This window comes from Hafnia psychrotolerans, assembly GCF_014639435.1.
Lineage (GTDB): Bacteria > Pseudomonadota > Gammaproteobacteria > Enterobacterales > Enterobacteriaceae > Ewingella > Ewingella psychrotolerans.
In genome coordinates, this window is the sequence record NZ_BMFZ01000004.1 from 1 (window position 1) to 115,343 (window position 115,343).

The 115,343-nt window shown below is 50.8% G+C and carries 99 protein-coding genes, 1 tRNA gene, 5 pseudogenes and 1 riboswitch (1 of these 106 running past the window's edge); of the genes and pseudogenes, 53 read left to right on the plus strand and 52 right to left on the minus strand.

The features are described 5' to 3' along the window. Window positions 1–115 precede the first annotated feature (115 nt). From IEV89_RS08350 to tkt, 5 genes are all read right to left on the minus strand, one after another. Window positions 116–1,198 carry a LacI family DNA-binding transcriptional regulator gene (locus IEV89_RS08350; protein ID WP_188472454.1) on the minus strand — a complete coding sequence of 361 codons (1,083 nt, stop codon included), beginning with the start codon at window positions 1,196–1,198 and terminating at the stop codon, window positions 116–118. Window positions 1,199–1,335: 137 nt separating this feature from the next. After that, window positions 1,336–2,415, minus strand: a complete 1,080-nt coding sequence (fbaA, locus tag IEV89_RS08355) for a class II fructose-bisphosphate aldolase (RefSeq protein WP_188472456.1) — start codon at window positions 2,413–2,415, stop codon at window positions 1,336–1,338. 129 nt (window positions 2,416–2,544) lie between these two features. Then, window positions 2,545–3,708, minus strand: a complete 1,164-nt coding sequence (gene pgk / locus IEV89_RS08360) for a phosphoglycerate kinase (RefSeq protein ID WP_188472458.1) — start codon at window positions 3,706–3,708, stop codon at window positions 2,545–2,547. A 71-nt stretch (window positions 3,709–3,779) separates the two neighbouring features. Further along, window positions 3,780–4,796, minus strand: a complete 1,017-nt coding sequence (gene epd / locus IEV89_RS08365) for an erythrose-4-phosphate dehydrogenase (RefSeq protein ID WP_188472460.1) — start codon at window positions 4,794–4,796, stop codon at window positions 3,780–3,782. A gap of 502 nt (window positions 4,797–5,298) precedes the next feature. Then, entirely contained in the window at window positions 5,299–7,293 is a 1,995-nt protein-coding gene (gene tkt, locus IEV89_RS08370) for a transketolase (RefSeq protein ID WP_188472461.1), read from the minus strand. A 249-nt stretch (window positions 7,294–7,542) separates the two neighbouring features. On the opposite strand from tkt, the gene loiP reads away from it, so the two are divergent. Further along, the gene (gene loiP / locus IEV89_RS08375) at window positions 7,543–8,295 is read left to right on the plus strand and encodes a metalloprotease LoiP (protein WP_188472463.1); all 753 of its coding nucleotides are present in this window, start codon (window positions 7,543–7,545) and stop codon (window positions 8,293–8,295) included. A gap of 105 nt (window positions 8,296–8,400) precedes the next feature. On the opposite strand, the gene speB is transcribed toward loiP, so the two are convergent. Both speB and speA read right to left on the minus strand, forming a co-directional pair. Beyond that, window positions 8,401–9,324 carry an agmatinase gene (speB, locus tag IEV89_RS08380; RefSeq protein ID WP_188473225.1) on the minus strand — a complete coding sequence of 308 codons (924 nt, stop codon included), beginning with the start codon at window positions 9,322–9,324 and terminating at the stop codon, window positions 8,401–8,403. A gap of 166 nt (window positions 9,325–9,490) precedes the next feature. Continuing rightward, window positions 9,491–11,473, minus strand: a complete 1,983-nt coding sequence (speA, locus tag IEV89_RS08385) for a biosynthetic arginine decarboxylase (RefSeq protein WP_188472465.1) — start codon at window positions 11,471–11,473, stop codon at window positions 9,491–9,493. 876 nt (window positions 11,474–12,349) lie between these two features. Here speA and metK point away from each other — a divergent pair. From metK to ruvX, 8 genes are all read left to right on the plus strand, one after another. After that, window positions 12,350–13,501, plus strand: a complete 1,152-nt coding sequence (metK, locus tag IEV89_RS08390) for a methionine adenosyltransferase (protein ID WP_188472467.1) — start codon at window positions 12,350–12,352, stop codon at window positions 13,499–13,501. Window positions 13,502–13,881: 380 nt separating this feature from the next. After that, the gene (locus tag IEV89_RS08395) at window positions 13,882–15,276 is read left to right on the plus strand and encodes a sugar porter family MFS transporter (RefSeq protein WP_188472470.1); all 1,395 of its coding nucleotides are present in this window, start codon (window positions 13,882–13,884) and stop codon (window positions 15,274–15,276) included. Window positions 15,277–15,364: 88 nt separating this feature from the next. Further along, a complete protein-coding gene (locus IEV89_RS08400) occupies window positions 15,365–15,880 on the plus strand; it encodes a SprT family zinc-dependent metalloprotease (RefSeq protein ID WP_188472472.1) in 516 nt (171 codons plus the stop codon). 99 nt (window positions 15,881–15,979) lie between these two features. Further along, a complete protein-coding gene (gene endA / locus IEV89_RS08405; RefSeq protein WP_188472474.1) occupies window positions 15,980–16,684 on the plus strand; it encodes a deoxyribonuclease I in 705 nt (234 codons plus the stop codon). A gap of 99 nt (window positions 16,685–16,783) precedes the next feature. Next, the gene (rsmE, locus tag IEV89_RS08410) at window positions 16,784–17,515 is read left to right on the plus strand and encodes a 16S rRNA (uracil(1498)-N(3))-methyltransferase (RefSeq protein ID WP_188472477.1); all 732 of its coding nucleotides are present in this window, start codon (window positions 16,784–16,786) and stop codon (window positions 17,513–17,515) included. Window positions 17,516–17,526: 11 nt separating this feature from the next. Then, a complete protein-coding gene (gene gshB, locus IEV89_RS08415; RefSeq protein WP_188472479.1) occupies window positions 17,527–18,477 on the plus strand; it encodes a glutathione synthase in 951 nt (316 codons plus the stop codon). Between the two features lie 71 nt (window positions 18,478–18,548). Next, window positions 18,549–19,112 (plus strand): YqgE/AlgH family protein, encoded by a 564-nt coding sequence (locus IEV89_RS08420; RefSeq protein WP_188472481.1) that lies wholly within the window; start codon window positions 18,549–18,551, stop codon window positions 19,110–19,112. After that, window positions 19,112–19,549 (plus strand): Holliday junction resolvase RuvX, encoded by a 438-nt coding sequence (gene ruvX, locus IEV89_RS08425; protein ID WP_188472483.1) that lies wholly within the window; start codon window positions 19,112–19,114, stop codon window positions 19,547–19,549. Before IEV89_RS08420 ends, ruvX begins: the two co-directional genes overlap by 1 nt. On the opposite strand, the gene IEV89_RS08430 is transcribed toward ruvX, so the two are convergent. Beyond that, window positions 19,497–20,537, minus strand: coding sequence for a type IV pilus twitching motility protein PilT (locus IEV89_RS08430; protein WP_188472485.1), 1,041 nt, complete (start codon window positions 20,535–20,537; stop codon window positions 19,497–19,499). The two genes, ruvX and IEV89_RS08430, sit on opposite strands and share 53 nt — an antisense overlap. Window positions 20,538–20,558: 21 nt before the next feature. Here IEV89_RS08430 and IEV89_RS08435 point away from each other — a divergent pair, with 21 nt between their 5' ends. The 6 genes from IEV89_RS08435 to hemW all read left to right on the plus strand — a co-directional run bounded on the left by IEV89_RS08435 (window position 20,559) and on the right by hemW (window position 24,959). After that, on the plus strand, window positions 20,559–21,278 hold the full coding sequence (locus tag IEV89_RS08435; protein WP_188472487.1) for a YggS family pyridoxal phosphate-dependent enzyme: 720 nt from the start codon (window positions 20,559–20,561) through the stop codon (window positions 21,276–21,278). Window positions 21,279–21,347: 69 nt separating this feature from the next. Next, complete coding sequence (gene proC / locus IEV89_RS08440) at window positions 21,348–22,169, plus strand: pyrroline-5-carboxylate reductase (RefSeq protein WP_188472489.1); 822 nt, start codon at window positions 21,348–21,350, stop codon at window positions 22,167–22,169. A gap of 158 nt (window positions 22,170–22,327) precedes the next feature. Beyond that, window positions 22,328–22,882 (plus strand): YggT family protein, encoded by a 555-nt coding sequence (locus IEV89_RS08445; protein ID WP_188472491.1) that lies wholly within the window; start codon window positions 22,328–22,330, stop codon window positions 22,880–22,882. After that, a complete protein-coding gene (yggU, locus tag IEV89_RS08450; RefSeq protein WP_229746442.1) occupies window positions 22,879–23,172 on the plus strand; it encodes a DUF167 family protein YggU in 294 nt (97 codons plus the stop codon). Before IEV89_RS08445 ends, yggU begins: the two co-directional genes overlap by 4 nt. A gap of 33 nt (window positions 23,173–23,205) precedes the next feature. Beyond that, window positions 23,206–23,826: an RdgB/HAM1 family non-canonical purine NTP pyrophosphatase gene (gene rdgB / locus IEV89_RS08455; protein WP_188472495.1), complete on the plus strand. Its 621-nt coding sequence runs from the start codon at window positions 23,206–23,208 to the stop codon at window positions 23,824–23,826. Then, window positions 23,823–24,959 carry a radical SAM family heme chaperone HemW gene (gene hemW / locus IEV89_RS08460; RefSeq protein WP_188472497.1) on the plus strand — a complete coding sequence of 379 codons (1,137 nt, stop codon included), beginning with the start codon at window positions 23,823–23,825 and terminating at the stop codon, window positions 24,957–24,959. Before rdgB ends, hemW begins: the two co-directional genes overlap by 4 nt. Window positions 24,960–25,017: 58 nt before the next feature. Here the strand turns inward: hemW and IEV89_RS08465 are convergent, their stop codons facing one another. The 4 genes from IEV89_RS08465 to trmB all read right to left on the minus strand — a co-directional run bounded on the left by IEV89_RS08465 (window position 25,018) and on the right by trmB (window position 27,870). Next, window positions 25,018–25,746 (minus strand): YggN family protein, encoded by a 729-nt coding sequence (locus IEV89_RS08465; RefSeq protein ID WP_188472499.1) that lies wholly within the window; start codon window positions 25,744–25,746, stop codon window positions 25,018–25,020. Between the two features lie 26 nt (window positions 25,747–25,772). Beyond that, window positions 25,773–26,699: a glutaminase B gene (glsB, locus tag IEV89_RS08470; RefSeq protein WP_188473228.1), complete on the minus strand. Its 927-nt coding sequence runs from the start codon at window positions 26,697–26,699 to the stop codon at window positions 25,773–25,775. Window positions 26,700–26,824: 125 nt separating this feature from the next. Then, window positions 26,825–27,151, minus strand: a complete 327-nt coding sequence (locus IEV89_RS08475; RefSeq protein ID WP_188472501.1) for a YggL family protein — start codon at window positions 27,149–27,151, stop codon at window positions 26,825–26,827. Next, window positions 27,151–27,870, minus strand: a complete 720-nt coding sequence (trmB, locus tag IEV89_RS08480; protein WP_188472504.1) for a tRNA (guanosine(46)-N7)-methyltransferase TrmB — start codon at window positions 27,868–27,870, stop codon at window positions 27,151–27,153. Before trmB ends, IEV89_RS08475 begins: the two co-directional genes overlap by 1 nt. Before the next feature lie 217 nt (window positions 27,871–28,087). Between trmB and mutY the strand changes: the two genes are divergently transcribed. The 3 genes from mutY to mltC all read left to right on the plus strand — a co-directional run bounded on the left by mutY (window position 28,088) and on the right by mltC (window position 30,581). After that, a complete protein-coding gene (mutY, locus tag IEV89_RS08485; protein ID WP_188472506.1) occupies window positions 28,088–29,146 on the plus strand; it encodes an A/G-specific adenine glycosylase in 1,059 nt (352 codons plus the stop codon). A gap of 9 nt (window positions 29,147–29,155) precedes the next feature. Continuing rightward, a complete protein-coding gene (locus IEV89_RS08490; protein ID WP_140473560.1) occupies window positions 29,156–29,428 on the plus strand; it encodes an oxidative damage protection protein in 273 nt (90 codons plus the stop codon). Between the two features lie 73 nt (window positions 29,429–29,501). Next, complete coding sequence (gene mltC / locus IEV89_RS08495) at window positions 29,502–30,581, plus strand: membrane-bound lytic murein transglycosylase MltC (RefSeq protein WP_188472508.1); 1,080 nt, start codon at window positions 29,502–29,504, stop codon at window positions 30,579–30,581. Between the two features lie 96 nt (window positions 30,582–30,677). On the opposite strand, the gene speF is transcribed toward mltC, so the two are convergent. Then, window positions 30,678–32,840: an ornithine decarboxylase SpeF gene (speF, locus tag IEV89_RS08500; RefSeq protein ID WP_188472510.1), complete on the minus strand. Its 2,163-nt coding sequence runs from the start codon at window positions 32,838–32,840 to the stop codon at window positions 30,678–30,680. A gap of 679 nt (window positions 32,841–33,519) precedes the next feature. Between speF and IEV89_RS08505 the strand changes: the two genes are divergently transcribed. Further along, window positions 33,520–33,595: transfer RNA gene (locus tag IEV89_RS08505), tRNA-Phe, on the plus strand. Window positions 33,596–33,854: 259 nt separating this feature from the next. Here the strand turns inward: IEV89_RS08505 and IEV89_RS08510 are convergent. Then, on the minus strand, window positions 33,855–34,316 hold the full coding sequence (locus tag IEV89_RS08510) for a site-specific integrase (RefSeq protein ID WP_188473230.1): 462 nt from the start codon (window positions 34,314–34,316) through the stop codon (window positions 33,855–33,857). Window positions 34,317–34,618: 302 nt separating this feature from the next. Here IEV89_RS08510 and IEV89_RS08515 point away from each other — a divergent pair, with 302 nt between their 5' ends. Beyond that, window positions 34,619–35,902, plus strand: a complete 1,284-nt coding sequence (locus IEV89_RS08515; RefSeq protein ID WP_229746423.1) for a globin domain-containing protein — start codon at window positions 34,619–34,621, stop codon at window positions 35,900–35,902. Window positions 35,903–36,688: 786 nt separating this feature from the next. Here the strand turns inward: IEV89_RS08515 and norR are convergent. Further along, window positions 36,689–38,224: a nitric oxide reductase transcriptional regulator NorR gene (norR, locus tag IEV89_RS08520; RefSeq protein WP_188472512.1), complete on the minus strand. Its 1,536-nt coding sequence runs from the start codon at window positions 38,222–38,224 to the stop codon at window positions 36,689–36,691. Between the two features lie 161 nt (window positions 38,225–38,385). On the opposite strand from norR, the gene norV reads away from it, so the two are divergent. The 4 genes and pseudogenes from norV to IEV89_RS08540 all read left to right on the plus strand — a co-directional run. Further along, on the plus strand, window positions 38,386–39,819 hold the full coding sequence (norV, locus tag IEV89_RS08525) for an anaerobic nitric oxide reductase flavorubredoxin (RefSeq protein ID WP_188472514.1): 1,434 nt from the start codon (window positions 38,386–38,388) through the stop codon (window positions 39,817–39,819). 11 nt (window positions 39,820–39,830) lie between these two features. After that, complete coding sequence (gene norW, locus IEV89_RS08530) at window positions 39,831–40,967, plus strand: NADH:flavorubredoxin reductase NorW (RefSeq protein ID WP_188472516.1); 1,137 nt, start codon at window positions 39,831–39,833, stop codon at window positions 40,965–40,967. Window positions 40,968–41,019: 52 nt separating this feature from the next. After that, window positions 41,020–41,883 (plus strand): SAM-dependent methyltransferase TehB, encoded by an 864-nt coding sequence (gene tehB, locus IEV89_RS08535; protein ID WP_188472518.1) that lies wholly within the window; start codon window positions 41,020–41,022, stop codon window positions 41,881–41,883. A gap of 2 nt (window positions 41,884–41,885) precedes the next feature. Next, window positions 41,886–42,281: pseudogene (locus IEV89_RS08540) on the plus strand (transposase); the annotation flags it as partial. A gap of 373 nt (window positions 42,282–42,654) precedes the next feature. Here IEV89_RS08540 and IEV89_RS08545 read toward each other — a convergent pair. Both IEV89_RS08545 and IEV89_RS08550 read right to left on the minus strand, forming a co-directional pair. Then, window positions 42,655–42,783: pseudogene (locus tag IEV89_RS08545) on the minus strand (IS3 family transposase); the annotation flags it as partial. A gap of 202 nt (window positions 42,784–42,985) precedes the next feature. After that, window positions 42,986–43,468 (minus strand): hypothetical protein, encoded by a 483-nt coding sequence (locus IEV89_RS08550; protein ID WP_188472520.1) that lies wholly within the window; start codon window positions 43,466–43,468, stop codon window positions 42,986–42,988. Window positions 43,469–43,552: 84 nt separating this feature from the next. Here IEV89_RS08550 and IEV89_RS21705 point away from each other — a divergent pair. The 8 genes and pseudogenes from IEV89_RS21705 to IEV89_RS08585 all read left to right on the plus strand — a co-directional run. Beyond that, window positions 43,553–43,642 (plus strand): annotated as a pseudogene (locus tag IEV89_RS21705) (IS6 family transposase); the annotation flags it as partial. 342 nt (window positions 43,643–43,984) lie between these two features. Next, the gene (locus tag IEV89_RS08555) at window positions 43,985–44,866 is read left to right on the plus strand and encodes a LysR substrate-binding domain-containing protein (protein ID WP_188472522.1); all 882 of its coding nucleotides are present in this window, start codon (window positions 43,985–43,987) and stop codon (window positions 44,864–44,866) included. 176 nt (window positions 44,867–45,042) lie between these two features. Then, window positions 45,043–45,885: a carbohydrate ABC transporter permease gene (locus IEV89_RS08560; RefSeq protein ID WP_229746424.1), complete on the plus strand. Its 843-nt coding sequence runs from the start codon at window positions 45,043–45,045 to the stop codon at window positions 45,883–45,885. Window positions 45,886–45,895: 10 nt separating this feature from the next. Next, a complete protein-coding gene (locus IEV89_RS08565; RefSeq protein WP_229746425.1) occupies window positions 45,896–46,855 on the plus strand; it encodes a carbohydrate ABC transporter permease in 960 nt (319 codons plus the stop codon). A gap of 6 nt (window positions 46,856–46,861) precedes the next feature. Further along, on the plus strand, window positions 46,862–48,145 hold the full coding sequence (locus IEV89_RS08570) for an extracellular solute-binding protein (RefSeq protein WP_188472526.1): 1,284 nt from the start codon (window positions 46,862–46,864) through the stop codon (window positions 48,143–48,145). Between the two features lie 96 nt (window positions 48,146–48,241). Then, window positions 48,242–49,732: a CehA/McbA family metallohydrolase gene (locus tag IEV89_RS08575; RefSeq protein WP_188472528.1), complete on the plus strand. Its 1,491-nt coding sequence runs from the start codon at window positions 48,242–48,244 to the stop codon at window positions 49,730–49,732. Further along, window positions 49,722–50,468 carry an HAD family hydrolase gene (locus IEV89_RS08580; RefSeq protein ID WP_188472530.1) on the plus strand — a complete coding sequence of 249 codons (747 nt, stop codon included), beginning with the start codon at window positions 49,722–49,724 and terminating at the stop codon, window positions 50,466–50,468. Before IEV89_RS08575 ends, IEV89_RS08580 begins: the two co-directional genes overlap by 11 nt. A gap of 91 nt (window positions 50,469–50,559) precedes the next feature. After that, the gene (locus tag IEV89_RS08585; RefSeq protein WP_188472531.1) at window positions 50,560–51,696 is read left to right on the plus strand and encodes an ABC transporter ATP-binding protein; all 1,137 of its coding nucleotides are present in this window, start codon (window positions 50,560–50,562) and stop codon (window positions 51,694–51,696) included. 381 nt (window positions 51,697–52,077) lie between these two features. On the opposite strand, the gene IEV89_RS08590 is transcribed toward IEV89_RS08585, so the two are convergent. The 7 genes from IEV89_RS08590 to IEV89_RS08620 form a co-directional block, all read right to left on the minus strand. Then, window positions 52,078–53,199, minus strand: coding sequence for a tyrosine-protein phosphatase (locus IEV89_RS08590; RefSeq protein ID WP_188472533.1), 1,122 nt, complete (start codon window positions 53,197–53,199; stop codon window positions 52,078–52,080). Between the two features lie 4 nt (window positions 53,200–53,203). After that, window positions 53,204–53,518 carry a PTS sugar transporter subunit IIA gene (locus IEV89_RS08595; protein ID WP_188472535.1) on the minus strand — a complete coding sequence of 105 codons (315 nt, stop codon included), beginning with the start codon at window positions 53,516–53,518 and terminating at the stop codon, window positions 53,204–53,206. Further along, complete coding sequence (locus IEV89_RS08600; protein WP_188472538.1) at window positions 53,518–53,823, minus strand: PTS sugar transporter subunit IIB; 306 nt, start codon at window positions 53,821–53,823, stop codon at window positions 53,518–53,520. Before IEV89_RS08600 ends, IEV89_RS08595 begins: the two co-directional genes overlap by 1 nt. Window positions 53,824–53,839: 16 nt before the next feature. Beyond that, the gene (locus IEV89_RS08605) at window positions 53,840–55,264 is read right to left on the minus strand and encodes a glycoside hydrolase family 1 protein (protein WP_188472540.1); all 1,425 of its coding nucleotides are present in this window, start codon (window positions 55,262–55,264) and stop codon (window positions 53,840–53,842) included. Continuing rightward, the gene (locus tag IEV89_RS08610) at window positions 55,264–56,535 is read right to left on the minus strand and encodes a PTS sugar transporter subunit IIC (protein WP_188472542.1); all 1,272 of its coding nucleotides are present in this window, start codon (window positions 56,533–56,535) and stop codon (window positions 55,264–55,266) included. Before IEV89_RS08610 ends, IEV89_RS08605 begins: the two co-directional genes overlap by 1 nt. 237 nt (window positions 56,536–56,772) lie before the next feature. Beyond that, window positions 56,773–58,632: a BglG family transcription antiterminator gene (locus tag IEV89_RS08615; protein WP_188472545.1), complete on the minus strand. Its 1,860-nt coding sequence runs from the start codon at window positions 58,630–58,632 to the stop codon at window positions 56,773–56,775. Window positions 58,633–58,865: 233 nt separating this feature from the next. Then, window positions 58,866–59,483, minus strand: a complete 618-nt coding sequence (locus IEV89_RS08620) for a TetR/AcrR family transcriptional regulator (protein ID WP_188472547.1) — start codon at window positions 59,481–59,483, stop codon at window positions 58,866–58,868. 209 nt (window positions 59,484–59,692) lie between these two features. On the opposite strand from IEV89_RS08620, the gene IEV89_RS08625 reads away from it, so the two are divergent. The 9 genes and pseudogenes from IEV89_RS08625 (at window position 59,693) to yghU (ending at window position 70,002) form a co-directional block, all read left to right on the plus strand. Beyond that, complete coding sequence (locus tag IEV89_RS08625; protein ID WP_188472549.1) at window positions 59,693–61,390, plus strand: FUSC family protein; 1,698 nt, start codon at window positions 59,693–59,695, stop codon at window positions 61,388–61,390. Between the two features lie 17 nt (window positions 61,391–61,407). After that, entirely contained in the window at window positions 61,408–62,859 is a 1,452-nt protein-coding gene (locus IEV89_RS08630) for an aldehyde dehydrogenase family protein (RefSeq protein WP_229746444.1), read from the plus strand. Window positions 62,860–62,905: 46 nt separating this feature from the next. Next, on the plus strand, window positions 62,906–64,360 hold the full coding sequence (locus tag IEV89_RS08635; RefSeq protein WP_188472552.1) for a carotenoid oxygenase family protein: 1,455 nt from the start codon (window positions 62,906–62,908) through the stop codon (window positions 64,358–64,360). A gap of 705 nt (window positions 64,361–65,065) precedes the next feature. Next, window positions 65,066–65,251 carry a hypothetical protein gene (locus IEV89_RS08640; RefSeq protein ID WP_188472554.1) on the plus strand — a complete coding sequence of 62 codons (186 nt, stop codon included), beginning with the start codon at window positions 65,066–65,068 and terminating at the stop codon, window positions 65,249–65,251. A 190-nt stretch (window positions 65,252–65,441) separates the two neighbouring features. After that, window positions 65,442–66,260, plus strand: a complete 819-nt coding sequence (locus tag IEV89_RS08645) for a transporter substrate-binding domain-containing protein (protein ID WP_188472556.1) — start codon at window positions 65,442–65,444, stop codon at window positions 66,258–66,260. A 2-nt stretch (window positions 66,261–66,262) separates the two neighbouring features. Next, on the plus strand, window positions 66,263–67,111 hold the full coding sequence (locus tag IEV89_RS08650; protein ID WP_229746427.1) for an amino acid ABC transporter permease: 849 nt from the start codon (window positions 66,263–66,265) through the stop codon (window positions 67,109–67,111). 29 nt (window positions 67,112–67,140) lie between these two features. Then, complete coding sequence (locus IEV89_RS08655; RefSeq protein ID WP_188472558.1) at window positions 67,141–68,280, plus strand: aminotransferase class I/II-fold pyridoxal phosphate-dependent enzyme; 1,140 nt, start codon at window positions 67,141–67,143, stop codon at window positions 68,278–68,280. Between the two features lie 108 nt (window positions 68,281–68,388). Next, window positions 68,389–68,904, plus strand: a pseudogene (locus tag IEV89_RS08660) (two-component sensor histidine kinase); the annotation flags it as partial. A 246-nt stretch (window positions 68,905–69,150) separates the two neighbouring features. Continuing rightward, window positions 69,151–70,002 (plus strand): glutathione-dependent disulfide-bond oxidoreductase, encoded by an 852-nt coding sequence (gene yghU / locus IEV89_RS08665; protein WP_188472560.1) that lies wholly within the window; start codon window positions 69,151–69,153, stop codon window positions 70,000–70,002. Window positions 70,003–70,087: 85 nt separating this feature from the next. Here the strand turns inward: yghU and IEV89_RS08670 are convergent, their stop codons facing one another. Next, on the minus strand, window positions 70,088–70,969 hold the full coding sequence (locus tag IEV89_RS08670) for a LysR family transcriptional regulator (RefSeq protein WP_188473238.1): 882 nt from the start codon (window positions 70,967–70,969) through the stop codon (window positions 70,088–70,090). 130 nt (window positions 70,970–71,099) lie between these two features. Here IEV89_RS08670 and IEV89_RS08675 point away from each other — a divergent pair, with 130 nt between their 5' ends. Beyond that, window positions 71,100–72,635 (plus strand): MFS transporter, encoded by a 1,536-nt coding sequence (locus IEV89_RS08675; protein WP_188472563.1) that lies wholly within the window; start codon window positions 71,100–71,102, stop codon window positions 72,633–72,635. A gap of 80 nt (window positions 72,636–72,715) precedes the next feature. On the opposite strand, the gene IEV89_RS08680 is transcribed toward IEV89_RS08675, so the two are convergent. Together IEV89_RS08680 and IEV89_RS08685 are read right to left on the minus strand one after the other, a co-directional pair. Further along, window positions 72,716–73,204, minus strand: coding sequence for a cold-shock protein (locus IEV89_RS08680; RefSeq protein ID WP_188473240.1), 489 nt, complete (start codon window positions 73,202–73,204; stop codon window positions 72,716–72,718). A gap of 162 nt (window positions 73,205–73,366) precedes the next feature. Further along, window positions 73,367–73,783, minus strand: coding sequence for a winged helix-turn-helix transcriptional regulator (locus IEV89_RS08685; RefSeq protein ID WP_188472564.1), 417 nt, complete (start codon window positions 73,781–73,783; stop codon window positions 73,367–73,369). A gap of 108 nt (window positions 73,784–73,891) precedes the next feature. On the opposite strand from IEV89_RS08685, the gene IEV89_RS08690 reads away from it, so the two are divergent. Continuing rightward, entirely contained in the window at window positions 73,892–74,749 is an 858-nt protein-coding gene (locus IEV89_RS08690; protein ID WP_188472567.1) for an SDR family oxidoreductase, read from the plus strand. A gap of 66 nt (window positions 74,750–74,815) precedes the next feature. Here IEV89_RS08690 and alkB read toward each other — a convergent pair whose 3' ends face one another. Beyond that, complete coding sequence (alkB, locus tag IEV89_RS08695; RefSeq protein ID WP_188472569.1) at window positions 74,816–75,472, minus strand: DNA oxidative demethylase AlkB; 657 nt, start codon at window positions 75,470–75,472, stop codon at window positions 74,816–74,818. 127 nt (window positions 75,473–75,599) lie between these two features. Between alkB and IEV89_RS08700 the strand changes: the two genes are divergently transcribed. Then, the gene (locus IEV89_RS08700) at window positions 75,600–76,418 is read left to right on the plus strand and encodes a shikimate 5-dehydrogenase (protein ID WP_188472578.1); all 819 of its coding nucleotides are present in this window, start codon (window positions 75,600–75,602) and stop codon (window positions 76,416–76,418) included. 94 nt (window positions 76,419–76,512) lie between these two features. Here IEV89_RS08700 and exbD read toward each other — a convergent pair whose 3' ends face one another. Together exbD and exbB are read right to left on the minus strand one after the other, a co-directional pair. Beyond that, window positions 76,513–76,941 (minus strand): TonB system transport protein ExbD, encoded by a 429-nt coding sequence (gene exbD, locus IEV89_RS08705; RefSeq protein WP_188472581.1) that lies wholly within the window; start codon window positions 76,939–76,941, stop codon window positions 76,513–76,515. A gap of 6 nt (window positions 76,942–76,947) precedes the next feature. Continuing rightward, on the minus strand, window positions 76,948–77,883 hold the full coding sequence (gene exbB / locus IEV89_RS08710) for a tol-pal system-associated acyl-CoA thioesterase (RefSeq protein ID WP_188472583.1): 936 nt from the start codon (window positions 77,881–77,883) through the stop codon (window positions 76,948–76,950). 324 nt (window positions 77,884–78,207) lie between these two features. Here exbB and metC point away from each other — a divergent pair, with 324 nt between their 5' ends. Together metC and IEV89_RS08720 are read left to right on the plus strand one after the other, a co-directional pair. Next, a complete protein-coding gene (gene metC / locus IEV89_RS08715; protein ID WP_188472585.1) occupies window positions 78,208–79,404 on the plus strand; it encodes a cystathionine beta-lyase in 1,197 nt (398 codons plus the stop codon). 231 nt (window positions 79,405–79,635) lie between these two features. Beyond that, window positions 79,636–80,334: a DedA family protein gene (locus IEV89_RS08720; protein WP_188472587.1), complete on the plus strand. Its 699-nt coding sequence runs from the start codon at window positions 79,636–79,638 to the stop codon at window positions 80,332–80,334. 17 nt (window positions 80,335–80,351) lie between these two features. On the opposite strand, the gene IEV89_RS08725 is transcribed toward IEV89_RS08720, so the two are convergent. Next, entirely contained in the window at window positions 80,352–81,278 is a 927-nt protein-coding gene (locus tag IEV89_RS08725) for an AraC family transcriptional regulator (protein WP_188472589.1), read from the minus strand. Window positions 81,279–81,551: 273 nt separating this feature from the next. Between IEV89_RS08725 and dkgA the strand changes: the two genes are divergently transcribed. Then, window positions 81,552–82,373, plus strand: coding sequence for a 2,5-didehydrogluconate reductase DkgA (gene dkgA, locus IEV89_RS08730; protein WP_188472591.1), 822 nt, complete (start codon window positions 81,552–81,554; stop codon window positions 82,371–82,373). Window positions 82,374–82,462: 89 nt separating this feature from the next. Here dkgA and ftsP read toward each other — a convergent pair whose 3' ends face one another. From ftsP to parC, 3 genes are all read right to left on the minus strand, one after another. Next, window positions 82,463–83,878, minus strand: a complete 1,416-nt coding sequence (ftsP, locus tag IEV89_RS08735) for a cell division protein FtsP (RefSeq protein ID WP_188472593.1) — start codon at window positions 83,876–83,878, stop codon at window positions 82,463–82,465. A gap of 76 nt (window positions 83,879–83,954) precedes the next feature. Continuing rightward, window positions 83,955–84,698 carry a 1-acylglycerol-3-phosphate O-acyltransferase gene (locus IEV89_RS08740; RefSeq protein ID WP_188472595.1) on the minus strand — a complete coding sequence of 248 codons (744 nt, stop codon included), beginning with the start codon at window positions 84,696–84,698 and terminating at the stop codon, window positions 83,955–83,957. 226 nt (window positions 84,699–84,924) lie between these two features. Then, a complete protein-coding gene (gene parC / locus IEV89_RS08745) occupies window positions 84,925–87,198 on the minus strand; it encodes a DNA topoisomerase IV subunit A (protein ID WP_188472597.1) in 2,274 nt (757 codons plus the stop codon). A gap of 318 nt (window positions 87,199–87,516) precedes the next feature. Between parC and IEV89_RS08750 the strand changes: the two genes are divergently transcribed. Together IEV89_RS08750 and IEV89_RS08755 are read left to right on the plus strand one after the other, a co-directional pair. Next, the gene (locus IEV89_RS08750; protein WP_188472599.1) at window positions 87,517–88,104 is read left to right on the plus strand and encodes an NAD(P)H-dependent oxidoreductase; all 588 of its coding nucleotides are present in this window, start codon (window positions 87,517–87,519) and stop codon (window positions 88,102–88,104) included. Window positions 88,105–88,151: 47 nt separating this feature from the next. Continuing rightward, window positions 88,152–88,457: a putative quinol monooxygenase gene (locus IEV89_RS08755; RefSeq protein ID WP_188472601.1), complete on the plus strand. Its 306-nt coding sequence runs from the start codon at window positions 88,152–88,154 to the stop codon at window positions 88,455–88,457. A 347-nt stretch (window positions 88,458–88,804) separates the two neighbouring features. Here IEV89_RS08755 and IEV89_RS08760 read toward each other — a convergent pair whose 3' ends face one another. The 12 genes and pseudogenes from IEV89_RS08760 to nudF form a co-directional block, all read right to left on the minus strand. Further along, window positions 88,805–89,263 carry a spore coat protein U domain-containing protein gene (locus IEV89_RS08760; protein WP_188472603.1) on the minus strand — a complete coding sequence of 153 codons (459 nt, stop codon included), beginning with the start codon at window positions 89,261–89,263 and terminating at the stop codon, window positions 88,805–88,807. Next, complete coding sequence (locus IEV89_RS08765) at window positions 89,263–91,620, minus strand: fimbria/pilus outer membrane usher protein (protein WP_188472605.1); 2,358 nt, start codon at window positions 91,618–91,620, stop codon at window positions 89,263–89,265. Before IEV89_RS08765 ends, IEV89_RS08760 begins: the two co-directional genes overlap by 1 nt. Further along, window positions 91,593–92,318 carry a fimbrial biogenesis chaperone gene (locus IEV89_RS08770; protein WP_188472607.1) on the minus strand — a complete coding sequence of 242 codons (726 nt, stop codon included), beginning with the start codon at window positions 92,316–92,318 and terminating at the stop codon, window positions 91,593–91,595. The genes IEV89_RS08765 and IEV89_RS08770 overlap by 28 nt, the downstream gene beginning before the upstream one ends. A gap of 14 nt (window positions 92,319–92,332) precedes the next feature. Continuing rightward, window positions 92,333–92,845, minus strand: coding sequence for a Csu type fimbrial protein (locus IEV89_RS08775; protein WP_188472609.1), 513 nt, complete (start codon window positions 92,843–92,845; stop codon window positions 92,333–92,335). Between the two features lie 291 nt (window positions 92,846–93,136). After that, window positions 93,137–94,198 carry a helix-turn-helix domain-containing protein gene (locus IEV89_RS08780; protein WP_188472611.1) on the minus strand — a complete coding sequence of 354 codons (1,062 nt, stop codon included), beginning with the start codon at window positions 94,196–94,198 and terminating at the stop codon, window positions 93,137–93,139. Between the two features lie 837 nt (window positions 94,199–95,035). Beyond that, on the minus strand, window positions 95,036–96,772 hold the full coding sequence (locus IEV89_RS21950) for a methyl-accepting chemotaxis protein (RefSeq protein ID WP_188472613.1): 1,737 nt from the start codon (window positions 96,770–96,772) through the stop codon (window positions 95,036–95,038). A gap of 752 nt (window positions 96,773–97,524) precedes the next feature. Next, window positions 97,525–97,744, minus strand: a pseudogene (locus IEV89_RS08790) (transposase); the annotation flags it as partial. Between the two features lie 216 nt (window positions 97,745–97,960). Then, window positions 97,961–99,856, minus strand: coding sequence for a DNA topoisomerase IV subunit B (parE, locus tag IEV89_RS08795; protein WP_188472615.1), 1,896 nt, complete (start codon window positions 99,854–99,856; stop codon window positions 97,961–97,963). Window positions 99,857–99,956: 100 nt separating this feature from the next. Then, the gene (gene yqiA / locus IEV89_RS08800; RefSeq protein WP_188472617.1) at window positions 99,957–100,538 is read right to left on the minus strand and encodes an esterase YqiA; all 582 of its coding nucleotides are present in this window, start codon (window positions 100,536–100,538) and stop codon (window positions 99,957–99,959) included. Continuing rightward, a complete protein-coding gene (gene cpdA, locus IEV89_RS08805; protein WP_188472619.1) occupies window positions 100,535–101,365 on the minus strand; it encodes a 3',5'-cyclic-AMP phosphodiesterase in 831 nt (276 codons plus the stop codon). Before cpdA ends, yqiA begins: the two co-directional genes overlap by 4 nt. A 26-nt stretch (window positions 101,366–101,391) precedes the next feature. After that, a complete protein-coding gene (locus IEV89_RS08810) occupies window positions 101,392–101,814 on the minus strand; it encodes a DUF1249 family protein (RefSeq protein WP_188473242.1) in 423 nt (140 codons plus the stop codon). A gap of 2 nt (window positions 101,815–101,816) precedes the next feature. Continuing rightward, the gene (gene nudF, locus IEV89_RS08815; RefSeq protein ID WP_188472622.1) at window positions 101,817–102,449 is read right to left on the minus strand and encodes an ADP-ribose diphosphatase; all 633 of its coding nucleotides are present in this window, start codon (window positions 102,447–102,449) and stop codon (window positions 101,817–101,819) included. Between the two features lie 227 nt (window positions 102,450–102,676). On the opposite strand from nudF, the gene tolC reads away from it, so the two are divergent. The 3 genes from tolC to IEV89_RS08830 all read left to right on the plus strand — a co-directional run bounded on the left by tolC (window position 102,677) and on the right by IEV89_RS08830 (window position 106,340). Continuing rightward, the gene (gene tolC, locus IEV89_RS08820) at window positions 102,677–104,197 is read left to right on the plus strand and encodes an outer membrane channel protein TolC (RefSeq protein WP_188472624.1); all 1,521 of its coding nucleotides are present in this window, start codon (window positions 102,677–102,679) and stop codon (window positions 104,195–104,197) included. A 304-nt stretch (window positions 104,198–104,501) separates the two neighbouring features. Further along, complete coding sequence (locus IEV89_RS08825; RefSeq protein WP_188472626.1) at window positions 104,502–105,170, plus strand: DUF1190 family protein; 669 nt, start codon at window positions 104,502–104,504, stop codon at window positions 105,168–105,170. A gap of 9 nt (window positions 105,171–105,179) precedes the next feature. Continuing rightward, window positions 105,180–106,340 (plus strand): glutathionylspermidine synthase family protein, encoded by a 1,161-nt coding sequence (locus IEV89_RS08830; RefSeq protein ID WP_188472628.1) that lies wholly within the window; start codon window positions 105,180–105,182, stop codon window positions 106,338–106,340. 199 nt (window positions 106,341–106,539) lie between these two features. On the opposite strand, the gene ygiD is transcribed toward IEV89_RS08830, so the two are convergent. Both ygiD and ribB read right to left on the minus strand, forming a co-directional pair. Continuing rightward, on the minus strand, window positions 106,540–107,328 hold the full coding sequence (gene ygiD, locus IEV89_RS08835) for a 4,5-DOPA-extradiol-dioxygenase (RefSeq protein ID WP_188472630.1): 789 nt from the start codon (window positions 107,326–107,328) through the stop codon (window positions 106,540–106,542). A 189-nt stretch (window positions 107,329–107,517) separates the two neighbouring features. After that, window positions 107,518–108,171, minus strand: coding sequence for a 3,4-dihydroxy-2-butanone-4-phosphate synthase (gene ribB, locus IEV89_RS08840; RefSeq protein WP_188472632.1), 654 nt, complete (start codon window positions 108,169–108,171; stop codon window positions 107,518–107,520). 155 nt (window positions 108,172–108,326) lie between these two features. Continuing rightward, a riboswitch (FMN riboswitch) is annotated at window positions 108,327–108,504 on the minus strand. A gap of 134 nt (window positions 108,505–108,638) precedes the next feature. Between ribB and ubiK the strand changes: the two genes are divergently transcribed. Further along, window positions 108,639–108,911, plus strand: a complete 273-nt coding sequence (ubiK, locus tag IEV89_RS08845) for a ubiquinone biosynthesis accessory factor UbiK (protein ID WP_188472634.1) — start codon at window positions 108,639–108,641, stop codon at window positions 108,909–108,911. 65 nt (window positions 108,912–108,976) lie between these two features. On the opposite strand, the gene yjeH is transcribed toward ubiK, so the two are convergent. The 4 genes from yjeH to IEV89_RS08865 form a co-directional block, all read right to left on the minus strand. Further along, window positions 108,977–110,227, minus strand: a complete 1,251-nt coding sequence (gene yjeH, locus IEV89_RS08850) for an L-methionine/branched-chain amino acid transporter (RefSeq protein ID WP_188472636.1) — start codon at window positions 110,225–110,227, stop codon at window positions 108,977–108,979. Window positions 110,228–110,318: 91 nt separating this feature from the next. Beyond that, window positions 110,319–111,746 carry a bifunctional D-glycero-beta-D-manno-heptose-7-phosphate kinase/D-glycero-beta-D-manno-heptose 1-phosphate adenylyltransferase HldE gene (gene hldE, locus IEV89_RS08855; RefSeq protein WP_188472637.1) on the minus strand — a complete coding sequence of 476 codons (1,428 nt, stop codon included), beginning with the start codon at window positions 111,744–111,746 and terminating at the stop codon, window positions 110,319–110,321. 105 nt (window positions 111,747–111,851) lie between these two features. Then, entirely contained in the window at window positions 111,852–114,689 is a 2,838-nt protein-coding gene (glnE, locus tag IEV89_RS08860) for a bifunctional [glutamate--ammonia ligase]-adenylyl-L-tyrosine phosphorylase/[glutamate--ammonia-ligase] adenylyltransferase (protein WP_188472640.1), read from the minus strand. A gap of 93 nt (window positions 114,690–114,782) precedes the next feature. Next, on the minus strand, window positions 114,783–115,343 hold the 3' end of the coding sequence (locus tag IEV89_RS08865; RefSeq protein WP_188472642.1) for a CYTH domain-containing protein. Its footprint extends 750 nt past the window's final position; only the last 561 of its 1,311 coding nucleotides appear in the window; its start codon lies beyond the right edge, outside the window — the gene reads right to left on this strand; it ends in the stop codon at window positions 114,783–114,785.

Below are 115,343 nucleotides of genomic sequence, written 5' to 3' on the forward strand. Positions count from 1 at the left end.
TTATGCGCTCACAATAAGAATGAACATGTGCAACACCCAGTATTAAGTAAAGCGAGGGAATACAAGAAAGGGATGCAGATCACAGATTCACATCGGTGTGTTCTGCCTTTGGGCGTTACAACGCACTGAGCTGCCGCGCAATGCGGATCAGTTCCTGGGACAAAGATTCCGGTGAAGCATGCGCTTCGCCGGGTTTCGCCGTGGTATGGCGTTCAACCAGAGAGGTCGGCAGCAGCAGTGATGACCTACGGTAGTCACCTTGGGGATGCAGGTCATCGACCAGACGATTCACACTCTCGTGCCCGAGCAGGCGGAAATCCTGCTTGATGGTGGTCAGTGGCGGGAAGAAAAATGCGCTGTCTTCGGTATCGTCATAACCCATTACCGAGATTTGCTCCGGCACACGCAGGCCGAATTCATGTGCCGCACGCAGCACACCCAGCGCCATCTGATCATTGGCCACCAGAATCGCAGTAGGCCGCTCTGGCTGGTTGAGCAGTAACAATGCCTGCTGGTAGCCAGATGCCGCGCTCCAGTCGCCGTGCTGCACCGTACAAGGCTTCACATTGTGCTTCGCCATCGTTTGCAGCCAGCCTTCATAACGCAGGCGCGCAGAAATGGATTCAAGCGGGCCGGTCAACACCGCAATCTGCTGATGCCCAAGCGCCAGCAGATGTTCCACGCCCTGCTCTGCCCCACAGTGCGGATCGAATAAAATCTTGAACACGTCAGCCTGCGGATCGACATCCAGAAACAGCGCCGGTAAATTGTTGCACATCTGCGCAATCGCCTGCGCATTGTCGTTCGACAGCGGTACGTTGATCAGCACGCCATCGACCCGTTGCGACATCAGCTCGCTCACCGCCGCACGGCAGGCGGACAGACTCAGGTTGTCCGTCATCGAAATCACCACGTTAAACCCCAATTGGTTAGCGCGGGTTTTCATCGCAGAGGCAATTTGCGATGGCGCATGCAGCGCCAGTTCGGTGGTCGCCAGTCCCAGCGTGTAACTTTGTTTGCCCGCCAGTTGCTGCGCGACACGGTTCGGCACGTAGTTCAGCGCAACCATCGCCTTCTCGACGTTATCGCGCGTCTTGGCCGAGACGTGCGCCGCCTGATTAAGCACGCGGGAAACGGTCTGATAAGACACACCTGCATGGCGCGCCACATCATCGAGGGTGACAGATTTTGGCTTCATGGCTCTCTCTTCGGGGATTTATGCGGGAACGCGCAGCACGAGCTATTGTGGCCGGAAAGCAGACAATAAAAAAGGGGCCGAAGCCCCTTTGGTTATGATCCTCACATTCCGGTGGTCAAGCACCGGAAGGGTAAGAATTACAGTACGTCGATCGCGTTCAGTTCTTTGAATGCCAGTTCCAGGCGAGTCACCATGGAAGCCTGTGCAGAACGCAGCCATACGCGTGGGTCATAGAATTTCTTGTTAGGTTTGTCCGCGCCTTCCGGGTTACCCAACTGACCTTGCAGGTAAGCTTCGTTTTTCTTGTAGAACTGCAGGATACCGTCCCAGTTTGCCCATTGGGTGTCGGTATCGATGTTCATTTTGATCACACCGTAGCCTACAGATTCTTTGATTTCTGCTGCAGTCGAACCAGAACCGCCGTGGAACACGAAGTTCAGGCTGTTGTGTGGCAGGTTGTGTTTCTTGCAAACGTATTCCTGAGAGTCGCGCAGAATCGTTGGAGTCAGTTTAACGTTACCTGGTTTGTACACGCCGTGTACGTTACCGAATGACGCAGCGATAGTGAAACGCGGGCTGATTGCATTCAGTTTTTCGTATGCGTAATCAACGTCTTGCGGCTGAGTGTACAGCGCAGATGCGTCCATATGGCTGTTGTCTACGCCATCTTCTTCACCACCAGTACAACCCAGTTCGATTTCCAGAGTCATATCGATTTTTGCCATGCGAGCTAAATACTTGCTGCAAATTTCGATGTTTTCTTCCAGGGATTCTTCAGACAGGTCGATCATGTGTGAAGAGAACAGTGGTTTACCGGTTTTGGCGAAGTGAGCTTCACCTGCGTCCAGCAGACCGTCGATCCATGGCAGCAGTTTTTTCGCGCAATGGTCAGTGTGCAGGATAACCGGCACGCCGTAATGTTCTGCCATCTGATGCACATGGTGTGCGCCAGAGATTGCCCCCAGAATTGCAGCGCCTTGTGGCACGTCAGTTTTCAGGCCTTTGCCAGCGATGAACGCAGCGCCGCCGTTAGAGAACTGAACGATAACCGGGGAACGGACTTTCGCAGCGGCTTCAAGCACGGCGTTGATAGAGTCGGTGCCTACGCAGTTAACCGCTGGCAGAGCAAATTTGTTTTCTTTAGCAATAGCGAAAACTTTCTGTACATCATCACCAGTGATAACGCCTGGTTTTACGAAATCAAAAATTTTAGACATAGTTCTTTGTCCTGTATTCGTCGGCCGTAGATGGATTGAATCGGTTTGCTATGTCGCGCGAGTTCCACTGTGCAGCCCCTCGCACGACAAAGAAGAACAGGAAGCCCTATGCTTCCTGTTCAGGGTTCATTACTTCTTAGCACGCTCTTCCAGCATCACAACCGCTGGCAGTGCTTTCCCTTCAACGAACTCCAGGAATGCGCCACCGCCAGTGGAGATATAGGAAATTTTGTCAGCGATACCGAACAGATCGATAGCCGCTAAGGTGTCGCCGCCGCCTGCGATAGAGAAACCTTCGCTATCAGCAATGGCCTGCGCCACAATTTCGGTTCCTCTACGGAAGTTAGGGAACTCGAACACGCCTACCGGGCCATTCCACAGAATGGTTTTCGCGTTTTTGATGATCTCAGCAAGGCGATTTGCAGACTCGTCGCCCATGTCGAGAATTTGTTCGTCATCTTTGATGTCTTTAACAGACTTCACGGTTGCCGTTGCAGTTTCAGAGAACTCAGTGGCCACGCGAACGTCTGTCGGAACAGGAATATCGCAAAGCGTCAGCAGTCGTTTGGCTTCATCAACCAAGCCAGCTTCGTAGAGAGATTTACCGACATTATTACCTTGAGCGGCCACGAAGGTGTTCGCAATACCACCGCCAACGATCAGCTGGTCAGCGATTTTGGACAAGGAATCCAGAACAGTCAGTTTAGTGGAGACTTTAGAACCGCCTACGATCGCAACCATTGGACGCGCTGGGTTACCTAATGCTTTACCCAATGCTTCCAGCTCTGCTGACAGCAGAGGACCCGCACAGGCGATTGGGGCAAATTTGCCGACGCCGTGGGTGGAGGCTTGTGCACGGTGTGCGGTACCAAAGGCATCCATCACGTAAATGTCACAAAGTGCGGCGTATTTTTTAGACAGTGTTTCATCGTCTTTCTTTTCGCCTTTGTTAAAGCGAACGTTTTCCAGAACAACCAGTTCACCTTCAGCAACGTCAACGCCATCAAGGTAATCTTTAGCCAGACGAACAGGAGAAGACAATTTATCTTTTAGATAGTTAACAACTGGCAGGAGAGAAAACTCTTCGTTGTACTCGCCTTCAGTCGGACGGCCCAGATGCGAGGTAACCATCACGCGTGCGCCTTGTTTCAGGGCAATTTCGATGGTAGGTAATGACGCGCGAATACGTGCATCAGATGTCACTTTGCCATCTTTAACCGGCACGTTAAGGTCCGCACGGATCAGTACGCGTTTACCCGCTAAATCCAGATCGCTCATCTTAATAACAGACATGGTGAATCCTCTCGTTGATTCTCTTTAAAGTTGCTTGAGGGCACTTCCAGCTACTGGCCGAAAGTGCCGTACTAGAAACCGCTAGCGGACATTGCTAATGTTGTATCCAACATTCTGTTGGCAAAGCCCCACTCGTTATCGCACCAGACCAGCGTCTTAATCAGGTGCTGCCCACTTACCCGCGTTTGCGTACCATCGACGATAGCGCTATGGGGATCATGGTTAAAATCTGTTGAGACTAATGGTAGTTCGGTATAGTCAACAATACCACGAAAAGCGCCATTCGCGGCCTTTTGCAACAGTTGGTTAACCTCATCGACCGTCACACATCCCTCGACAAAAACGCTTAAATCTATCGCCGTGACATTGATGGTCGGCACACGCACTGAGATGGCTTCGAAGCGATCGCAGAACTTCGGCATGATGCGCGTGATACCTGCGGCAAGTTTGGTATCGACCGGAATAATTGACTGGCTCGCGGCGCGTGTTCGGCGTAAATCCGCATGATAGGAGTCAATCACGGGTTGGTCGTTCATCGAGGCATGGATGGTGGTCACTGTACCGGATTCGATGCCATAAGCGTCGTCCAGTAGCTTAATAATAGGAATGATACAATTGGTGGTACAGGATGCGTTGGAAACAATACGGTGCTGGCGTTCGAGAAGGTTTTGGTTGACGCCATAAACGACAGTGGCGTCGAGATCGTGACCGCCCGGATGCGCAAACAGAATCTTCTTCGCGCCCGCCGCCAGTTGCACTTCGCCATCTTCGCGACTGCCATAAACACCGGTGCAGTCGAGGACGACATCAATGCTCAACTCTCCCCAAGGTAGCGAGGAGGCATCCGGTTGATGCAACAGACGGATGCTGTCGTCGCCGACATACAGAACGTCGCCTTCCTGATGCACATCCCACGAGAAACGCCCGTGGCTGGAGTCATATTTTAACAGGTGAGCCATTCCTTCAGGGCTGGCCAGTTCGTTGATAGCAACAACGCTGATTTCCGCCCGACGTCCGGATTCGTATAACGCGCGCAATACGCTACGGCCGATGCGACCAAAGCCATTAATTGCAATACGTATTGGCATACCTCTCCCTGTTACACGGTGATCGCCTTTTGGCGTTAACCACTATAGTAATGCAGTGCGCAGTAACGGTGAATCATTCTCAACAACCTTTTATGACATGTTTGACCTTTTAAGGTTCAAATCATGTCAGGACGTTGACTACCTCAGCCTGAAGTTGCCCCCCAAAACCGTCAACTGAAACGGTTCAGCCGAGCATAAACCAAACAGCAAACAAAAGGAATAATCTGCCTGTTTTGAACGCATTTTCGTGTCGATTCGCTGAAAAAACCGGCAATACGAAACCCTGTTTTTACCGCGACTTCACGTCGAGATCGCATTTATGCCAATCTTTTCCCATGAACCGACAACATTAAACAATAATATAGAAACCAGATTGTAGCCGAGTCGGCTATTTCTCCGTTTGACCTACGTCATTTGCGATGAGAAATGCGAGTTGGGTCATAAACTGAAGCAATAAAAAAGGCACCCGATGGATGCCTTCAGATTTCTATAGCTTAACTTCTTACTTCAATAACGTCTGAGCTTGTGCAACAACGTTTTCGACAGTAAAGCCAAACTCTTTGAACAGCTCTTCCGCCGGAGCAGATTCGCCGAAGCTGGTCATGCCGACGATGGCGCCGTTCAGACCAACATATTTGTACCAGTAGTCAGCAATGCCCGCCTCTACCGCGACGCGTGCGCTCACTGCTTTCGGCAACACGGATTCACGGTACGCGGCGTCCTGCTTGTCGAAGGCGTCCGTTGACGGCATGGACACGACGCGCACTTTGGTGCCCGCTGCGGCCAGTTTATCGGCCGCTTCTACCGTAATACCGACTTCAGAACCGGTGGCGATCAGGATCACTTCAGGTGTGCCGTCGCAATCTTTCAGCACGTAACCACCGCGCGCCACGTTAGCCAATTGTTCGGCAGTACGCGGTTGCTGGGTCAGGTTCTGACGAGAGAAGATCAGCGTAACCGGACCGTCGTTACGTTCGATAGCGTATTTCCATGCCACCGCAGACTCAACCTGATCCGCAGGACGCCAGGTGCTCATGTTTGGCGTCACGCGCAAGCTGGCCATTTGCTCAACCGGCTGGTGGGTCGGACCGTCTTCGCCCAGACCGATGGAGTCATGGGTGTAAACGAACACGTTACGGATTTTCATCAGCGCAGCCATACGCACCGCGTTACGGGCATATTCCACAAACATCAGGAAGGTCGCCGAGTACGGCAGGAAACCGCCGTGCAGCGCGATGCCGTTGGTGATCGCGGTCATACCGAATTCGCGCACACCATAGTGAATGTAGTTACCGGCGAGATCGTCGCCCAGTGATGTCGAGCCAGACCACATCGTCAGGTTGCTTGGCGCGAGGTCAGCGGAGCCGCCGAGGAATTCTGGTAACACTTTACCGAAGGCTTCCAGCGTATTTTGTGACGCTTTACGGCTGGCAATATTGGCAGGCTTAGCCTGCAATTCTTCGATAAATTTCTGTGAATCGGCTTGCCAGTTAGCAGGCAGTTCACCGTTAACACGGCGTTTGAACTCTTTTGCCAGCTCAGGGTGCGCCTTCGCATAGGCCGCGAACTTCTCATCCCATGCGGCTTCTTTGGCCTTACCGGCTTCTTTCGCATCCCACTGAGCATAAATGTCCTGCGGAATTTCAAACGGAGGATAATTCCAGCCCAGTTGTTTGCGGGTTGCTGCCACTTCAGCATCGCCCAGCGGCGCGCCGTGTGCTTCATGGGAACCGGCTTTGTTTGGTGAACCAAAACCGATCACGGTTTTGCACATCAGCAAAGAAGGTTTGTCGGTAACCTTATGAGATTCTTCGATGGCAGCTTTAATGGACGCTGCATCGTGGCCATCAATGTCACGTACTACATGCCAACCATAAGCTTCGAAGCGTGCGGCGGTGTCATCGGTAAACCAGCCTTCAACGTGGCCATCGATAGAGATGCCGTTGTCATCATAAAACGCGGTCAGTTTGCCGAGCTTCATGGTGCCCGCCAGCGAGCAGACCTCGTGGGAGATCCCTTCCATCATGCAACCGTCGCCCATAAAGGCGTAGGTGTGATGGTCGACAATATCGTGACCCGGTTGATTGAACTGCGCAGCCAGCGTCCGTTCAGCAATAGCAAAACCGACGGCGTTGGCGATACCCTGACCGAGCGGGCCGGTGGTGGTTTCAACACCAGCCGTATAGCCGTATTCCGGATGGCCTGGGGTTTTAGAATGCAGTTGACGGAAGTTAGCCAGTTCGCTCATCGGCAAGTCATAGCCCGTGAGGTGCAACAGGCTATAAATCAGCATTGAACCATGGCCATTTGACAACACGAAGCGGTCGCGGTCAGCCCAGTGCGGGTTAGTGGGGTTGTGGTTCATATAGTCACGCCACAGAACTTCGGCAATGTCTGCCATGCCCATCGGGGCGCCAGGGTGGCCGGATTTGGCTTTCTGTACGGCGTCCATACTCAGTGCACGGATAGCGTTCGCAAGCTCTTTACGAGAGGACATGTTCTACTCCAGGTCGGATTAAAAAAGCAGTCAAGAAAGTCATTTTCTCAGACTAGGCATTAAAACGGCAAACTCTATTCGCGCGCGTGATGAACTTCACAGAATTCACTTTTAAATCAGTGCGATTTTTAAGAGATCAACTATAGACCGACAGAAGCAAAAAACCTACCTTAACGCTATCCTTACCTTTAATGCCTTTTTACGGCTTTTTTCTCTGTTTCGCTTTTTACTTTTGGGAATCAAAAACTGATGAAATTTACCCCCACGCTGTTGAGTCTAAGCGTTGTTACTCTGCTATCTGGCTGTGCCAATCTGAATACTGACACCTTAATGCAATCCGGCGCGCAGGCTTATCAGGCAGCAACGCTATCAGATGCAGATGTCAAAACGCTGAGCGTGCAGTCCTGTGAAGAGATGGACAAAAAAAATCAGGTCGCGCCCGATAACAGTAAATACGCGCAGCGTTTGAAGAAAATCTCCGCCGCGCTTGGCGATAATATTAATGGGCAACCGGCGAACTATAAGGTGTACATCACCAAAGACGTCAATGCCTGGGCAATGGCTAACGGCTGTATCCGTGTCTACAGCGGCCTGATGGACATGATGAACGATAATGAAGTCGAAGGTGTGCTGGGACATGAAATGGGCCACGTGGCGCTGGGGCACACCCGCAAAGCGATGCAGGTAGCTTACAGCACAATGGCGGCTCGTTCGGCAGCATCTTCTTTAGGTGGCATCAGCGCAACGCTGTCTCAGTCACAACTGGCTGATCTTGGTGAGAAATACGTTAATGCACAGTTCTCGCAAAAGCAGGAATCCCAGGCAGATGATTACTCGTTCGATTTACTGAAAAAACGCGGTATCGACCCAACCGGTCTGGCCACCAGCTTCGAAAAACTGGCAACACGGGATAAAGGAGGCAGCATAGGTTGGTTTAATGATCATCCCTCATCCGAGGCCCGCGCTAAACACATTCGTGAACGTATTGCCGCCGGTAAGTAATTTCAAATTCCAAAAATTAAGATCCTTACTTTCCAGTACATAAAAAAGCCCGACATAAAGTCGGGCGATTTTTCCAATCGGCAACGAGAAGTCGATCCCGACCCATTAGCCTTTTTTGTAAGCCTGTACGTGTAGCATTTCCAGCGCCAACGTGGCAGCCGCCAGCGCGGTGATTTCTGACTGATCGTAAGCCGGCGCCACTTCCACGATATCCATACCGACGATATCCAGATCCAAATCCTTCAGGCCACGAACCAGTTTCAGCGCGCGATCAGACGTCAGCCCGCCGATCACCGGTGTGCCGGTACCCGGAGCGTGTGCCGGATCCAGACAATCGATGTCAAAGCTCAGGTAAACCGGCAGATCGCCGACAATTTGCTTAACCTGCGCCAGAATGTCATCCACGGTGCGGTCGTTGACCTGCGCGGCATCCAGGACGGTGAAGCCGAGGTTTTTGTCGAACTCGGTGCGGATACCGATCTGCACCGAGTGATTCGGGTCGATCAGACCTTCGTTCGGCGCATGGAAGAACATGGTGCCGTGGTCGAATTTGCTGCCGTTAGAATAGGTGTCGGTATGCGCATCGAAATGCACCAGCGCCATTTTACCGAAGTGCTTGGCGTGCGCGCGCAGCAGTGGCAAGGTCACGAAGTGGTCGCCGCCGAAAGACAGCATACGCTTGCCGGACGCCAGCACTTTATCAGCATGCTGTTGCAGCTTGTCCGTCAGATCCTGCGCATCACCGAAGTTGAACACCAGATCGCCACAGTCGATGACGTTCAGACGATCGCTCAGATCGAAATCCCACGGCCAGCGCTGACCTTCCCACGCCAGATTCACCGACACCTGACGGATAGCGGCAGGACCGAGGCGTGCGCCTGAACGGCCGGAGGTCGCCATGTCAAAAGGAATACCGGTGATGACCCAGTCAGCTTCCGCCGTGTATGGCTGGAAGTTCAGTGGAAAACGTAGAAAACCGAATGCGTTGGAAACCAGGGAGTTATCAGGCTCATTGCCTAAAGTGCTCACTAATTTGCTCATAAATATGTCCTCTTTTTGCATCGCCGTGCAGCCTGCTGCTGACACCGCGTGGTGAAGTATAGATGAAAAAAAATCCCCATCACGTCGTTAGCCCGACGGGAAAGGGATTTCTACTCTAACCCGGCTCAGCTTCAAGCCGGATTAGGGTGCGTTTTTACTCGTCTTCTTCCAGATAGGTGTAACCGTACAAACCGGATTCAAACTCTTGGACGAACTGCGCCTGAAGATCGGCATCCAGATCGGTTTCTTTTACCTGATCGCGGAAGCGACTGAGTAGCACGTTAGGATCCAGTTGCACATATTCCAACATGTCGGCAACAGTGTCGCCTTCGTCGGATTGCTGCACTTCAATACTGCCGTCAGGGAAGACGAACACGTCTACCGCCGCAGTATCACCGAACAGGTTGTGCATATTGCCGAGAATTTCCTGATACGCACCCACCATAAAGAAGCCCAGCACTGGTGGATCTTCAGGGTCATACGGCGGCATTGGCATGGTCGTGGCCACACCGTCACCGTCGATGTAGTGATCGATCGTGCCGTCGGAGTCACAGGTGATATCCAGTAGCACTGCGCGACCCACCGGCGGTTTATCCAGTCCTTCCAGCGGTAAAACAGGGAACAGTTGGTCAATACCCCAGGCATCCGGCATCGACTGGAATAGCGAGAAGTTGACGTACAATTTATCCGCCATGCGCTCTTGCAATTCATCGATGATCGGACGGTGCGCACGATTACTTGGATCCAGCAGATCCTGAATCTTATTACAGATATTCAGATAGATATCTTCCGCCCAGGCACGCTGCGTCAGGTCAAGAATACCGTGTGCGTATTGTGAATGGACGTCGTGCAGATCCATCTGGCTGTCGTGCAGCCATTCACGCAATGAGCGACGATTTTCTGGATCATGCATTTCGTTCCAGGTGTCCCACATGCTGCCAAGCGCGCGCGGCGCATCATCAGCCGGAGCAATCGGATCGCGGAATTCATTGCGTTCCACACCAATGATATTGGAGACCAGCACGGTATGGTGTGCGGTAACGGCACGGCCTGATTCAGTGATCACCGTTGGATGCGGCAGGCCATGTTCATTACAGGCATCACCGATGCCCCAGATCACGTTATTAGCGTATTCGTTCAGGCCATAGTTCACCGAGCAGTCAGACTGCGAACGTGTTCCTTCGTAATCAACGCCCAAACCTCCGCCAACATCGAAGCATTGAATATTAACGCCCAGTTTGTGCAGCTCAACGTAGAAGCGCGCAGATTCACGCACACCAGTGGAGATATCACGGATATTAGAAAGCTGGGAACCCAGATGGAAGTGCAGCAGTTGCAGACTATCTAAACGATTGGCTTCACGCAGCATTTCCACCAGTTGCAGAACCTGCGAGGCCGCCAGGCCAAATTTGGACTTTTCGCCGCCGCTGGACTGCCACTTGCCGGAACCCTGAGACGACAGGCGCGCACGCACGCCAAGGCGCGGGGTCACGTTCAAGCGTTCAGCTTCTTCCAGCACCAGTTTTATCTCAGTCATCTTCTCGATCACCAGATAGACTTTATGGCCGAGCTTCTCGCCAATCAGCGCCAGACGAATGTATTCACGGTCTTTATAACCGTTACAGACGATCACTGAGCGGGTCATACCCGCATGTGCCAGTACGGCCATCAGTTCTGCTTTAGAACCGGCTTCCAGACCCAGGGGTTCGCCAGATTCAACCAGCGACTCAATCACGCGGCGGTGCTGGTTAACCTTAATAGGATAGACCAGGAAGTAATCACCCTCATAACCAAACGAATCACGCGCCCGCTTGAACGCGGCGTTAATCGAACGTAGACGGTGTTGCAGAATTTGTGGGAAACAGAACAGCGCTGGCAGACGTTGACCGTCCTGCGCACGCATGTCTTTCACCAGTTGCGCCAGATCCACCCGAGCCGACGGAACGTCAGGATCAGGGCAAACGCTGATGTGGCCCAGCTCGTTGACGTCATAATAATTGTTACCCCAATAGGCAACATTGTAAGTGCGCAGCATTTTGCTGGCATCACGATCGTTCACGGCAACCTCCTGCATAGAGCGCAAAGAAACCGAATCGCCCGCATGTGACGGACGGTGGGACTGGATGTTATCAGACATAGGTAAATCCTCTTTCTACACTGACAACATGGCCAGCCACTATCGCAGTAACAACAAGTGAGAACAACCCAAACGAATGGCTTTCAGACAGGAGGAAATCCCGCGCACCATGGTTCGCAAACTGTTTTTCACTCATGTGATTATATAATTCATCATTAGACTCCGTGGAACGGGTCAGGAGAAACCAATAGGAATAACGCCCCTAGGTTGCAGGCTACGTCAGTTTTTACGGGGAAGCAGTGGTTAACTGGCCCTATATGGCTGAGTAGCGCTCAGATGTTGCAGACTGAGCTGTCTATAGCCAAGCGGTACAAACGCTGCCGTTCGGCGGACAGCCTGTTTATAACATCGGATTGATGACAGAAATTTTTCAGAAAGGCGTGCAGCAGCAATTAACACTCTCTGCAGGGGATGCTGTTGAAATGTAACCATCGGTAAAAAGTGGGTCATTAACCTAACCACCTCCACACGTGCCGCGCATCACCCGCGGGCATTCAAGCTGAGAAAACAGTAATTACTGGGATACGCTGGCGTAGATTAACGTACTGAGCGCGCGCCGTTTATACCGGCAACCCGCTGTAAATGCAAAATGAAAATGCACCAGAGATTGTTTCTGCGCGTGAAGATGCCTGCAAATTCACACAAAAACGCCATATTCATCACAAAAATGACTGGCTTTCAGAACACCTGCTATCCTAAAATAGCCGTCCAGATGTTAATCCGTCTATTTGGATTGACTGTCAAACTGCTTCAAGGCTTTGCCTTATGGGGACGTGCAGGACGCATTGCGACAATGGCGAGCTTCGCTCATCATCTGCCAGTCTCCCCAGTGCTATGCAGTGATATCTAACCCGTCGTATGAAGGTAAAGAACATAATGGCTAAACATCTCTTCACATCCGAATCTGTTTCAGAAGGACATCCAGATAAAATCGCCGACCAAATTTCTGATGCCGTACTGGACGCAATTTTAGAACAAGACCCGAAAGCACGTGTTGCATGTGAAACTTATGTTAAAACCGGCATGGTCCTCGTTGGCGGTGAAATTACCACCAGTGCCTGGGTCGACGTAGAAGAAATCACCCGTCAAACCATCCGTGAGATTGGCTACGTTAATTCTCAAATGGGATTCGACGCGAATTCTTGCGCCGTACTCAGCGCTATCGGTAAGCAGTCTCCGGACATCAACCAAGGTGTCGACCGTGTTGACCCGCTGGAACAAGGCGCAGGCGATCAAGGCTTGATGTTTGGTTACGCAACCAATGAGACCGAAGTGCTGATGCCAGCGCCGATCACCTACGCACACCGTCTGGTACAGCGTCAGGCTGAAGTTCGTAAAGCAGGCATCCTACCGTGGTTGCGTCCTGATGCGAAAAGCCAGGTCACTTTCCAGTATGACGAAGGAAAAATTGTCGGTATTGATGCCGTCGTCCTGTCAACTCAGCACGCTGAAGACATCGCGCTGAAAGATCTGCAAGAAGCCGTGATGGAAGAAATCATCAAACCTGTGCTGCCAGCAGAGTGGCTTCACGCCGGGACTAAATACCATATTAACCCGACTGGCCGTTTCGTGATCGGTGGCCCAATGGGTGACTGCGGTCTGACTGGCCGTAAAATCATCGTGGATACCTACGGCGGTATGGCCCGTCACGGTGGCGGTGCGTTCTCCGGAAAAGATCCGTCTAAGGTTGACCGCTCGGCGGCCTACGCGGCCCGTTACGTGGCGAAAAATATCGTGGCGGCCGGTCTTGCTGATCGTTGTGAGATCCAGGTCTCCTATGCTATCGGCGTGGCTGAACCGACGTCTATCATGGTGGAAACCTTCGGCACCGGTAAAATATCCAACGAGCAGTTAACTCTGCTGGTGCGCGAATTCTTCGATCTACGTCCTTACGGCCTGATTCAGATGATGGATCTACTGCATCCTATCTACAAAGAAACCGCCGCATATGGGCACTTTGGTCGCGAACATTTCCCTTGGGAAAAAACCGACAAAGCCGCTCAGTTGCGTGAAGCTACTGGCCTATAATTTTCAGAACGTGGTTGCTTAAAACCCTGCCATTGCTGGCGGGGTTTTTTATTGCCTGCTATTTAACGACGACACTTAAGCAAAACAGTCACCATTAATGAAAACGGTTACAAAAATTAATTGCTTTAAAATCAATAAATTAATGTAAAATACACTGCTAAGATATCAATATTTGATTGATATGAATCAAAATATTACGTATTACTCTGTGAAATAGTCCCCTTTTCCATCGTCACATCTCGTAACAGCTTCCCATGCTTGATCAATAATCGAACCAATAAGTGTAAGCGATTACAACGCTGTGATCTGGCGCACTTTTCGTCAGGGCAAGGGCAAATAACATAACAAGCTAAGCATTATTGCTATCTTTCGGAGGCAGGATGAGTAACTCAACGTATGGCAAAAAGAAACGCTCAAATAAAAGCGTCACTTTCTTTGTCTGTTTTCTGGCGGCACTGGCAGGCCTGCTGTTCGGGCTGGACATCGGCGTCATCGCTGGTGCCCTTCCATTCATCAGTAATGAATTCCAGATAACCAGCCATCAGCAGGAGTGGGTCGTTAGCTCAATGATGTTCGGTGCCGCGGTAGGGGCTATCGGTAGTGGTTGGCTGAACTTTCGTCTGGGCCGTAAATACAGTCTGATGATTGGTGCCATTTTATTCGTGGTCGGCTCACTCTTTTCGGCCTTTGCACCCAATACCGAAATTCTGATCATCGCCCGCATCTTGTTGGGTCTGGCCGTCGGTATCGCTTCTTATACCGCGCCTGTTTATCTGTCTGAAATTGCCCCGGAAAAAATCCGCGGCAGCATGATTTCGATGTACCAGTTAATGATCACCATCGGTATTCTGGCTGCCTATCTTTCTGACACCGGCTTCAGTTACACCGGTGCTTGGCGCTGGATGTTGGGGGTTATCACTATCCCGGCACTGTTACTGTTGATTGGTGTGTTCTTCCTGCCGGATAGCCCACGCTGGCTGGCAGCCCGTGGCAACGACGATAAAGCCCGCAGGGTATTGGAAAGATTGCGTGACTCTACGGCTCAGGCCAAAAAAGAGCTGGATGAGATACGTGAAAGCCTGAAAATCAAACAAAGTGGCTGGGGCCTATTCACCAGCAATAAAAACTTCCGTCGTGCGGTCTACCTCGGCATCCTGCTACAGGTCATGCAACAGTTCACCGGTATGAACGTCATCATGTATTACGCACCGAAAATCTTCGGTATTGCTGGGTTTGCCAGCACCTCACAGCAGATGTGGGGGACGGTCATTGTGGGTGTCGTCAACGTACTGGCAACCTTCATTGCCATTGGTCTGGTCGACCGCTGGGGCCGTAAACCTACCCTAAAACTGGGCTTCATGGTCATGGCTGTCGGTATGGGCGTGTTAGGTACCATGCTGCACATTGGCGTTGAGTCGGATATGGCGAAATATTTCTCCGTCGCCATGTTACTCATGTTCATCGTCGGTTTCGCCATGAGTGCCGGTCCGTTGATTTGGGTACTTTGTTCTGAAATTCAGCCGCTGCGCGGCCGTGATTTTGGTATCACCGTTTCGACGACCACTAACTGGATCGCCAACATGATTGTCGGCGCAACCTTCCTGACCATGCTCGACACACTCGGCAACGCGAATACCTTCTGGGTCTATGCCGCGCTAAACGTTGTCTTCATCTTCGTCACGATTGCGTTGATTCCAGAGACCAAAAACGTCTCTCTGGAACACATCGAACGTAATTTGATGAGTGGTGAAGCACTGCGCGACATCGGTAAGTAAATGATAAAATCCCCCTCTTTTACCGGAGGGGGATTTAACATCGCAAAGCTGTTTGCATCTCTCCTCCCACCGTTTTATTCTTCGCCCGATGAAAAAAAACCGACTCCCAATCGCCCTGCAACAAGCCGTGATGCGCTGCCTGCGGGAAAAACTTCAGTTGGCGAATGCCCATTTCGGTACGGATCACCCCGAGCCGGAAATCAGCTATCTGCAGCGCGGTACCAGCGCGGGCAGTGCTTACCTGCAACACTGGCAAATCCGACTGAATCAAGTGCTATTAGTCGAGAATCAACAGCCTTTTGTCGATGAAGTGGTGCCGCACGAATTGGCACACCTGTTGGTTTATCGGCATTTTGGCCGCGCCGCCGCGCCGCACGGCAAGGAGTGGCGCTGGATGATGGAGCACGTGCTCGGTGTCAGTGCCAGCCGCACTCATAAATTCGAAACGGCCTCAGTACAAAGTAAAACCTATCCCTATTTATGCGCCTGCCAGGACCACCAACTCACCGTGCGCCGTCATAACCGCGTGATGCGCAAAGAGGCTGAGTATCGCTGTCGTCATTGCGGTGAACTGTTACGCTTCAACATCAAAGGCAGTGGTTAATCGTTTGACTGTTCATCAATAGAAATCGTCATCCACTGATTGTCACCTCACTGGGTATCCGCTACCCTGCGCGCTTTTCGCATCAGGTATTTTTGGAATATGTCTCGCAAAATTGTTGTAACTGTTGCTGTACTCGCCGCATTAGCCTCCTTTTCTGCTCTCAGCAAAGGCATCAATAACTTCACCCAGGCCAAAGCCGAAGCGGTAAAAATCAATCAGGGCGCAGCGACATTTTACTGTGGCTGTAACATCAACTGGCAAGGCAAAAAAGGGACGCCTGATCTCCAATCCTGTGGTTATCAGGTACGGAAAAGTGCATTACGCGCGAATCGAATTGAGTGGGAACATGTGATGCCGGCCTGGCAGTTTGGCCATTTACGTCAGTGCTGGCAGGACGGTGGACGTAAAAGTTGTGCGAGGGATGAGGGTTATCGCCAGATTGAAACCGACCTCCACAACCTACAGCCCTCCATTGGTGAAGTGAACGGTGACCGCAATAATTTCATGTACAGCCAGTGGAATGGCGGTGAAGGCCAGTACGGGCGCTGTGAGATGAAAGTGGATTTTAAAGCTAAAGCAGCAGAACCACCGGCCCGAGCGCGCGGTGCTATCGCCCGCACCTATTTTTATATGCGTGACCGCTATCAGTTGAACTTATCTCGTCAGCAAACGCAGCTGTTTACCGCCTGGAATAAACAATATCCCGTCACTCGTTGGGAATGTGAGCGCGACGACCGGATAGCACAGGTGCAGGGGAATCATAATCCGTATGTTCAACAGGCTTGCGCGCAACAAAAAAGCTAACTTAGTATAAACATGTCACCAGAGCACATTAGCTCGCGACAACGCGGGCTAATATCGCCAAAATAGCTCACTTAAACACTTTAAGGACAGCAGCCTCACATGCGCATACCTCGCATTTATCACCCGGAACGCCTGAACGCTCACAGCGAAATTGCCCTCTGCGAAGATGCAGCTAATCACGTCGGACGCGTGTTGCGTATGCAGCCAGGTCAGTCGATTCAGTTATTTGACGGCAGTAATCAGGTCTTCGAGGCCAGCATCACTCAGGTTGATAAAAAAAGTGTACGCGTCAGCCTGAGCGAAGGTGTGTTGTCTGACAACGAATCTCCACTCAACCTGCACCTCGGACAGGTGATTTCACGCGGTGAGAAGATGGAGTTCACCATTCAGAAATCCATCGAGCTGGGCGCGAATACTGTGACGCCTCTGTTTTCAGAGCGTTGCGGCGTAAAGCTTGATGGCGAGCGACTGGAGAAGAAGTTGCAACAGTGGCAAAAGATCGCTATCGCTGCGTGTGAGCAGTGCGGCCGTAACCGTATTCCAGTGATTCGCCCGGCGATGCAGCTTGAAGCCTGGTGTGCCGAGCAGGACGACAGCCTGAAGCTGAACCTGCATCCACGTGCCAGTCACAGCATTAATACCCTGCCGCTGCCAGTGAATCACGTTCGCCTGCTGATCGGCCCCGAAGGTGGGCTTTCCGCCGAAGAAATTGCAATGACCTCCGGCTATGGATTTACTGATATCCTGCTGGGACCCCGTGTTCTGCGTACAGAAACCACAGCACTCACCGCGATAACGGCCTTACAGGTTCGTTTCGGCGATCTGGGTTAAGAGGAGACCAAATGATTAAGCTTGGCATCGTAATGGACCCTATTTCGTCCATTAACATCAAAAAAGACACCAGCTTCGCGATGTTGCTGGAAGCACAAAGCCGTGGTTACGAGTTGCACTACATGGAAATGAATTCCCTGTATCTGCGCGGCGGCGAAGGCCGTGCGACCACCCGTAAGCTCAGCGTGAAGCAGGATTACGACGGCTGGTATGAATTCGGCACCGAACAGGACATCACCCTGCAGGAACTCGACGTGATCCTGATGCGCAAAGATCCGCCATTCGATACCGAATTCATCTATGCCACCTATATCCTCGAACGCGCCGAAGAGAAAGGCACGCTGATCGTCAACAAACCGCAGAGCCTGCGCGATTGTAACGAAAAGCTGTTCACCGCATGGTTCCCGGAACTGACGCCGGATACGCTGGTGACCCGTAACTCCGCACAGTTGAAAGCTTTCCATCAAGAACACAGCGACGTGATCCTCAAGCCGCTCGACGGTATGGGCGGCGCATCAATTTTCCGCCTGAAACCGGAAGATGCCAACGTCTCGGTGGTCATTGAAACCCTGACCGAACACGGCAGCCGTTTCTGCATGGCGCAGAATTATTTGCCGGCTATCAAAGACGGCGACAAGCGCGTTCTGGTTGTTGATGGTGAACCTGTGCCCTACTGCCTGGCGCGCATTCCGGCACAAGGTGAAACCCGTGGCAATCTGGCCGCAGGAGGTCGCGGTGAAGCCCGTCCACTGACCGAGAGCGACTGGGAGATTGCCCGCAAGGTCGCTCCCGTGCTGAGAGAAAAGGGACTGATTTTTGTCGGTCTGGACATCATTGGCGACCGCTTGACTGAAATCAACGTCACCAGCCCGACCTGTGCACGTGAAATCGAAGCTGCCTTTCCGATTTCCGTCACCGGCATGCTGATGGATGCGATCGAAAAACGTCTCGCTGCGCGCTAAAGTTATCTGCTGCACAATGGCGCAGTTGACTGCGCCATCATTACTTTCTGAGGTTAAACGTCCTGCATACCATGAATCTACAACATCACTTCCTTATTGCGATGCCTGGGCTGGATGAACCCCAGTTCAAACGTTCCGTTGTGTATATCTGCGAACATAATGAAGAGGGCGCAATGGGTCTGGTGATTAATAAACTGGTCGAAGACTTCACCGTCGAAAACGTGCTCGATAAGTTGGATATCTCCCCCACCCCGCGCGATCCGGCGATTCGTCTCGATCGCCCCGTCTTCTCCGGCGGCCCGCTGGCAGACGATCGCGGTTTTATCTTGCACACACCACGCAGCGGTTTTGGCTCTAGCATTCAGATTTCTGACATCACGATGATCACCACATCCAAAGATGTGCTGGAAACGCTGGGTACCCCGGAACAGCCTAAAGACGTGCTGGTCGCGCTCGGCTATGCCGCATGGGAACAAGGCCAGTTGGAAAGAGAGTTACTGGATAACGCCTGGCTCACCATCGAAGCCAGCAGCGATATCCTGTTTCGCACACCGATCGCTGAACGCTGGCGCGAAGCCGCAAAAATGATCGGCATTGATGTCGGCCAGCTTGCCACCCATGCAGGTCGCGCATAATGGCTAGCCGCACCGTATTTGCCTTTGATTTTGGCACTAAAAGTATTGGGTTGGCCATCGGCCAAGAGGTCACAGGTACCGCTCGACCACTGACAGCATTTAAAGCCCAGGACGGCACGCCAGACTGGCAGAAGATCGAAAAACTCCTCAAAGAGTGGCAGCCTGACGTGGTCGTGGTCGGCCTACCGCTGAATATGGACGGCACTGAACAACCGCTGACAGTCCGTGCGCGCAAGTTTGCCAACCGCCTGCATGGTCGTTTTGGTGTTCAGGTTGAATTGCATGATGAACGTCTGAGCACCGTCGAAGCCCGTGCTGACCTGTTTGATCGCGGGGGTTTCCGCGCGCTCGACAAGGGCAGTGTAGATGCGGCGTCTGCCGTGATCATTCTGGAAAGCTGGTTTGAGAAGCAGTGGAGTCAGCCAGCGGCGGACTAATAAGCCCACTGGCAATGCGTTGTAACCGGCTCTGCTCAAAGGTTTGCATGCCAGCCTGCGATCCGGTTTGCAAAACATCAGCCAATTGATGCGTCTTGCCTTCGCGGATCAAATTCCCCACCGCCGGCGTAGAAGTCAGAACTTCGAACAGCGCTACCCTTGCACCATGGCTTCCTGCCATCAGTTTCTGCGCAATGATACCGCGCAGGCTACCCGCCAACTGCGCGCGGACAAACCCCTTCTCCTGCGCCGGAAATACGTCCACCAGTCGGTCAACCGCCTGGGTAGCATTCCGGGTATGCAGGGTCGCCAGCACCAGATGTCCGGTTTCCGCAGCAGTCAGCGCCAGCCGGATGCTGTCAGCATCACGCAGCTCGCCCAGCAGCAAAACATCCGGATCCTCGCGCAGGGCGCCACGAACGGCGTCGCTGAAAGAGTGCGTATGGCGTCCCAGCTCCCGCTGCTGAATAAGGCACCGCTGGCTACTATGAATAAATTCAATCGGGTCTTCCAGCGTAATAATATGCCGGGCGCAGGTCCGGTTGAGGTGGTCAATCATCGCCGCCAACGTGGTGGATTTCCCGCTGCCGGTAGCCCCGGTCACCAAGATCAGCCCATCTTCGCATTGGGTTAGGTTCGCCAACATAGGCGGTACGTGGAGCTGCTCCAGCTGCGGACACCGTTCCGGCACACAGCGCAGTGCGGCCGACAGCCCATGCAGTTGCCTGAAGAAATTCACCCGCAGGCGTAAGCCATTTTCCAGTGAAATAGCGCCGTCAGTCTGACCTTTACTCTGTAATTCGGCGCGCTGCGAGGGTTCCAGCCACTGATTGCTGAGCGACTGCATATTTTCCACGGTGATTTTCGCCATATTCTGTATTGGCCTTAATTCCCCGTGACTTCGCAACATCGGCGGGTGTCCGGCACAAAGGTGCAGATCTGAGGCATTTTGCTTTACACTAAGCGCCACAAATTCATCGATATCCATTTTGAAATCTCCTGAGCCACTATGAGCCTTAATCAGCCACAAACGATTGGTAAGAACTTACAGGATGTTCGTGAGCAAATCGCCGCGGCGGCGCGGCGCTGCGAGCGGCCTCTGGAAGAAATTACGCTGCTTGCAGTCAGTAAAACTAAACCTGTGAGCGCTGTCGAAGACGCGATCGCTGCCGGCCAGTTGGCGTTCGGTGAAAACTACGTGCAGGAGGGTGTGGACAAGATTGCACACTTTGCAGGACATCAGCCCGCACTGATCTGGCACTTTATCGGTCCGTTGCAATCGAATAAAAGCCGCCTCGTGGCCGAGAATTTTGACTGGTGCCAAACGGTTGACCGGCTAAAAATCGCTCAGCGCCTGAACGAACAACGTCCAGCGGATTTACCGCCGTTGCAGGTTTTGATTCAGGTAAACATCAGCGATGAGGCCAGTAAGTCCGGCATTGCCGTGGACGAAGTGGCAGCGTTGGCCATACAAATCATGGCGATGCCAAACCTGGTGCTGCGGGGTCTGATGGCGATCCCCGCCGCAGAAACGGATCACACGCGCCAATTGGCCGTTTTCGGCCAGATGCGTGATGCACTTAAGGCTTTGCAGGTGATCTGCCCGCAGGCAGATACGCTGTCGATGGGCATGACCGATGATATGCCCGCTGCCATCGCAGCAGGCAGTACCATGGTACGTATTGGCACGGCGATATTTGGTGCGCGTGATTACAACGCAAAACAGTAACCCATGTCGTGGAAGAAACGGTTTTAATACATAAAAATCATCCCCCTGTTTTTAGTAGAGAGGAGCAGCATGCAGCATCGCAAATTATGTTTTATTGGCGCCGGTAACATGGCGGGCGCGATCATTTCTGGTCTGGTCGATAGCGGCTATCCAGCAAATTTGATCAGCGTTTGTGCTCCTTCAGGCAAAAACCGTGATCCGCTAGCATCCAAATATGGCGTGAAAAGCAGCGACGACAATCTCGCCTGTGCACAGGAAGCCGAAGTCGTGGTGCTGGCCGTGAAACCGCAACTGATGGCAGACGTATGTAAATCACTGCAAAAAGAGGTGGATTTCAGCGGTAAACTGGTACTGTCGATCGCCGCAGGCATCAACATCGCACGCTTCCATAGCCTGCTTGGCGAAGACGTCAATATCGTACGCATCATGCCAAATACTCCGTCATTAGTGGGTAAAGGCATGAGCGGGCTATATGCGCCAAAAGCGGTGGGTCCGCAGGACAGAGAGTACAGTAGTGATTTGATGGGAGCGGTCGGCAAGGTATGCTGGGTTGATACCGAAGAAGGCATCAACCATATTATTGCCACCGCAGGCAGTGCGCCCGCCTATTTTTTCCTATTCATGGAAGCTATGCAAGCCGAAGCCGAACGTTTAGGATTCAGTGCGGAAATGGCGCGTATGCTGGTAGAACAAGCCGCTAGCGGCGCTACGGCGCTGGTGGCTGCCAGCCCGGACACGCCACTGTCGCAACTGCGAGAGAACGTGACTTCCAAAGGAGGCACCACGTTTGAAGCGCTGAAAGTCTTTAACCAACAGAAGTTACCGGAGATTGTCTCCGAAGCCATGCAAGCAGCCATTACCCGTGCGCAGGAAATGGAAAAACAGTTCTGATTCAGGACTAATAATAAAATATTAATGCCCAAAATCATTCGAGTTGCATCATGGCGGTCACTGAGTGAATCTCTGAAAGCATAGAGTAGTCTGTGACCAGGGTTCGCGAAGCCCGCCAACGCAGAACCAGCTCGGAGAATGAGGGGCAAAGGGGATTTATGTTAACGCTGACTTTCCTGGTCAAAACACTGATTGACCTTTACGTCATGGTTTTACTGCTGCGTATCTGGATGCAGTGGGCGCGCACCGATTTTTACAATCCGTTCTCGCAGTTTGTGGTGAAAATTACGCAGCCGATTATCGGGCCATTGCGCCGGATTATTCCTCCGCTGGGACCGGTTGACAGCGCATCGCTGTTGTTAGCCTTCCTGCTGATGACCATCAAATATCCTCTGCTGCTGTTGATTCAGGGCGGAGGGGTATCCCTCAGTCCTTATAACCTGCTGTTCGGCCTGGTTTCTCTGGTCAAGTCCGCCGGTTATCTGGTGTTCTGGCTGATCATTATCCGCTCGCTGATGAGCTGGGTGAGCCAGGGTCGCGGGCCAATGGATTACGTTTTGATGCAGCTGACTGAACCGCTGATGTCGCCTATACGTCGTTTTCTGCCAGCGATGGGCGGTATCGACTTCTCGGCGATGGTGGTGATCCTGATCCTTTATATGCTGAACTATCTGGGTATGGACCTGCTGGGTGAGCTGTGGTTCCTGCTCTGAGTCCGGTCTTCTGGCAGGCTGACGCGCTGGTGTTGCGGCTGGTTATCCAGCCCAAAGCCAGCCGCGACAGCCTGGTAGGCATGCATGGCGACGAGTTTAAAGTCGCCATTACCGCGCCGCCGGTGGACGGTCAGGCTAATTCGCATCTGGTGAAGTATCTCGCCAAACAGTTTAAAGTCGCCAAAAGTCACATCAGCATTGAAAAGGGCGAGTTGGGCCGCCATAAACAAGTCCGCATCACGAATCCGCAAAATATCCCGGCCGAGGTCGCGGTACTGCTCGCTGAATAAAAAACACGCTCAATTCAATCAGGATTTTACCCCATGAACAAAGTCGTATTAGCTACCGGTAACGCCGGTAAAGTCCGTGAACTCGCCCATCTGCTGGCAGATTTTGGTTTGGACGTCGTGGCACAAACGGAACTGGGCGTCGACTCTGCCGAAGAAACCGGCCTGACGTTCATCGAGAACGCCATTTTGAAAGCGCGTCATGCCGCAGCGATCACCGGCCTGCCTGCCATTGCCGACGACTCAGGCCTGGCCGTTGACGTACTGGGCGGCGCGCCGGGAATTTATTCCGCACGCTACGCCGGCATTGATGCCAGCGACCAGCAAAACATCGACAAACTGCTGGAGACGCTAAAAGATGTCCCTCAGGGACAACGCAGCGCGCAATTCCATTGTGTACTGGTGTATATGCGCCATGCTGAAGATCCGACCCCCATTGTCTGTCACGGTTCATGGGACGGCGAAATTCTGTTTGCTGAAGCGGGAAAAGGTGGCTTCGGTTATGACCCTATCTTCCACGCTCCGGCGCTAGGCAAATCTGCGGCGGAACTGACGCGGGAAGAGAAAAGTGCGGTGTCGCATCGGGGTCAGGCATTGAAATTATTGCTCGACGCGATGAAAGAGAAAACACTAAAGAATGCGTGTCCTGAAGCATGAATACGTTGCCGCCGCTGAGCCTTTACATCCATATTCCGTGGTGCGTGCAGAAATGCCCGTACTGCGATTTCAATTCACATGCGCTAAAAGGCGAAGTGCCGCACGACGATTATGTCGCGCACTTGCTGGCCGATCTTGATGCTGACCTGCATCTGACCGCTGGCCGCGAGGTGAGGACGATTTTCATCGGCGGCGGCACCCCAAGTCTGCTCAGCGCAGCCGCGATGCAAAACCTGCTCGACGGCGTGCGTGCACGCTTGCCGCTGGCTGCGGATGCTGAAATTACCATGGAAGCCAATCCCGGCACTGTCGAAGCCGATCGCTTCAGCGCTTACCAGCGCGCCGGCGTGAACCGCATCTCCATCGGTGTACAAAGTTTCAGTGCGCAGAAACTGGAGCGTCTGGGACGTATTCACGGCCCGCAAGAGGCTAAACGCGCCGCGCATCTGGCGGCCGACTTAAACCTACGCAGTTTTAATCTCGATTTAATGCACGGATTACCCGACCAGACACTCGAAGAGGCGTTGGACGATTTGCGTCAGGCTATTGCGCTCAATCCGCCGCATCTGTCGTGGTATCAGCTGACCATCGAGCCCAATACAATGTATGCCTCGCGCCCACCGACATTGCCAGATGACGATGCGCTGTGGGATATTTTCGAACAGGGTGACCAACTCCTTACTGCGGCAGGATACCTACAATATGAAACCTCTGCCTATGCCAAGCCCGGTTACCAGTGCCAGCACAATCTCAATTACTGGCGCTTCGGAGATTATCTTGGGATCGGCTGCGGCGCACACGGCAAACTCACGCAGTCCGATGGGCAGATTCTGCGGACGGTGAAAACCAAGCATCCACGCGGATATATGCAAAGCCGTTATATGGATAAAATGCACCAGGTGGAAACCAAAGAGTTACCGTTTGAATTCTTTATGAACCGCTTCCGCTTGTTGGAAGCCGCGCCGCGTGAAGAGTTTGCAATTTATACGGGTCTGGATGAGTCGGTGATCCGTCTGCAACTGGACGAAGCTATCGCAAAAAACTATCTGCTGGAAACGAATGCACACTGGCAGATCACCCAGCATGGCAAGTTGTTCCTGAACTCCCTGCTGGAACTGTTTTTAGACGAATAGCGACAATAAAAAAGAGCGCAGCCTTCGCAGACTGCGCCCTTCTCTATTTTGCATACTTTTATTTAAGATCGGCCAGCAACGTCTTATGTTGTTTATCGAGTTTTTTCACACGGTTACAGACATCATCGCCGAAGGCTTTGAATTCCTGTTCCTGTTTGCTCCACTCGTTCTGCACTGCTTGTTGCAGGCCGCCCAGATTACCCATCACAGCCTGTAGCGGATTCCCGCCGCTGGTTGCTTGCTTAATCCCCATTTCATTCAGGCTGTCTTGCATCACGCCCCCCATACTCTGTTCCAGAATACGTCGGCCATCCTGCTTAACTTGCTCAACCGCCTGATGGTGAAAGGTCAGGCCATCGGTCCGATGTTCAATAATGCGATTCATCTGCTGCTTCAACTGAGTATCGAGCGTGGTAAGGCGGTTGCGTACGTTGCTTTCGCTACCGAGCTGCTGAACGATAACTCTGTCCAGCGCTATTCGCCCTTTTTCCAGATGCGCGGTTGCCCCTTGGTCGATCCACGGCAGTTCACGGCGCAGTGAAGCCTGATAATCGATCGCTTCCTGCCGCTGTTTGGCGCTTAATGTGATTTCTTTGCCATTTTGTGACACGTCACCGTTAGGGGTGATGAGTAAGCTACCGCTGGCACCTATCACCTGGACATTCTGCGGCTTGATCACCACGTCGTCCTGCGGGTTCACGTCACACTGGTAGTCCGCCTGTGCACTCCATGTTGTCATTGCCAGCAATGCGGCAACGCCCAGTTTAGATACCGTTTTGAATTCCATGTTCTCTCCCTTTAGACAGCAAACAATTAAAATATTGAACGGCCAATTCGTTGCGCCAGTTTTTCTAAGGCAGCGGTTCCGGCCAAAGAGTTCCCTGCAGCGTCAAGTTCCGGTGACCAGACGGCAATACACATCTCGCCCGGTACGATGGCGATGATGCCACCACCTACCCCGGATTTCCCCGGCATACCGACACGGTAGGCGAACTCACCCGCGCCGTCATACATACCGCTGGTCACCATCAGCGCGTTGATCTGCCGCGCCTGACGGGGCTCAAGCAATGCGTCATCGCTGCCAAGCGGTTGGCCTTTATTTGCCAGATAAACGAAGGTACGCGCCAGTTCTGCACAGCTCATCCGCAGTGCGCAATAATGAAAGTAAGTTTGGAGAACAGTGATGACGTCATTGTCGAAGTTACCGAAAGACTTCATCAAATACGCAATGGCCGCATTGCGGTCAGAATGTTCGAACTCTGAACGCGCTACGTCGCGATCGTAGTTGATATCTGGCATTCCGGCCAGTTGACGCACCACTTCCAGCATTCTTTGCCTCGGTGCCGTCAGGCGGGTTTGCAGTAAATCACACACCACCAGCGCACCGGGATTGATAAAGGGATTACGCGGCTTACCTTGCTCCAGTTCAAGCTGGACCAGTGAGTTGAAAGGCTGACCCGACGGCTCTTTGCCGACGCGTTGCCAGATTTCACTCTCTTGATAACGGGTCAGCGCCAGCGTCAAGCTCAGCACTTTGGAGATCGACTGAATGGAAAAGCGGCTGTCGGCATCACCGGCGCTGAACGTTTCACCCGAGGTGGTGCATACCGCAATGCCCAAATTATATGGGCTGACGTCAGCCAGTGCCGGGATGTATCCCGCGACTTTGCCGCGACCAATCAGCGGGCGAACCTGTGTCAGAATATCTTCCAGTAAACTGTTATCGAGTTCAGTGCCCAACATCCTGCCTCCAGATGTAACAAAGGTGCCGAAAAGGCACCTCTAATTTCAACGATCCTTCAGGACCGGCCTAAATCATTCGAGTTACATTCAACCCAGAGGCAGCTCGAAGGATGGTGGCAGAATCAATCCCACCAGATGTCAAACAAATCGCTAACTTCAACATCTTCCATCTTATGGTCTTCCAACCATTTTTTAACCAGTGCGCGGTGCTCATCGGTGCAATGACCGATATCTTGCAAGCAGATTAAACCTTCCCACTGTAGATAGCCGCTGCCGTCAAAGGCCAATTTATTCGGCTCGATCGCGCCTTCGATAAACGCGTCCAATTGCTCGTCGATAGTTTCAACCGGAGTACCTTCCGGGAAACGCCATTTTACCGAAAAACCCAGTTCCTGGAACTCGGCAATGTGTAACTTCTTACGTAAACGACGACTACGATTCGTGGCCATTATTGCTTCCTCTCAAACATCAGATCCCATACACCGTGGCCTAAACGCTGGCCACGCATTTCGAACTTGGTTACCGGGCGCGACTCAGGCCGCGGTACATAATTATTTTCTTGCGACAGGTTGTGCCAGTTTTCAAGGCTGGTCATCACCTCTAGCATATGTTCGGCGTAAGGCTCCCAGTCGGTTGCCATATGAAATACACCGCCCACTTTCAGTTTGCTGCGCAGTAGCTCAACGAAGACCGGCTGAACAATACGGCGCTTATTATGGCGCGCTTTGTGCCACGGGTCAGGAAAGAATAGTTGCACCATGTCCAGCGAACCATCAGGGATCATCTTTTCCAGTACTTCTACCGCATCATGACACATCACACGCAGGTTGCTGACGCCCTCTTCCTGCGCCGTTGCCAGACAGGCACCCACGCCTGGCGAGTGAACTTCAATACCGATGAAGTTCTGCTCAGGCTTTTGCGCCGCCATGGTCACCAGCGACGTGCCCATACCAAAGCCGATCTCCAGCACGACAGGCGCAGTACGTCCAAACAGCGCATCAATGTCCAATGGCTGTGCCTGATATTCAACCCCCATCACCGGCCAGATATTGTCGAGCGCGTGTTGCTGCCCCTTGGTCAGACGGCCCTGACGGCGAACAAAACTGCGGATACGACGCATAGCGCGACCGTTCTCATCGAACTCCGGGGAAACGACGTCGTTTTTCATCGGGCTTTCACTCTATTGGGCAGTGCTGTTCTCAGCATTGCGCGGTTGGGCAGTAGCGGTTAGGCAACAAATCAAGGAATGGCGCATTATCCAAACCTATGCCCGATAAGCAAGTCTTGTGGGCAGAAACAGTCCGGAAAGTTCCGGTTTACTCCCTTCGACGTCTGTGATGTGATCCGCTCCTGACTTTTCACCCTGCCGGATTTGCCACTCATCTATGATACAGAACTTCGCGCCGCTGGTGCTGGGCTGGTACCAACGCTATGGCCGCAAAACGCTGCCGTGGCAGCTCGAAAAAACACCCTATAAAGTATGGCTCTCTGAAGTGATGTTGCAACAAACGCAGGTTGCGACCGTCATTCCCTATTTTGAACGCTTTATGGCACGTTTTCCTACCGTCAATGATCTTGCCGTCGCGCCGCAGGATGAAGTTCTCCATCTGTGGACCGGTCTCGGTTATTACGCCCGTGCGCGTAATTTGCATAAAGCTGCACAGATCATTGCCACCGAACATGGCGGCATTTTCCCGACAGTTTTCGAGGTGGTTAACGCCTTGCCGGGCATTGGCCGTTCCACGGCGGGCGCAGTGCTGTCGCTCTCCCTGGGACAGCACCATCCTATTCTCGACGGTAATGTAAAGCGCGTGCTGTCACGCTGCTATGCTGTTGATGGCTGGCCGGGTGAAAAAAAGGTTGAGAACCGCTTATGGCAAATCGCCGAACAGGTCACGCCAGCCAAGGGCGTTGAGCAGTTTAATCAGGCGATGATGGATCTGGGAGCAATGGTCTGTACCCGTTCTAAACCCAAATGTGAACTTTGCCCTCTGAATACCCACTGTGAAGCCTACGCGCACAACAGTTGGGCTAAATATCCGGGTAAAAAACCGAAGAAGATCTTACCGGAAAAAACCGCATTTATGCTGATGATTCAGCAAGATGATGGCGTCTGGTTGGAGCAGCGTCCTCCCGTCGGCCTGTGGGGTGGCTTATTCTGCTTCCCACAGTTTGCCAGTCTTGATGAACTGGAAGGTGGCGCCAAAAAATATGGCGTTACCCTTGAGCAGTTGCAACAGCAGACCGCTTTTCGTCACACTTTCAGCCATTTCCATCTGGATATCGTCCCTATGTGGCTAAATCTACGCTCAGCGCCGGGTTGCATGGATGAAAGTGCGGGTCTCTGGTATAACTTAGCGCAGCCACAATCTGTCGGGCTGGCTGCACCGGTTGAACGTTTATTAACTCAGTTGGCAAAAGAGCAATCCCTACATAAAAAATAAGGAATGAGCATGAGCAGAACGATTTTTTGCACTTTTTTAAAGCGTGATGCGGAAGGCCAGGACTTCCAGCTTTATCCAGGCGAGATTGGCAAACGAATCTTTAATGAGATTTCGAAAGAAGCCTGGTCGCAATGGATGAGCAAACAAACCATGCTGATCAATGAGAAAAAACTTAGCATGATGAATCCAGATGACCGTAAATTGCTGGAGCAGGAGATGGTGAATTTCCTGTTTGAAGGCCAGGACGTGCATATCGAAGGCTATACGCCGCCGTCGAAATAATCATTTTTTAACTCTGCAGGCTGCGTTTCATGTCACGTTTGCCCGTCATCTTTCGTCACGGTACAGTTTTAAGATGAAGAAAATTTTAGCTTTGCTGGTTATCGCTCCGATGTTGATCTCCTGCTCGGGCAGCAAGAATAACGCGTTTGATGAAGCCTATGTTAAGGACACCAACGGCTTCGATATTTTGATGGGTCAGTTCGCCCACAATATCGAGAACATCTGGGGGCTGAATGAAGTCCTGATCGCCGGACCTAAAGACTACGTAAAATACAGCGATCAATACTATACGCGCAGCCACATCAATTTTGATGCCGGTACTATCACTATCGAAACCATCGCCGGTACCAACCCGTCGGCGAACCTGCGTCAAGCGATCATCAGTACGTTGCTGGTCGGTGAGGATCCGGGCAACGTTGACCTTTATTCTGACGCCAATGATATTGAGATCAGCCGTGAGCCCATGCTCTACGGGCAGGTGCTGGACAACACCGGACAGCCTATCCGCTGGCAGGGCCGTGCCGCCAGCTTTGCTGATTATCTGATACAGAATAAATTGCAGCGCCGTCAATCAGGTCTGCACATCATCTATTCCGTCACGATTCAGATGGTGCCAAACCACCTGAACAAGCGTGCGCATAAATATTTGCCGATGGTGCGTGAAGCCTCAGCCAAATATGGTGTGGATCAGTCACTGATACTGGCAATCATGCAGACCGAATCGGCCTTTAACCCTTATGCCGTGAGTCATGCGGATGCCTTGGGCTTGATGCAGGTCGTGCAACATAGCGCCGGTGTGGACGTGTTTAAATCAGAGGGTAAATGGGGCAAGCCAAGCCGCAGCTATCTGTTTGATCCACAGAATAATATCAATACAGGTACTGCCTATCTGGCCATGTTGCAAAACGTTTATCTCGGCAATATCACCAATCCGACATCGAGACGTTATGCGGTGATCACCGCCTACAATGGGGGTGCTGGCAGTGTGTTACGCGTGTTTAGTAGTAATAAAACGCAGGCGTTTAATATCATCAACAATATGGCGCCAGGCGACGTTTACACGACGCTGACCACCAAGCATCCGTCAGGCGAGTCACGACGTTATCTCTACAAGGTAAACAACACCCAGAAGAGCTATCGTCGCATCGACTAACTCAACACGGCGATGAGCAGCAATAAAAACCGGAGGCTCCTGAGCCTCCGGTTTTTATATGTTTTCACAAAACGTCTGTGCTGAAAATGACCGGCGTTATTTTGCGATCACATACCCCATAATACGTTTCCAGCCGATCGTTTTTTTCTCAACGTAAACGCCCTGCAACTCTGGCGAGAATCCGGGCAACAGGTTAATGCCCTCTTCCAGTGCCACAAAGTAACGCTGTACCGCCCCGCCCCAGACTTCGCCAGGAACGACACACAGAACACCTGGAGGATATGGCAAAGCACCTTCCGCTGCGATACGGCCTTCAGCTTCACCAATCGGTACCAGCTCGATATTATCCCGAATAAACTCGTTATGTGCGTCCTGCGCATTCATCGCCACCTGTGGGAAACTCTTCTCGCGGAACATCTCTTTTTGCAGCTCTTTTACGTCAAAACTGACGTACAAGTTATGCATCTCCTGGCACAACTGGCGGATAGTGTAGTTACGGTAACGATCTTCATTCTTACGGTATACCGTCGGCAGGACTTCACTCAGTGGCGCATCTTCTTCGATATAGCGCTCAAAACGGGCGATCTCTTCAATCAGCAGTTGCATCTTCGCCGGTGTCTCGGCAGGCGTCAGCAGGAAGAGGATCGAGTTGAGGTCGCACTTCTCAGGCACGATACCGTTTTCACGCAGGAAGTTAGCAAGAATGGCAGCAGGGATCCCGAACTCAGTATACTTTCCGCTCTCCGCATCAATGCCCGGTGTGGTCAGCAACAGTTTGCATGGATCGACAAAATACTGCTTCTCCGCGTACCCCTCAAAAGCATGCCAACGCTCGCCCGGCACAAAATCAAAGAAGCGCACATCATTGGCCATTTTTTCGGTGTCGTGATTCTGCCACGCAATGCCATCAACCACCGGCGGCACAAACGGCAGGATCATCGAGCACTGGTCTAGCAACATTTTGCGCGCTTCAATACCGAGTTTCACACACTCCATCCACATGTGCTTGCCGCTACCCCCGGCGTGAATACGCGCATTGACGTCCAGCGCGGCAAACAGCGGATAAAATGGGCTGGTTGAGGCATGCATCATAAAAGCATTGTTAAGCTTCTTATGGCTGCAATGACGCTTCTGGCCTTTGATATGGTTGTCTTTTTTGTGGATTTGCGAAGTCTGCGAGAACCCAGCCTGCTGCTTGTGAACCGATTGTGTGACGATGATTCCCGGGTCGTTCTCATTGAGTTCCAGCAACAAGGGTGAGCACTGTTGCATCATCGGGATGAACTGCTCATAACCGACCCATGCGGAGTCAAACAGGATGTAATCACACAAATGGCCAATTTTATCCACCACCTGACGGGCGTTATAAATGGTGCCGTCGTAAGTGCCGAGCTGAATGATCGCCAGACGGAACGGCCGTTTTTCACCTGCGCGTTCAGGGGCAACCTGTTTGATCTGCTGGCGCAAATAACTTTCGTCAAAGCAGTCGGCGTCAATACCGCCAATAAAGCCAAACGGATTTCGCGCGGTTTCCAGATAAACCGGTGTAGCACCTGCCTGCAACAGTGCGCCGTGATGGTTAGATTTATGATTATTGCGGTCAAACAGCACCAAATCATCACGGGTTAACAGCGCATTGGTCACCACTTTGTTGGCAGCCGAGGTCCCGTTCAAGACAAAATACGTTTTGTCCGCGCTGAACACTTTAGCCGCATATTTTTGTGCATCTTTCGCCGAGCCTTCGTGGATCAGTAAATCACCCAGTTTAACGTCAGCATTACACATGTCGGAGCGGAAAATATTCGGGCCATAAAAGTCATAGAACTGACGTCCAGCAGGATGGCGACGGAAAAATTCGCCGCCCTGATGACCGGGACAAGCAAAGGTCGAATTCTCCATCTCGACATATTTCTTCAACGTATCGAAAAATGGCGGGAACAATGCCTCTTCGTAGGCCTGTGCGGCAGACTCAATCTGCGCGGCATAAAATGCCTGATTAGCATCAGACAAGGCGATCACGCCTTTCAGCACAGGCAAATAATCCGGGGAAACCTGCTCGGATCCCTGCACTGCAACAAACGCCGGAATACCAAATCCCAACGCATCTATGCCTGCCAGCCGGCCACTGTTTAAATCTCCCACGGAGATAATAATGGCGGCAATATCCGCATAATCGGCGCGACGGAGATCCACAACCACACGGTGTGACTCAATATAAGGGGCCACGGAAGCGCTTGCTGCAATTTTCAAAAGTTTCATCAAGACTCTCAAACAATTAAGTAAGAGGGTGTGCCAATTAGCACGGCAATGAGCGGGATTGTACGTCGTGAAGTCAAAGCACACAGATCCAGCCCGGCAAAGTGACGCTGGCGATAAACTTGATGTCGAATGTGAAAGCACAATGCCATCAGGCAAAGGGGATACCAATCGAGATTCAGGCTCAGCCACGTCTGATAGACATCAGTAAAATCAGAGAACGCTCTATTTTTAATCATGTCTAACAGCAAGCAAGATAGCCTTACCGCATGGGGGAAACAGCCAAGGGAGAAAAACAGGGAATGCGAAGTTCACAACACACGAAGGAAGTCATCAGCGATGTTTTACGCTTACAGAAAGCGCGATGTGAAAAACCAGTCATGCCGCACCCTTCTTGAGCCGTTGCGAGAAAAAGGAAATATCTCAGTCAATAAATCGCCGCAATAATGGCATCATTCTTACCAGGGTACAAGCCTACGGAATAGCCATTTTGCCAACAAAATGCCCCATTTTTAACCTATTAATTTAACGGGATTTTCCTGGCTCCACACGATAGCCCAGAGTGCCCCCGAGATCGCTACCCGGACATTGTCTTAAAAAACATCATTCGAACAACACGGCGCACGCATAGAGAAAAAAGCCATTGACGACGCACAGCCAATACGGTTTAATGCGCCCCGTTGCCCGGATAGCTCAGTCGGTAGAGCAAGGGATTGAAAATCCCTGTGTCCTTGGTTCGATTCCGAGTCCGGGCACCATCTTCAGAGCCTGTTCGTTAAGAGGTGAGATCCTTAACGGGCATGACATAAGTACCCGAAACAGCTTCATGTGATAAATATGCTTATCGCATCGATTGTTGAACATTCGGGACTAAGAAGCCGGAGAGTGTTAGTCGCACTCTCTGGCTTTCTCACGTCCTTCCGATAAGAACTTTGACAGTATCCCATTGGGAGTGTCAATCTTATGTAAAGAAAAGCTTCAATTTTTTGCTTTCAGTCACTTAGATTTCACTTAAGATTAATCCCATCCCCCAAAAACTTCATCTAAAGCTACACGTAAACTGTCCATATTACCTTCCACATACTCCAGCATAACAGCCACACTTGAATGTCCTACCAGCGTTTGAACAACTTTGAGATTACGATCAGGGGATTTCATCATGTCGGTAGCAATAGTATGCCTAAACCTATGTGGAGTAATGACACACTGACACTCAGTCGATAGTCGTCGAAAGAAACCACGTAGGGGTTGATAAGCCATTACATCGGTTAAAATATTTTTTCGCCCGTCAAACCTGCTCGCGTTAAATAACATATCGCCGTGTATTGCTCCGCGCTCAGTTGCAGCCGTCATCAACCGTTCAAGCCTCAGTCGCAATAATCGGGTGATAGGAACCCGGTGCTCTCTGTGATTTTTTGAAGCTTCAGGACGTAAATTTATCCATCTCCCTTCCAGATGAACTGATCCTACCCACGTAATGTGGACACAGGTCTAAGCGAGGTTTTGGTTTTCAAATTGGGAGTGTGTTGTTTACGGGGCTTGTTTTTCGTTGCTGATGGTTTAGTCATGAGCCACCTCTGGTTGAGAGTTTACTCACTTAATACCGTGTCCACTATTGCTGGGTAAGATCAGGGTTCTGCCAGTGTTTAAAAAGGAAAAAGCCGTTTAGTTTTGTTCTTTTAAACAAAATTACTGATGATTTATGTTCACAAAATATGTTTTACGGTTTACCTTTTTAAGGTGCATTTAAAATACAACTTAAAAGATAAGCGAGCAATTACATGATTACCTCAGAACAACAAGAACTTGTTAAAGCTACGGTACCGGTTCTTAAAGAAAACGGCGTTGCGCTGACGGATTATTTTTACAAGCGTATGCTGAAGAATAATCCAGAACTTAAAGAAACCTTTAACATGGGACACCAGCGCAGTGGTGCGCAGGCAAAAGCATTGGCTGGTGCAGTTCTGGCCTATGCTGAGAATATTGACGATCCTTCAGTGCTTGCACCTGTAGTTGAGCTCATCTGTCACAAGCATGTCAGTCTTAACATTCAGGCACCCGATTACGACATCGTGGGTGAGAATCTATTGCACTCCATCAGTGAAGTACTGAGCATCCCTATGGATGACAAGTTGATTTCTGCATGGGCAGCCGCTTATCAACAGCTTGCGGATTTATTCATTTCGACAGAGAAATTACTTTATAAGCAGCGGGAAAATACACATGGCAGTTGGCTGGGCTGGCGTGACTTTATTGTCGAGCGGAAGGTCAAAGAGAACGGTGAAATTACGTCATTCTATCTGGTGCCAAAAGATGAAAAAGCACTTCCGACTTATAAACCCGGCCAATACATCACTGTGCGTGTAACCGTTCCCGAGCTCGGCATCAAACAGCCTCGTCAGTACAGCCTTTCAGACAGCCCTGGCGGTAAATACCTACGTATTTCTGTAAAGCGTGCAGATGCGCATGATGAACATCAGGAACCGGGCTACGTCTCTTCAACGTTACATACCGTGATTGGTGAAGGCGACACTATTGAGATCAGCGCACCGACCGGCAATTTCTTCCTCGTTAATGCCGATCGTAATAATGTGCTCATCAGTGCGGGTATTGGCCTGACACCGATGATCGCCATGTTGAACCAGCTTATCACTGACAATAACCGTCTTGATGACAGGTCCGCACTATCGGAAAAACTGAAGTTGCCCTTCCCGGATACTGAAGTAAACAAAAAGCAGATCAGCTTTATTCATGCTGCGCGCAGCCCCGATGTGCATGCCATGCGTAAAGAAGTCAGTGAGCTATCAAACAAATATAGCAACCTTCACGTGTATGTTGCCTATGAATCTGTAGCTGATAACTTCGTACCCGGAGAGGACTATCAGATGCTGGGCAGGCTGAGTCTGAAAGAGGTTCCAGTTCAACTCCTGCCAAAGGATGCTGACTACTATTTATGTGGTCCACTTCCCTTCATGCAGCACCAGAATGCGACATTACTGGAACTCGGTATTTCACAGGAAAACATCCACAGCGAAGCATTTGGAACCGGCGGCGTTTCTCTTTAGCTCCATGTCTTTTCCCCTACAGAGAACCTCGGGGGAGGGCTTTATGAAACTAAACCAATTTACGGACTTAGGTCTACGTGCACCTATCGACCTTATTCAGCCCGCTCGTGATATGCCCTTCACGATCAGCTAGATGGCAGTGAAATTGAACGAATTTGTGCATCATCTGGTGATGGGTGATGCATTTAATGTCGCCGCTGGGATGGATTTTGACGTTCAGGGGCCGTAACGGTGGTGTTGTGCTTGCCAGCAGGTCGGTTGATTATAGGTATGATCATCAAAATCTTGGAAGATCGGGGTGAATAATTCAAATCAGCTTGTTAACTGCCACAGTCCGGCCTGTCCGCTCAGGAGCAGTTGTGCTGAAATCAATACTTCATCGTGCCATGGCTGCCTTCTCCTAATACCTTGAGCAATACACGTTGGCTGATTCCGCACGCGATACGCAAATACTAGCGCGCTCTTTCTCAGTACGTTTAAGCTGAGTCTTGATATTGGAGTTATGGAATCCAGAAAAATCTGCACTTGATGCTCGCTCTTACCCGGTTTTACTGCACGAACCCATTTATAGATTGCTGTAGCCGAGACGCCAAAGTGTTATGAAATTTCAGTAACGGGATAGCTCTGCTCAGTGATCTGGCGGACAGCGTCTTCTTCAAATTCAGGAGTAAAACGTGGTGTGCCAATAGACTCTCCTATGCTCAAAATATAGGTCAGATTTGTCTACGGGTTCGCGGGGACACTCCAACCCTATAACTAAAGCGTCTATTACTACAGGATCAGTTACTATTTAATCCCAAGTCGTTTGGCCAGTCTATGAAGATTTCCTGCATCCATATCCAGGGCTCGAGCGCAAGCAGACCAGTTGTTCTGTGTTTCGATCAACATTTTGTTGATCAACCTTCGCTGAAAGTCCTGCGTGGCCTGCTGGAGATTTAATGAAGATGCCTCAGGCAAATCAACATCCACCGCTGGTATCTCTTCACTATTGTCAGTTGCTATTAGATTAAAAAGATTGTGATGCAGCGTCACTTCAGCCTGATTTTGCGATGCTCGTGCAAGAATGGCAGCCCGTTCTATGGCGTGCTTCATCTCCCGTACGTTCCCCGGCCACTCATAGTTAACCAACTGCGTCAGCGTCTCCGCCGGCAGGTTAAGCTGGGCAAGGCCAAGTTTATTTTTGATGTACTCCACGAAGAAACCTGCCAACAGAACAATGTCGCCTTTCCGCTCACGCAGCGGCGGCACATACAACGGAAAAACGCTCAGACGGTGGAACAAATCGACACGGAATCGTCCTTCCACGACGGCTTTTTTAAGATCGCAATTGGTGGCGGCCAGGATACGCGCGTTGACGCGTCGCGTGCTGTCATCGCCCACGCGTTGTAGGTCACCGTACTGAATCACCCGCAGGAGTTTAGCCTGGAGTGACAGAGATAACTCGGCGATTTCATCCAGAAAAAGCGTGCCGTTATCTGCCATCTCAAATTTACCTGTCCGGTTGTGAATGGCGCCGGTAAATGCCCCTTTTACATGGCCGAACAATTCACTTTCCGCCACGTTTTCCGGCAACGCAGCACAGTTGAGATAGACAAGTGGTTTACCAGAGCGGGACGATAAGTGGTGAACGGCATTGGCTACCAGCTCTTTCCCCACGCCGGTTTCACCGGTGATCAGGACATTCAGATCGGAGCCCGCAACCACGCTGATTTCGTGCCGAAGTTGCTGCATCGGCGCGGAAAGCCCAATCATCTCTTCTTCCGGCTTATACGGATTTTTTTTTCTGCCATTCGCCTCACTGCTTGACGGTAACGCCTGTTTTTCAAGCGCATCGACAAGTAATGCATTATTGAGCGCGGATGAAGCCAGAGCACTAATCAGCCAAAGTTCTTCATCACTAAAGTCATCAAACTGCGCCGGGTTCAGACTGTCGAACGTCAGCGCACCAATCAACTCCTGATCGGCGAAAAGCGGCAGTCCGATACAGGCGTGAACTTTCAGTGCGTCATGACCGGGGATCAACCCGTCGTAAGGATCGGGTAGGTGGCTGTTGGCCGGAAAACGCACTACATTGCCCGCGCGCGCAATGGCTTCCAGCCGCGGATGCGAGGACAGCACAAAACGTCTGCCGAGGACGTCCGGCGATAAGCCGTCAATCGCCAGCGGCCGAAAGTGTTGGCCCTCATAACGCAGCAACGCCGACGCGTCACATTTCAGCAACTTTCTCACACTGTTAATCAGCCGCTGAAAACGGTCTTCACCAGACAGACCGTATTGTAATTCGATGGCAATATTGGCCAGGGATTGAATCGACAGGCTCATGATTTGTCATTCCGACACGATTAAAGTCAATTCGACAATAACACACCAGTGTCTAAATGACTCACGGCATTTTTAATTTCTTTAAAATCAATAGCATAATTTATGGCACGTCACTTGCAATACATACTGAAGTAGAAACCTCACTTATTCAGGATGTAATCATGGCTATTCAGGTAAAAAATAATATCACTTGGGTTGGGCAAAGAGACTGGGAAGTCCGTGACTTTCACGGCTCCGAATACAAGACCCATCAGGGTAGCAGCTACAACAGCTATCTGATCCGCGAAGGGAAGAATGTATTGATCGACACAGTAGATCATAAATTCAGCCGTGAATTCGTGACGAATCTGGAGCAAGAGATCGACCTTACTACACTCGACTACATCATCATTAACCATGCGGAAGAGGACCATGCAGGTGCCTTAACCGAGCTGATGTCCCACATTCCCAACACGCCGATTTATTGCACCACTAATGCCATCGATTCGATTAACGGGCACCATCATCATCCTGAGTGGAACTTCCACACGGTGAAAACCGGTGACACCTTGGATATTGGCAACGGCAAGAAATTGATTTTTGTCGAAACGCCGATGCTGCATTGGCCGGACAGCATGATGACCTACATGACCGATGACGCGGTGTTATTCAGTAATGACGCCTTTGGTCAGCATTATTGTGATGAACATCTTTTCAACGATGAAGTCGACCAGATTGAGCTCTATGAACAGTGTGCGCGTTATTACGCCAATATTCTGACGCCGTTCAGCCGTCTGGTGACGCCAAAAATTAATGAGATCCTCGGTTTTAATCTGCCGGTCGATATGATTGCCACTTCTCATGGTGTGGTATGGCGTGACAACCCGGCGCAAATCGTCGAGAAATATCTCGAGTGGGCTGCGGACTATCAGGAAGATCGCATCACAATTTTCTATGACACCATGTCATCGAATACCCGCATGATGGCCGATGCGATTGCGCAGGGGATTCATGATACGGATCCAGCCGTAGCGGTGAAAATCTACAATATTGCCCGTCATGATAAAAACGAAATCTTGACACAAATTTTTCGTTCCAAAGGCATGTTAGTCGGCTCTTCCACCATGAATAACGTGATGATGCCGAAGATCGCTGGAATGCTGGAAGAGTTGGCCGGTTTGCGTTTTCGTAATAAGAAGGCTTCGGCGTTTGGCAGCTTTGGCTGGACCGGCGGGGCGGTAGATCGTATTCAGACCCGCCTGATGGATGCCGGATTTGATATTGCGCTGTCACTGAAAATAAAATGGCGCCCGGATGCCAGCACGCTGGAAGAGTGCCGCGAACATGGCAGAAAAATTGCCCGCGAATGGGCGCTGCATCCGCTTGAGGTTAGTACGCCGTCTGTATCTTCTGCAGCACAGGTCGTTGGATCGGAAACAGAGCCTCTCGCTGACGCTGACATTTGTATGATTTGCAGCGTCTGCCAATGGGTTTATGACCCCAAATTGGGCGAACCTCTTCAGGATGTCGCGCCCGGAACTACGTGGTCTGACGTTCCAGAATCTTTCCTTTGCCCAGGTTGCGCGTTGGGTAAGTCCGTCTTTGATCCGATGTAACTGGAGGCTAAATGGAACAGAACATTGTCATTGTCGGCTCCGGATTTGCGGCCCGACAACTAGTGAGAAATATCCGTCGTATTGATAAACAGGTAGCGATCGTCCTGATCGCGGCGGACAGTGGTGATGAATACAACAAGCCGGAATTGAGTCATGTATTTAGCCTGAAACAGAACGCTGACGATCTGACGCGCCAAAGTGCATGCCAATTTGCGCAGGACAACAACCTCACTCTGCACGTCAATACGCAGGTGACCGCGATTGATCGTCATGCAAAACAAGTTGTATGTGGTGACCAGCGTTTCACTTATCACAAATTGGTGCTGGCGACGGGCGCCCAGGCTATTATGCCTTCCCTGCCGGGCAGCGAGTGGATTTTCACCTTCAACAGCCAGAGTGAATACCGGCAGCATCAGGACGTTTTGCAAATGGCGAAACGTGTTATCGTGCTGGGCGCCGGCCTGATTGGTACTGAACTGGCAATGGATTTGCACCGCGCCGGTAAGCAGGTCACTCTGGTTGATCGCGCTCAAAGTTTGCTTGCCGCATTGATGCCCGCTGAAATCAGCAGCCGCCTACAAAATAAATTTGGCCAGATGGGTGTGCAACTGGCTCTGAACAATGAGCTGATTGGTATTAACAAAACGGCGGAAGGGCTGGATGTCATGCTGAAAAATGGCTTGACCGTTAACGCCGATGCAGTGATCGCCGCCATTGGTTTGAAGCCGAGAACGTCATTAGCCGCTGAGGCCGATCTGAAGACTCAGCGCGGTATCCAGGTGAACAGCCAACTGCAAACTTCGGATCCTGATATTTATGCGCTGGGTGACTGCGCTGAAATCGAGGGCCAGGTATTGTCTTATCTTCAACCGATTCAGATTGGCGCGATGGTTCTGGCGAAAAACTTGCTGGGTGCCGCTGAAATGCTACGCCTACCGGCCATGCTGGTGAAAGTCAAAACGCCGGAGCTCCCTCTGGTTTTGGCGGGTGATACGCGTCGTGAAGATCTCAACTGGGAAATAACCCTCAATAGCAACGGTATGATGGCGCGAGGAACCGACCCACAGAAGCGACTCTGTGGGTTCATCGCCACCGAACAAAACGCGTCACATGGCTTTATGTTGCTACGTGAATTGAGTCTCCAATAATAGGGCCGATCGCAGCGCATTGACTTAACCGGACGCAGACAGGAGAACATGAATGAATAGACTATTGCCTTATAAACTCATGCCCTTATGGGACAGTAAAACGCTGCCTCATCGTTTTACGCAAAAACATAACACTAAAGCCGGAACCTGGGCCAAACTGACTATTCTTCAAGGTTCATTGACCTTCGCAATGATGACGGAGACCGGGGAAGTGACTGAGTCTTTTGTCTTCACACCACAAAATGCTTCCCCCTTTATTGAGCCGCAGCAGTGGCACCGGATTGTCTCTTTCTCTGAAGATCTGCAGTGCCAACTTACCTTCTACTGTACGGCAGAAGACTATTTCACTAAAAAGTATCAGATGACCGGGACGCATTCTGAAGTGATTGAAGCTGCCAAGATTATCCCGCCAGGACGGGCGCTGGATCTGGGCTGTGGAGTGGGCCGGAACGCTCTCTATTTGAATCTTAAAGGATTTGATGTCACGGCATGGGATAAAAATACGGACAGCATCGCCCATGTTAATAAGCTTATCGGATTAGAACAGCTGCCAACCATCAGCGTTGAGGAAAAAGACCTTAATACGCTTGCCTTTGACGGATCGTTTGATTTTATTCTCTCTACCGTCGTTCTTATGTTCCTTCAGCGCGATCGGATCCCGTTACTGATTGAGAATATGCAGTCTTGCACAGCAAAAGGAGGATATAACTTGATTGTCGCCGCCATGGATAGCAAAGATTATCCCTGCTTATTGCCTTTCCCATTTACCTTTAAATCAGGCGAGCTTAGGGAATACTATTCAGGCTGGGAGATTATTAAATACAATGAAGATTTGGGACAACTGCATAAAATCGATGATAATGGTGACCGGATCAAACTCCGGTTTGCCACAATCTTGGCCAGAAAAACCAGTTAAATAGCAGGCGGGCTAAGTCCGCCAGCATCCCTTTCAAAAAACCACACGCGGCGAAATTACCCACCTGGTTATCGACTCCACCGGATTAAAAGTCTTCGGTGAAGGTGAGTGGAAGGTTAAAAAACACGGCCAGGAAAAGCGCCGCGTCTGGCGAAAACTGCACCTGGCTGTGGGCGTCGATATTCACGAAGTTATCTGCGCTGATCTGTCCCTGAACAACGTGACCGACGCGGAGGCATTCCCGGCGCTGATCCCACCGCGAGCTCGCGGCAGGTTATTGGCCAGTGGAGTATGTTGAGCGAAAGAAAGCAGTCGCGAGGCAGCGACTCACGGGGAGCAACGCCTACTGGAAATGGAACACAGCTTATAACCGGCGGTCGGTGGCCGAAACGGCGATATAACATATCTCCAAATGCCAAGGGGCAAAATGTAATTTTTATGTAAAGAAGTCTAAAATTTTTACCATAAAACTCCATTTTTTTTGCGACATTTTTTAACAATGAGCAACCCCAAGACACTTAACCAAAACTTTGTGGATAAAATCACACATGAAACTGTCAGACAATCTACAGCCCCCCGAGAGATAATTTACTGATAATAAATAAAATAAATCATTTTCATATAAGTATTTTTGTCAGGAGAACATGTGAAAAACATCAAAGTTTCGGAAGGCTATCGATTGCCAGGGTAGAAAATCGCACCGCCAAGCGGAAACATGTCGATCAGCGTCACGTCCACCTCCGGCCACGGCATACCAGGACGGTTAAACAGTTCTCCCTCAAGATCTTTGATCTTTTTGATATCAGCGGCTTCGCGACAGACATCGTTGACGGCCCTGCCCGCTTCGACTGATTTCAGAACGGTGAAGATCGGCTGTTCGGTAAATCGGGCTTTGTGCATGGCGATCTCCTCACTGGGACATAATCAGTATGTCGGAAGATCTCTAAAGTGGATGGGATGTTTTGGTGGGATAATTACCGTTTTATAAGGTCACCATATGTTGTGCCTAGCGTGCAGCGACCGGTGACGACACACTTTGGCACGCGGGTTTGGCTATCTCCATCGGTTAAAATATGGTGGCAGACGGGCTGCCACATGAGGATTATTTATTTTTCCAGTTGGTGGACACCGGGTTCGTCACTGTGTTTTTTTCCTGGGTATAAGTGCCGTTCTGCTGGGCAATGGCTTCGCCAGTATCAACAATCGCGTTCTGGATAAACACGTTTTTCTCGTCTCCACGGACGAAGGTTAACTGATGAAAGGCCGTTTTATTGCCCCAGTCGCTAGAAGGTAGCGAAATGAAACGCACCGTGAAGGTTTCATCATCGAACTTGCCCTGCATGGTGTAAACGCCATAGTGGTTTTCACCCTGCGAAATGATTTTATAGGTACCGTTGTCGTAGTAATAAATCTCGGCATCGGGGAACGGTTTTTTGTCGTACATTTTACGGTAATGCAGCACCTGCTTAATGGTAGGTTGACCGAAGCTGACCGTCAGGTTTTTACCATCTGCTGAGGTCGTCAGCCCTGCGGCGTGAGCACTGCTCATGAGCATTAACAAACTTGCCGTTGCGATGACTTTCACTTCACTTCTCCTGGTCTGATGCTATGGATGATGTGCGCCAACCTACTGAAACTGCATTCTAAATTGGCACTGTTACAAATTTTCATGTGGGCACTGCATAAAGAGCAGGCAGAATCATTTTACTTTGGTGATCCACTGGGTGAGATGCCTCTGGTGAACAGCGTTTTTGAAATGAAGAACCAGGCGGCGGCTGAGCAGGCAAAGACCTTACTGCACAGAAATAACGACGACAGGAAAAAGGCCAGATAGTGCATCTTCGGTTACCCCCCGAGTAGAAAGACACCATTAATTTACACAGGAAATAGTAATCAAGAGTTATTATTTTATTTGAAAATGTAACTGTCAGGTAGCCTGCTGGTTTTGTCGCATGAACAATGAAAAGTCAGAGCAGTATCTTAAGCCGTGGTGAGGGCGAAATACCGATCGCGTGATGTCATTGCGCCGTCACATGGCTGCCACGTTATTGTCAATAACATGCTTTATGTTGCCCTTTTATCTGCAGGTACCACATAAAATATGTTACCGCCACTTCGTGCATTGGTCGCCTTTGAGACTGTAGCCAGACTGGGGTCTATTGGGGCCGCTGCCAGGGAGTTACATGTTACGCAAGCGGCGGTGAGCCAGCAGTTAAAAAGCCTGGAGCACTATCTCAGTTGTGCATTGTTTAAACGCAACTCCCGCGGTGTGGTGTTGACAGCGGCTGCTCAGCAGTACCTTCCTGTTGTCACCGGCTCCTTGCAGCACCTGCGGCTACAGACGGAAATGCTGTTCGGCAAGCAACAACCTGATGTGTTACGCATCAAAGTCAATCATTCCATTGGCCATAACTGGCTGATCCCGAAACTTGCAGATTTTACTGCCCGATTCCCGTTTATTCGCCTCGATCTCACCTCGGTAGACTGGCCCTCCCGTGAGCCCTGTGCTGATGCCGATGTCGAAATCACTAACGGTTTTATCGAAAGCGAAAACACGCATGCAGAGCGATTATTGCAGGAACTCTGGTTAATGGTGTGTTCACCTGGCTTTAAACACCAGCATGCAAGCGCGTTATTAAAAGGCGAGTTATCAGCGTTACCGGCAATTCAGGTTAAAGGCTACGAAGAGAGCTGGATGCAATGGCTAACCCATAACCAACGGGTGCCGGTTGCCCCCAATGTTCAACTGACATTGAGTAACTCCCTGCATGGTCTGGAAGCGGTTAAACAGGGTATGGGGATAATGTTGGTACGTTCGCTGGTCGCAGCGCGGGACATTCAGGCCGGTAGTGTCGTACAAGCACTGCCTGGTTCGATGCCTGCCGAATCCAGCCACTACCTGATCACGCCCAATAAACGGGATGCAAAAGTTAACTTCTTCTGTGACTGGCTGCATCAACAAAACATCGTTGACCTCTCTTAAACGAGCTAACGCTCGCCCCCTGTAGACCCAAGAAAATGTTATGGCAGGCATCGGAAAATATGACGTTGTTACCACAAAACCTGTCATACGCATTTCATAGAGTAGCGCAAACACATCACGTGGCGGCCGGGATCATGAAAATACGAGTTCAATCGCTCATGTCAAAAGGTAGGGTTTTGCTGTTTATCATGCCATTGATGCTGCCGCTGATCACATTCTGGGTGATTCCGTTTATCTGTAGTGTTTATATCAGCTTTACCGATTGGGATTATATTTCGCCGAGCTACCATTTTGTCGGTTTTGAAAATTATCAGTACATGCTGGAAGACAGCGATTTTCACCAGGCATTATTGAATACCTTCTGGTTCTCGCTCGGGGTGGTGATCCCAACGGTGGGACTGGGATTGATCTTTGCTCTATTGCTGCACAAGAATTTTTCCGGTAGCCAGTTTTACCGCGCAGTTATTTTCTCCCCGTGGATCACCCCCACCGTGGCGGTCTCTATCGTTTGGTCCTGGGTCTTTGAAACCAAAGGGGGGTTGCTTAATGGGTTGCTGACGGCGTTGCATATTGCCCCGGTGCCTTGGCTGGAAAACGGTAATAGCGCGATGGTCGCGGTGATCATTGTTACGGTCTGGCAGGCCATTGGCTGGACCATGCTGTTTTATATCAGCGCACTGAATAAGATCCCGGTGTCACTGTTTGAAGCATCATTGATTGATGGCTGCAGCCCGCTGACACGTTTTTTTAAAATAACCTTGCCGCTTATTTCGCCCACCAGCTTTTTCCTGGTGATCGTTAATATGGTCACGGCTGTACAGGCATTTGATCAATTCCAGATTTTAACTCAAGGCGGTCCAGGTGGGACTACCCGAACCTTGCTTTATCTGTTTTATCAGCAGGCATTCGAGCAATACAACATGGGGCCAGCCGCAGCGACCTCGCTGATTATATTGCTGATCACCGGGGTGCTCACCCTGCTCAATACCCTGATGGGGAAACGTTGGGTATTTTTCTAAAGGCCACATTATGACGATGCAATCTAGTGATATGTTGGTGGGACATTGCCAGCGCAAGGCGGATGTAAGGTCAGAACATCCCGGACAACATTCCGCAACAACAGGATCGCTGGATCAGCAAAGAAAAGCTGCCACGCGCAAACCGCTGCGAAAAGCGGTCATTGCCAAACACGTAGTACTTATTTCATCCGGTTTGATCATGGTATTCCCATTTATTTGGATGTTGTTAGGCTCGATGAAGTCCAATGATGAAATATTCAGCAATCCATTGGACATTCTTCCGGAACATTTCCACTGGGAAAACGTGAGCAAAACGTTTCAACTGGCCCCTTTTGGCCTGTATATCTTCAACAGCTTTACCGTCGCCTTCTTCACCACGTTGCTGGTGATTATTAACTCAGCAATGTTTGCCTATGCTATCACTCAGTTGCGCTTTCGCTCACGCACATTGCTCTACTTGCTGGTCATGGCCTGTTACATGCTACCCGGTGCAGTGACCTACATCCCGTCGTATATCATCCTGGCCAAAATGGGGTTACTCGACAGTCACACCGGACTCATTATTTCCAGCGCCGCCAGTGTCTTCGGCGTCTTCTACCTGCGTCAGGTGTTTTTACAAATCCATCCGTCACTGGTGGAGGCCGCGCGCATTGATGGCGCCAGTGAATTGAAAATCCTCTGGGCAATCGTCCTGCCACAATGCAAAGCCTCCATCACCACCCTGTCCCTGATCACTTTTATTACAGAGTACAACAGCTACATGTGGCCGAATTTGGTGATCACCACTCAGCAGCGGGCGCTCATCGCCACAGGAATACGCCAATTCTTTATTGCACAGGGTAACTATGGCCTTAACTGGTCGCAAATTATGGCTGCTAGCAGTATTGCCGTCATACCTCTGCTGATCCTTTTCATGGTATGTCAAAAAACGATCTTATCCGGCATCGCCGATAACGGTGTAAAAGAGTGAATGAAGATGAAACTGAAAAAACTTGCAATAGTATTTACCGGTTTTGCTATGGGTTCACTGGCTATGGCAGCCAATGCAAACGCCCAAACTGAAGTCGATTTTTGGTACTCAGGCGGTACCAAACCTCAACAAATGATGACCAAACTGATTGAAGAATTTAATAACAGTCAGCATGACTATGTCATTAAAGGGGCACTTCAGGGCAGTTACGCAGAGACCTACCAAAAGCTGCAGGCCGGTATGGCATCTAAAACGGCACCGGCATTTGCCCTGCTGGACTCAAATCAGGCTAACGCTATGGCAGGCCGGGGATTGGTTCGCGATCTTCGACCTTATATGGATGAAACCTTTAATTTTGCTGATTTCATCAGTGCTTTCCGTCAGCAGGTCACTTCCCCAGGAGGTGACATCTATGGCATGCCCGCCTACGGAACCACACAAATTTTCTACTACAACAAGGCGAAGCTGGCCGAATACGGCTTCACCCCAGCCGATCTGGCCACCTGGCAGGGTGTCGCCAAAGTCGCAGCCAAAGTGACCCAAAAAGACGCCCAGGGCAATACCCTCTATTACGGCTGGGAGCCTATGTGGGGCGAAGACAATCTGGTGGATGCCGCGCTGTCTAACGGGGCTAAAGTGTTGAGTGATGATGGCAAAACCGTGCTGATCGATTCTGCGCAATGGGTCAGCGTATGGGAAAATTTCCGCACGTGGTTGCATAAAGATAAGACCATGCGTATCCACCACGGTGGCCAGGGTTGGGAGTATTGGTACAAGACCATTGATGATGTGATGAAAGATCGCGCGCTGGGTTATACCGGATCATCTGGCGATCAGGGTGATCTGGACTTTAGCAAACTTGCCGCGGCCACACAGCCCGGCTGGGGCAATCACCCTGCGGTGCCTCAGGCCGGCGCCTTGGTTTTTGTGATGCCAAAAGGCACTGACGATAACGCCGCCAAGGGAGCCTTCAAATTTATGACGTTCTACACCAACCCGGTAAATACGGCGCGTTGGTCAATGTTTACCGGATATATTCCGGTGCGGCAAAGTGTGAAGGATGTGGCTGAATATCAAAGTTACACCCAGCATAACCCACAGGCCTTAATCCCATTGAAACAGGCCTCGATCGCCAGCAAAAATTTCCTGGATCCGACAAATGGCCAAATTGTTGATGCCTTGTCTATCGCGGCAGATCAGGTCGAAATCGAAAACATCCCCGCCGACAAAGCACTTAAACAGGCGGCCATACGTGCACAGCGTGCACTCGACCGCGTTAACCGACCTTAACCAGCTAAAACGCAGGCTTCAGGATGGCGGGTTTTTCCCCGTATTCTCAGCCTGCTGAACTGATTGTCTCGATTTCCATGAATAAGAGAGGCCCACATGCTGACGTTTTCCGGTGAACTGACTCACGGTCATCAGTTTAAAACGTTTGAAGTGTCCACGGGGACCCAAAGGTTGCGCCTTTCAGGCACCACCCTTAAACCGGGGTTTTTGTATGCCTACCTGTATGATGCCAGGCGGCAATTAAGGGCCAGCATATTGTTACAAAAACCAGAAAAAACAGTGGTAATCAGCCATAAAAGTGCGTCGCTGGGTGGTATTGCCGGCGAGATCCCGCCTGGGCGTTGGACCCTACATATCTACAACCTTGAGGGCGAAGATCGCAACCACAATCCCATGCTTTATCGCATTGAGGTGACAACCGAGCACCTCGCGGGTGATGAACTCGACCGGATCCTTATGCCGACGGTACCGAATCTGAATGCGGATAATGAGATTATTTTTGACTACCGGGCGATGAAAAATCCGGCATCCGGTTGGTACCGTGGAGATATGCATGCCCATACGGTACTTTCTGATGGGCATAATACGCTGGAGGCCGCGGTAGCCATCATAAAGCGCCAGCAGTTGGATTTTATCTTCCTGACTGAGCATAACATCTGCCATCCTGCACTGCCGGACTGCGAGGATACGTTAGTGCTACCGGGGATAGAAATCACCACTGATAGAGGTCATTTCAATGTCCATGGTCCGCAGAAAGGATTGGCGATGTTTGATGCTGATTGTTCCAGCGAGGCATTGATCCACCAGGGCCTGGCGATCGCCAACAGTGCGCAGCAAACGGGTACTAAACAAAACACAGTGACTGGCAATATCAGTATCAATCATCCCATGATGAAACCCTGGCATTGGCAATATGCATCAATGCCGCTGTCGCAAGTCCATACAATGGAAATTTGCTGTGACCCGACCTGGTCTACGTCCCCCGCGGCGACAGAATCTGCACTTAACGTACTGAATACCCTGTGGAACAACGGCCAGAGGATTTATGCCGTGGGTGGCAGCGACAGCCATCTCACGCCCCAAGAGCGCAATCCGCAAGCAACCGAACCCTCAATTTACGGCGATCCTGCAACCTTTGTGTTTTCACACGGATTGTGTGGCGAGGGCATTCTGACCGGGCTTCGTCAAGGCCATGTCTATATTGAGCGACGTTGTGGACTCATGGTCAATATCAACCAGGGCCATGTGCTGCCGGGCCAAGATGTCGGCGACAATAACGTGAATATACATGTCAGCGTCACTGACCGTACCGCACCCTACTATGCCGAATGCGTTGCCGACGGCAAGGTGATCTCATGTGGTCAGATAAAACCAGAAGGCATTGATTTTAAAGCTGATATGCGGCACTACGCCTGGGTGAGGATTGATATTCGCCGTGGCGATCTGCCTCGCGAGCCTGGACAGGTGGGCGGCGAATTCGAAGCAATGGTCAACCCGGTGTTTAATGGGCAACGCGGGCATTTTGCGCAACCCCAAATAAATACCTGGGGCGAACTGATAGCAGCGATGAATAGAAATGGACATTAAAGGTGTGTTGTTCGACAAAGATGGCACTCTACTGGAGTTTCATCAAATGTGGATCTCGGTGTCACAGTCGGTGGTTGGGGTGTTGCTGGCACGCTATTCCACACCGGCGATGGCCAGTGACGAGAGCCTGCTGGCCGCCATTGGTGTCTATGGCGACCGGGTTGATAACCGCGGTTTGCTGGCATCCAACCCCGTTGAAGATATTGCATTAACCTGGTTTGAGATGCTGATGCCGGGTTGTTCGAAAACCGATTTTATCGATGACGTAAAGGCGTTGTTTAATCAAACGGTTAAGGAAAATCCGGGGTTGATTAAGTCCCTGCCAGGTATTGAGGCGGTGCTCATCACACTGAAACAATGTGGCTTAAAACTGGGCATTGCCACGGCTGACAGCAAGGCGGCAACGCTTTACTCATTGGAACAAGCAGGGTTACTTGATTACTTTGATTTTATTGGTTATTCAGATGGCGATATTGAGCCCAAACCCGCCCCGGATCTGATGGAAGCTTTCTGTGGTACCTGTGGATTGATAGCCCGGCAGGTGGTGATGTTCGGCGATACCGTTTCTGACATGAAATTTGGGCAAAATGCCGGGGCAATCAGTATCGGCGTGCTCACGGGAACGGCAACCCACGCTGAACTGGCTCCGCATGCCCGGATGGTTATCTCATCGGTGGCAGATTTTACGCCCGACCTACTGGACAGAATGCGACGCAGTCCAACCACCACCCAGTGATCCCACTATTATCATCAATGCTGACGTTGATGGTGGGAGTAGCGACACCGAATTAAACCGGCTAAAGCCGCCATCATAATGGAAAACCACCATGGCAGACGTTGAACTTCGCAATGTAGAGAAAATATATCCGAACGGATTTAAGGCAGTGAAAGGGATTAATCTGACCATCCAAGAAGGTGAGTTTATGGTTTTTGTTGGCCCTTCAGGCTGTGCAAAATCGACAACATTACGCATGATTGCCGGTCTGGAAGAGATAACCCATGGCGATATTATGATTGGTGCCAAACGGGTCAATGACCTGCCGCCTAAAGATCGTGGTATTGCCATGGTATTTCAAAACTATGCCCTTTACCCGCATATGTCGGCTTACGAGAATATGGCATTTGGCCTTAAGCAACAGAAACTGAGCACCCATGAAATTGCCAGTCGAATCAAAGAAGCCGCTGAAACGCTAGAGATTACGCATCTGCTCAAAAACAAGCCAGGTGAAATGTCGGGGGGACAACGTCAGCGTATCGCGCTGGGTCGGGCCATGGTGCGCAAGCCCGACGTTTTTCTATTTGATGAGCCCTTATCAAACCTGGATGCCAAATTACGGGTATCAACCCGCGTCAGCATTGCACAGTTGCACCACAATCTGAAGGCCGAAGGACAGACGGCAACGATGATCTATGTGACGCATGACCAGGTGGAAGCGATGACACTCGGTGATCGCATCTGTGTGCTTGACCATGGACAGATCGTTCAGGTTGATACGCCGATGAATCTTTATCAGTACCCGGCCAATAAATTCGTGGCGGGGTTTATTGGTTCGCCGGCCATGAACATAGTTGAAGCCACGGTTGAGCTAAGGGGGAGTGCCACCTGCCTGGCGCTTGAAAATGGCTGCAGACTGTTGCTGCCTGCGGATAAAGCAGCAAAAGTGCAGGACAACATCGGCCAGCGTCTATGGTTGGGCTTGCGGCCAGAACACATCAGTGTGGCAGATAACCAAGACAATGATGCCTTACCACAAAATATTGATATGCACACCATCACCTTGGTCGAGGCAATGGGTAATGAGCTCTACCTGTACTTTACTCTCGGCAAGGATAAGCTCGTATCACGTATCGCTTTTGACCCTCAGCGCATGGTCGCCCGAGGTGAAAATAAACCGCTTCATTTTGATATGTCCCATTGCCACCTGTTTGATATTGAGACCGGGGAATCGCTACTGATTACATAGACTCTTGATGATGTGCACTTCCCGGCTTTGTTGAATAAATCGGGTTGAGGTAAAACGCCCCCTATTAGCCACTTCCTCAGGCAATCCGTACACTTTCTGGCATGCCGACAGGCCAGAGGCTTTTGCCGCAGATACGCAACACAGGTCGAACAAAGAGCCGCCACAATCTCAATGGATTGAAGACTCTATTTCGTTGGCGCAAGCGTTGGATGCGCCTTACTGCTTACGATGAACGCCTGTAAAGCCCCATATCGGTTTGTCTCCTTTTATTTGCGGTGAGTAAGCAGAAATATTCCGATATGGGCATTCTTCAGACGATGGCCCACGGTCTCTCCATGAGTGGGTTTAGGGGGAAGATTATTGCATGCATCGTGTGAAGTCTCATTCAGTGTAGCGATCCCGCAGGGAAAAGATCTCCTCCTGGGTAAGTCCCACTGCGCGGGTAAGGTAATTATCCACAGAGCCATAGCGCAGTCTGATCTCATCGAGCGCTGCCCGGATAAACTCCGGCCGTGCCTGCTGGATGGCGAGGAAACCTTTGATCGCCTGTTTATCGCCGTTAAACGCTTTGCTCATCTCAGCCAGTTCGCGCTGATCGAACGCCTTGCGATAGTCATTGGTCAATATATAGTCGCGGATAATAGTGTCATCGGGAACACCCAGCGCCGACAGGAACACGGCAGAAACCACGCCGGTGCGATCTTTCCCGCCCGCGCAGTGCCAGATCATGGCACGATCATCGGTCAGCGCCTTATCGAAGATAGTTTTCAGTGAACGCAGCGTTTCCGGCTGCCAGACCATAAATCGATTCGTCTCTGGATAAAACTGTTCGGCGCGCGGCGTCTTCACAAAATGATAAATTGCCTCGTTGGTTTCCCATGAAACGTCTTTGAATTGTGGGGGTAAATCCGGTATTTGAGTGTGTATCCAGTTGACGTTGCCAAATGCCGGATCGGGTTTTTTCGCAATTTCAGCGTCGTTACGTAGATCGAATACATAGCCCAGATTCATCGTGCTGAGGTAGCGATAGCCATCGCTATTCACCTTGTGGGGCGTATCGCCGCGGTATAAGAAGCCCCATTTGACAGAGCGTCCGTCTTTAGTCAGATAACCGCCGGAATCCCTCAGATTATCCATTCCACCAGCGGGGAGCTTTCTCTCCGAGATGGTCAGCGGTTTTTCGCTGTTTGGGCGCTCGATTAAGAATAACGTGCGACGTCCCGGGTTCGGGTCCTCCAGCTTAAGCTCTCCTGCGACCACATCTTCCTCTAAAGGCGATATCCTTCCGCTGGCGACATCCTGCCAGTGTAGAATAACTTTCCCGGAGGCGGGCATGTCGCGCCACACCAGACGCAATTGGTCATTATTGCGCAACACCTCACCCACGCTATCAGACAAGATCTGGTTCCTGCTTTCTACCGCAGCAGCCGGGAAACTAAATATAGCCATTCCCGAAAAGAGAGCCAGACTGACGACCAATATACCGCCAGATAATTTTTTCATCGCACTATTCCTTTATGCCAATAATCTGATATAAAGCAAGAAACTCCTCACTCAGAATTTTAAAATTCTCCGCGCTCATCATCTGATCTTCAGCATGAATTAATATCAGTGAAAGGTGTTCACGCTCGCCTTCCATTTCGGCCTGAATTAATCCGGCATGCACTGCATGCCCCAGATTATAACTCTCTTTCCCGCTGTCGATTAACTCTCGCGCCCGCACAAAATTTCGCTGCCTGGCATGCTGAATAGCCTCAATAAAGGATGAGCGCGCTTCGCCTACATGACATATCATTTCAAAACAGATCTGTTCTGTATCCATCAGTGGCTCCCAAGAATAACCAGCGCCTGGCGTAAAATTTTCTCACCATTCATCGTGCCGTAATCCATCGTATCAATAACCCGCACGGGAATATCCTTCGCAACAGCCTGTACTTTATCCAACAGGAAGCGAACCTGTGGACCAAGTAAAATAATATCTGTGCCCGCCAGATGATCATTTAACTGTTGTTCCGGAATGGCTTTAATCATCACCTCAGCATTGATTTCCACTGCTGCTTCAGTCATTTTTTTCACCATAATGCTGGTGGACATACCGGCCGAACACATTAAAAGAATATGTTTCACAATCTTCATCCTTATATTAACTAAGTAGAGCTCCGTTGCTGGAAATAAGCCTCTGGTACCAGTAAAAGCTGGCTTTTTTATAGCGCGTTAACGTTTTAATATCGCTATCTTCGCGATCGACATAGACAAACCCATAGCGTTTGTTATAACCGTTGCTGGTACTCATTAGGTCGATAAAGGACCACGGGTAATAGCCCAACAGGGGAACGCCATCGCTGATTGCCAATTGCATCTGCTCGACGTGCTTTTGCAGATAGTCGATACGGTAGGCATCGTTAATCTCACCGTTTGCCAGTGTATCCCGGGCGCCGAGCCCATTTTCGGTGATCATGAGCGGCAACTGATAGCGATCAAACAGTTTGCGGCAGGCAATTCGCAGCCCAACAGGATCTATTTCCCAGTCCCAGTCGTTACGTTCCAGATAAGGATTGCTGTCGCCTGCATAGAGTCCTGGGAAGCGGGGATAGACAAAACCGCCCTTTTTGCCTTCCTGATTGAAACCCGGCTGAGCCTCTTCCGACTCGTCGGGACATGCCTTAGCAACATCGCTCTGGTAGTAATTGAAGGCAATAAAATCGGGGTTGGCTCCTTTAATCTCCTCCAGCTCGGTCGGCGAAAGCCGAATGTCCAACCCCCGGCAGGCAAAGAAATTCACCACTGTCGGGTTCTGGCGCCCCAGGCACAGAAGGTCCAGCGGATAGAAGGTGCGGAACTCATCCTCATTCAGTGCCGCCATCACATCCTGCGGTGCACTGGTGGCCGGATAGGCAATCGCGTAGCCAATACAGGGGCCGATTTTCGCCTGCGGTAGCAACTTTCGGCAGCTCTGGATGACTCTGGCATTGGCCAACGCCATCACCCGACTCACCTGGAAGCGCCACACTTCGACGTCAATGCCTGCCGGCACACCGCCAATTAAATCGGGATACAGCACGACGTTATTTGATTCACAGATGGTCATAAACCAGCGCACGCGATCGCCAAACGCATGGAAGCAGGTAACGGCAAACGTTAAAAAGTGCGTAATCATCTGCTCGCTGTACCAGCCGCCAAAGTTCTCCTGCAAGCTCTGAGGGTGATCAAAGTGATACAGTGTGACCAGCGGCTCAATGTTATTTTTTATCAGCTCATCAATCAGTTGATTATAAAAACTGACGCCTGCCGGATTCAGCGTTTCGCCGTCGGGATAAATACGCGTCCACGCAATCGAAAAGCGATAGGATTTCAGCCCCAGCGTTTTCATCAGGGCAATATCTTCCCGGAAGCGATGATAATGATCGGAAGTAACGGTTGTATCATGAAAGTAGTTAGAGAAATTCTTGCTGTCCTGCACCGAGATCCCTTTACCGTCTTCCTCAATGGCGCCCTCTACCTGATACGCTGCCGTCGCAGCACCCCAAAGGAAATTTTCCGGAAAAGGCTTTTGCACTAAGTGTTCCATTATGCATTTTCCTTATTCTGTAATTCTGTCTCTTGCTGCTCTTTCAAATAAAGCTGTTTATCCGCCATCCGAAAGAACGGGAAATAGATCAGCATCGAAATAATGAGTATCATAAATGACCAGAGCGTGGTGGACAGGCTACCCCCGGTCATTAAAAAACCCACAACAAAAGTTGGCGTTGTCCAAGGCAAGTTAGCCACGTGCGGCATATCAATAATGCCATACTGCATCAGCAAATAAGTGCTAGCGGCAATCAGGCCGGGCGTTAAAATAAACGGCAGCATAAAGAGCGGATTAAAGCAGATCGGTGTGCCAAAAATCACCGGTTCATTGATATTGAAGATCCCCGGCCCCAGTGACATTCTGCCGAGCTTTTTAAAATACTGGCTCTTTGCCATCAGCGACATCAGTACTACCAGACCCAGTGTGGCACCGGTTCCTCCCGCCCAGATCATCGCATCAGTCGCGTTGGTGGCGGCAAACATGACCTGTTCCCCAGCCTGGAAGGCTTTTTCATTCAGCGCACCATTCTGCATCAGGAAAGGCATCGCGACACCGATCACCACCTGGGAATTAATGCCGCAGAAGAAGACCAGCGCGCACAGCATATGATAAAGAGCATAGCCCGGCGCGGAGTTAAGAACATAAGTGACTGGCGTCATGACACGCGCTATCACCACATTGATATTAAAGTGAAAAACCACGACCAATAAGCTAAAAACAGCCAGTAAAAACAGCGCAGGCAGTAGCGACGTAAAAGACTCGCTGACCGCGTCAGGTACCCCTTTTGGCATGCGTATGCCAATATTTTTCTGTTTGAACAACGCCAGCGTTTTTAACGTAATGAAGGCAATCAGGATGGCACTGATCAGGCCTGACGTACCCAGACCGTCGATGTTTAACAGGTATTCGCCGCTTTCCACCATCTGATACTGGCTGAGAATAAACAAGCTGACAGAAGTGGCAATGGAGACAAAAACATCCTGCTTATATTCCAGTGCGCCGTAATAAGCCACGCTGGCTGCCGTTAATAATCCCATAATGCCGGTGGTTGCGTTGAAAATAGCATTAAAAAACGGCGCGGCCGGCGCCATAAAGTTCGCCAGTGGAGCCCAGGGGATATTGGATAATAGAATGGAGGTGCTACCGATAATCAATAGTGCCATACAGGCACACATGGCATTGCGAATAACAGTCAGCGCACGATTGCTGCCTATTCTTGCGACTAACGGCATCAGATGCTTTTCAAGAAAGGTGGTTGAGGCGTTCATAATGTTTCCCTGTTCTTAGCACGTTCTTTTTAAATTTATTGCGGCCCGGCATTTATATGGAGATAAATGCTCAATAACGTTCGCGAATGATTGTATTCGGTTTGACTGCTCTGGGGCTTACAGAGTATTGCCGCAGAAGATGCGGCATTTTTCGCAGGGATTATTATGAATATGCCGCACCGTCACCTGTCAGCAAACTCATCAGGGTGGAAAACGTCGGGCTCTGATCAAGAGCCGCTAATTTTTTTTGTCGCCCATCAACGAGACGAGGCTTTCATGCAGCCACTGTAAAGGCTCCTTTTCCCCCGGACGTATATTCAGCATAAAAATGTAACGAACCTCATGCTTATCCCAGTTAACCGGTTTTTTCAGTAAGGCAACAGCAACAAAAGTGTGCTCTCCGCAGGGATGGAGTGGATGGGGGAAAGCAATCGCATCACCAAACGCGGTGGCGGACAGCTTTTCCCGTTCGATGACTGACGGAAGAAAATCAGCGCTGGTTGGAATATAAAGAGCGACACGCTGGCAGAGTTCTGCAATCAGTTGATAGCGTTCAGCACTTTGCAAATCGGTGAAGAAAAGACTGGGGTGAAAGTATTCGCTAACCGGCCGGTGAGATTGCTGTTTACTGCTCAACCAGCTTTCCATCTGGCCTAAATCCCTGGCGTCGAGAAAATAGTTCACGCGCATCAGAGGGATAGCCGTTTTAAAAGGCACATCGACCGTAGAAAGGATCATGTCATAGCCGGTCAGGTCGAAATCGGTGAGCTCATACAACTGCACCACTTTGATTTCTCGGATGGAATCAGAAAAGCGCTGTCTGATTTTATACAGCAGCAGTTGCGAGCTCCCCATCCCGCTGGCACAGACGATAATTAAATTGTAGCGCTGGCAAGAAACACCTTTGCGATCAATGGCTAAAACAAAATGGATGGCCAGATAACCTATCTCTGCCTCATTGACCTCCAGCCCGGTTTCCTGCTGGATAACTTTCCCGGCCAGTACCGCCATTTCAAACGCTTTAAGGTTCTCCTGCTTGATCTCTTCCAGCAGCGGATTGTGCACTTTCAGATCCCAGTTGAGGCGATCTATCATCGGGATAAAATGCAGCGACAGCAGATGAAAAAGCTCGAAGTCATCGGCCAGATCGATGGCAAAGTCAGCCACTATTTGCTGGCTGATTTTATCGAATAAGCGGCTGATATCCTGGGTGGCCGCGAAGGTCTGATGATGATGTAGACTGCGCTTACCAGCAAGATGGATGGCGATGAAATAGCGCTCTGCGGCGGGGAAAGGGATGGCAAAAGCACGCTCAATGCGAATAACTAACTGCTCTGCCACGCGATATTCATCGCGCTCTTTCAGAGCCTTATAATTTATAGGCAGCGCCGCATCGCCATGACGGCTCTCGATACGCATCAGCGCAATTTCCAGATGAACGACCAGATTCTGAAACCCCGTATCCGTCAACACCAACTGGTGCTCTTTCAGCGTGTCAGTCAGGATGGTCATGATTTTTTGTCGAACGGCCTTTCGACTATCTTCTTCCGGCTGGCGATGCTCATCATCATAGAAAAAATATTTCGCCATCGCCTGACGAATATTCAGCTCAGTTCCAGCTACTTTTATTCCACTCGCCGTTTTCGCATACAGAATCAAATTAAATCCGCTTAAAGCATGACGGACACCCTTCATACAGCTGTTCAGGGTTGACCGACTGATATATATTTCCTCGGCCAGCTCATCCAGCTTGGTATAACCTTCAGCCGAGAGCAAAGAGCGAAGAATATAATCAACCCGCTCCTTATAGCGAACCGGTGCCACAAAGTGCTGACGATGTTCAGTCTCTAATATTATTTTAATCAGCTGGCAATATTTCTCCTCATCCCTGACAACTAACTGATAACCTTTTCCCGGACGTGAATTCAACTCCACACCATTTTCACCAAGCGCATCTCTATAATGTGATAAATCGTTTCTTAGCGTGCGGGGTTTTATAGCCAATTTTTTACAGATTTCATTACTGGTTAGGGGACCTTCCGCCTCGTGTAATAGCTTCAGCAGACGCCCTATGCGATAGTGGTAATGTTTTATCATTCTTAGTACCAAGACCTTTAAGTCATTCCATTCATTACTTTTCCATTTGATAGTTAACTGTAAATAAGTTCAGGACAAATAACTTAGCCCTCACTCACAAATAAGAAATAAGCGACCACTTGAGGTTTAATTGGGCTTATTTAAAAAAAGAGGATGGTTATAATTCTCACGAACGCCGATTTTTTCTGGGCTTTGTTGAGTAAATTCGACTTACTCAACAAAGCCGCCAGACATTATATATCGAACGATTTTTCAAACGAATAGGCGGGTAGAAACACGTTTATCGCACTTTGTACTGAGGCTTTTTTCACATTTGGACTTGGGTGATCGTCTAAACCCCAAAGTTGACGCTCAACTAATCCCGCTTCGCATAATGATTTGAAGTACAGCCCCATTTGTCGGAGCTCGCCTGGTCGTAAAAGCTCACGCTTTATCAAATTTTCGAGAACGCCGCAAATCGATATCAAGGTCTGCCGAGGCCCATTCTCATAGAAGATACGGCTAAGATGTGGCTGTCTTCCCGCCTCACCGATGATCAACCGGTTCAGAGCCATAACTTCAGGTCGGGTCACCAAATCAAGGTAGGATATCCCGAGGTGCATTAGGGTCGCATGCACATCATTTTCGTTACTTGACGCTTCCAGCGTCTCTATCCCCCCTTCTCCTGCTTGTACAACAAAAGCATCAAACAAGGCTTCTTTATTCGGAAAGTATCCATAAAGTGTGACTTTGGAGGACATCGCCTCAGCAGCGATCGCCTCCATCGTCACCGAGCCAAATCCTTTTTCTATGAATAACTTGCCTGCTGCCTGCACAAAGCTTAAACGACGAGTATCTGTTTTCTTACGCATAGCGAAATATTACCTGGGTTACACAAGAGCGCCAATTATAAATGAACGATGACGTACAAATAAGTTGACTAAAACTTTTCTCATGCATAATGTGAACGATATCGTTCATTTATAGGCTTGCATTGATGGCATGTCCAGAGGCTTTTACCGCAGAGACGCAAAACAGGTCGAACAAAGAGCCTTCACAACCTCAATGGATTGAAGGCTCTATGTCGTTCGCACTGCGAACCACGATGGCTGCGTTGCTGGCACTGTTAACTTCAGCATCACTGGGGATAGAACATCCATGGTGGTCTGCTATGACGGTGTGGCTAGTGACTCAGCCTTTCGAGGGTTTATTGCTAGAACGCACCTTGGCACGACTTGCGGGGTCAGTCGTTGGCGCAAGCGTTGGATGTGCCTTACTGCTTGGCCTGGGGGGACAGCTATGGCTGTTACTTCTGTCGCTGGCACTCTGGCTGGCGTTATGTGCTGGACTGGGTAGCATATTTCAGCATTCCCGGAATTATGTCTTCGTGCTGGCCGGCTATACGGCGTCGATAGTGGTTATGTTCGGGTTGGGCGAGGGTGTTTTTAGTCGCACCCTCGCGGAAGACCGTATGCTGTGCACGTTTATTGGTATTGCTTGCTCTGCACTCGCCTTCCCCCGCAGCCTATCTAAGGTGGCGTATGACAAACTATGCGAGCATCACGAAGCTTTGCTGGAACGGTGCCTGGAGCATGTAGAACATTATCTGCACTATGGCAGATCCGCATGTTCGGTGCGCCCTCTCATCGCCGACTTGGCTGAAATGGTCAATAAGACTCAGCGCATTGGCTTATATACCCCACAGATCAATCAGGTGTACGGATTGCTTTTAGAGCTACTCGTCCTGACGCGTGATGGTGAAAATTTACGTGAAACGGTGCCTAGCCGATACCCTACATCTCAGGCACCAGAGAACGGCCCCAGCGTATTACCCCATGACGCCCCGCTTTCTAAAACGGTTATCCAATCCGCCATATCGCAGGCTCTTGAAGAGTTGCTTGACGTATTGCACCGACCCGCAGCGCGGAGAGTGCGCAGCATATTTAGAGACGTTGATATGTCATCGGTAATACGCGCATCTTTTCGGCCTGTCATCGGCCTGTCTGTTGCCGCGGTGATCTGGCTGAGCACGGGGTGGCAAGCGGGAGCCATGATGGTCATGACCGCCACGCTGTTTACATCACTCTTTTCAAACAACATCAATGGGAACTTAGCGTTAATCCACGTCATGATGGGTTCACTCTTAGGCGCTTGTTTTGGCCTGTTTGTTCGGCAATTTTTGCTCCCCGAGGCCAGTGAATTCTGGATGATCCTCTTATGTATTTTCCCTTTCCTGTTACTCGGTGCCTGGCTAATGCGTCACCCTTCGACAGGGAAGATGGCGATCGACATGAACATGACATTCCTGCTCATTGCTCAGCCAGCATCCGTGCCGACTGACTTAATGACAGCGCTGAATGAGTCGGCAGCTATCCTCGCTGGCGTGATTATCGCCGTAGTCACCTATTGGCTGCTAATGCCAGCCACACCTCAGTTAAGTCGGAATATGACCGTTCGGCACCTAGTGAAACTGGTCAATCGCGTTAGCCAAACATCGGAAGTGATGCACGCCTCACGGACTCATGACGCCTTGCGGGCAGCACTGGTGAGACTGCTGAATCAATGTGAACCGACTGACAAGATTTTTATGGCAGCACAGAACTGCATGGTGCTATCGCGTGAAGTATTACTCACTCACTCGCCCACCTTCCCAAAAATAGATCCCTTGAGCAAAGACAATCTATCCCCGATGCAAAACGCTGCCGAAACGCTACGAAATGCCGGTACAAAGTTGCTCGCAAGCCTTGATGACAAACCAACAGACGGGAGTTTCAGATGAGCTATAACCAACCACAAATGGCATTCAACGGCCAATACATCGCGGGTCAATGGCGGTCAGGTAATGCTGGGACCGTGCTGCAAGATTACAATCCTTATAACCAGTCGCTTTTAACCGAGATAGCCCAAGCTAACAGTGCTGACTTGGACCAGGCATTTCGTTCGGCCGCAGCGGTACAACGAGAATGGGCCAGAGCGCTGCCTAGTGAGCGATCAGAGGTTTTCTATCGAGCAGTTCAAATCATAGATGCACGCCATGACGAGATCGTCGACTGGTTAATCGCTGAGTCCGGGAGCGTTAGGATTAAGGCGGAAATGGAGTGGCAAGCTGTCCGCGCCACCACGCTCGCCGCAGCAACGATGCCTTCACGCGTCGCCGGACGGATCCTGCCAATCGACGTGGCAGGTAAGGAAAGTCGGGTATATCGCACCCCTTTGGGTGTGGTCGGCGTGATCAGTCCCTGGAACTGGCCGATGCACCTTTCTAATCGCTCGATCGCTCCTGCATTAGCGCTGGGAAACGGCGTGGTCGTTAAGCCCGCCGAAGATACGCCGGTTACCGGTGGATTATTGCTGGCCAGCATATATGAGCAAGCCGGCCTCCCGCCAGGTCTGCTGAATGTTGTGATCGGCGAAATCAGCGAAGTGGGCGACGCCTTTACCCTGCATCCCATCCCAAAATTTATCTCCTTTACGGGATCGACTCGCGTTGGGCGGCATATCGGCCAGCTTGCAGTAACCGGCCCCACACTCAAACGTGTCGGCCTTGAACTCGGTGGCAATGCTCCGTTTGTGGTGCTTGACGATGCGGATCTGGAACGTTCTGTGAATGCAGCCATCGTCGCCCGCTTCCTTCATCAGGGGCAAATATGCATGAGCAGCAACAGAATTATCGTTGACGCCAAGCTCTATGACCGTTTTGTCGAAGCCTTTGTTGAACGTGCACGCGGTCTTAAGGTGGGTGATCCAAACCTATCGGATACGGTCATAGGGCCGCTGATCAACATCAAGCAGCTAAAGGCGGCGGTTGAGCGAATTGATGCTGCCCGTGCCGAAGGCATCAATTTGATTTTAGGTGGGGAACCGAAGGGTCAGGTACTGCCGCCGCATGTCTTCATCGACGTTGCCAACGACTCCCCCCTTGCGCAAACAGAACAATTCGCGCCGATAGCCCCCTTAATTCGTGCTGAAGATGAAGCTGATGCATTGCGGTTAGCCAACGCGACTGATTTCGGCCTATCAAGTGCCGTATTTAGTGGTGATGAGGCGCGCGGAGTTCGCTTTGCACAAAAAATCGAGGCTGGCATGACCCACGTTAATGATATCTCCATCAATGATGACCCCAGCAATATGTTTGGAGGAGAGAAAAACAGCGGCATTGGCCGTTTCAATAGTGATTGGATTATCGCTGAACTTACCACCGATCACTGGATCACGGTGCAAGAGGAACCACGCACGTATCCATTTTAAGCATGAAACAGCTTGCGACTTCCACACCCCATGAGGAGCAGTAGCCATGAATAAATCTTTTCCCAACACGCCTGAATTTAGCGGGCTATACAAACCCAGCCGTATCGAAGCGAATGTGATCGATCTGGAAATTGAAGGGACAGTGCCTCCGGAGATCAATGGGATCTTCTATCAGGTCTCTCCCGACCCACAGTATCCGCCGATGTTAGGCAAGGACATTTTCTTCAATGGTGATGGTCTGGTCAGTGCATTCCACTTTGAGCAAGGCCGAGTGAACATACGACGTCGTTATGTCCAAACCGATCGTTTGAAGGCTCAGTACCGAGAGGGCCGATCCCTAAACGGCATTTATCGCAACGTCTATACAAACGATCCGCTGGCGGCGGAAAATAACAACACCGCCAATACCACCGTGCTTTTCCACGGCGGTATCCTGCTGTCAATGAAGGAGGATGGTTTACCTTATGCGCTCGATCCTGAAACCCTTGAGACGAAGGGCGTCTGGGATTTCAATGGGCAAATCACATCAGCCACCTTTACCGCGCACCCGAAGATCGATCCCAGTAACGGTGACTTATTATGTTTCGCCTACGAGGCAAAAGGAGACGGAACGCCTGACATTGCGTACTACGAGATCGACTCTACGGGTAAGTTGAAAAAAGAAGTCTGGTTCAAGGCACCCTATGCAGCAATGATTCACGACTTTGCCGTCACCGAGCATCACGTCATTTTTCCAGTCATCCCATTGACTGCCGATGTAGAACGGATGAAACAAGGTGGGCAACATTTCGAATGGCAACCGGATCTCCCGCAGTTGTTTGGTGTTCTGCCACGTAACGGTAACGCAGAGGATGTGCGCTGGTTCAAAGGGCCAAAGGATGGTTTCCAGGGCCATACTCTCAATTCTTACGAGGAAGGGAATAAGCTGTTCGTTGACATGCCGGTGACCTCCGGGAATGTCTTCTATTTCTTCCCACAAGCCGATGGTTTTGTGCCTTCACCAGAAACGCTGAGTTCACAACTGATGCGCTGGACCTTCGACCTCAATTCTGCAAGCGATCAGGTAGAACCGATACCTCTCACAGAATTTCCTTGTGAGTTCCCTCGCTGTGACGAACGTTTCACTGGCAGACGTTACCGACACGGGTTCGTCCTGGCATTTAACCCATCACTTCCTTTCGATGCGTCACTGGCAGAAAGACCTTTTCAATTTTTCAACCAACTGGCACATATCGACGTGGAAACCGGCATCAGCGATGCCTGGTTTCCTGGTGACGCCCAGTGTTTCCAGGAACCCATCTTCGTCCCACGTTCAGAGGGCGCCCCAGAGGGCGATGGATATGTCATTGCTTTGTTGAATCACCTGCATGGTGATAATACTGAACTTGTCGTCCTTGACTCAAAAAATATGGCCAATGGACCACTGGCACGTATCAAAATACCTTTCCGAATGAGGATGTCTCTGCACGGGAATTGGACTCCCGCCGCACTCTTAGGATGATCTGCTTTAGTTAATGACCGTCTTTAATCTCTACCGGGCGTCATGAATGCGTTGGCTCCCGGTAGACTCCAGGGCATTCAAAATAAAATCGTGATGAGTTTGCGCATGCCGGTGACCCGTGCGCGTTTTTTGGGTTTTCCTGCGGCAAGCTGTCGTTGATAGAACATTGACTCTCCTTCATTTCTGCCATTACTTAGTGCTTAGCTCCAACCCTATCCCATGTTGCCGTCAACCCCATGACGGCCCCCTTCCGATGAAATACTCCAGAATCCAGACCTCGCCGGCCTGTTTGAAAGCGTTACAGATATCCGATGAGACTTAAAAAGGACTGACACTGCTTTACGGAGGTGGGACTAGCATACGATCAGACTATTGAATATTGAGGAAAAAGGAATATGAAATCGAGACTCAGCTTTGCTGTACTTTGTATCTTCATCACCTTCGGCGCGATGGCAAAAGATAGGATTCATTTAACCTCCGCGTCCGCACACCGTGGCGGCTTTAACAGCCAAAGTCGCTTCGCGGATACCGCCGAAAAGCCGGATGAACACCTAAGGGAAGATCACCACCGGACGCTCCGCAGTACCTCTTGACAGTGAAGCTCCTGATCACCAATCTTTCCAGGAGCGGTTTAATCTTGCTTGGTCTGAAAAACAGAAACGGCTAAGCTATGGCAAATTCTGACACTGAGATATTTCCTCCCCAATGGCAAAGAAACCAGAAGCAACACCTTCCGTATTTGATCATCTGAAAGATGACGACAGTTTTGACCTGTGGGGCCGTTCAGGTCTCAGCACGGCACTTAACAAAGCCAAACCCAAAACACCGGATAACGACGCCATGGCGGCAGCCCGTAAACTGATTCAAGGCAATAAAAATCAGGCGAAATAAGTGGCTTTAGAACTCGTCTTCATCGTCAAGAACCCGCTTAAAAGCGGGTTTCCTACATGATGTATCCGCGACTGCGCATTCACACCATAAGTATCATCGCGCCCAGGGCTGGACATCTATACGTCCAAAACGTAATCTGACTTTCCATTGCGAACGTATTCACTTCGGTTATGTAAGGAAAACTCAGCCCATGCGCACACACGCTCTTGCTTTTACTCTACTTGCCACCACGCTATTTTCTGCGGTTTCCCATGCGGGTACCACATTGGACCGCGTGATGAAAACCGGCGTGCTGCATAACGTCATCGTTAACGATTACCCACCCTTTGGTTTTATTGATGACCACAATCAACTGGCCGGTTTTGATGTCGACGTGGCAAAAGCCGTAGCCCAGCGCATGGGCGTGAAGCTCGAGGTGACCGCGCCGGGCTGGGAAACCATTATCGGCGGCAACTGGCGCGGCCGCTGGGATACCTGTATCTGTTCAATGACCCCCAACGTCGAGCGCGCCAAAGTACTGAACTTTGTCGCACCTTACTACAGCTCCCCGGCCGTACTGGTGGTCAATAAAAAGGATGAACGCATCAAATCCGCTGCAGATCTCAGCAATAAAAAAGTCGGTATTGGCATGGGCTCGAGTTACGAAGCCTACCTGCAAAAAACGCTGGTGATCCCCGGCACTAAACCGATTGCTTTCCCTTTTGACAACGTACAGGCCATCCCAAGCGATGAAGAAGTGGCATTCCAGAATCTGGCTCTCGGCCCCGGTGTGCGCCTGGATGCCATCGTCTCTGATTTAGCCACCGCCAACGCACGCATCAAACGCAATCCGGTATTTAAAATTGTCGCCGAGCTGTATGCCGAACCGAACTGGGTTGCCACCGATAAAGGTGATGCCGAGTGGGACAAGAAAGTGGCAGATACCATTAAATCCCTGCGGGATGACGGCACGTTGGCGAAGATTTCCCAACACTGGCTGGGTGAAGACATTACCAAAGAGGCACCGTAACGATGCCGCAACTTCCTGAGCTCAACGCGACGCCGCCGGACAACAACACGACGCCGCCGCCCAGTACCGGCGTTTTCTCTAGCCCGCGCGCATTTAAAATAAAGACACTCCTCACCTGGGTTATTTTGCTCAGCTTACTGTTGGGGACCTTCAGTAAAATGGGGCTGCAATGGGATCTTATCGGGCAGAAACTGCCGTTCCTGCTGGGCCTGCACCTGTCGCCGGATGGTTTTATTCAGGGTGCGGCCTTAACGATCCTGATCACCGCCTGTTCGATGTTTTTCTGCCTTTTATTGGGTCTTATCACTGCATTAGGCCGTATGTCAGACAATGCGCTGGCCTTTGGCTGCGCGACCTTCTATGCCTCACTGTTTCGAGGTACGCCACTGTTGGTGCAGGTGCTGATTATCTATCTGGCACTGCCGCAAGCGGGCATTGTTCTTGGCGCGTTAAGCTCGGGCATTATTGCGTTGTCGCTTAATTACGGCGCGTATCTGGCGGAAACCATCCGTAGCGGTGTCATCTCAGTGCCACGCGGGCAGAAAGAAGCGGCGATGGCGCTTGGCCTCTCCTCATGGACCGTCGCCAGACACGTCACCGCTCCACAGGCTTTACGCATTATCATTCCACCTGCTGGTTCGATGTTTATTTCCATGCTGAAAGATTCATCTCTGGTGTCGCTGATGGGCCTGTGGGAACTTAACTTTTTGGCACAATCTTACGGGCGCAGCACCTACCGCTATATGGAAATGCTGGCCACCGCCGCCGCCATATACTGGATTATGTCTATCGTGCTGGAACTGTTCCAAAGTCGCCTTGAGCGCCGTTTTGGACAGGGTTATCGCCATTAATCGTTTTCTGAATAAGTCGCAGGTATGCCATGTCCTTTCCACAAGATTTCCGCTTAATTTCCTATTTATCGAGACTGGAACAGGCAGTGCGCTTTCCGCTGTCATCGTCATATCCGGAATCGATGAACATCGAGACTCTGTTTGAGATTGCCGGAGCTCAACATCGTCAGCCTTTTATGCAGGCGATGCTCGACTATCCGCCGCTACGCGGAACCCCCGAGCTATTGGAGGCGATCGCCGGAACTTACGACCACATCAACAGCGGACAGATCATCAGTTTTGCTGGTGCCGATGAAGCCATTTACGCCAGCTTTCTCGCCTTGCTCGAACGCCGCGATCACGCGATTGTTATCACGCCCAATTATCAGTCATTGGAGAGCGTACCGATGTCGCGGTGTGAAGTGACAGGCGTGGCGCTGGAGGCTGAAAACGGCTGGGCGCTGGAGGTCGAAAAAGTCCGTGCAGCGATGCGCACCAATACAAAAGTGCTGGTGATCAACTTCCCACACAATCCGACAGGGGCGCTGATAAGCCATGCGCAACTTAATGAGCTCGTGTCAATGTGCCGCGAACGTGGCGTGTGGATTTTCTCGGATGAAGTCTACCGGTTGACTGAGTTCAACCCCGCCGACCGTCTGCCTCAGGTGGCCGATATTTACGAGCGCGGTATCTCACTGAACGTCACGTCGAAAGCTTACGGTCTGCCTGGGCTGCGCATCGGTTGGGTCGCTTGTCAGGACAGCGCCTGGCTTTTGAAACTGGAACGCATGAAGCAGTATTTGTCGATCTGTAACTCCATACCTAACGAGATGCTGACTACCCTGGCGCTTAATGCGCGCGACACTATTCTTGAACGAGTGATGAACCGTTCAAGTGCTAACCTGCAACGTCTGACCGATTTCCTTGCCAACCATCCGCAGCATTTCGACGTCACTCAGCCTAAAGCCGGTGTGCTGGCTTTTGTTCGCTATAAAGGCGCAGAAGGGGCAGAAGCTTTTGCTACAAGGCTGGTAGAAGGGTCCGGCGTGATGGTGATTCCCTCTGTGGTCTACGCCTCCATGCTGACGCCGGTATCGGAAGATTTTCTGCGCATCGGTTTTGGGCGGGCGAATCTTGGTGAAGCGCTGGAAGCGTTGGAAGCCTGGCTGGAAACGTATTCCTTTACATAATACCAGGCAAAAGCCCGCCAATACTGGCGGGCCGTGATGAAGCGCTCAGACACAGGAGAACATCACGAAGACATACGCTGCGCGCTGGACCATGTTGTAGTGACACAAATCGCGGCCAATAATCCGCTACTCAGCCAGAACGGGCGGGACCCGAACGCGGTTAAAACGTTGTTCAATCAGTTGATGGCCGTGAATCCGACCGTCGAAGTCTATCTGCTCGACAAGGAAGGTAATATTGTTGGCAACGCCGCACCGGCCGGCAAACTGCAACGTCAGCGGATAGATTTAGCACCGGTACATGCTTTGCTGAACGGAGCACAGATGCCGGTCTATGGCGACAACCCACGTACCCAGGATGCTCGTCAGGTGTTCAGCGCCGCGCCGCTGAAAGCCAATGGCGTGACCCAGGGCTATGTGTACATCAGCCTGCTGGGTGATGACTACACCGCGCTGGCCAGCAAGGCGCAATATCAATCAGCCATTTATAGGGCGCTCAGATCGATGAGCATGGTCGTGCTGTTTGGGTTGCTGGCCGGAGCGCTGGCGTTCCGTTGGGTAACCCGCCCGGTGCGCAAACTGACAGCGCAAATCGCTCACCTCGACGTTGGTGGCATGGCGGTCGTTGCAACGCGGTGCCATCACTCAGCCTGTCAGTTGGCGTGTCCCTGAACGACAGGCAGGGCACATTCTCAGCATCGACTCACACGTCTTGCCTGCTACACTTTTAGTCCTACCCACAGATATCCCCGAAATAATTCGAGTTGCATCTGGTCGACACATGGCGGGATCCCAATAAACCGACGCAAGTCGGTTTATTGACGACAGTCAGCCTCTGCGATTTGAAGTATCACGGGGAAACGGAGCATCCTCATGTCAGAACAATATCAGCCACCTAGAGTCTGGACCTGGAACAAAGACGACGTCAGTAAGTTCTCGAGCATTAACCGCCCGATAGCGGGCCCGACGCATGAGAAAACGCTGCCAGTGGGCAAACACCCTTTGCAGTTGTATTCGCTCGGCACGCCGAATGGCCAGAAAGTGACGATCCTGCTGGAAGAGTTGCTGGAGCGGGGTGAAAGCGGTGCAGAATACGATGCCTTTATTATCCGCATCAACGAAGGCGATCAGTTCTCCAGCGGCTTCGTGAATGTGAACCCAAACTCCAAAATCCCTGCCCTGCTCGATAATTCAGTGACGCCGCCAATCCGCGTATTTGAATCCGGCAATATCCTGCTGTATCTGGCAGAAAAGTTCGGTCAGTTCCTGCCAAAAGATCTCGCCGGTCGCACCGAAACCCTGAACTGGCTGTTCTGGCTGCAAGGCTCCGCGCCGTATCTTGGTGGGGGTTTCGGACATTTTTACCATTACGCGCCGATGAAAATCGAATACGCCATCAACCGTTTCGCCATGGAAACTAAACGCCAACTCGATGTGCTTGATCGCCAGTTGGCAGAGCATCGCTTTATCGCTGGTGAAGAATATACGATTGCCGATATCGCCATCTTCACGTGGTACGGCAATCTGGCAAAAGGTGGCCTGTACGAATCGGGAGAATTCCTCGACATCGCGTCGTACAAGCATTTCCAGCGCTGGGCCGATGAAGTCGCGAAGCGTCCAGCGGTTAAACGCGGTAGCATCGTGAACCGCACCTGGGGCGAACCGGCGCTGCAACTGGAAGAGCGCCATGATGCGTCAGACTTCGATGACAAATTGATATCGTAATGGGGTTGTCGATGTAGAAAGCAAAAAGGGTGGGATCCTCTCCCCCCCCTTTTTATTATTGCCAATCAGGTTAAGGCTTTCCGCGTTAACCCAACGGCTTATTTTCCGTCAGAAAATCAATAAATACCCGCACTTTAGGCAGCATATGGCGGCGGCTGGGCCAAACCACAGAAAACTTGCCATTATCGTTGAGATAATCACCGAGCACGGACAGCAATGCGCCTCGTTGTAACGCTTCACGCACCAAAAACTCAGGGACATAAGCCAGCCCGACACCCTGCTGCACCGCCTGCAACAACGCCTCCAGATTATTACTACTGAGCACGACCGGCAGAGTGAGCGGTTGCGGGCTGTTGACCGCCCAGGGCTGCAACTGTCCATTAGCCGGAAAACGATAGCGCAGGCAGGCGTGGTGTTGCAGATCCATTGGCGTCAGCGGCGCAGGGTTGGTCTCGAAGTAGCTCGGGCTACCGACAATCACAAAATGAAAAGGTCCCAGCCGCCGCGACATCAATTGCGATGTGGGCAGTTCGCCGCTGCGCACGGCAACATCAATACCCTCCGCAATTAAATCCACCATGCGATCGCTGAAATCCAACTCCAGTTCTACCTGCGGGTAGCGGCGCATGAACTCGGCCAGATGCGGCAATAACATGCGGTAACCGATAGCCGGCATACTGACGCGTAGCTTGCCCCGAGGCTCCGCAGAGACGCGTGACAGCTCCTGCTCCGCCTCCTCAATTTGTGCCACGATCTGCTGGCAGCGTTCAAAAAACAGCTGCCCTTCATCAGTCAGACTGATTCGCCTGGTACTGCGGTTAAAGAGCCGAACACCCAGTTTCCCCTCCAGCCGGGCGACACTTTTACCCACCGCCGAAGAGGAGATGCCCATGCGTTCTCCCGCGGCTACAAAGCTATGAAGCTGTGCAGCCCGAACAAACGCCAGTATGCCGTTAAGATTTTCCATCATGATCACCGCTGAATGTTTAAACGCTATACGAGCCATTCTGTCCGTAATATCCGGACTGTAAGCCTGTTTCGGCAACATTGTAGACATTTTATCATCTCAGTCACTTTCCTGTTTTATGGACACGACCATGACTCAACCTAAACCTCACCCCACGTCTCACATTTCAGGCTCGTCCAGCGTGCTGTTCACCCTCTGTCTGGCGGGGATGATTATGCCGCTGAATTTTGTCAGCGGTGCGGTGGCAACACCGGCCATTGCCCGCGAGTTAGGCGGCAGCGCCCAGGCTCTAAGCTGGATAACCAACGCCTTTATGCTCACTTTCGGCTGTTTTCTGATGGCCACCGGTGCGCTGGCCGATGAGTTTGGCCGTAAAAAGGTATTCATCTGCGGCGTGGCCGTGTTTGGTCTGCTTTCGCTGCTGCAAAGTTTCAGCACTAGCCTGGTGGAGATCGATTTACTGCGCGGTGCGCAAGGCATCGCCGCCGCTGCCGCACTGGCGGGCGGCTCCGCAGCGTTGGCGCAAGAGTTCGATGGGCCAGCACGCACCCGTGCATTCAGTCTGCTCGGCACCAGTTTTGGGATCGGGCTGGCGTTGGGGCCGTTTGTGGCGGGTTTGCTGATTGTGCATTTCGGCTGGCGTGCGGTGTTTCTCTCCTCCACCCTGATCGCCCTGCTTTCTTTGCTGACCGGCGCATGGCGGATGCGGGAGTCACGCAATCCTGACGCCGCAGGTATTGACTGGCCCGGTACGCTGTCCTTCACTGCCATGTTGGCATTGCTGACCTGGGCATTGATGGAGATTCCACAGTACGGTCTGCAAAGCTTGCCGGTTCTGACGATGCTCGGAGGCGCGGCGCTGCTGCTGGCGCTGTTTATCGCCGTGGAACTGCACGTGAAACATCCGATGCTGGATTTGTCGCTGTTTCGTTTCCCACGGTTTATCGGCGTGCAGGCCTTACCGCTGGCGACCGGTTTCTGTTTTGTGGTCCTGCTGGTGCTTCTGCCGATGCAGTTTATTGGCATTGCGGGTCTGAGTGAACAACAGGCCGGGCTGATGATGATGCCGCTATCATTGCCGATGGTGGCCGTACCGCTGATTGCTGCATGGCTGACCCGCTGGATAAGCGCAGGCGTGCTCTGCACCTCGGGTTTAGTGCTGGCGGCGCTGGGTTTATGGTGGCTGAGCGTGGCGGTCAATACGCAAAATGTGGAGCAGATGATTTTACCGATGCTGTTGATCGGGCTGGGCACCGGCATACCATGGGGTTTGATGGACGGGTTGTCGGTCAGCGTGGTGCCAAAAGAGCGAGCCGGTATGGCGACCGGGATTTTCAGTACCACGCGCGTGGCGGGGGAAGGGATTTCACTGGCGACGGTCGGTGCCTTGCTGGCAGCGTTTATGCACGGCGGCCTGGCAGCGCATTTCTCCGACGCAGGGATCGCAGAAGCCAGCCAACGACTGGCGACAGGTAATTTACATCAGGCACAGCGCCTGCTGCCCGATGCCAGCGTCATGCAGTTACAGCAAATATATGGCGCTTCGCTGCATCATCTGCTGCTGTGTCTGGTGGCGATCACGCTGCTATCGGCGGTGGTGGTGCTGTTGACATTGGCAGGAAAAGAGACGGCGACAGGAAGCGACAACAATATACGGTGCTGCTGACGCTAACAGAGTAATCAGGAAGGAAAAACAGACCCGTGCGGCGCAGTCAGTAAAAACTGCCGCACCGGTAGACGTGCAAATTACAGCGCTTTGAGGATCTTCATCGTGGCATCAACGTCAATTTCGTCTTCGGAGAAGATGAAGGTGGTGTTCTGGAAGGTGGTGACTGCCAGCTTTTTCAGCGTGCGTGTCTCTGCTTGCTTCTCTTCTTCTTCCTTCGGGCGGATACGGTTCATTAGCAAGCCAACTGACAGTACCGCGTTCTCTTTATTGATCTGAGATTCCGCAGGCACTTCTTCGCTGTAGGCCAGAAAAGACTTGATACTGGTGATTTTGATACGCTCACCGGCAATGAAAATGTACCGGCTTTCTGGCTCGACTTTTACCGCGAAAGCCGCAAGGCCTTTATTGTTGGTCGTCGGCTCGAACGTCACCACGGCGTCTTTCTTGATCAGCTCAGGGTTGGCGACTTTAATCACGTGGAAATAACGGTTATCGCCGTTTTCATCTTTGATAAAACCGAAACCTTTATCTTCAAACCAGGTTGTGATTGTCCCGTTCATCGCTATAACCGCCTAATTAATCGTTCAACATGTCAAATTTTGCAGCGCGCAGTCTAATGCAGTTCGTGCCTAAAGTCCTGCGATTTACCGCAATACCGCCCTAAAGTCGACAGGTTGAATCAAGGATAGATAAAAAATTTGCTGTGCTTGCCAAATTTCTGGTGTTAATCATTCGCGGCCCAACACCCGCAGACTTCGCTGTTTCAGGATACGGTGAAGGTTAAACTCTAGCCAGTCGGCCAGTCCGGTCGCCTGCTCTTTAACCTCGAGCCCCAGCGGCGACAAACTATACTCAACGTGTGGCGGAACGACCGGATACGAACGTCGGTCAACAAAACCGTCCTCTTCCAAAACCTGAAGCGTCTGGGCCAGCATTTTTTCGCTGATACCTCCAACTTTGCGGCGTAATTCGCTGAACCGCAGTGTTTCTTCGCTCAGGGCGATCAAAATCAGTAAGCCCCAGCGGCTGGTCACGTGACGGAGGATCTCCCTCGACGGACAATTCGGATCGAGGACTTTTCCCTGTCGGAGCTGTTCCGATAGCGTCAAAGGTTCATAAAATTTTTCAGACGGAATGACTTGCATACTTACCTTTTGGTGCGTACTTACAAAAAGTTAGTGTATAGCATAAGATGCTTTCAGAGCCAGTGTCGTGAAGACCTCTTTTGAATAAATCTTTTTTGGAGAAACAACATGATTGCAATTACCGGTGCTACCGGCCAGTTAGGCCGCCTTGTTATCACAGCGCTTCTGAAAAAAATTCCTGCTAATCAAATTATTGCTGCTGTACGCAGCCCTGAAAAAGCACAAGATCTGGCGGCGTTGGGTGTGGAAGTGCGTCAGGCAGATTACAGCCAGCCCGCCACGCTGGAGTCCGCGTTTAAAGGCGTCGAAAAGCTGTTGCTGATTTCGTCGAGTGAAGTGGGGCAGCGCGAAGCGCAACATCAAGCCGTGATCACGGCGGCACAACGTGCGGGCGTTAAATTGCTGGCATATACCAGTTTGCTGCACGCAGATAAAAGCCCGCTGGGTCTGGGCGTGGAACATCGCGCAACAGAAAAAGCGTTAAGCGAATCTGGCGTACCTTTTGTACTGCTGCGTAACGGCTGGTATACCGAAAACTACGCGGCGAGCGTGGCGCCGGCGCTGGCACACAATGCCTTTATCGGCTCCGTAGGCGAAGGTCGTATTTCTTCTGCGACGCGTCAGGACTATGCCGAAGCGGCAGCGGCGGTGCTGAGTCTGGATAATCAGGCCGGTAAGGTCTACGAACTGGCGGGCGACGAATCCTATACGCTGGCTGAGTTCTCTGCAGAAATCGCGCAACAATCAGGCAAAAAAGTGGATTATGTGAATCTGCCGGAAGCCGAGTTTGCTAAAGCGCTGGTGGATGCGGGCTTACCGGAAGGTTTGTCGACTATGCTGGCGGATTCTGATGCTGGTGCTGAAAAAGGGGGCCTGTTTGATGATTCACATTCATTAAGCAAACTGATTGGTCGTCCGACAACCTCCTTCAAAGATGTGATTGCTGCGACGCTGAAATCTCTCTGATTCTTAGGTGTCATTTGTCGGCCTGTTTACCACACATCGAATAACAGGCCGTATTTCCCCTCACCTTCACCGCAGCGCGTGGCGAAACGTGAGATTGAAGCGGTATTGCCCCGTCAGCGGATGCTCGCCTGCTTTTAGAGGCAAAATACCGTGATAGCGAAGACGTGACGGTCCGCCCCACACCACGATATCTCCGTGGGTCAGCGCCACCCGCTGAGTTTTATCACTGCGTTCCAGGCCACCAAATTGAAATGTCGCCGGCAAGCCAAGGGAGACAGAAACAATCGGTGCGCCGAAGTCTTGTTCGTCCTTATCCTGATGCAGTGACATTTTAGCCCCCGGCTGATAGCGATTAATCAGACAGGCATCCGGCTGAAAGTAAGAGAAACCCGCCTGCTCAGCAGCCTCCACCGCCAGTGCATAAAACAGTGGCGGCATCGCGGGCCACGGCTGTTGATTCTCAGGCGACGTTGCCTGATAGCGATATCCCTGAAGATCAGTCACCCAACCGACATCGCCGCAGTTAGTCATGGCGACGGACATCTCGTATCCACCAGGCGTCGCACGGTATTGGAACGGCACCAGATCAGCAATACGCTGGATCTCGGCCAGTAATGCGGCGTCATCTTGCAGCGCACCACCACGCAGCACCACTGCGCCGGGCGCTAACTCCTCACGCCAGTGAGGATGGAAATCCGGGTGGTCGAAAAGATCCAAATTCATGTCCACCTCCTGAAAGCGTTATCCCATCAGTATATACCTTAAATAATGCGTTAAGGCTGGCGGTATACAGCGCGTTTCCGCTAAGGTTTGGTTAACGATTCAAATCAGTTCTTATCCAGGAGGCACTATGAGCCGCGAAATTAACAAAGACACCCAACTGTGTATGTCACTGTCTGGGCGTCCGGGCAACTTCGGCACCCGTTTTCACAACTATTTGTACCAGGCGTTGGATCTGAATTTCATCTACAAGGCGTTTACTACGAAGGATATTGAAGCGGCCGTTAAAGGCGTACGGGCGCTGGGTATTCGAGGTTGTGCGGTATCAATGCCATTCAAGGAAGCCTGCATAACGTTTCTGGATGAGCTCGATCCTTCCGCCACGGCCATCCAGTCGGTCAATACTATCGTTAATGACGACGGTGTTCTGCGGGCCTACAACACGGATTATATCGCCGTGGCTAAATTGCTGAACAGCTACCAGGTTCCACATGATGCCGTGTTCGCGCTGCGCGGCAGCGGTGGTATGGGTAAAGCCGTCGTCGCTGCACTTCGCGATGCCGGTTTCAAAAATGGTTATATCATTGCCCGCAATGAAAAAAATGGCCGTGAACTGGCGCAGGAATACGGTTACTCGTGGAAAAGCGACGTGGGTAGTTTAGCGGTGGATATGCTTATCAACGTCACGCCGATTGGCATGGCAGGCGGCCCCGAGGCGGATTCACTGGCCTTTGAACCGGAAGTGATCGAGCGAGCTTCTATCATCTTCGACGTGGTGGCTCTGCCGGTGGAGACACCGCTAATCCGTTACGGACGTGAGCACCATAAGCAGGTGATCACAGGCGCCGAGGTGGCGACGCTTCAGGCGGTAGAACAGTTCGTGTTGTATACCGGAAAACACCCGGATGATGCCCTGATTGCGCAAGCCGCGACGCACGCCCGGGGATGACGTACGCCTAAAGATAAGGACACGCACCAACAGAATGCACGAAAACGGCCCGAAATTTCATCGCGGGCCATCTATATTGAGACGAAAAAAGTGATTACTTAACCGCACCAATCTGCTCTGCGCCGACTAAACCGACTTTCAGATAACCGGCTTTTCGCAGGGTATCCATCACGCTCATCAGCGTTTCATAATCGACCGACTTATCAGCCTGGAAGAAAATGGTGCTCTGTTTGTCACCGTGAGTACGTTGATCAAGCTGTTCAGTGAGGTTATCGCGATTAACAGCGTTGTCCCCCAAATAGAGTTGCTTGTCAGCTTTCACCGTCAGGAACACCGGCTTTTCCGGGCGCGGCTGCGGCTTAGCGGTCGAGGCGGGTAAATCGACTCGCACATCAACGGTCGCCAGTGGCGCGGCCACCATGAAGATGATCAACAACACCAACATCACATCGATAAAAGGCGTGACGTTAATGTCATGCATTTCACCACTTTCGTCGAGATCGTCATTTAAACGTATGGCCATGATTGATTACCCTACGCGCAACTGGCGATCGGCCAGGGGCCGCGGTGTTTCACCTGCGCTGGCGGCCAGATCCAGATCACGTCCCTGCAACAGTAAAATCTGCGCTGCCACATCCCCCACCTGATGGCGGTAAGAGCCGATGGTACGGGCGAAGATATTGTAAATGACGACCGCGGGGATCGCGGCAATCAGGCCAACGGCAGTGGCCAACAGAGCTTCCGCAATGCCAGGAGCGACGACGGCAAGATTGGTGGTTTGCGTCTGTGCAATGCCGATAAAGCTGTTCATGATGCCCCAAACCGTACCGAACAAGCCGACAAACGGGGAGATCGCGCCGATAGTGGCGAGAATACCATTACCACGGCCCATATGGCGGCCGGCAGCACTGACGCGGCGCTCCAGACGAAAACCCGTACGATCCTTGATGCCGCTGTTGTCGGTGGATCCCGCTGACAGTTCGAGTTCGTTTTGAGCATCGCGCACCATTTGGCTGCTGATGCTGTTGGCGTCAAAATTTTCTGCCTGCTCAGCGGCTTCATCCAGCGTACGTACCGTTTCCAGCGCGGCGAACTCACGGCGCAAACGGCGTTTGCCGCTCCACACTTCCGCACCTTTGCTAAACAGCAGTGTCCAGGTTACCACCGAGGCCAGCAACAGCCCAATCATCACGATTTTCACTATCACGTCAGCATGGTGATACATACCAAGCACGGAGAGATCTTTAGGGATCACTGGCTGCGCTGCCACATTGTCGACAGGCACAGCGTTGACCGGCGTCACTGCCGTAGGCGTTTCGTTGGTGCTGGCGGCCGGTTGGGCGGTCTGTGTTACAGCTTCAGCTGCCGCCGAAGAAGGCGCCGCGTAAGCGTTGCCTGCGAAGCAGGCTACCAAAACTAATGACATCAAAAATGACGCCATCTCTTTCATCTTATTGCGAGCCATTTTCAAGCGTCGCCTCCAGCCAGAATCAATGTGTACGGGGATTAATAGCGCCAAATCATATCAAAAAAGAAGCTCGAATTGATAGTGGTTCTCATTATTATTTACATTATCGCAGTTCGACACGCCCATATTATTGACCAGTAACGTGCATTTTGGGGGGATATCAGCCTGCCGGGCAGGCTTTGTTAAAACGTATAGCGGAAATTTTTTCATTCATCGGCCAAAAACCGTACCCTACCTCAAGTGCATGTTAAATTAATAGCAAGGACAAGGCCGCGCCGGATGACGCTGGCCGTTATGATAATAAACGGGTGAAACAGGCATATGTCTTCGAAAAAAATCGAAACCACACTGATCAGCGCTGGCCGTGACAAAAAGTACACATTGGGTTCTGTTAATTCCGTGATCCAGCGAGCCTCATCACTGGTGTTCAACACGGTAGCCGATAAAAAACATGCCACCAAAAACCGCGCCGATGGTGAACTGTTTTATGGCCGTCGCGGTACGCTGACTCACTTCTCATTCCAGGAGGCGATGGTCGAACTGGAAGGCGGTGCGGGTTGTGCACTTTACCCGTGCGGCGCGGCAGCGGTCAGCAACGCTATTCTGTCGTTTGTCTCCAGCGGCGACAACATTCTGGTGGCAGGTTCAGCCTATGAACCCACACAGGATTTCGCCGAAAAAGTGTTGAGAAAGCTCGGCATCAGCACCACCTATTTCCCGGCTACGATTGGTGGTGAACTCGGTTCGTTGATGCAGCCGAACACCAAAGTGGTGTTCCTGGAAGCGCCAGGCTCAATCACCATGGAAATGCCCGATATTCCGGCGATGGTTCGCGCCGTCCGTGCGGTGAACCCGGACGTTGTGGTGATGATCGACAACACCTGGGCGGCAGGAATTTTGTTTAAAGCGCTGGAGTTTGATATCGATATTTCGATTCAGGCTGGCACCAAGTACATCATCGGCCACTCTGACGCGATGATCGGCACCGCCGTCAGTAATGCGCGCTGCTGGGAACAGCTGCGTGAACACTCCTACCTGATGGGCCAGATGGTCGATGCCGATACAGCTTACGTCGCCAGCCGTGGTTTGCGCACACTCAGCATCCGCCTGCGTCAACATGAAGAGAGTAGCATCCAGATAGCACAGTGGCTGGCAGAGCGCCCGGAAGTGGCAAGGGTCAACCATCCTGCGCTACCAGGAAGCGCCGGTCACGCATTCTGGAAACGTGATTTCACCGGCAGCTGCGGTCTATTCTCTTTCGTGCTGAAACAACGGCTGAGTGATCAACAGTTGGCGGATTATCTCGACCACTTCGAACATTTCAGCATGGCCTATTCGTGGGGCGGTTTCGAGTCACTGGTGCTGGCCAACCAACCCGAAGAGATCCAAGCGATCCGCCCGGCAGAAACCGTCGACTTCAGCGGTACTCTGGTTCGGCTACATATCGGCCTGGAAAATCGCGACGATCTGCTCGCCGACCTGGAGAACGCCTTCCGCCGTATTGCCGCTAAAGGCTGATGATTGCGACAGACAGCGCAGATTCGCATCCTGTTTGTCGATATTTAGCTCAGGAGATGTCATTAATTTGTCTGCGTAAAGGCATAGCCTCAGCGAATGACGTATGAGACTTCTATAGCTACGTTGAATATTACTGCTCTTGAACATTGTCCTCAGATCAACCTCGGCGCGACCGATCTGCGTTACACTGACCCCGTGGCCGTTTTTCACAGAACCCTGACAGGACAGACTATGGCAGTACTGAACGATATTTTTCATGCATTGTGGCAGCATGACTTCAGCGTCCTCGCTGACCCCAAAGTACTTTGGGTGGTGTATACCATTCTATTTGTGACACTTTTCCTCGAAAATGGCCTGCTTCCCGCCTCATTCCTACCGGGTGATAGCCTGCTATTATTAACCGGTGCGTTGATTGCAAAAGGAGTGATGAGTTTTATACCAACACTGATCATTCTGGTGATTGCCGCTAGCCTGGGGTGCTGGCTGAGTTATATTCAGGGTCGCTGGTTAGGCCATACTAAACTGGTGAAAGGCTGGCTATTACAGCTTCCGGCACATTACCATCAGCGCGCGCATGAGCTGTTTACAAAGCATGGATTAATGGCGCTGCTGATTGGCCGTTTTCTGGCATTTGTTCGTACGCTACTGCCAACCATCGCCGGTATCTCGGGACTGAGTAATGCCCGCTTCCAGCTGTTTAACTGGCTAAGCGCACTGTTGTGGGTCGGCGTGGTCATTTCACTGGGCTTCGCCCTTAGCCATATTCCGGTTGTCAAACGCCATGAAGATCAGGTGATGGCTGGGTTGATGATCTTGCCGGTATTGCTTTTAGTGCTGGGGCTGACAGGCGCACTGCTGATGGTCTGGAAGAAACGAAAATGTAAATCCACGCTCTCTGCCGGTAAGTGCAAAACCAAACCCGCTGAATAGCGGGTTTTTTATGCCTATTATCGGATCAGCGTATCCGCTAATGTCATCGAGTGACCTTCGCGCGCCCGCGCCATCTCATCACTGGGCGTCACGCCAAAGTAACGCTTAAACTCCCGACTAAACTGCGACGCACTTTCATAGCCGACGCACAATGCCGCCGAACTGGCTTTCAATCCGTCGTACATAATCATCATCCGCGCTTTATGCAGCCGGTAGGTCTTCAGATATTGCAGCGGCGAGGTACTGGTGACCGCCTTAAAGTTATGGTGAAACGCTGAGATGCTCATGTTGACTTCACTGGCCAGCAGCTCAACGCTGAGGTTGTCAGCGTACTGGCTTTCAATACGGCGCAGTGCTTTGGCAATCTGGCCGAAGTGTGTGTGGCGGTTAACCAGCGCCTGCAAAGCGCCACCGTTGTCGCTGGTTAACACCATAAACAGGATCTCACGGATGATCTGCGGACCTAACACTTTGGCACGTAAAGGTTTCTCCATCGCATCAAGCAAGCGTTCAGCGGCGCACAGAATGTCTTCATCCAGCACGCCAGAACTGATACCAGACGATTGATCTTTTTGTCCGGTAAAACCGGCCTCTTCCATGTCCATCAGCAAATCTTGCAACATGACGGTGTTAATACTGATTTGGATCCCAGCGAGCGGATGCGCTGTCGTAGCAAAGGTTTCACATTCGAAAGGTAATGGCACCGTCAGCATCAGGTAGTTTTTGGGATCATAGGAAAATGTGCGCTTACCCAGATAACCGATTTTACTGCCCTGAAACAGAATCACCAGGCCGGGGTTATACAGCACGGGCGTGCGTGGGTGATGCCGCTTGGTGTGCATTAGCGAAACCTGCGGCACGATCGATTGGCTGAGCAGTTTATCGCCACTCAACCGGGCAACATGCAACGCCAGCCGGGTACAAAGCGCCTCAACATCTACCATTCTCCACTTCCTTCACTCTCAATGATCCGGCACTGATTTTGCCATGGATGCGCTATTTCCTACAGGGTTTAACAGAAACAGGCAAGTTTTAGACAGGAATGAGCATCATTTTTGTTCCAGGATATTGTTAGGGTGTTAATTAAATATTGAGGGCGTGACAGAAATCAGCACAAATGCTGCTAGCTGCTAGGCTTTAGAAAGCACCTGAGGTTTTGCAAAACCTTCATCTGATTACATCTGACTATAACCCCCCCGGTTAAACTGGAGAAACTCATGGCAACGCAACCCATCATTAAACTTCACGATGGCAACAAAATGCCTCAGTTAGGACTCGGCGTATGGAAGGCCAGCAACGAAGAAGCAAGCAACGCCGTCACCACCGCGATCAACGCCGGTTATCGCCACATAGATACCGCTGCGATTTATAAAAATGAGGAGGGCGTGGGCGACGCGCTGAAGGCCATAACCGTCCCGCGTGAAGAGTTGTTCATTACCACCAAACTTTGGAATGATGACCAGTTGGATGCACAAGCAGCACTGGAAACCAGCCTGAAGAAGTTAGGCCTCGATTATATTGATCTCTATCTGATTCACTGGCCGAAAGCCGATCAGGGCAACTTTGTCGAAGCCTGGAAGCAGTTACAGACGCTGAAGGAACAAGGGTTGGCGAAGAGTGTCGGCGTGTGTAATTTCCACATCCCGCATCTGCAAAAACTTAAAGATGAAACCGGGATCTTCCCAGTAGTGAACCAGATTGAGCTGCATCCATTGCTGCAACAGCGTCAGTTGCATGCCTGGAACGCCACGCACAATATTGCTACCGAATCCTGGAGCCCGCTGGCACAAGGCGGCGAAGGCGTGTTCAACCAGCCACTGATCCAAAAGCTGGCGGAAAAGTATGATAAAACCCCGGCGCAAGTGGTGATCCGTTGGCATCTGGACAACGGCCTGATTGTGATCCCTAAATCCGTGACGCCAAAACGTATTCACGAAAACTTTGACGTGTTTGATTTCAAACTAGAGAAGGAAGAATTAGCAGAAGTCGCCAAGCTGGATGCCGGTAAACGTTTAGGCCCGGATCCAGACACGTTTTAATTCGCGTCTGTCTTCAGCATGACTGAAAGCAAAAAACCGCCACGGCGGTTTTTTTATGTCTGACGTAGACTGACGGGTACTTACCGGCGTTACACCGACGGCGTGATGACCATCTGCCCGGTAGAGCCGCGGTCGGCCATCTCCAGCGCTCCGCTATAGTAGAGGAATGGGAAATGCTCGTAGGATGGCTGGTTGAAGTAAACCAATAGTTCGACATCACCATCGACCCACACGGTATCTTTGAATCCGGCATCTTCCACCAGCGGCGTAGCACCATTGACGCTTTTCACCAGGAAGGAGACGCCCTGAACGTGGAACGGTTGCGGCATGTCAGCATGTACATTCCAGCGCTCCCATGAACCCTGCTGAGTCGTGACGTCAATACGGCTGATATCCCAGAGAGAACCATTGATGCCCGGCGGGTTATCACCCAGACGGAATTCACGGGTACGGGAGACACTGCCAGTGAGGATTTGATCGGCCAGCAACCGCATCGGAAGATTGTCGGTCACCAAGGGTAACAGGCCTGTCGGTTTAAGCGTCAATACCAGCGCAGAAACCAGGATGCTAGAGGGTTCGAACAAGCCGCGGAGACGGTCCATCACACCGGCAGCTTCACCGGCAGTAATGGACACTTCGTCACCCTGCGACATATCAATCAAAACTTCGCGGCGCTCGCCCGGTGCCAGAGAGAGCCGCTGAACGCTTACCGGTGCCGGTAAGAAGCCAAGATCGGAGCCCACCACATGGAAAGCGCGATTGTCACTGAGGCTAAGCTGATAGCGCCGGGCATTAGATGCATTAAGCAGACGCAGGCGCACCCAGCCCCGTGAAACCTCGACAAATGGCCCCTGAACACCATTGACCAGCATGGTGTCCCCAAAGAACCCGCCTGACGCCGGAGTGTCATATTGCGGCACGCCGAAGTTGTCGAGACGCTTGTCCTGAATGATCACCGGGAAGTCATCGACACCGTAGTGGTTTGGTAGCGGTAGGCTTTTGCTGACCGGATCTTCAATAAGCCACATCCCTGCCAGCCCGTTATAGACGTGCGGCCCCATGCGACCTGGCGTGTTGGCGTGATACCAACACGTGGCGGCAGGTTGGCGGATAGGCAAAACCGGTGACCAGTCGACGCCCGGCGAAATCATGCGTGCGCCCCCACCAGCCAGCGTTCCCGGTACCTGTAAGCCGCTGACGGTTACCGACACCGGTTCAGACAGGCGATTGCTGTAAATCAGCTTGACGTCATCACCGCTGTAGACCCGCACCGTCGGTCCAAGGTACATACCATTGAATCCCCAGACCGGCGCTTTATTCCCCCCGAGGAACGACCAGTGGGCTGACTGCATGGTCAGAAATAATGGCTGCCCACGGCGGGACTCTATCAATGGCGGAACGGGTAATGCTGGTTGCGATCCACTCGCTTGTGCCCTCAGCGGCAATGCACCTGCGGCGAGTGCCAGGCCAGATGCTTGCAGGAATGAACGACGACTGAGAGACATATTTTCTCCATGAAAACAAAATCAAAAACATGTTAACGCCCCATTGCCTTCATTGGCTGAGAGCGGAAAAGGAGGACTACTTTTTCGTTTTGGCTGTAGCCTGCCGCTGGGCGACTTCGGCGTCAAGTTCTGCAATTTTGTCAGCCATAACCTGATGACAGTGATTGGAGAGCTCACGCAACCGCTCTTTACCATACTGTGAGGTATCAATCGGCGGCAGCATTTCAATAATGACCAGCCCATTGGACCAACGGTTGAGCTTAATTGTATCGTTGGTGTTGGACACGCAGATCGGCACGATCGGCACGCCGGCTGAAATTGCCGCATGGAAGGCACCGGTTTTAAATGGCATCAGGCCACGGCCACGGCTGCGCGTTCCTTCCGGGAACATCCAGATGGAGATGTTTTTCTTATTGATATGATCCACCACCTGCGAAATAGTGGTATGGGCTTTAGCGCGATTATCACGATCAATCAACAAGTTACCCGTTAACCAGTAGAGCTGACCAAAGAACGGAATCCATGCCAGGCTTTTTTTGCCTACGGTCACAGTTCTTGGCTGGACCATGGACGAAACGGTAACCATGTCATAATTGTTCTGATGGTTGGCAATATAGATGCATTTGCCGTAATGCGCTGCTTCATGCGGGATCCGCTTTTCCAGGGTAATACCCAGGACCGGCGCCAGACGCGCGAACATATGGCCGAAGGTGGCCACATGTTTCGGGTTTCTCGGACTGAACAGGCAATAAATGCAACCCAAAATAGACAGCAGAATCGAATAGATAACGACGATGATCAGACGCAAAATAAATAACATAACATCCTCTTAAGCATACCGCCGGAGCCCGCAGAAAACCCCGCAGCCCCCTTTCCTCCGCGCTGGGCTATTCTCAGGCCTCAGTCAGCGCTACACAACGGTTTTATTAATACATTTGTAAAATTTTTGCGCTCTGCTGTAACGTCGAAGCGGCCTCACTTTAACAACGCATTCAGGGCACTAATGTGCCCTGAATCATCCGGCCGGGATCGGTTACCTGATCGCGTTATTCTTCACTGTCGCCCATGGACTGACGCAATGGCGAGTCAGTTTCAATACGATCGATACGTTGCAGACCACGTGGCAACAGAGTGCCTTTGCGACCACGTTCTGCGCGGAATTTTTGTAACTCTTCCGGTCGCAGGGTCAACTTACGTTTGCCGACGTACAGGGTCAGTGAAGTTTGCGGTGGCAACACCCGCAGCCAGACCAGTTTGTCTTCGCCCGATGCCGCCTGCGCAGAAGGAATTGATACAATTTTATTCCCCTTCCCTTTCGACAGCTGCGGCAAATCAGCAACCGGGAACAGCAACATACGTCCCGCAGCGGTGATCGACAGTAACATGTCGTCGTCACCGTGCAGTTCGATTGGCGGCAGTGCTTTGGCGTTATCTGGCAAGGTGATCATCACTTTACCGGCACGGTTACGCGCCACTAAATCGTTGAAGGTACAGACAAAGCCGTAACCCGCATCTGAGGCCATCAGCAGTTTCTGATCGTCCGGCGCCATCAGCACTTGTTCGATCGTCGCGCCCGGCGGTGGGGTTAATTTCCCCGTCAGCGGTTCGCCCTGACCACGTGCTGAAGGCAGCGTCATCGGATCCAGCGCATAGCTGCGTCCGGTGGAGTCAATGAAGACCACCGGCTGGTTACTCTTGCCTTTGGCCGCAGCACGGAAGCTGTCACCGGCTTTGTAGCTCAGACCGTTCGCGTCAATATCGTGGCCTTTCGCACTGCGTACCCAGCCCATTTGAGAAAGCACAATGGTGACCGGCTCAGACGGCACAAAATCATGCTCGCTCATGGCTTTAGCTTCTTCACGCTCGGTGATGGGCGAGCGGCGATCGTCACCATAGGCCTCAACATCGGCCTGAATTTCTTTGCGGATTAACGTGCTGAGCTTACGTTCCGACCCAAGGAGCGCTTGTAACTGATCGCGCTCTTTCGCCAGTTCAGCTTGCTCACCGCGAATTTTGACCTCTTCGAGTTTTGCCAAATGGCGTAATTTCAACTCAAGGATCGCTTCGGCCTGCGTTTCACTCAGATCAAAGCGGGCCATCAGTACCGGTTTAGGTTCATCTTCGGTACGGATGATATGGATAACTTCGTCAATGCTCAGGAAGGCTGTCAGTAAACCTTCGAGGATATGCAGACGCTTCAGAACTTTATCAAGACGGAAGTTCAGGCGGCGGCGCACGGTATCGCGGCGGTAGGACAGCCATTCAGTCAGGATTTCCACCAGCCCTTTCACCGACGGGCGGTTATCCAGACCAATCATGTTCATGTTGATACGGTAACTACGTTCCAGATCGGTGGTAACAAACAGATGGCTCATCACCTGCTCGAGATCAACACGGTTGGAACGTGGCACCACCACCAGACGGGTTGGATTCTCGTGATCGGATTCATCACGCAGATCTTCGACCATCGGCAGCTTTTTATTACGCATCTGGGCGGCGATTTGCTCCAGCACTTTGGCACCTGACACCTGGTGCGGCAAAGCGGTGATGACCGCGCTACCGTCTTCTTTGTGCCACACAGCGCGCATCCGCACAGAGCCCTTGCCGGATTCATAAATTTTACGGATTTCGTTACGCGGGGTGATGATTTCGGCTTCCGTCGGGAAGTCAGGCCCCTGGACGAATTCCAGCAAATCTTCCAGCGTACTGCCCGGTTTTTCCAGCAACGCAATAGCGGCGTTAGCAACTTCACGAATATTGTGCGGCGGAATGTCCGTTGCCATCCCCACCGCAATACCTGTCGTACCGTTCAGCAGAATGTTCGGCAGACGCGCTGGCAGGGTTTTGGGCTCTTGCATGGTGCCGTCAAAGTTCGGTACGTAATTGACCGTACCCTGACCCAGCTCGCGCAGCAGTACGTCGGCGTATTTTGACAGACGCGATTCGGTATAACGCATGGCGGCGAAAGATTTCGGGTCATCCGGCGCCCCCCAGTTCCCCTGACCGTCGACCAGCGGATAGCGGTAAGAAAAGGGTTGTGCCATCAGCACCATGGCTTCATAGCAGGCGCTGTCACCGTGCGGATGATATTTACCTAGCACGTCACCGACAGTACGGGCGGATTTTTTGAATTTGGCGTTATTACTCAGGCCGAGTTCGGACATCGCATAAATAATGCGGCGTTGCACCGGCTTGAGGCCGTCACCGATAAACGGCAGCGCGCGGTCCATGATCACATACATGGAATAGTTGAGATAGGCGTTCTCAGTAAACGTGTGCAGCGCTAAACGCTCTGTACCGTCATGAGTTATTTCGCTCATTGATTAATCCTCAGACCCGTGGCGTTATCGTTTTGGAAAATAAGGAGGCTCACACTTGCAGGGACACAACATTGCCCGCTACGTGGCGATGGTGTCCGCGATAGTACATCATCTGCCGCATTCCTGTCACAGTTGCTGTGATACTGCCCGTTACCCGCGTGGAAGTTGTCTATAAAGTGGCTTACATTGTTCTTAACACCTATTGAGTCGCCCCATTATTGCATCTGAGTCAATAGTATTGTGCGCAATATCACATTTTTCTGCGATAAAGTTTTGAGTAGACTGTTTGACAACAGTTTATCAACGAGACCCTACAACATGAGCAATATCCTGATTATTAATGCCGGCAAAACCTTCGCCCACTCAAAAGGCGCACTGAACAACAGCCTGACTGACGTCGGCTCACGTTTCTTGCGCGACGCCGGCCACGACGTGCGTATAACCGTGCTGGAAGAGGGGTATGACGTCCAGACCGAAATTGAAAGTTATTTGTGGGCAGACACCATTATTTATCAACAACCGGGCTGGTGGATGGGTATGCCATGGACACTGAAAAAATATATTGATGAGGTCTTCACCGAAGGTCACGGCAAACTGTACGCCAGCGATGGCCGTACCCGTTCAGACGCTACGCAGAAATATGGCTCAGGCGGCTTGTTACAGGGCAAGAGCTACATGCTCTCCGTGACATGGAATGCTCCGCAGGAAGCTTTTGAAGATAAAGAGCAATTTTTCCACGGTGTGGGCGTTGATGGCGTGTATCTGGCACAGCATAAAGCCAATCAGTTCATTGGCCTGGATACGCTGCCTACTTTCATGTGTAACGACGTCATCAAGCAACCGAATGTCGAGGGCCATTTTGCTCGTTACCGTGCGCACCTTGAATATGTGTTTGGACAGGCTTAAGTTTAGTCTTCGCATCGACATTTTCCGAGAGGCACCAAGAGGATTTTATGATCACTGTTATTGCAGAAATCAAAGTAAAGCCAGGCCGCCGCGACGCGATACTAGAAAAAATCACAGCACTGTTACCGAGTGTTCTCGCAGAGAAAGGCTGTCATCGCTATGAGCCCTACGTTGATTTCAACGGTCAGATCCCATGGCGCAAAACCGTTCCAGATTCCATTTTCATGCTCGAAGAGTGGAAAAGTCTAGCGCACCTTGAAGCACACCAACAAGCCGCGCATATGGACCAGCACCGCGAAAATATCAAAGCTGACGTACTGGATGTGGTGATCCATATCATCGAAAAAGCGTGATGATTGGATTCCAGACTAAGATACACGGCGCAACTACAGGGATGAGACGTCCCTGTGGAAACATCATCCCTGTGTTTCCTCTAAAGTCTGCCATTTCATAACCTTCATAAACAAAACACCGGAGGCTCTACAGCGCCGGTGTTTTTTAGGGTGAAGCTGAACAGTAATCCCCCGGTAAGTCTGCCGGTTGGTAAAATAGACTATCCTGCTCAACGATAATATCGGTGCAGGCTCATCGTAAATTGTGCTGTTAGATAGCGGCTTCGCTTTGTCGGAGTACTGTTCACCGGCATGAGAAAAGAAGAGTAAAAAAATGAGGGGCCTTCGTTTATTATTTACTCTTCTAATTAATATAAGAGTCGGGCTATCATATTAGCTATATATATACCGGGGGGAGCATCCCGTCCCGTTTTCATCTTTGCATAGACGGTATAAGTTCTTGAAACGGTATCATTAGCAGCAATGCTGTAACTATCACTTACAATGTTTGGAGCGCTATTACCCCATATTTCCTGATAGCTTGCTGTTTTATATGTATTAAAAAAATTGCTGTGAGAACCCGATGTCATTTCATGCTCAGAATTAATATTTTGGCTATCTATAATTATTTTATATTCTACATTAGCAGACGTATCTCCGTTGCGACAAACTACAGTAAGGGTGGCGGTAGTTTGCCTTTCTTTTCCCGCAACCCCCTCTATAGAGCCAAAAGTTAACGGCGTGGATGATATTTCACAATGATAGGCTAACGCCTCTCCGGAAATTGACATCAGCGTAATGCATAGTAAGTATCTTAATTTCATCATCAGACTCCACTAATACATATTAAAGGCCCTATTTCTTGCAGAGAACCCACCTTTGGTTTGTAATCGAAATTCACATAGCAGTCAGGACGGCCATCAATGGTCACTTTGAGTTTGCTATGTTCAACCAATTCATCGAAATAAGTCATCCCATCATAGCCAACCATCGCTTTCAACCTACTATTGATTAGTGTTGCCAGACTGCCTAAAGGTATTGGGATATGGTGTTCATCAACCAGCCGTAATGTCGCGCCACGCGTTTGGTGTATAGGGAACTTGACTAAAACACCGGACTGTTCTTTAGGCGTTATGTCGACAGTGTCAGTCTCCAGAGAAACATCCATTGGCACATCATTGGGATTGATTGAGAGATGATTGAGCTCATATGAGCGAAGGTCTCCAATAAAAAGCAGACCCTCTTTGTCGGTTTTTCCGACAGAACGGTTCTCTTGAAAAACCTCGATCCCAGATAGGCCATTGGTATCTACCAAAGCAAAACTGTCTTGTATGGTATTAGTTGCAAAAACATGACCATCGATCTCAGTAATAGCGCCACGCAATGTTGTGCGTAACGATTGCCCTGAAGCACCTTGCTCGAATTGGGCTCCCATCAATCCGAAATGGGATTCATATTCAAGACCTGCTGACTGCATAGATGAAGAGCCATTTTGTTCTGTTAAGTTCCAGCTCATATCCCCTTTTTGAACTGCGGAGTGATTTACCTGCAAACTTTGATTGCTACTCCCTCCACTTATATTTGTGCTCATGCTAACCATCGTTTTTTGTCCCAATGGCATGGAAAACCCTAAAAACACGCCACTATTATTATGGTAATTAAAATCATGCAACAATGTAATGTAGCCAAATGCACTTAAGAATGGCAAAGAAGTTGAATAGGTAGCTGATAACGTAGAGGTCTGAACGCGTTCTGATTCATAATTATAATCATTGTAATAATTGACTAGTCGTTGCGCGTAAACTAGCCCAAGTGAGCCTTTTCCTGCTATGGGAAAACCCATATTTATACGTAATGTCGTTCCAGGGGTTCCTTCACCATAAGCCGCTGCCAAATCATAAAAACTTGAGTCAGCTTTCAATAGACTAAATCCGTAACTTAATTCATGTACATTACGGGAGAAGCTTAAACCGTATTGACTGCCATTTTTTTGCAACGACCCACCCACTGCAAGCGAAGCGGATAATACACCGAAATCGTCCACAAGCAGATGGGTGCCGAAACCGCCCATTACGACTTTTTCACTTGCCTCAAGATGGCTTTCCATCGTTAGCCAAGAAGCGATGCCTCGACGGTAACTTGCTGAGGCAGCACCTCCGGCGTAATCATTAGAGCGACTGGCATATTGTCGTCTCACAGAACCAACTTCAAAACTTAGAGATTCCAAATCTTTCTGCAACAGGGTGTTACTCGTGTAAAACCGTAAATTCTGGATATTCTTCCTTCCGCTGGCGTCCTTAATCACCATAGATACCTCTCCACCACCATCGGTGACCGGTAATTGATTAACCTCAAATGGCCCTGGCTCAGCCTGAGTGGACATTTGGTGAATTCCGTTGACATAAATATCCAGCGATGATGGAACGGCGACTTCACCACGGATCCCTGGTCGCGGATACGTCACCAGATCGGGCCGCAATCCAAAGTTAGTGGTCATCTGCATGCCAATCATCCGTACTGGACGGGTCCACGCTAATCCACTATTTATATAGTCGCCAGTGTTCCAGGTTCGCATGGTTCCCAGATCTGAAATTTTATAGGTGCTATTAAGTCTTACTGTTTTATGTATATAGGCATTCTGAGTTTTTGTTGCATTATTACTTAATACACCATGCTTATCGAAAAGACGCAACTCAGCTGAAATACTGTTGCTATTCTCTCCAGCGGAACGAGTAAACTCAGAATTATAGTTAAAGACTGCACCGGTATTGCTTTGAAACGGATTCTTTTTTGGTGGTAAGTTATGGGTATTCAACTGCTGTGGAATCTGACTTTCGACTGGCACAGTGATGAACAAGGCTTGTGCATTTTCGTCTAAATACCACGAACTACCTTCTATATTATCCAGTGATATTAATCCGTCATCTTCAATTTCGGGATTTTTTTTCGCCACTAATCCTGAGTCGGTAAATTGTGTTTTAGTAAAATAAAACAAACCATCTTTTTGGACAACTTCCTGAATATTATTATGGTCTTGCCCGTTGACAATGACATTAAGTAATAAATCACCCATTGATTCCTTACTCAGTATTGTAGACGGGCAAAACAGTGCAATGATAAATACACTAAATATTGGATAGTTTTCCTGCCATAACATCAGTTTTCTGGGCCCAGACTTACCCATTGGTCCAATTCATTCTGAGGCCCTAAATTCACCACATGAATGCGAGAACCCATATTTAATAAATTACGTTTTTTTCTGATGTCCCATCGGTGCTCATTACCCGCTAATATATACGGCATACTAGGACCGGTAAGTTGTAATACCTCACCTCCTTTTGTGGATGCGGTAATTTTCGACAGAATACTATGAGAAGAACCGCGGTTGGCCGCCACCAATACCAGTTTATCGCCCTCACGCTCGATGCGAAACTGTACGTCGGATTTAGCTTCAACACTGTTTGAAGCAAACACAGGTACGCTGAAGCGTAAAGTAAGTTGAACTTTATTACCGACGTGATCGGGTATCTGATCAAATACGACACGATAAGATTGCTCATCATTTTCATCAACAGTGCGTAAGAGCAAACGCACAGTCTGAGACTTCCCTGGTCCAATAGTCGCGAATGTTGGGCTGATAATAAGATTAGAGGTTGGAAGAAAGGTATCGTCATTTCCTTTCTGTACCCAACGGTAACAACGTATCTGTACTAATGCAGAACTTTCGGAAGTATTCGTTAACTTAAAACTAGCAGAACGATGGTCTGATGATAAATTTTGACGAATGGGTACAATCGCCAATGCTTGCGCGTAAGCCTGGGAGACCATCGCCCACATGACTGCCAACATAATTGCGCGGACAAGAACCATTCTAATCAACATTCAATGAGTCTTCACTAGTAAGTCACTGTTACAGCGACAGTATCAGTATAATCCGTAGCAACCTGAGCGGAGAGTTGATTGGCTGCGATTTCACCATAAACAGTGACGTCTTGAACTTCGCCATTACCGGTGCCTGCCACTGTATCTGTACCCGATGTATCACCCCAAGAACTGGTGTGCGCGGCATCACTGTATAGCCCATAATTAAGTACAGATGACGTTGTGGCACTGGTCAAAACTCGTATAGCGGTAGTCGCACCCGTCCCCGTACCTGCGCCAAGAGCCAAAACATAAGGTGCAGCATTGGTGCAAGTGATAGATAGAGTTGCCGTAGTATCGACGACTGCGCTACCTGTATAGGCAGGGAAAGCAAGTGGAGTGGTGGCAATGGTGCATGCTGACTCCACTGAAGCTGTAACAGCAATATTTGCACTCTGTGTTCCTGCGGCAAAACAGGTGGTAGAAATGGACGCACCAAGAATAACAATTGACAGAGCACTAACTTTGAAAGAAATTTTACTTAGCATTATAATTCCTTAAATAGAAAGAATGACGGTTTTATATTTTTAAAGGTAGATTTCATAGTAACGATAAACCATTTTATCTTAAATATTACATTTAAAGCACTTCAATTTCGGACAAAACAACTGCACTGTTGGCCATATAATTACTTCGACGAGAAATAGCATTAACAAAGAAAATACAAAGAAAACACAAAGATATATAGTGGTTTTTTTTAATAATCCTCATGAATAAGGTTTATTTATTAAGTTAAAAAAACAAATAAACTTAACAATGTCTTGCTATTATGGCTAAAACTAAAAATCACCTTTTGCTTCAATTTGGAGTTCTCTAAGCCAATATGGTATTGTTTGACCATTAAAAAGCGCTGAGTAAGAAGGATGTGGGAGAGGGAGTTGACCTGTGGTGACATCCATTCGATATTTATGTGGGGAAGTTATAATAAACTTTCTAAATACCCTTGCTAACTGTTGCCCGTCGTTTAACCCACCACGCCTGGCGATTTTATCGACAGGCAAATTACTGTCTACCAACTCCTGGCGTGCAAGCTCTAATCGCATTAGCAATAAGAAAAGATAAGGTGGATACTCCACTTCCGTCTTAAAATGACGACGAAAATTCCTCTCACTCATTGATAGAAAAGATGCTGAATTTTCCATAGTGATATTTTCATCAATGTGTTTAATCCACCATAAAATTATACGATGCGATATCGAATTAGGTCGAATGTCGATAGGGGGTACATCAGTAACGAGCATCAAGTTAGAACATTTTTTTGGACAAGGAATATGATGATGATTCTTGGGATAGGCGGCTTTTAACAACACATTAGCCAAGTCCAGCAAATTGACATTTTCACTCGTCGTTATAATATTCCCATCGATTTTTAAGGCGCTTAATGGATCGACACGTAATAGGGGGTATTCTTTTGCCAGTGATGCAGCGGCTGCTGTATGCGTCGTTACACTTCGGCGATTCAACAGACCTGCTTTTGCAAGCGTTAGTGTGCCTGAACCAAGCGCAACAATTTGCTTAGCTCTGGGGCATGCAGCCCGTAACCAATCTGATACTAATTCAGTGTTTTTATCATCTGTTTTTTTACTGTGCGTGATAATAAGTATGTCAGACTGAAAAACTTCCCGAGACTTAATCCTTTGACTATCCATAAAAATTAGGCTGGACGATGGGGAAAATATAATCCCTCCGCATAAAGAATAAATCTGAAGCGGGCTAGATGTACTTTTACAGTCTTTTAAATTCATAGGTTCTATGAGCGGCGTGATCAATTCTAGTAATCTGATAACCTCTCCCAGACAGCAACCTGACGAGATGAAGACTGTAATTTTTTTAATGTTCATATTCTCCATTTTATCAAAGTTAGTATAAACGTTTTTTCTTCACTCGCACGGGTATAACTATTACCTTACAACTTCCATACACTACAGTGTTCTATTGTGAGCAATACCCATACACAAATATGTTTATAATATCAAACCTGTCTTTTCTGTTTTTTAATTTTAAATATACGGTTACAACCTGGTAACTAAAATAACCGATAAGACGATATTCCGATAATGCACGGTTATAAATAAATGACATAGAGAAAATTGTGTTTAGACATAGAAATATAAACCGTTAACCGATTTTAGAGGAGTTCAAATTAGCTGCACATTAGGACGTAATAGCTTCAATTTCGGCCAAAGGTAGATATCCCCCTAAAGAAATTTCCAGGCATGACGATAACAATGCATTTTTTAAATGTCTCTTGGTTCCTGGTCCCACCGGCTTACTGAATAGCGCGAATTTAGAGGTGCAATTCCCTGGAAAATGAAGCCCCACTTCATTGCCCGGATGACTCTTGCGGGAAATGGAACACGGCTTATCACTGACGTTTGGTCGGCACCTTACGCGGTGCAACTATGATGCGCAGGTCGGAGAGGCTATAGCTATGATCCGTACTTTAAACAAATGACACGGGCAGGCATGCCAGAAAGTGTACGGATTGTCTGAGAAAGTGGCTGACAGGGGATCTTTTATCTCAATCGATTGATTCAACAAAGCCGCAGCAAAGGTGAAAGATGCGCAGTTAGTACTTTACGACCAAGGGGAACAGGCTTTTGCTTCTTTACTCCCAGAAGTGGGTGGCTGTACCGCGGTAGCCACCCTATCTGATGTTATAAACGCCGCTCAAAAATCTAGAATGAAGTCCATTCTTCATTCACCGTATTATTTCTTGTGGGAGAGACCAATGACTTTCTCGTTTTTGTCGCGGTTAAAAGGCCATCAAAGTTCCGCTCATTTGTGTGAGGGATTTTGACCTTAAATATGGCGACCATGTCGCCCAGCTTTTTCGCCTGTTGTTCCAGAGAAATCGCTGCAGCAGAGGATTCCTGAACCAGTGTGGCATTTTGTTGCGTGGTGGAATCCATCTCTGTTACGGCTTTACCTATCTGTTCAATTCCCTGGCTCTGTTCGATTGACGACGTCGATATTTCATCGATGAGCTGACTAACGTGGATCACTGACTGCACAATGTCCTCCATGCTTGCACCTGCACGACTGACCAACTCGGTGCCAGTACTAATGCGGGTAACTGAGTCATTAATCAACGACTCAATTTCTTTGGCCGCATTAGCGCTTCGCTGTGCCAGCGTTCTGACCTCACCGGCCACGACGGCAAAGCCCCTACCTTGTTCCCCTGCTCGCGCAGCTTCGACTGCGGCATTGAGAGCCAGGATGTTCGTCTGAAAGGCGATACTGTTGATCACGCTGATAATATCAGTGATTTTCTTTGAACTGTCGCCGATACCGTTCATGGTGAGTACCACTTGATTGACAATTTCACCGCCTTTTCGCGCATCATGGGTTGCGCTGGCAGCCAATTTACTCGCCTGGAGCGCATTATCCGCATTCAGCCTGACGGTGGAGGTCAGCTCTTCCATACTTGCCGCCGTTTCTACCACGGCAGCAGACTGCTGCTCCGTTCTGGACGCAAGATCCATATTACCGGCCGCGATCTGCGAAGAAGCACTCGCCAGGTGACTGACGCTCTCCCGTATACCCGTGATCATGTCGCACAATCTGGCGTTCATTGCACCCATGGTCTGCGTCAGTTTGCCCAGTTCATCAGTCGAATACGATGAAACCTCTGAGGTAAGATCCCCGCTGGTGATACGTTCCGCCAGTGCCAGATTTTCGCTGATAGGGCGCGTTATCTGCCGGGTGATGCCGCCTGCTGCCAGTAATCCGGCGATGACGGCGACGACCGAAAGCACGGAAATGAGCGTTATGGTATCCGTGATGACCTGATCATTGTTATGCTCCTGCGCTTTAATGAGAGCCACTGTTGCACTGTTCAGTGAATCGGCACCTTTCACCATGCTATCGGCAGCCCTTTGCGCTTCAGGCGCGGCAGAATAGTAAGCTTCTACGTTCATCTTCAGCTTTTGAATATAGGCCAACGCGGAAACAACCTGGGCTTTTTCTGCGTCAGGAAGTTGCGGGATGCTGGCGGAATAAAGCGAGTCTGCATCTTTGTAGGCCTTATCGAAATCCGTCAAGGTGTCATCGGTAGGTTTAGCGATGAGTGGACCCACGGTGTCGTGAAGCCTATCGAGGCCAATCGCAATCGCAAACAGCTTTTCGCGCACACCGTTATCAACAGCGCTATCCCGCATTGTTTTTTGCAGACCAACAAAGAAATGTTGACCATCGTCTGCGTTTATTGTGTTGGCCAGCGCATTGCTGTGAAGACTTTTTTCGTAATACACATCCCGTAACTGCTGAAAGCTATCTATTGTTTCAGCCAGCGTTTCAAATTTATTTTTAGTATCACCTTTCCAGTCAGTGCTGCTTTGTTGTTGTACGATCACCTGCATATTGTCGATATTTTCGCCATTCGCTTTCATCGCCTGCTCATCCCCATTAATCATATAGGTCAGTCGATTTCTTTTTGCAGTCTCCAGTAAGCGACCTATTTGATTAGATATTTCTGTCTTGGCCGCATTGTCCTTAATTGCCTTTAACGAGTAAATACTGTAAGCCGACATCGCCGTGGTAATTACAATCAATGTTATAAACCCAGAGAATAACTTCTTACCTATTGATAAGTTACTGAATGATAACTTCCCGAAAATCATATAAAATCCTTTGTTAACATATTAGTATGTTTTTGTAATATGCTTTCGCATTCCAAGAGTATTGTCTTTTTCTAGCTGGAATATTTATCGGCGGATAAAAAATTTACCTTAATACTTAATTAATGGAATCCCTAAAAAATAATTAACCAATTGATTATTATCATATTATTTTTCAAATCAAAGAATAATTGGGGTCCCCTTCAATTTCATGCATAAATTTTATCATCGGCAGTAGCAGGCGGACATTCACGTCAGCATCCATAGCGGAGGTTCGTGTTTTAGTCTAATTTTATTTATCCGATAGTTACACTGAAAGCCGCTGCCAGAAAGACATTAATAAATCAAAAATATTTAGTTTTAATACGATGCAGATCATTGGTTGAGAGAAAATAAATTTAAAGAAGTTAATCACATTGAAATAAGCTTGGTTGAATAAATCGGATTGAGTAAAAGATCCCCTGTCAGCCATTTCCTCAAACAATCCGTACACTTTCGGGCACGCACGCCCGGATCATGGCCATAGCCTCTCCAGGCTGCACATCATCGCTACGCAACGTCAGGCGAAATACTACGCGTTTGAGCATCAGTACGGTGGAAATAGCCAGCTTAGAATACTGTTGAGGACGTCCAAGCGAAGAGGCTTTTGACTTCGTCATATCAGGCCTGAATGGCCGGGTCATCAAGCCAGAAGTCAGCGAGCCCCGATTGATAAGTGCTTTTGTTATAGGCTGTCCAGTTGTTGATTTTGAATTTTTGTTTTGCCACGGGACACCGAGATATCGTCAGGATAGGTGATGCTCTGATCCTGATTACGGCCAAAAACTCGATTTATTCAACAAAGCCGGATTTAGGCTGAGGAAAGTAAGCGATAATGTCGCCACAGTTCATGTATCCCTACGTGAACTGTGGCTAATTTATAAACTTTTGCTTAATTTTTATGGTTTTCTGATTTGATCTTATAGATGCTTCTAAAAAACGACATTACACATCCAGTTCGGCGGTATCGCCTTTTTCCTGCAACCAGTTGCGGCGATCTTCAGAACGTTTCTTCGCCAAAAGCATATCCATCATGCGCAAGGTTTGATCAATACTCTCTTCGTCAATGGTCAGTTGCACCAAGCGGCGGGTATTCGGATCCAGCGTAGTTTCACGCAATTGTAGCGGGTTCATTTCGCCCAGACCTTTGAAGCGCTGGACGTTGGGTTTACCCTTTTTACGTTTCAGCTGATCCAGTACGCCCTCTTTTTCCTGCTCATCAAGCGCGTAAAATACTTCTTTGCCCAAATCGATGCGGTACAACGGCGGCATAGCCACATGGACGTGTCCACCGCGAACCAGAGCACGGAAGTGACGGACAAACAGCGCGCACAACAACGTAGCAATGTGCAGGCCGTCGGAGTCCGCATCCGCGAGGATACAAATCTTGCCGTAACGCAGTTGGCTCAAATCTTCGCTGTCGGGATCGATACCGATCGCCACCGAAATATCATGTACTTCCTGTGAAGCCAGCACTTCGTCTGAGGAGACTTCCCAGGTATTCAGGATCTTACCCTTGAGCGGCATGATCGCCTGATACTCACGATCGCGCGCTTGCTTGGCGGATCCACCTGCCGAGTCACCTTCCACCAGGAAGAGTTCGGTCATGTTGAGATCCTGCGAGGTACAGTCGGCCAGTTTACCTGGCAGCGCGGGACCACTGGTCAGCTTTTTACGCACCACCTTCTTGGCAGCACGCAACCGGCGCTGGGCGCTGGAAATGCACAGTTCTGCCAGTTGTTCAGCGGCCTGAACGTTCTGATTCAGCCACAGACTAAAGGCATCTTTCACGACGCCGGACACAAAGGCTGCGCACTGGCGTGAAGATAAACGTTCTTTGGTCTGACCCGCAAATTGGGGATCCTGCATCTTCACCGACAGCACATAGGCACAGCGCTCCCAGATATCTTCCGCCGACAACTTCACGCCGCGAGGAAGAATGTTGCGGAATTCGCAGAACTCGCGCATGGCATCCAGCAGACCCTGGCGCAAACCGTTAACGTGCGTCCCGCCCTGCATTGTTGGGATCAAGTTGACGTAGCTTTCGGTAAGCAGCTCCCCCCCTTCAGGCAGCCAGAGCAGCGCCCAGTCAACCGCTTCGGTATCACTGGCAAATACACCAACAAAAGCTTTTTCCGGTAGCGTGATAAGACCGTTGACCGCTTCCATCAGATAGTCCGTCAGACCATCTTGATAACACCATTGCTGCTCGGTGTTGTTCACATTGTCTTTGAAAACGATTTCAACACCAGGGCATAGAACGGCCTTGGCTTTTAGCAAATGGCTGAGGCGGCTGACGGAAAAACGTGGGCTGTCGAAGAAGCTGACATCTGGCCAGAAATGCACACGCGTACCGGTATTGCGTTTGCCACAGGTGCCGGTAACGTGCAGATCCTCAACTTTGTCGCCGTTCTCGAAGGCCATTTCATAGACTTCGCCGCCGCGTTTCACTGCGACTTCAACACGTGTTGAGAGGGCGTTAACCACGGAAATCCCCACGCCGTGCAGGCCGCCGGAGAACTGGTAGTTTTTGTTGGAGAATTTACCCCCCGCATGAAGCCGACAGAAAATCAGTTCGACTGCCGGTACTCCCTCTTCAAGGTGGATGTCCACCGGCATACCGCGGCCGTCATCGATGACTTCAAGAGACTGGTCAGCATGCAGAATCACTTCGATACGTTTGGCGTGACCGGCTAATGCCTCATCGACGCTGTTATCGATGACTTCCTGACCGAGGTGGTTTGGACGTGTGGTATCGGTATACATGCCGGGGCGGCGACGCACCGGTTCAAGACCGCTGAGGACCTCTATGGAATCCGCGTTATAAGTTGATTGGCTCATCGTAGAATATTCGTGGCTCATAGGTTGGGAAACATTCGTTGGGCGGGCGCTGCCGGATCTGCGGGTCGGAAAAACCTCTGGGGAAACTCACCCTGAGGATTCAGTCCGATGCCAGCCCCAGGAAATCAATAATCGGCGAAAAATAGCGTTCGAAGCCGACAAAAGTATGATTTCCCTCAGGTTCAACCGTCTGCCGGCAGGTGGTGTAATACGCCACGGCCTGACGGTAATCGAGGATTTCATCGCCCGTTTGCTGAAGTAACCACAGTAAATCTGGTGACTCCAGCGGCTCGACCTGCATGACTTTCAGGTCGTAAACGTGGCGTGACTCTAACACATATTGCTGCCCGGTGTAGGGGTTCTCATTCTGCCCGAGGTAGTCGATAAGAAGCTCAAAAGGCCGCACCGCAGGATTGACGACTACCGCCGGCACAGTAAAGCATTGGGACAGCCAGGTAGCGTAATAGCCGCCCAGCGAAGAGCCAACAATGCCCAGTTTTCGCCCGGATTTTTGCATCACCAGGGATTCAAGTTGCTCCGCGGCATCGGCAGGAAAAGGCGGCAACTGTGGCACCACCATTTCTATCTGCGGATGGTTTTCTGCCAACCAGTTTTTCAGCAACGTGGCCTTGGCAGACTCCGGTGAGCTATTGAACCCGTGCAGGTAGAGTAAAGTGCTCATTCGTAACCATCCGAGTCCGTATCAGGGCTGAACTCGTCCGTGTCCAGACGGCATACCTGCGTCTCGACACGACCATCAGGACAGAGGTCAAGATAGCGCCAGCCAGGTGCGGCCGTATCAATAGTAAAATTGGTACAGTGCGGTTTGAACTGTACACAGGTCGACGGTGTGGCATACAGCCGTTTTCCGTACCAGTCGAGATCCAGCTCCTGATGAATATGTCCGCAAAGCAAGGTGCTGACCTTCGGATAGCGCATCAACACATTAGCCAGCATGTGCGCATTGCGCAAACTGTGCTGGTCAAGCCAGGTACAACCTGAAGGTAATGGATGGTGATGCAGCATGATCAAGGTGAAACGGTCGGGGTAAGCATCCAGGCAGCGTTCCATCCATTCGAGCTGATACTCACTGACATGACCATGTGGTACGCCGAACACCTGCGTGTCGAGTAGCAAAACTTGCCAGAGATCACCGAGCAACACCTGCTTAGAGGGATGAATACCCGCGGCTTGCAAAGCATCGACCATCGCGGGCTGGAAGTCGTGATTTCCAGGCAGCCAGACACAAGGCGCAAGCAGTTCATTAATGCCCTGAGCAAAGTGATGGTAGGCTTCAATGGATTGATCCTGAGCCAAATCGCCGGTCGCTGCGATGATGTCGACCTCGCGGTTTTGTGCTTTTATTGCGTCCAGCACAGCGCGATAGCTGCGGAAGGTATTCACACCCAACAACGTTTCGTGCTCACCGGCGAAGAGATGAGTATCTGTAACTTGCAGAATTCTGACTTTGGCCCCATTCACCAAAGGCAGTTTAAACAGGCTTTCCAAGTAGTGTCCTTTGTTATGAAGTCTGTCTAACAAACCGGAACGGCCATCGCTCCATGCGTAAGGCAATATCGCAGCCAGTCCGCAAGGAACTGGTTAATTTGATGCTTTTCATCACGCTGATGCAACTTTTTATTAGGATAATCATAGCGTGCTTTGAAGCGAAATATCTGCTGGCTTGCACACACTTCGGCAACCATAGCATCATGATAAAGACGCACGGTTAGTGAAGGCAGACTCCAGTAACTGACCGCCGGAGCGATTTGATTTATCTCAACCAAGGTGGTGTAACGCGTAGACTCAATAATGGTCAGACGGTACGTGGCGCTACTCACCTGATAAGTTGCCATTTCGCCAACTTCATCATTACGCGGCATTAAACGGCGCAGTTGTGCGAAATTGGTTTCACACAACCTCATCATCTCAGGAAAATCAGGGGTATAGCGCTTAATCATCAGTGGGACCACTCTTTTCTCAGGGATTCATGGTGTAGAGCCAGCCATTGCAAAGCAATCACTGACGCAGCGTTATCGATGACTCCATCTTCCACCCAGTGGTAAGCTTGTTCACGAGTTACCACATGCACGCGGATGTCCTCGTTTTCAGCCGCCAGGCCGTGAATGCCCTCTGCCGTTGTCGCATCGACTTCGCCGACCAATATTGACAAACGTTCGCTGGTACCTCCGGGACTGGCCAGGTAGCTCAGCGCGGGCTTACAGCGCCCAACAACGATATTAGCCTCTTCCAGCGCTTCGCGTCGGGCCACGTCTTCCACTGTTTCGCCCTCTTCAATGATACCGGCGACCATTTCCAGAAGCCATGGGGTATCACTGGAATCAATCGATGGAATACGGATTTGTTCAATAAGTACAACTTCGTCACGCTGAGGATCATAGGGCAACAATACCGCTGCGTGGCCACGTTCGAAAACTTCCCGTACCACTTCACCACTCATTTCGCCACTAAACAGACGATGGCGAAAACGGTAGGCAATAATGGAAAAAAAACCTTTATATCGCGTCTCACGCGTAATAATTTCTACATCATTCTGGCCGAAAGTAACCGGTGAATCTTTTAATGAAGTCATCTCGCTTCCTTCTTATTTCTTGATACCGACAGATTATCGTCATTTGAGGTCAATTTGATGAAAATGCGCTAATAATAATCAAGCAAGTTTGTGGTAGATTGAAACTAATTTAGGCGTTAAGGCACGTTAAGACACTCAGTCCTTCCGCCAGTCTCTGATAGAATCTTGGTCTATTGATATTTTGACAGCGCCACCATAACAACATTGCTGCACAACAAGGAATGCAAATGAAGAAAATGCTCCCCCTTCTAATCGGACTGGGCCTGGGCGGCTTTAGTGCGATGAGCCAGGCTGAAAACCTAATGCAGGTCTACCAGCAAGCCAGGGAAAGTAACCCGGATCTGCGCAAATCCGCCGCTGACCGTGATGCTGCATTCGAAAAAATTAACGAATCGCGCAGCCCTTTATTACCGCAACTCGGCTTGGGTGCGGATTATGATTATACCAACGGCTATCGCGATGCGAACGGTGTTAACAGCAATGTGACCAGCGCTTCCCTGCAATTAACTCAGACCATTTTTGATATGTCAAAATGGCGAGCACTGACTCTGCAGGAAAAAACAGCTGGCATTCAGGACGTCACTTTCCAAACTGCGCAGCAAACCTTAATTCTGAATTCAGCGACGGCGTATTTCAACGTATTGAGCGCGATTGATTCCCTGTCTTACACTGAAGCTGAGAAACAGTCTGTCTATCGCCAGTTAGATCAAACAACCCAGCGTTTCAACGTTGGTCTTGTTGCTATTACTGACGTTCAAAACGCCCGTTCGCAATACGACACCGTGTTGGCCAATGAAGTGACTGCGCGTAATAACCTCGACAACGCATTGGAATCTTTGCGTGAAGTCACCGGCGTTTACTACCCGCAACTCTCTTCGCTGAATATCGACCGTTTTAACACCCAACGCCCGCAGCCGGTCGCCAGTCTGTTGAAAGAAGCAGAAAGCCGCAACCTGAGCTTACTGTCTGCCCGCTTGTCACAAGATTTAGCCCGTGAGCAGATCCGTTACTACCAGACCGGCCACATGCCAACGGTAGACCTGACGGCATCCACTGGCTTGAGCAACACTAAGTACAACGGTTCAAAAACCGAAAATAACTCAAGTTATAACGACAGTGATGCAGGCCAGAATAAAATTGGGATTAGCTTCTCTCTGCCACTGTATAGCGGCGGCTCGGTGACCTCTCAGGTCAAACAGGCGCAATACAACTTTGTTGGCGCTAGCGAGCAGTTGGAAAGCACGCACCGTTCGATGGTTCAGACTGTACGTTCTTCCTTCAACAACATTTCTGCATCTATCAGCAGCATCAACGCTTACAAACAAGCCGTTGTTTCTGCGCAAAGTTCATTCGACGCGATGGAGGCCGGTTACCAGGTGGGTACCCGTACCATCGTTGACGTGTTGGATGCGACCACGACTCTGTATAACGCCAAACAACAGCTGTCATCAGCACGTTACAACTACCTGATCAATGAGTTAAATATTAAATCGGCATTAGGTACATTGAACGAGAATGATCTCTTGGCGCTGAATGGTGCATTAGGCAAACCGATCCCGACCACTCCTGACGCCGTTGCCCCGGAAAATCCGCAACAGGATGCGTCTGCTGACGGCTACGGCCAAAATCAGAATGCGGCTTCGGCCAAAAACAGTATGCAAGCTGAAAAGGTGAGTTCGCCGGTCATCAAGCGGACGTCGAAGGCCACCAACAGCACCAAAAAAAGCGGTAATCCGTTCCAAAATTGATCCGGCTATACGCCAAATCATTCGAGGTGCATCAAGGCAGCAAGAGAAGGGACCCCGATAAGCTTAGTAAACGAAGTGGTTCGGGTGAATGAAGGCCGCCAACAAAGATGTAACGTAAAGTATAACGGTTATCACCGTTTTTCGACCTGAGCAGCCTGAAAGGCTGCTTTTTTTTGCTCACGTCACAGCCTTTCGTAAAGTCTCGTAACAATTGCCCCTGACTGCTTTAACATTAATCGTCTTTCACCTATTCTTACGCACTACTGGGAAAGGGCAAAAAAGCCCTATACATGGGATATATTCGATGAAACGGACACAAAACATCAATCTGGCTACCTTCCGTAAATCCTGGCGTAGCTATCGCATCACCCCTGTCGCTATTGCCGTCAGCGCCGTATTTATGCTTTCCGCTTGTGAAAAAACCGATGAAACCGTCTCGCTGTACCAAAACGTAGACGATTGTTCAAAAGCCAACCCGTCAAACAGTGCGCAATGTACTGCGGCTTATAATGCTGCCAAAAAAGAAGCTGAGAAAACCGCCCCGAAATATGCCAGCCGTGAAGAGTGTGTGGCTGAATTCGGCGAAGGTCAGTGTACTCAAACGCCTGCTCAGGCTGGCATGGCCGCTCAACCGCAGCAAAGTGGCAGCTTCTGGATGCCATTGATGGCTGGCTACATGATGGGACGTATGATGGGCGGCGGCGCGGGCTTTACTCAGCAACCGCTGTTCACCTCAAAAAATGCCGCCAGCCCGGCTAACGGCAAATTCGTTGATGCCACGGGTAAAAGCTACGGTCCGGCAACCGCAGGCGGGCGCACCATGAACGTGCCGAAAACTGCCATGGCACCAAAACCGGCGACCACCAGCACCGTAACGCGTGGTGGCTTCGGTGAGAGCGTAGCAAAACAGAACACCATGCAGCGCAGTTCGGCCTCCAACACACGTTCACCATCACGCAGTATGGGTGGCTAAGAGGCCGTCATGAAACGTTTAGCGATTGCAGAGCGCCCAGACTGGCGTGAAAAAGCCACTGAGTTTGGCTTCAATTTTCACACCATGTATGGCGAGCCGTACTGGTGTGAAGATGCTTACTATCAGTTCACGTTGGCGCAGATAGAAGAGATCGAAGAGGCTACCGCAGACATCCACCAGATGTGTTTGAAAGTGGTCGAGAAAGTCATCGGCGACGATACGTTGATGGCAAAATTTCAGATCCCAAAACACGTCTGGGAGTTTGTCCGCAGTTCATGGCGTACCCAGCAACCCTCACTCTATTCCCGCCTGGACCTGGCCTACGACGGTGTTAATCCACCGAAGTTGCTGGAGAACAATGCCGATACACCGACCTCGCTGTATGAAGCAGCTTTCTTCCAGTGGTTGTGGCTGGAAGACCAAATTGCCGCAGGCAAACTGCCGCAAGATGCTGACCAGTTCAACAGCATGCAGGAAAAATTGATCGAGCGTTTCAGCGAACTGAAAAACCAACACGGTTTCTCATTGCTGCACTTCGCCTGCTGTGAAGACACAGAGGAAGATCGCGGTACGGTGCAATATTTGCAAGATTGTGCGCTGGAAGCAGAACTCGCCAGTGAGTTCATGTTCATTGAAGAGATCGGCCTTGGCGAACGTGGTCAATTTACCGATCCGCAGGATCAAGTGATTAGCAATCTGTTCAAACTCTATCCGTGGGAATTCATGTTCCGCGAGATATTCTCCACTAAGCTGGAAGATGCAGGAGTACGCTGGCTGGAACCGGCCTGGAAAGCTATTATTTCTAACAAGGCCTTGCTGCCGATGTTATGGAAAATGTTCCCGGATCACCCCAATCTACTGCCGGCTTTTTTCGCAGAAGATGCACACCCGGAAATGGATCACTATGTGATCAAGCCGTTATTTTCCCGCGAAGGTGCCAATATCCGCATTATCGAAAAAGGCCAGGAAGTCGCGCACGTTGATGGTCCTTACGGTGAAGAAGGTATGATCGTCCAGCAATTCCATCACCTGCCGCAGTTCGGTGACAGCTATACGCTGATCGGCAGTTGGCTGATCAACGATCAACCCTGCGGTATTGGCCTGCGCGAAGATAAAGCACTCATCACACAGGACCTGTCACGTTTTTATCCGCATGTGATCGTCGGTTAATGCTTAGGATCGAAATAAAAAAGGAGAGCGAATCATGTCACTCTCCTTTTTTATGGGCAAATTAACTTATACACTTATTCACTCGCGTCGCGAGTAAGCCGACAAACGAACGGATCCTGATGAGCTGACTTAGGTCAGTCAATCGGGTGAGAAAATGCAATCAACGCACCGGCAACTTACTTAAAAGAAGACGGTTATATTAGCCGAGTTGGACTGACAGCATACTCAGCGATCCCATCACAATACCGTCAGTTGGTGTCTCGATCGCCTCTTCGCCATCCCATGCACCTAATATATACAGCAGCGGCAAATAGTGCTCGACGGATGGATTAGATAGCTCTGCCCCTTCATGTTGCATAAAGTTGACCAGTGGATGGTCTTTGGCCGCGCCTTTCCAACTCAGATTATCCAACACGTACTGGTTAAAGGAGACAGCCCAAGGATAAGGCTCTGTGTTACCTTCCCACTTAACCATCCTCAGGTTATGCACCACGTTACCACTGGCAACAATCATCACGCCTTCGTCGCGCAGCGCGGCCAGTTTTTTGCCGATCTGATAGTGATATTCCGCCGGTTGCGTTCCGTCGATGCTGAGCTGCACCACCGGAATATCCGCATCAGGATACATCTTGATCAACACGCCCCACGTCCCGTGATCCAAACCCCACTCACTGGTATCTGCAGTGACGTTGATCGGCTTAAGCAGTTCCTGCAACTGTTTAGCCAGCGCAGGTGAACCCGGCGCAGGATAACGCTTGTCGAACAACGCCTGCGGGAAACCACCAAAGTCATGGATGGTGCGCGGATTTTCCATCGCGGTAACCGCCGTACCCCGGGTAAACCAGTGAGCCGATACGGCCACAATAGCTTTCGGACGCGGCACGGTTTCGCCGAGTTTCTGCCATGCACGGGTGTAAATATTGTCTTCGAGTGCGTTCATTGGGCTGCCGTGACCTAAAAAAAAGGCAGGCATGCGAGGGGAAGTCATAACGTTTTCCTTACCGCAAAGTTAAAGAGTGGCAGCTGCCAAAAAATAGCTTCTGCGCGATGAGAATACGGTACTCTTTTTCTGGGTGGCACACAGCCGGATAACGGTGATGAAGTTATTCAATAAATTTGAATGCATCAGATATGAAAAAGGCCACACAAGGTGGCCTTTCTATGTTGCCAAAATAATTCAGCTGGCTTGTTGCGTCTGGGCCTGACGATAGGCAACCAGATCTTCAATAGTGAGTACGGTGATATCGTGTTTCTTGGCAAAGGCGATCGCTTCTGGCGCATGCGCCATGCTGCCGTCGTCATTGGTCAGTTCACACAGGACACCAAAAGGTTTCAGCCCTGCCAGAGTCGCCAGATCGATGGATGCTTCGGTGTGGCCACCACGGGTCAGCACGCCGCCCGCTTGGGCGCGCAGCGGGAAGACATGCCCAGGACGGTTGAGATCAGAAGGTTTAGCATTGTCTTTAATTGCCGCGCGGATCGTGGTGAGACGATCAGCGGCAGACACACCGGTTGTCACGCCTTCGGCGGCTTCGATGGTTACGGTAAACGCCGTCTGGAACTGGCTGGAGTTGTGCTCAACCATCATCGGCAAGTCGAGCTTTTTACGGCTGTCTTCGTTCATGGTAAGGCAAACAATGCCGCTACCATGGCGGATCGTCAGCGCCATTTGCTCAACGGTCATGGTTTCGGCGGCAAATATTAAGTCGCCTTCGTTTTCACGATCTTCGTCATCCAGTACCATTACACCGCGTCCATTGCGCAATGCATCAAGTGCACGCTCAACGCGTTGAACCGGCGTACCAAATTCGGAAAGTAGGGTCTGATTCATGGTAAAAATAACCTCATAGACTGTATATAAAATACATGGATTACCAGAATCAGGGCATCTTGAGGAGTATCACTGTGGCGCGATAGCGTCGTGCATGAATCATGCTGCAGTGTTAAAAAAATAACGCAGCAGGCAAAGTTATGCCTGGCTTGAATCGTTACTCTCTCCCATCCGGACTTTAACCGTCGGCCCCGGAATTACACCGGATCTGCTGACCTCTAACCTTGGAAGGTTGAGCGCTCGCGGGCTTCCACGTAGAAGGGGGATTGTGATCCCTCCAATATTCTGTGGTTTACCGCCGGTGGGGACTTTCACCCCGCCCTGAGAATAAGCATGTCAACTATAACGCCATTAAAAGATCAGAGCAATGTGTCGAATGACCGATTAATGCCTTAGGAGAGGTTTATAGAATCCGCATCTACGATTACACTAGGCATCATCGCCGAATTAGAAATAAGGTATAAAACATGATTGACCCAAAGAAAATTGAACAGATTGCCCGTCAAGTTCACGAGTCTATGCCAAAAAGTATTCGCGAATTTGGCGAGGATGCCGAGAAGAAAATTCGTCAGGTGTTGCAGGCGCAGTTCAGCCGCATGGATCTCGTCAATCGTGAAGAGTTTGATGTGCAGACTCAAGTGCTGCTGCGCACCCGCGAGAAACTCGTGGCAATGGAGCAGCGTCTGACTGAGCTGGAAGGCAAACTGACTGTGGCAGAAAAGCCACAGGATCCGGTTTAAGTTTACCCCATTAGCACACCGTAAAGAGGCCTGCTTTGCTGGCCTCTTTACGAGAAAGGGAAACATTACTCAGCCTGTAACGTTGCCCGGGGTTTCGGCAACACGCCCCATAAGAGAGCGAATATCAGCAAGGCATACAACGACTTCCAACCCACCATCGCCAGTAACACACAGCACAGCAGGCTACCGAGCAACGCCATCCCCCTTGATCGCCCTTTCAGTAATCGCCATCCTGCCAACATGCACAGCAAATAAATCAGAATAAAGATGCCGTTAGCATAGACAATCAGCGCACCGAGCGGCAGATTCAACCAGTAAATCAGCAGTGTGAACAGCACACAGCTACCCACCACGGCGTTCAACGCGGCGACCGGAACCCGCTGGGCGGAGAGCTTAGCCAGAGGGCTTTTCGGCTTGAGTTGTGCCTGTGACCACACCAACCGGGCAAAACTTTGCGTGTAGATATTCACGCTGGCAAAACAGGCCAGATAGCCAATGATACAGGCTACCCACAGCGCATGTTGGCCGAACAGCTGCACCACAATGCCGGGCAGTGACGCCGCCGCCTCGCGGCCTTCGCCCCAGGCGTGGAACTTCAACACTGCTACTGTACAACCCCAGTACACCGCGCCCGCCACCAGCATGCCAATGAGCAGCGCACGCGGGAAATCACGCTCAGGGTGACGAAACTCGGTCGCCAAATGGGCAAAGGCTTCCAGCCCAACAAAGCACCAGAACATCACGGCCAACGCATCAAACAGTGAGAGCGGGGAGATATCCTGCAATTTGGGCAGCGGGATCTGGCTGAACGTGATATCGCCCTTCCACCAGATCGCCACCATTAGCCCGACCACCAAAAAAGCGATCAGCGTCTGAATATTGGCACTCGAACCGGCGCTGCGGGTACCGAGAAACCAGATCGCAAACAGTGTCCCGAGTTGTACCAGCAGCAGATTCAAGCTGCTCCAGCCAAAGGCTGCCTGCCAGAATCCTGCCGCAATATGCAGCGCGGCAGGCAATCCAACAGGAATAACAGAGAGAAAAAGCCAGCCAGTGACCCGCGCCATATGTGGGCCAAAGGCCATACCGACAAAATGTGCCGCACCGCCCGCACTGGGAAAGTGCCGACCTAACGCGGCAAAGCCGATGGCAATAGGGAAGACGAGCAAGATTAACACCGGCCAGGCCCACAGGCTGTCGTATTGCGCCAATTGTGCAGCCAGTGCAGGCACCGCGAAAACCCCCGTCCCCAGCAAAGAGGTAGAGAGCAATCCGACGCCCTGAGCCAGCCCCAATTCCTGTTTTAGTCCACTCACAAACGCCTCACTTGCGCAGGGTTTAGCCAATAAAATAAAGGCCCGGCACAATGCCAGGCCTTCGCTTCTCACCGTCGATCAATGCCGCACATTAATCCTGTGCTTTGATCTGATTAATAATTTTGGTGGTGGATAAGCCGTCTTCGAAGTTGAGGATCCGCACATCTCCTCCGTTGGCCCAAACTTCCTCGCAGCCGGCGATTTGCTCAGGTTTGTAATCGCCACCTTTGACCAGCAGATCCGGCAGGATCTCGGCGATCAGGCGTTGTGGAGTATCTTCTTCAAATGCGACCACCCAATCGACCGCACCCAGCGCGCCAAGCACGATCATACGGTTTTGCAACAGATTGACCGGACGGCTGTCGCCCTTCAGGCGCTTGGTAGAAGCATCGCTGTTGACGGCCACAATCAGACGGTCGCCGAGCTTACGGGCATTCGCCAGATAGGAGACGTGTCCGGCATGCAGGATGTCGAAGATGCCGTTAGTCATCACCACTTTTTCACCGCGCTGACGGGCCATTGTCACGGCCGCTTTCAGTTCGGTTTCAGTCATGATGCCAAAACCGACGTCAGATCGCCCGCCGATAGCATTCTCAAGTTCAACAGGAGAAACAGTTGAGGTGCCGAGCTTGCCGACCACGACACCCGCTGCTGCGTTAGCGAGAAAGCAAGACTCTTCCAATGAATTGCCAGCGGCGAGGGCCGCCGCCAGTACGCCAATAACCGTGTCACCTGCACCGGTCACGTCATACACTTCCTGCGCCTGCGTTGGCAGATGTAGCGGTTCTTTACCCGGTTGCAGCAAGGTCATTCCATGTTCGGAACGGGTGATCAGCAACGCCGAAAGCTCAAAATCAGCGACCAGCTTCATGCCACGGGAGACAATCTCTGTTTCATCTTTACAGCGTCCGACCACGGCTTCGAACTCGGACAGATTCGGCGTCAGCAACGTTGCACCGCGATATCGCTCAAAATCAGAACCTTTTGGATCGACCAACACCGGGACACCGGCTTTTTTTGCCAGTTGGATCATCGGCTGAACGTCGGTCAGCGCGCCTTTGGCATAATCAGACAGTACCAGCGCGCCCGTTTTCGGCAGTGCATGTTCGATTTTTCTCAGCATAGGCTGAAGATCAACACCTTCAAAACCCTCTTCGAAGTCGAGGCGGAGCAGTTGCTGATTGCGTGAAAGCACACGCAATTTGGTAATGGTCGGATGGGTCGGTAACGCCACGAAATCACATTGAACATTCACTTCATCCAGACGTTGGCTCAGCGCACGGGCAGCATCATCAACGCCGGTGATCCCAATCAGGCGCGATTCGGCCCCAAGGGACGCAATGTTCATCGCCACGTTGGCCGCACCACCAGGGCGCTCCTCAATAGTGTTGACTTTCACAACCGGCACCGGCGCTTCCGGCGAAATACGGTTCGTCGGACCATACCAGTAGCGATCTAACATTACGTCACCCACCACCAGCACACCGGCACGGTGAAAATCAGGCAGAGTCACTTTCATCCCATACTCCAAAACAGGTAAAACCTGACATAAAAATAGTGCGGGGATAATATCACAAGCCATTATCCCCTCAGTAAAAACCATCGCGCTGCGGGTGGCACCCTGTCAGCCCAACCAGCTGTTCCAACTGGCCGTGATGTGGGCACGTTCGATCATAAAGCTATCGACAGCAACTTTGCCGCTATGTTCCTGTAACGCCAGATGATGTATTTCATCTCGCAGCGTCACATAAGCATGTGTCAGCCGTTGCGCTTCGTCTTCTGCCATGATGTCGTACTGCGCCATCAACTCGAAAATACGCACGTTATCCGACCAACGCGTTAAGCCGGGCTCATCGTGGGCAAAGCGCAGGACCAGATATTGTGCAATGAACTCAATGTCAGTGATGCCGCCCGGATCAGCTTTCAGATCAAAAGCATCACGTTTTTTTGTGCCCAAGTGAGCATACATTTTCTCACGCATCTCACGGACTTCTTTGCGCAATGCGTCGGGATCTCGCTGGCTGCATAAGATCTCACGTCGGATGGTATTGAACTGTTGGGTAAGTTGCGGATCACCGTAAACGACGCGCGTGCGTACCAGCGCCTGATGCTCCCATGTCCAGGCTTCATTTTGCTGATAATCAGCAAAGGCTTCGATGGTGCTAACCAACATACCTGCTGCGCCGGAAGGGCGCAGACGAGCATCAACCTCATACAAAATGCCGGACGCAGTTCGGGTGCTGAAGAGATGCATAATGCGCTGGGCAAGTCGCAAATAGAACTGACGGCCATCGATGCTGCGTTCACCATCGGTCATCACTTCCGGCGCACAGTCGAGCAGGAATACCAGATCCAAATCCGAGCTATAACCCAACTCCCAGCCACCCAGCTTACCGTAACCGACCACGGCAAAACCGCGCCCACCGCGGTGTTGCAGATGAGTGGGTTGCCCGTAACGGACGATCATCTGGTCCCAGGCCTGTTGAATAACCGCCTCGAGGATCGCCTCAGCAAGATACGTCAAATGGTCACTGACCTGCATCACCGGCAGCGCGCCTGATATGTCACCGGCGGCAATGCGCAGATGCTGCGCCTGTTTAAACTGGCGCAGCGCCTCCAACTGTTGCTCTTCGTCATCGGCCGCTACACGCAGTAAGAATTGGCGCAGTTCATCCCGGTAAGCGTCAGGCGCCGTAGGTTGATAAAGGGTGCGCGGATCAAGCAGCTCGTCGAGCAACAGCGGGTGGCGCGCCAGTTGGTTTGCCACCATCGGCGACGCGGCACACAACCGGACTAATTGTTTCAGGGCACCCGGATACTCCACCAACAGTTCGATATAGGTCGTGCGGGTGACGATGTTGAGCAGTAATAATGTCAGGCGTTGCAGCGTAATATCGGCATTTTTGTAAGCACAGACTTGCGCCAGCAGGCCCGGCATCAACAGATCGAGCTGATCGCGGCCGCGCAGCCCAATGGTACGTTTGCCCACGTCGCGGCGGAATTCCGCGATCAACCGCAATAAGTGGCCTTGCGCCTCGGGTGCCAATTGCGGCGCCAATCCGGTGATGTCAGCATCGTCCAGCGCATCAATCCACAGATTGCTGAACTGCGCATACAGAGGATCTTCGTCTGCGTCCGGCGTGTCGTCACCGATCAGATCGTCAAACACGGCGCGCACCGCTTGCATGTGCGCATTCAATCCATCAAGTAGGGTCGCCCAGTTGGCGAACTGCATTCCCCACGCCAGCCGCGCCTGATTAAGATCATCTGAAGGCAGAGTTTGCGTCTGTTCATCGGCAATCGCCTGCAGAAGATTTTCCAAACGACGCAGAAACAGATAACTGTCACGGAGTTGCTGCACCTGCACCGTTGGCAGTAACCCCAGTTCGTTCACCGCCTGCAAAGTGGGCAGTAAGGAACGCTGTTGCAGCAAGGGCTCACGGCCACCACGGATCAGTTGAAAGACCTGGGCGATAAATTCAATTTCGCGAATGCCACCCGCACCGAGTTTAATATTGTCTTTCAGACCACGACGGCGAACTTCGCGGGCAATCATAGCTTTCATATTACGTAGCGACTGGATAACACTGAAATCAATGTAACGACGGAAAACAAACGGCATCAGCATCTTGCGCAGCTCCTGGCTGCTACTGTCTTCGGCACCGCCCATCAGGCGGGCTTTGACCATGGCATAGCGCTCCCAGTCACGCCCCTGCTCCTGATAATAATCCTCCAGCGCCGGAAAACTCATCACCAATGGGCCGCTGTCACCGAAAGGCCGCAGGCGCATGTCAACGCGGTACACAAAGCCGTCGATGGTCGGTTGGTCCAGGGCTTTGATCAACCGCTGGCCAAGACGGGTAAAGAACTGGGAATTATCCAGTTGTCGACGTCCGCCTTGCGTCTGACCGTTTTCGGGATAGGCGAAAATCAGATCAATATCGGAAGAGAAGTTAAGCTCACCTCCGCCCAATTTACCCATTCCCAGAATCAGAAGTTTTTGCGGCACGCCTTCCACATTCATTGGCGTACCAAACTCACGGCAGCAGGCATCGTATAGCCATTCGCGGGCGCTAACGATTAGGGTTTCAGCCAGTTCGCTTAGCTGGCGTAATGTCTCTTCGCACCCACTGGTCAGCAATGCCTGCGACCAGGCAATACGGGTCAACATACGTTTGCGAAACAGACGCAAAGTCTTCATCAACCCGGTCTCATCACTGACGGTAGCCAGCGCTTCGCTCAGCCAGTCGTTATAATGCTGCCACTCATTGGGCTGCGGCGGATGCTGCACAATCTCATGCCACCACGCAGGGAAAGCCAATAGATTTTCACTGACAAAATCACTGACGGCAATCGCGGCCAGCGTATTGTCATCAATGTCCGGCAGGTTTTCCTGATGCTCCTGACAGCGCTCAATAAAAATATCGGCCTGACTTTTCAAGGTGGGAGAGAGTGGCAACATGAGATCGGGTTCCTTTCGCAAAAAAGCCTGAGTCAGACTCAGGCTACTTGTTCAATTAAACTTCAACCATAAACCAAAACGGCGGCAAATGGGTTACCTGGCGATTTTGCCGTTGAGCCAGAACGCATCCATCATCACCGCTTGCTGACGGGCAGAATCTTCCCATGCATGCTGCTGTTGAACGATGGCCTGCTGCAACGCCAGCCAGCCATTAATGTACTGTGAACTGGCATCGTCTGGGTAAGCGCCGGCTAACATATGGAAAGAGATAATATGGCGTTTCAAACGAGCCAACTGGTCACGGAAACCGTCTTCATCCAGCGGATGGCCAAACACATCTTTAAGTTCAGCGGCCGTCCGGCCCAGCATGATGTCAGCAAACCGCTTGAAAGAATCGTCGAGCTTCTTCTGGGCCTTCTCATCAATGAAAGGTTTCCACGCTTGGTTCGCCAGCCATGATGTGAGTGCCAACTTACATTGCAGATACGTTGCGCTGTAGCAAACGGCTTCAGCATCGGCACCTTTTTTCTCCAGCAACGGGACTAAATCCGTCAGCAACGCACGCAGATCGGTCGAGGCTTTACGTGGGATAAGACCGCCGAAAATGACCAAAATCTGGCGCACGGTCTCAACGGCCTGCAATACGGTCAGGCG

Excerpts from the sequence above, each read along its gene's own strand:
- IEV89_RS08580 (WP_188472530.1), top strand. The coding sequence starts at position 49,722 with ATGGACATTAAAGGTGTGTTGTTCGACAAAGATGGCACTCTACTGGAG.
- alkB (WP_188472569.1), bottom strand. The coding sequence starts at position 75,472 with ATGAATTTGGATCTTTTCGACCACCCGGATTTCCATCCTCACTGGCGT.
- IEV89_RS08750 (WP_188472599.1), top strand. The coding sequence starts at position 87,517 with ATGAGCAATATCCTGATTATTAATGCCGGCAAAACCTTCGCCCACTCA.
- exbD (WP_188472581.1), bottom strand. The coding sequence starts at position 76,941 with ATGGCCATACGTTTAAATGACGATCTCGACGAAAGTGGTGAAATGCAT.
- IEV89_RS08645 (WP_188472556.1), top strand. The coding sequence starts at position 65,442 with ATGCGCACACACGCTCTTGCTTTTACTCTACTTGCCACCACGCTATTT.
- IEV89_RS08830 (WP_188472628.1), top strand. The coding sequence starts at position 105,180 with ATGAAACGTTTAGCGATTGCAGAGCGCCCAGACTGGCGTGAAAAAGCC.
- IEV89_RS08650 (WP_229746427.1), top strand. The coding sequence starts at position 66,263 with ATGCCGCAACTTCCTGAGCTCAACGCGACGCCGCCGGACAACAACACG.
- IEV89_RS08825 (WP_188472626.1), top strand. The coding sequence starts at position 104,502 with ATGAAACGGACACAAAACATCAATCTGGCTACCTTCCGTAAATCCTGG.
- IEV89_RS08720 (WP_188472587.1), top strand. The coding sequence starts at position 79,636 with ATGGCAGTACTGAACGATATTTTTCATGCATTGTGGCAGCATGACTTC.
- ubiK (WP_188472634.1), top strand. The coding sequence starts at position 108,639 with ATGATTGACCCAAAGAAAATTGAACAGATTGCCCGTCAAGTTCACGAG.
- IEV89_RS08595 (WP_188472535.1), bottom strand. The coding sequence starts at position 53,518 with ATGGATACAGAACAGATCTGTTTTGAAATGATATGTCATGTAGGCGAA.
- IEV89_RS08435 (WP_188472487.1), top strand. The coding sequence starts at position 20,559 with ATGAGCCTTAATCAGCCACAAACGATTGGTAAGAACTTACAGGATGTT.
- IEV89_RS08620 (WP_188472547.1), bottom strand. The coding sequence starts at position 59,483 with ATGCGTAAGAAAACAGATACTCGTCGTTTAAGCTTTGTGCAGGCAGCA.
- nudF (WP_188472622.1), bottom strand. The coding sequence starts at position 102,449 with ATGACTTCATTAAAAGATTCACCGGTTACTTTCGGCCAGAATGATGTA.
- IEV89_RS08615 (WP_188472545.1), bottom strand. The coding sequence starts at position 58,632 with ATGATAAAACATTACCACTATCGCATAGGGCGTCTGCTGAAGCTATTA.
- IEV89_RS08775 (WP_188472609.1), bottom strand. The coding sequence starts at position 92,845 with ATGCTAAGTAAAATTTCTTTCAAAGTTAGTGCTCTGTCAATTGTTATT.
- IEV89_RS08760 (WP_188472603.1), bottom strand. The coding sequence starts at position 89,263 with ATGATGAAATTAAGATACTTACTATGCATTACGCTGATGTCAATTTCC.
- endA (WP_188472474.1), top strand. The coding sequence starts at position 15,980 with ATGTCTCGCAAAATTGTTGTAACTGTTGCTGTACTCGCCGCATTAGCC.
- pgk (WP_188472458.1), bottom strand. The coding sequence starts at position 3,708 with ATGTCTGTTATTAAGATGAGCGATCTGGATTTAGCGGGTAAACGCGTA.
- tkt (WP_188472461.1), bottom strand. The coding sequence starts at position 7,293 with ATGTCCTCTCGTAAAGAGCTTGCGAACGCTATCCGTGCACTGAGTATG.
- ruvX (WP_188472483.1), top strand. The coding sequence starts at position 19,112 with ATGGCTAGCCGCACCGTATTTGCCTTTGATTTTGGCACTAAAAGTATT.
- IEV89_RS08430 (WP_188472485.1), bottom strand. The coding sequence starts at position 20,537 with ATGGATATCGATGAATTTGTGGCGCTTAGTGTAAAGCAAAATGCCTCA.
- norW (WP_188472516.1), top strand. The coding sequence starts at position 39,831 with ATGGAACAGAACATTGTCATTGTCGGCTCCGGATTTGCGGCCCGACAA.
- IEV89_RS08770 (WP_188472607.1), bottom strand. The coding sequence starts at position 92,318 with ATGTTGATTAGAATGGTTCTTGTCCGCGCAATTATGTTGGCAGTCATG.
- speF (WP_188472510.1), bottom strand. The coding sequence starts at position 32,840 with ATGAAACTTTTGAAAATTGCAGCAAGCGCTTCCGTGGCCCCTTATATT.
- rsmE (WP_188472477.1), top strand. The coding sequence starts at position 16,784 with ATGCGCATACCTCGCATTTATCACCCGGAACGCCTGAACGCTCACAGC.
- IEV89_RS08350 (WP_188472454.1), bottom strand. The coding sequence starts at position 1,198 with ATGAAGCCAAAATCTGTCACCCTCGATGATGTGGCGCGCCATGCAGGT.
- IEV89_RS08565 (WP_229746425.1), top strand. The coding sequence starts at position 45,896 with ATGACGATGCAATCTAGTGATATGTTGGTGGGACATTGCCAGCGCAAG.
- IEV89_RS08635 (WP_188472552.1), top strand. The coding sequence starts at position 62,906 with ATGAATAAATCTTTTCCCAACACGCCTGAATTTAGCGGGCTATACAAA.
- IEV89_RS08700 (WP_188472578.1), top strand. The coding sequence starts at position 75,600 with ATGAGCCGCGAAATTAACAAAGACACCCAACTGTGTATGTCACTGTCT.
- IEV89_RS08555 (WP_188472522.1), top strand. The coding sequence starts at position 43,985 with ATGTTACCGCCACTTCGTGCATTGGTCGCCTTTGAGACTGTAGCCAGA.
- IEV89_RS08475 (WP_188472501.1), bottom strand. The coding sequence starts at position 27,151 with ATGGCCACGAATCGTAGTCGTCGTTTACGTAAGAAGTTACACATTGCC.
- loiP (WP_188472463.1), top strand. The coding sequence starts at position 7,543 with ATGAAATTTACCCCCACGCTGTTGAGTCTAAGCGTTGTTACTCTGCTA.
- IEV89_RS08630 (WP_229746444.1), top strand. The coding sequence starts at position 61,408 with ATGGCATTCAACGGCCAATACATCGCGGGTCAATGGCGGTCAGGTAAT.
- IEV89_RS08395 (WP_188472470.1), top strand. The coding sequence starts at position 13,882 with ATGAGTAACTCAACGTATGGCAAAAAGAAACGCTCAAATAAAAGCGTC.
- IEV89_RS08780 (WP_188472611.1), bottom strand. The coding sequence starts at position 94,198 with ATGAACATTAAAAAAATTACAGTCTTCATCTCGTCAGGTTGCTGTCTG.
- exbB (WP_188472583.1), bottom strand. The coding sequence starts at position 77,883 with ATGGCTCGCAATAAGATGAAAGAGATGGCGTCATTTTTGATGTCATTA.
- IEV89_RS08465 (WP_188472499.1), bottom strand. The coding sequence starts at position 25,746 with ATGGAATTCAAAACGGTATCTAAACTGGGCGTTGCCGCATTGCTGGCA.
- speA (WP_188472465.1), bottom strand. The coding sequence starts at position 11,473 with ATGTCTGATAACATCCAGTCCCACCGTCCGTCACATGCGGGCGATTCG.
- epd (WP_188472460.1), bottom strand. The coding sequence starts at position 4,796 with ATGCCAATACGTATTGCAATTAATGGCTTTGGTCGCATCGGCCGTAGC.
- norV (WP_188472514.1), top strand. The coding sequence starts at position 38,386 with ATGGCTATTCAGGTAAAAAATAATATCACTTGGGTTGGGCAAAGAGAC.
- IEV89_RS21950 (WP_188472613.1), bottom strand. The coding sequence starts at position 96,772 with ATGATTAATGGGGATGAGCAGGCGATGAAAGCGAATGGCGAAAATATC.
- tolC (WP_188472624.1), top strand. The coding sequence starts at position 102,677 with ATGAAGAAAATGCTCCCCCTTCTAATCGGACTGGGCCTGGGCGGCTTT.
- IEV89_RS08420 (WP_188472481.1), top strand. The coding sequence starts at position 18,549 with ATGAATCTACAACATCACTTCCTTATTGCGATGCCTGGGCTGGATGAA.
- IEV89_RS08685 (WP_188472564.1), bottom strand. The coding sequence starts at position 73,783 with ATGCAAGTCATTCCGTCTGAAAAATTTTATGAACCTTTGACGCTATCG.
- tehB (WP_188472518.1), top strand. The coding sequence starts at position 41,020 with ATGAATAGACTATTGCCTTATAAACTCATGCCCTTATGGGACAGTAAA.
- rdgB (WP_188472495.1), top strand. The coding sequence starts at position 23,206 with ATGAACAAAGTCGTATTAGCTACCGGTAACGCCGGTAAAGTCCGTGAA.
- IEV89_RS08725 (WP_188472589.1), bottom strand. The coding sequence starts at position 81,278 with ATGGTAGATGTTGAGGCGCTTTGTACCCGGCTGGCGTTGCATGTTGCC.
- IEV89_RS08675 (WP_188472563.1), top strand. The coding sequence starts at position 71,100 with ATGACTCAACCTAAACCTCACCCCACGTCTCACATTTCAGGCTCGTCC.
- gshB (WP_188472479.1), top strand. The coding sequence starts at position 17,527 with ATGATTAAGCTTGGCATCGTAATGGACCCTATTTCGTCCATTAACATC.
- IEV89_RS08605 (WP_188472540.1), bottom strand. The coding sequence starts at position 55,264 with ATGGAACACTTAGTGCAAAAGCCTTTTCCGGAAAATTTCCTTTGGGGT.
- IEV89_RS08590 (WP_188472533.1), bottom strand. The coding sequence starts at position 53,199 with ATGAAAAAATTATCTGGCGGTATATTGGTCGTCAGTCTGGCTCTCTTT.
- IEV89_RS08740 (WP_188472595.1), bottom strand. The coding sequence starts at position 84,698 with ATGTTATTTATTTTGCGTCTGATCATCGTCGTTATCTATTCGATTCTG.
- mltC (WP_188472508.1), top strand. The coding sequence starts at position 29,502 with ATGAAGAAAATTTTAGCTTTGCTGGTTATCGCTCCGATGTTGATCTCC.
- yqiA (WP_188472617.1), bottom strand. The coding sequence starts at position 100,538 with ATGAGCACTTTACTCTACCTGCACGGGTTCAATAGCTCACCGGAGTCT.
- IEV89_RS08575 (WP_188472528.1), top strand. The coding sequence starts at position 48,242 with ATGCTGACGTTTTCCGGTGAACTGACTCACGGTCATCAGTTTAAAACG.
- metK (WP_188472467.1), top strand. The coding sequence starts at position 12,350 with ATGGCTAAACATCTCTTCACATCCGAATCTGTTTCAGAAGGACATCCA.
- IEV89_RS08690 (WP_188472567.1), top strand. The coding sequence starts at position 73,892 with ATGATTGCAATTACCGGTGCTACCGGCCAGTTAGGCCGCCTTGTTATC.
- IEV89_RS08765 (WP_188472605.1), bottom strand. The coding sequence starts at position 91,620 with ATGGGTAAGTCTGGGCCCAGAAAACTGATGTTATGGCAGGAAAACTAT.
- parE (WP_188472615.1), bottom strand. The coding sequence starts at position 99,856 with ATGAGCCAATCAACTTATAACGCGGATTCCATAGAGGTCCTCAGCGGT.
- fbaA (WP_188472456.1), bottom strand. The coding sequence starts at position 2,415 with ATGTCTAAAATTTTTGATTTCGTAAAACCAGGCGTTATCACTGGTGAT.
- yghU (WP_188472560.1), top strand. The coding sequence starts at position 69,151 with ATGTCAGAACAATATCAGCCACCTAGAGTCTGGACCTGGAACAAAGAC.
- IEV89_RS08490 (WP_140473560.1), top strand. The coding sequence starts at position 29,156 with ATGAGCAGAACGATTTTTTGCACTTTTTTAAAGCGTGATGCGGAAGGC.
- IEV89_RS08610 (WP_188472542.1), bottom strand. The coding sequence starts at position 56,535 with ATGAACGCCTCAACCACCTTTCTTGAAAAGCATCTGATGCCGTTAGTC.
- IEV89_RS08445 (WP_188472491.1), top strand. The coding sequence starts at position 22,328 with ATGTTAACGCTGACTTTCCTGGTCAAAACACTGATTGACCTTTACGTC.
- mutY (WP_188472506.1), top strand. The coding sequence starts at position 28,088 with ATGATACAGAACTTCGCGCCGCTGGTGCTGGGCTGGTACCAACGCTAT.
- parC (WP_188472597.1), bottom strand. The coding sequence starts at position 87,198 with ATGAGCGAAATAACTCATGACGGTACAGAGCGTTTAGCGCTGCACACG.
- ftsP (WP_188472593.1), bottom strand. The coding sequence starts at position 83,878 with ATGTCTCTCAGTCGTCGTTCATTCCTGCAAGCATCTGGCCTGGCACTC.
- IEV89_RS08670 (WP_188473238.1), bottom strand. The coding sequence starts at position 70,969 with ATGGAAAATCTTAACGGCATACTGGCGTTTGTTCGGGCTGCACAGCTT.
- glnE (WP_188472640.1), bottom strand. The coding sequence starts at position 114,689 with ATGTTGCCACTCTCTCCCACCTTGAAAAGTCAGGCCGATATTTTTATT.
- IEV89_RS08625 (WP_188472549.1), top strand. The coding sequence starts at position 59,693 with ATGTCGTTCGCACTGCGAACCACGATGGCTGCGTTGCTGGCACTGTTA.
- IEV89_RS08400 (WP_188472472.1), top strand. The coding sequence starts at position 15,365 with ATGAAAAAAAACCGACTCCCAATCGCCCTGCAACAAGCCGTGATGCGC.
- IEV89_RS08655 (WP_188472558.1), top strand. The coding sequence starts at position 67,141 with ATGTCCTTTCCACAAGATTTCCGCTTAATTTCCTATTTATCGAGACTG.
- metC (WP_188472585.1), top strand. The coding sequence starts at position 78,208 with ATGTCTTCGAAAAAAATCGAAACCACACTGATCAGCGCTGGCCGTGAC.
- hemW (WP_188472497.1), top strand. The coding sequence starts at position 23,823 with ATGAATACGTTGCCGCCGCTGAGCCTTTACATCCATATTCCGTGGTGC.
- IEV89_RS08515 (WP_229746423.1), top strand. The coding sequence starts at position 34,619 with ATGATTACCTCAGAACAACAAGAACTTGTTAAAGCTACGGTACCGGTT.
- IEV89_RS08585 (WP_188472531.1), top strand. The coding sequence starts at position 50,560 with ATGGCAGACGTTGAACTTCGCAATGTAGAGAAAATATATCCGAACGGA.
- trmB (WP_188472504.1), bottom strand. The coding sequence starts at position 27,870 with ATGAAAAACGACGTCGTTTCCCCGGAGTTCGATGAGAACGGTCGCGCT.
- ygiD (WP_188472630.1), bottom strand. The coding sequence starts at position 107,328 with ATGACTTCCCCTCGCATGCCTGCCTTTTTTTTAGGTCACGGCAGCCCA.
- dkgA (WP_188472591.1), top strand. The coding sequence starts at position 81,552 with ATGGCAACGCAACCCATCATTAAACTTCACGATGGCAACAAAATGCCT.
- IEV89_RS08640 (WP_188472554.1), top strand. The coding sequence starts at position 65,066 with ATGGCAAAGAAACCAGAAGCAACACCTTCCGTATTTGATCATCTGAAA.
- hldE (WP_188472637.1), bottom strand. The coding sequence starts at position 111,746 with ATGAAAGTGACTCTGCCTGATTTTCACCGTGCCGGTGTGCTGGTGGTG.
- proC (WP_188472489.1), top strand. The coding sequence starts at position 21,348 with ATGCAGCATCGCAAATTATGTTTTATTGGCGCCGGTAACATGGCGGGC.
- norR (WP_188472512.1), bottom strand. The coding sequence starts at position 38,224 with ATGAGCCTGTCGATTCAATCCCTGGCCAATATTGCCATCGAATTACAA.
- ribB (WP_188472632.1), bottom strand. The coding sequence starts at position 108,171 with ATGAATCAGACCCTACTTTCCGAATTTGGTACGCCGGTTCAACGCGTT.
- IEV89_RS08570 (WP_188472526.1), top strand. The coding sequence starts at position 46,862 with ATGAAACTGAAAAAACTTGCAATAGTATTTACCGGTTTTGCTATGGGT.
- IEV89_RS08755 (WP_188472601.1), top strand. The coding sequence starts at position 88,152 with ATGATCACTGTTATTGCAGAAATCAAAGTAAAGCCAGGCCGCCGCGAC.